The following is a 115343-nucleotide window of genomic DNA, read 5'->3' as shown; positions in this document are numbered from 1 at the left end:
AACTCGGGTACGGCACTCTCTATCCACCAGATTAAACTGCTAAGGCGGTTCACGCAGAACATTACCTTATTATATGATGGTGATGAGGCCGGTATCCATGCTGCCATGCGCGGTACCGACATGCTGTTGGAGGAGGGTATGAACATCAAAGTGCTTTTATTGCCTGACGGAGACGATCCCGACTCATTCAGCCGTAAGCACTCTGTCCAGGAGTTTAAGGAATATATTGAGCAGAACCAGACAGACTTCATCACCTTTAAGGCTAAGGTTACGGTTGAAGGCATCACTGATCCTGTGAAACGCTCTGAGGCCATCAGCGGCATCTTGAAGAGTATCTCGGTGATTCCTGATAAGATGTTACGTGACGAATATGTACGTATCCTCTCTCAGCGACTTCAACTGAAAGAACAGACCCTCGTAAATGCGATGAACGATATGATTCGCAAGAGTCATGAGGAGAAGGAGAAACAGGCTGAGCGTGACGCAGAACGTCAGAGCTCTGAGAATGCCTCCCCGACATTTATCGGTCTGCACACCATCGATGAACAGACCCACGAGGTGGAGCGTCTGTTGGTGCAGTGCATCATCCGTGATGGCGAAAAAGTAATATATAAGGATATTGAGACCGAAGACGGAGGAAAAACCGATTTGACGGTGGCTCAATATGTGGCTTTCGACCTCGGATCCGACGGGCTCTCCTTCCACGACGACCGATATAACCAGATACTGCAAGAGGCCGTAGAACATAGTGGCGAGGAAGGCTTTAAGGCTGAGACCTATTTTATGCAGCACTCTGACATCCAAATCAGTCAGCTGGCTGTAGAACTTGGCATCGACCGTCATCAGTTGGGTAAGAGCTTCCAGTTGAAAGACCGCGATGGAGCCTTACTGCAACATGTGCTCCATCTGGTGCTTGACTTGCGACTCGACATCGTGGAGAAACGACTGAAGGATATTCAGGCCCAGCTGAATACGGTGGGCTCTGATATGGAGAAAGTAAAGGCCTTGTTGGCCGACTACAAAGAGACTCAGCTGTTGCGTGACGCTTTGGCCAAACAACTAGGCAATGACATAGTAGTATAGGATGATAAGTTGGAAACTCATATTATTCAGTGTCTATCAGATAATCGTGATTGTGGCGATTATCCATGTGATACTCGACAATCGTCAACCTGCGAAGACGATGGCTTGGGCACTGGTGATATGGTTCGTACCTGTGGTGGGTATCGTGTTCTACCTCTTTTTTGGCATCAACACCCGCAAGGAGCGCTATGTGAGTGAGCGCAGCATGAACCTGCTGACCAAACGCTCCATGCTGGAGTTCGCTGAGCAGCAGGATCTTAAGCTACCCGATAAGCACAAGCCACTGATCGATCTTTTCGTGAACCAGAGCCTGGCATTGCCTTTTAAAGATAATGAGGTGGATATCTGCACCAATGGCTATCAGTTTTTTACCGCCCTGCTGGCTGATATACGGAAGGCCAAGAGCCATATACATATCGGTATGTATATCATTGCCGACGATGCGCTTGGCAGACTCTTCAGCGATGCCCTGATAGACAAGGCGCGTGAGGGTGTCGAGGTAAGACTGATATACGATGATGTGGGATGCTGGAAGGTGAGGCACCGCTTCTTTGAACGTATGCGTGAGGAAGGTATCGAGGCAGTGCCGTTCATGCCGGTACACTTCCCGCAGTTTACGAGTAAGGTGAACTATCGCAACCACCGTAAGATCATTGTCATCGACGGACAAATAGGCTATATTGGCGGCATGAACATCGCCATGCGCTATTGCAGCGAGTCATGGCGTGATACCATGTTGAGGGTGACGGGTGGCGGTGTCTATGGACTCCAGCGCGCTTTCTTGGTCGACTGGTATTTCGTTGACCGCTCTTTGTTGTCTGATAGGAAATATTATCCCCCCATTGTCGCCGATATTGCCAACGACGTGATTGCTCAAGTGGTAACCAGTGGGCCGGTAACGCCCTATCCTGAGATTATGCAGGGCTTTGTGCGAATCATTCTGGGAGCCCGTCGCTATCTGTATATCGAGACACCATATTTCCTTCCCAACGACTCTGTGCTTTTCGCTTTGAAAACAGTGGCCTTGGCCGGTGTTGATGTCAGGGTGCTCTGTCCCTTGCACAGCGATGCCCGTTTTGTGGAGTGGGCCAGCAGGTCGTATCTGCGTGAAGCCATGGAGGCCGGTGTACAGGTGAGTCTCTATGAAGGCGGTTTTCTTCATTCAAAGCTGATGGTATGCGACGATGCTATTTCCACCTGTGGCTCTACCAATCTTGATTTCCGTAGCTTTGAGAACAACTTCGAGGCTAACATCTTTTTCTTCGACGAGCAAGTTGCTTTGCGCCTGAAGGATGTCTTCCTTCAGGATATGACACATGCCAGACTTTTGTCGGATATACCTGAACGAATGAACGCGAAGTTCCTCGCTCGTCTTTGGGAGAGCCTTACAAGGATGCTTTCCCCGTTGCTCTGAAAATCGAGAAGTTCACGCTGCCATAGCTGCGATGCTCTACGAAATGGAGATCGTTTGAGAAGTCGTAGTCCTTGCCGTGCTCAAACACAAAGACCCCATCGGGCTTCAGCAGTCCTTTCTCGAAGATAAGTGAGGGAATGGTGCCAAGCTCTTTGAGCGCATAGGGAGGGTCGGCAAAGATAAAGTCGAACTGATGCTTGCACGACTTAATGAAGCGGAACACGTCGCCGCGGATGGGCACGCATACCTGGGTGTTGAGCTTCTTCAGACATTCCTGTATGAAACGGTGGTGATCGCGATCCATCTCTACACTGAATACATGACTACAGCCACGCGACACTAGTTCGAGCGATATGCTGCCGGTACCAGAGAAGAGGTCGAGAGCCGTGGCATCCTCAAAGTCCATGTAGGCAGTCAGGACATTGAAGATGTTCTCCTTGGCAAAGTCGGTAGTGGGCCTTGCCTTAAACGAACGGGGAATGTCGAAATGCCGTCCCTTGTATATGCCAGTGATTATTCTCATCGTCCTTTAGTAAGTAATGTCATGAGGTCATAGGGCATGCCGGCAATCTTGGTGGAAGGTGCCTGCTGGAAGTCGGCAGAGGAATTGATGACGTATGCCTTCTGCAGATAGCGTTTCAGCTCAGGAACCAACCAGTCCTGTTCGGGAATGTTGCCTACGATGTGCAGCTCGTCGTGTTCTGCTTCCAGGTGAAGCTGTTTCCAAACGTAGAGCAGGAAGTAGAGTGCATCGTGAGCATGCGAGGCCTCAAAGGTGTTGCAGAACTTGAAGCGGTTCTGCTGGAAACTGAATACATCGAGATGCTTGTTGTGGAAATAAGCATAGAGCTTATTGCGGTGACCTGTAAAGCTGCGCTGATGCAGATGGTTCCATACAGGCACCATAGCATGGATAAACTGAACGTCGTCGAAGCGGTCGTCGATGGCCCCCTGTACCTCCTTGACGATTCCGAACAGGCATACCGTCTTCAGATTGGGCAGCACATTGTAGTGCACGATGCGTTTTGCCGACTTCATTGGCAGGGCGTGGTTGAGGATGGTTTCCATGTCGTCTTCCTCAAACTGCTCGATAGGCACCAGTATCGATGGGGTGTCGACCAGCAATTGGCAACGGCGGATATCGGGCGTCAGCAGTTCAACGCTCTTGAAGGCCTCTCTCAGGTTGGCCGTCATAGAGATGCCGCCCCTCACGATGTAGGGCTCGAAGATGATGGGACGCTCCGTGTTGGCAGCGTCGTGCATCGTAAAGGAAAGTGAACTCTTTCCCAGGCGTATGGTCATCTTCCTGTTCTCCATTATTTTGCATTAATTACGCTGGCCACGCAAAGCACCAACAGTGCTATGGCGACTATGGCGAGGATGATATTCGTCAGTTTATTGTTCAATTGCATAATCGGTTGCAAAGATACGAAAAAAGACACAGATATCACAGATTCTCGCAGATTTTTTTTATCTTTGTGCCCGTTATGATTCAAGACGAGCTGAAATACCGCATCCTGCAGACGTTCGGATTCGCGCCTACGGCAGAACAAGCCGAGGCCGTCGACGTGTTTACCCGGTTCATGACTGATCGCGACGAGCATGTGGTCATGATTCTGCGTGGCTCTGCCGGAACGGGTAAGACCACGCTGGCTGGTGCCATGGTCAGGGCCATGAAGAGTCTGAAGCAGAAGCTTATCCTGCTGGCACCTACGGGGCGTGCTGCCAAGGTATTCTCCCTGAATGCAGGTTCTGCGGCCTATACCATCCATCGTCGTATCTATCGGCAGAAGTCGGCGGGCGACCTCTCGGCTTTCAATCTCAACGACAACCTGAACCGCGACACCTTATTTATAATAGATGAGGCTTCGATGATTTCTAACCTTGGCTTGGGCGAGTCGGCCTTCGGCAGCGGCTGTCTGCTCGACGACCTGATGCGGTTTGTGTATAATCATCAGAACTGCCGTATGCTGCTCATAGGCGACAAGGCACAGCTGCCCCCTGTGGGCGAGGAGGAGAGTCCGGCCTTGATGGCGGGTATGCTGCGTGCTTATGGCATGAAGGTGTATGAGTGCGACCTCAATCAGGTGTTGCGCCAGAGTGAGGACTCGGGCATACTCTCCAATGCCACGATGATACGTCAGATGGTGACATACGACGAGATGACCCGGTTGCCGAGGATACGCTTCAAGGGTTTTGCCGATATCCAGGTTGTGCCAGGCGACGAACTGATAGAACAGCTGGCCAGCAGCTATAGTCGTGTAGGGCTCGACGATACTATCGTCATCACACGGAGCAATAAACGGGCTAACATCTATAACCAGGGCATCCGTAATACTGTGCTCGATCGTGAAGACGAACTCTGTCGGGGCGACCAGCTCATGATTGTGAAGAACAACTATTTCTGGACAGAAGGGTCCAAGGAGATTCCTTTCGTTGCCAATGGCGACCTGGTTGTGGTACAGCGGGTGAGGAACGTGCATGAGCTCTATGGCTTCCGTTTTGCCGAGGTCACCATGCAGTTTCCCGACTACGACGACTACGAACTCACGGCCACCGTCATCATGGACTCGTTGACTACAGAGGCGCCGGCCTTGACCCGTGACCAGCAGGAACAACTGTATAATGCCGTGATGGACGACTATGCCGACGTTTCCCTTAAGGCCGAGCGCATTAAGAAACTGAAGGGCGACCGTTATTACAATGCCCTTCAGATCAAATACGCCTATGCCGTCACCTGCCACAAGGCGCAGGGTGGCCAGTGGGCACATGTGTATATCGACCAGGGTTATATGACCGACGATATGCTGACCCCTGACTATATCCACTGGCTCTATACGGCCTTCACCCGAGCCACGGAAAAACTCTTCCTCGTAAACTGGCCTAAAACCCAGATGGAAGAGCCTCTGATGCCTTGAATCAGATATATTGTACACCGGAATTGCTAAAGATTGTACACCTAAGTGCCTGATATTACACCTTGTATTATATATAATTATTAACTTTGCGTCACAAATTCAACCATTATAAATAAATCAAAAAAACAACAATGAAAAGAAATCTATTCAGTATTATGTTAGGAGGGGTGCTTGTGCTTACCGCTCCCGCGTTGACAAGCTGTGATGACATCCTTGGTCTCTCAGACAATCCCGTAGAGTCGTCGGCCCTTGCCGAAGCTATCAAGGATGGTGCCGAAGTAACCATTGACATGAGTATGACCGGCAATGTGGAAGGGGAAAATTTCTCCTTAGACGCGCAGGTGACGTATGAGAAGAAGAACGGTCAGTATGTCTTTAAGACAGCTACTGCGGATGCGGGCCCAGACGTAGAGGTCGATGTGGACGAAGAAACTCTGGAATTGCTTGCTCAGCACTTCAGACTGAAGTATGAGAAGAGTAGCAATCAGATAAAATTCATAGGCAAGCTATTTATTGAGGGTGAAGAAATTGAAAGCTCTATGAGCATGCTCTCTTCTATCATTGTCTTCGATGTTGACAATGACACGTATCAGCAGTTTGGCTATCCCTGCCCTATGACCTTTACGTTTAAAGGCATCTCTGTAAATGGCGTTGACAAGACCAAACTGATTAAGAATTCGTATAAGGAGACAGTCAAGGCTATTCGGTCTATGGTTATGTCAAGAGCTGTAGCCGGCACCAGATATGTCGATCCGGAGACTCAGTGGCTTTCTGTATATTATAACGACGGCGAGACCTGGGCCGACGTGAACGATAGGTATACCAAGATAGCAGGTGAGGCCTTGTTCAATGGCGGTGTTGACCCTGATCTTGATGAAGCTGTAGAAGGCTCTGTCGTGGTGAATGGTGAGCCTGCAATGAAGTTTAACTTGCGTTATAAAGATGATAACACTAATGTGAAATACGGTGATAAGGTAGGTTATAAAGACAAAGCCGAGCATCCCGTATATGAATTTAGGATTTTTAATCAAGGTACATGATAATATCCCAAGTCCCCTGACATAAGAGGGGGTGGAAAAGACAGAAGGCTCTCCTGCAATTAGGAGAGCCTTCTGTTATGTTGTTAGTGGCTTTGACTTGTCTGATACTCTGTCGGCGACAGACCTGTGCTTTTCTTGAATACGGTCTGGAAATAGTTGCGTGTGTTGAAACCGCACTGCTGGGCTATCGTCTCGTTGCTCCAGTCGGGGTGGCTTTTCAGCAGCTGTTTGGCCGCCTCAATGCGATGGAAGGTAATCCACCTGCTGAACTGCTCGTGGCTGGTGGTCTTCAGCCAGTTCGTCAGCTGGTAACGAGGTACGCCGATCTCCTGGGCCACCGTCTTGATGGTGATACCGCTGCGCAGATGGCCGCCTTGGGCGAGCCAGTGGTCGGCCGCTTTGGCGATGCGGTGTGTCGTGTCTTTGCTTGTCGCCTTTTTGTTTTCACGGGCGTCGTCCTCCACTTCCTGTTGCACTTCCTCTTCGTTCTCCTCGGCCTCACGCATCTGCATGGCGGCATTGGTGCGTATGTAGCCCACGAACTGCAGCCACATGTAGAAGATGCTTCCCACGAAGAGTAGTCCGTATGCAGACAGTATCAGTCCTGTATGATATATCAGTACGGGCACCAGCAGGGCCAGAACGGTGAGCACCATGATACTGTATTGCATCCATCTGAGCATGTTGCTCCGCTCGCGGTCGAAGTAGTTGGCTAGTGCTGCCCTCATGCGGTGGAGCTCTGTGAGCAGCAGGTAGGTATAACATACCTGCATTGTGATGTAGCATACGCTTGCCATCAGTGCCGCCTGACGCATCTCGGGCGTGTCCGACAGCAGGGGCTGGCCGTTCATCCCTGCCGCCGTCAGCATGATGGCGGCTGCGGCAGCCAGGGCTACGGGGCCAACAAACCATTCCCGCCAGCGTATTCGCCCCTGCCGTTGCAGGTTGAGCATGCTCAGCGAGATGAGCGTTGAGCAGGGAATAAAGAAAAGCAGGTTGATGATTACCGCCTGAGTGACGCCCATCGCCCGGAATCCATAATGGTATTGTAGCGAGAACTGCATGCCCAACAGTGCCAGTCCGCCAGCCATCAGCCAGCGTGAACGGTTCACCACACGGTCGTCGTTCAGCCACTTGGGCATCCAGAATGCCAATGCCATCGTCATCAGTGCCATCAGCATCACCCCTGTATATTGCATATCCTCAACCATAACCTGATTTCTTGAAAAAACGTCTACAAAGATACGAAAATTCTTTCAATATAATGCGTTTTGGTGTACAATTTCTTTGTTTTTATGGTAAATTATACACCAAACAGTTAAAGATTGCACACCAAATGACTTGTTTCTGTAACTTGTGTCGTGTATATTTCGTAACTTTGTGGCACAAATTCAACCATTACAAATAAATCAATAAACAAAAATGAAAAAGAATCTTTTTAACATCCTGTTGGGAGGGGTACTTGTGCTTACCACTCCCGTGCTGACGAGTTGTGATGACATCCTTGGTCTTTCAGACAATCCTGTAGAATCAAATTCCGTACTTGCAGAAGCTCTTGATGAGGGTGCAGTGGTAACCATCGACATGGCTTTTACTAGTTTTGCGTTGAAAGGTGACGCTGAAGATTTGCAGGTGAAGTTTAAGAGACAGAACGGAAAGTTTGTTCTTAAGTCTGTAGAATTAAGTGAGGGCTCAGATAAAGAGGAAGACATTGAAGAGGCCCTGGGTAAGACCAAACTGACGTATGATGCAAAAGACGATCAGATCAGACTTGTTGTTGACACAAAGATGGAATTCGGAGAAGATGGGTATCAGGAGCTGACCTCTTCGATCATTGTCTTCAACCTTGCCAACAACACGTATGAACAGTTCGGTTATCCCCATATGCTCATCCTCGATTTCAAAGGCATCGCCGTTAACGGTGTTGACAAAACCGACCAGATTGAAAACTTAAATAAAAAATCGGTTGAAGTTGTCTATCCTATTATGGTGAAGGATCTGGTAATTGATGTTGTTCCGGTAGGATCAAGAGGTGTGGATGCAGAGATATCTTCAGTTCGTAAAATTCCGATGATGCTGGCTCCTGTCCTTTGTGTGCAATATAACGCAGGTGAGACATGGGCTAAGGTGAACGAGAGATACATCAAGCATGCTGGCAAGGCCCTGTTCGAGAATGATCTTGACGATGATGCCGATGAGCCTGTAATTGGAACTTTGGCTGGAGTGACGTCGTTTGTCATGGTTTACTATAATAACAATGAAACGGTGAAGTATGGTGATAAGGTTATCAACGAGAGCAGTGACGGTTCACCCGTCTATGTGCTTGGCAAAAATAAAGCTAGCTTAAAAGATTAGCAAACTCCCCGGCTTAAGAGGCATTTACAGCGACAGAAGGCTCTTCCGCAATTGGAAGAGCCTTCTCTTTTGGCTGCCAGAGCATATCCGCAAAGGTGACAAAGACTATCTGCATGATTGCAATTTAGACTAAATTGCTCACCAATTTAATCTATTTTGCTCTGCAATTTAGTCTAAATTGTTTTGCAAAATAATCTAAATTACATCTATTGGGCATATATTTGTCATGTTTAGGGCTTGTATATGTCAGGAGAAATGATTATCTTTGCCAGCGAATCAGATACTAAATACAAACTGTTATGGCATTACATTTCACATTAAGACAAAGCAACATCAAAGGTAGTAGTGTATACAAGAAGTGGTTTGCCCACACCCTGAAGCAGGGAGAGCTGACGATGGACGAGATTGAACGACGTATCCAGAACCGCTGCTCAGTAACACGTGCCGACGTTCGAGCCGTCATCACGGCCCTTCAGGAGGAAGTGGAGAACGGGTTGAAAGACGGCATGGTGGTGAACCTCAACGAGCTGGGGAAGTTCTACCTCAGCATTCGCAGTGAGTGTGTAGACAGTCCTGAGGAGTTCAGTGTGCAGAAACACGTGAAGGACATCGTATGTAAGTACACACCTCAGGGCCACCGCATCAATGCCGGCGACCAGCGAATCGTGAGAGCCTTTACCAACGACTGCACGCTGGAGCAGGTTTCCGCATACGATGAAGACGGGCACGTAGCTAAGCGCGTGCGCCGAGGCGGACATATCCGCAAAATCTAAAAGGGGGAATCGGGTATCAGAGTTCCTTCAGATACCGTTCGAGCTTCGTGAGGTCGACAGTGGAGAGAACCACCTTGCCGTCGGGGGCGATGACCACCATCGAAGGGATCCATTTCACACCGTAGGCCTTGGCAATATCGGTCTCCTTGAACTTCTTGAGTTCGCTGACCTGCGGGTATTCGATGCCGAACTTCCCGATGGCGTTCTTCCAGGCCTCTACGTCGGTATCCATCGAGATGCCGAGGAAGGCTACGCCCTTCTGATGATAGGTCTGATAGAGGCGCACCACCTCGGGGGCGTCCTTACGGCAGTCGGGGCACCACGATGCCCAGAAGTCGAGCACCACGGTCTTGCCCTTGGCAAAAGCCGAGAACTGGAACTTCTCGCCGCTCGGGGTCACCATGTTGAAGTCGGGAGCCACGGTTCCCGGCTTGATCAGTTCGGTTGCATACTTACTGTCGAGGTCGTCGCCGGCCTCAGTCTGAGCGCTTACTCCTATCGCTGCTCCCATCAGGAGACAGAGGGCTATGGTTCTAAAAAACTTCATATTTCAACAAATTTTTGGCAAAGGTACGAATAATCTGAGAATAATTTATTATCTTTGCCAAAAATTTTAAAGCTATAAATCTTATGTACGACAAGGAAAGAGGGCTCTATATAGCCCACTGCGCCAACGGCGCGCTCAGCATTACAGGTAAGATGGCAAACCGTCATGGACTCATTGCGGGAGCCACAGGTACAGGAAAGACCGTTACCCTGCAGGTGATGGCTGAAACCTTCTGTCAGGCAGGTGTACCCTGTTTCATGGCCGACATGAAGGGCGACCTGAGCGGTATCTCACAGGTGGGCAAGTTGAGTGGATTCATAGAGAAGCGCCTGCCCGAGTTCCAGATTGAGAATCCTGAGTTCCAGAGTTGTCCCGTAAGATTCTTTGATGTATTCGGTGAGCAGGGACATCCCATGCGTGCCACCATCTCGCAGATGGGGCCTCAGCTGCTGTCGAGACTGATGCAGCTGAACGAGACGCAGGACGGAGTGCTGAACATCGTGTTCCGCATAGCCGACGAGCGCGGTCTGCTGCTCATTGACCTGAAGGACCTTCGCTCGATGCTCGACTGGGTATCGCAGCATGCCAAGGAGTACACTACGAAGTATGGCAATATCTCGACTGCCACGGTAGGCGCTATCCAGCGCGCTCTGTTGCAGTTGGAGAGTCAGGGGGCCGATAAGTTCTTCGGCGAGCCCTCGTTCGACATCTACGATCTGATGCAGACCGAAGGGGGTAAGGGCGTGATGAGCGTGCTGGCTGCCGACAAGCTGATGATGCAGCCCAAGCTCTACTCAACGTTCCTGCTGTGGCTGCTCTCCGAGCTCTATTCAACGCTGCCCGAGGTGGGCGATATGGAGCTGCCCAAGCTGGTGTTCTTCTTCGACGAGGCGCACATGCTGTTCGATGGCACCTCGAAGGCGTTGCTTGACAAGATAGAGCAGGTGATACGACTGATTCGTTCGAAGGGTGTGGGCATCTATTTCATCACCCAGAGTCCGACGGACATTCCTGAGAATATACTCGGACAGTTGGGCAACCGTGTGCAGCATGCTCTGCGTGCCTATACGCCGAAAGACCAGAAGGCCGTGAAGACCGCCGCCGACACCTTCCGTGCCAATCCGGAGTTCAAGACCGACGAGGCTATTATGAACCTCGAGACGGGTGAGGCGCTGGTGAGCTTCCTCGACGAGAAGGGTGCCCCCAGCATCGTTGAGCGTGCAAAGATTCTGTTCCCGCTGTCGCAGATCGGTGCCGTAACCGAGGGGCAGCGCCTTGACATCATCAAGCAGAGCCGCATCTATGGTAAATACGATACACCGGTGGATCGTGAGAGTGCCTTTGAGGTGCTCGTGGCCGAGGCCGACCGCCAGTTGGCAGAAGCCGAGCAGCAGGCGGCTGAGATAGATATTCCGAAGCCTGCAGAAGCAAAGGCCGAGAAAAAGAAGGCAGGCATGATGAGTAAGGTGTGGAAGGCCGTGCTGACAGCTATCACCTCGACGCTGGCCACTATCCTTGGCACGTATGTGAGCGACAAGGTGACGGGTAAGAAGACGAAGTCGAGGACATCGGCCAAGGGTCGTGTGGTGAAGAATGCCACGAGTGCTGCCACACGTACCATCACCAAGGAGCTGACCCGTGATATCCTCGGGAATCTGGTGAAGTGATTATAAGAACTCGGATATAGTATAGATATACCGCTGTCGGTTGATGGTGGTATATTTATATTTAGTGGGGTCGATGACGGTCTTGAGGTCACTGCTGATGCCTGTGCCCAGAAGCTTTAGCGTGGCTTCCTTCATGGTCCAGAGGCTGATGAAGGAGGCATCGGGCTGCGCCGACTGTGTAATCTGTTCAGTCTCGTCATCGTTCATGGTATAGCGCATCAGCGACTCCTTGAACTCGCGGATGCTCTCCACGTCGATGCCGACGGGCTGATCACTGATAGCACAGACTGCCGCCTCTTTGCAGTGGCTCAGGTTGAAGAATATCTCAGGATGACCCACGATGGATGGCTTGCCATGTTCATTATATTCGAAGATGGGATTCTCCGTGATGCCGTATTCCTCTTTCAGTGCCTGTTTCAGCAGCTGGTAGGCGAGCACGCAGAGCCTCTGCCCTTGTTCGTATTTGAACTTCAGGGCCTGTTCCCGTCGCTGCTCAGAGATTTCCCTCAAAGCCGTCTCGAGATTAAAACTCCAAATATCTTCGCTGACTAAGATCTTCATTTTATATCTCTACTCTAGTCCGATTTCGGGCATGGGAATCTTGCGGTTGGCATTCTCCTTGGCACCGAGGTCAACAAGCTCGCGGCCTTTCTGAGCCACACTCTGGCGACCCGTGATGAGCTTGTTGTTTGCACTGTCGTAAGCCTCCTGCACCTTGTGGATTTTCTCGCCCAGCTCATTGTAGCGATGTACGAAGTCGCCCAGACGGTCGAGCAGTTGCTCGGCCAGTCCGAACACCTTCTGCTGGTTCTCGGCCTGCTGGTTCTGCACCCAGGCAATGTGTATCATGTGGAGGATGCCCAGCAGATTCTGCTCTCCTGTGACAAAGACCTTTTTCTCGAAAGCCTCGCGCCAGAGGGTAGGGTCATTGGCGAGGGCCAACTGTAACGACGACTCGAAGGGCACGAACATAATCACGAAGTCTACTGCGTCGCGCCCGTTCTTGATATACTTGGAATAGTCTTTACGCGCCAACTCGTTGACATGGCTGCGCACACTCTTGATATGATCCTGCAGGTAGCGCTCCTTCTCCTCTGGCGTCTCGGCATTGACATACTTCTCATAGGCAACGAGCGACACCTTTGAGTCGACAATGGCATCCTGGCCCTGAGGGTAATGCAGTATCACGTCGGGCTGCATCTCCTTGCCCGTCTCGTCGTGCTTCAAGGGACGGCCCATCTCGTCGCGCAAACGGGTCTGCACCTCATAGTGAATGCCCTCGGTAAGACCCTGACTCGACAGCAGGTCGCCAAGAATAATCTCGCCCATGTTGCCACTCACCTTATTGTCGCGGCGGAGCACGTTGGTGAGGCTCTCGGCACGCTCGCCAAGCTGCTGGGTCTGTTCCATCATCAGGCGTATCTGCTCGCGGAACGAAGCTGCCTGTGCCACGGTGCCCTTGCTGTTCTCGTCGATGGCTTTCTGCATGTTGGCAATGGCGTCTTTCAGCGGCTGGGTGATGCCTGTCATCGTCTCGGTATTCGACTCTTTCAGCTTCGAGGCACTGCGCTCCAGCACCTGCTGCGCCATGTTCATAAACTGGGCGTCGCGCTTCTCACTCTCCTCCTTGCGCTCTCCACGTTCTGCTTCAATCTGCTGGCGCACCAGCTGCAGCTCACGCCCCTGGGCCTCAGCCCTGGCGTGAAGATCCTTGTTCTCGGCTTCCAGATGGTGCAGACGACTGGTGGCCTCTTGCAACTGCTCACCCTTCATGGAGAGCTCTATGTCTTTCTTGCCGCCCTCAATGCGGAGCGCGTCCATCTTACGGTCCATGAGCAGGTAGAGCAACACGGCGCCTACCGCCACACCTATTATAATATATAAGGCTGTCATCATACTGTTAATTTTGTTGCAAAATTAAAAAAAAACTTCGTAATTCCGATTAATCTGTGAGTTTTTTTGTATATTTGCCCCGTACAAAAACCATTTATCATTAACTTAAAACTTTAAAGATTATGGATTATAAGATTATCGACATTGAAGGTGTAGGCGACGTTTACGCTGAGAAACTCGTAGCAGCTGGTATCAACAAGGTGAGCGAACTGCTTGAGAAATGCGCTGCTCCCAAGGGGCGCAAGGAGCTGGCAGAGGCAACTGGCATCAGCGAGAAACTGATTCTGAAGTGGACAAACCATGCTGACCTGTTCCGTATCAATGGCGTAGGACCGCAGTTTGCCGAACTGCTCGAAGCCGCTGGCGTTGACACCGTGAAGGAGTTCCGTCATCGTCTGGCAGAGAACCTGCAGCCGAAGCTTGTTGAGGTGAACGATGCCAAGAACATCTGCAATCGTGTGCCTGCCGTCAGCGAAGTACAGAAAATGATTGACCAAGCCAAAGAGCTTGAGCCTAAAATGACATATTAATAAGAAAAATCCCCGATTAGTCGTCGGGGATTTTTTAACTTCAGTATCTTTGATGTCTTTCTGAATTTTAGACAGGTTTTTCTTTTTAATCGATAAGACCCCACTGACCGCTTATACAGATGAACTGCGTTAATTGCATGTCTACTACCCGCATGGAGGGCTTTACATACTGGGTCTCAATTCTGGCTCGACGAGAGCTGTGTCCTGATATCTTTTCCATCGTCTGATTTTAATGAAGATTAAAGTAATATTGCGATTCATCAGAATCACGCTACAAAGATACGAAGATTCACGTAATCTGCCAAACTTTTAGACGGAAAAAATAAACACATATCCAAACAGTGATGTCTTTTCTGTTTAGTTTAATAAGAGAGTGCGGATGCGATGACGAAGAGGTTCTTGCTCCTTGCCGCCATATTCCCAGTACATACATCCTTTAAGGTTGTGGTCTATAACGTACTGACATTTGATGCTGACGGATCGCTCGTTCTCATATCCATAGACAAGTTGCCCGTCCTTGTCAGCCCAATAGGGAACCTCTGATTTCGAATGCCAGCATTCCGTCATGCTTCCGTCGTTCTCTGTTACGCCTCGTCCATATAAAGGAATACCCATGACTAACTTCTCCCGGGGAACTCCTGATGAGAGATGGGCTTCAACGGCTTGTGAGGTCGTCATCCAGTCTGTAATCTCTGATGGGTATAGGGCAGAGTGATGATAAGGAGGGTCGCCCATGTCATATGACATCACATTGACCATGTCCAGGTATTGAATACATTCCTTAAAGTCGATATATTCCGCGCTGGCAATAGTAGCACACGAAAGAATGTGCTGTTCCCCCAAAGCAGAGCGAAGATCGTGCATGAGAAGCGTGAAATTCTTTGTGTCATCTGGCGATGATGATATCTGGGCTGTAGATTGGGTGGGATATTCCCAGTCAATGTCTATACCGTCAAGACCAAGTTCCTTTACTATCTGACAGCAGGAGTCGGCAAAACGTTTACGGCAGACTGACGAAGAAGCCATCTCACTAAAACGACCACTCCTCCATCCCCCTACGGAAAGCACGACTTTCAACTTCGGGTTCTGCTTCTTAAGGGCAACGATCTGCTTGAGACGATTGACATTGTCTATAACGACACCATCAAAAGATGGGCTTACATGACCAAAGGCATAATTGATGTGAGTCATTTCCATAGGGTCTGGAATCGTTTCGGACCAGGAGGTCACATAAGCGGTAACGACCTTTTCACCAGAGAAATTGAGACTGTCGGCTGTGCTCTGCTCAATCTTTGGTACGTTCTGCCCATCTGTCTGAATGGTGGTTATGAGTAATGCTGCCAATAAGAATATCTTATTCATGCTTCGTGATTAGGTATTCTTTGACATCAGACCAGTGATAATAGGGGGCACAGTTTGTCTTAAGGGCAGGAACAGAAGTCTCGTTCTCGTTGAGTAGGAACTTGACAAGAATGTCATCGGAGCCCTTTTTACGGTAGAAGATTAACTGGATATTGGCTGCCATTGGGATAATTTTATCAATAGAGATATGCTTGTACAGATTCTCTATATCAGACGTACCTCCCATAGCCTCCTTTAAACCAAGCAAGAAGCTTAATGGCAGAACAGAACTGTCGTGACTGAACCGGAGTGTTATGCAAGGCTTGCCGGCTTGGATCACATGGTCGGCCGTGCTGACGATGCTGTCGAGCACTTCTTTTTGTTGCAGATAGTTGGGAGTAGAGCCGGGAATGAGACCTGCTGATAATAGCCAGCCGGCATTATAGCCAGTCCACATATTAAACAGCTCGTCCTTGGTGAAGATATCTATCAGCGAGATGTTCAGCTCGGGCACGTTCTGCAGATCTTCTGCCACATTGTAAAGAGCTTCCATCAGCATCCTGCCGTCGACGAACAGGCTTGCACGAGGTACGTCGGTGAACAACGATGCCATCAGACGGTCGGAGTTGTGGGCTCGTTCGAAAATGGCAGAACGCTGCTGCTCGTAGGTCTCACTCTGCGCTGTCGCTTTAGGTTTGATGCTGAGATCCTCAACGACGTACTTCATGTCGCGTTTACTGGCGTCCATAGCAATCTCCAAGTTGGGGTTCATGATCTGTAATTCCTGACAGAAGTTGAACATACTCAGCATACAACGACGTGATGTTGATGATTTCGCATCGATTTGCAGAGGCTGAGACAGCAACTCGTGGAAACGCTCATACATGCGATGAGCTATCTCGCGGTGCTGCCGTGCACCAAGCTTTGAGAGGTCGCCATCGCGGTTCCATGCGTCGGCATATCCAATCTGTAGTTTGGTAAGTACATCTTCACCTCTCGCTGAGAGAATGCCAAACTGGCGGGCGCTGTCAAGTTTGTTGATGGCCGTAACATAGTAGTCGTTATTCGACATGTAGCGCGAGCCGTGTCGCCCGTAGTGGCTGATATAGAAGGGCTCGTAGCCTTTGGGAGCCATTGTCAGCTTCTGGGTCTTCGGCTTGGGATAGGCAAAGTAGTTTGAGCCTGTGCGATAGATGTCTTTATAGATTTCTTCCTTTGATGTCTGGGCCGTTGCCGCAACGGTCATTGCCAGAGATATAAACAGGGGAATGATACGATGGTTCATAAGGTTGATGCTTTATTTCTTATAGGTAATATTAGCTTCTTTCAGCATGTTGCGGTAGTAGCTTTCCACATCTTTCCAGTGATAGAACGGGTAGCTGTCAGTCTGAATGGGAATAGAGGTCTCGTTTTCGTTCATCAGGAACTTGACAAGAATATCATCAGAGCCTTGTTTGCGGAAGAAGATGAGTTGAATGTTTGCGGCCATTGGAATCAGACGGTATAAAGCGAAATGGTTATGCAGGTTTTCCATATCGTCTGTTCCCTGCATAGCTTCTTTCAGCCCGAGGATATAGGCAAAGGGCAATACGGTACTATCGTGGCCAAAACGCAGTCGTACACCACTCTTCCCTGAGCGAATCATAAGGTCTGCTTCGTCAAGGAAGTTGACCAGAAGCGGGAAGTGAGCGTACTGATTGGGCTGTGCTCCAGGCATCAGTCCCTCCCATAGACACCAACTGGCATTATATGAGCGGAAGCCGTCGATGAACTCATCGTCGGTAAACAAGTCGTTGAACGACAGGTTGAGTTCTGGCAGACAATACATGTCGGCGGCAATGTTCCACAGTGCGTCGGTAAACTTATAGTTGTCAATGAACTTTCCGGCAGCTTCTGGGTTAGTGAACAGCAGTTCAAACTGATGACGGCCGTTGAGCATCTTATGACGGAAGCTGTCGAGCTTTTCATACAATTCATCGTCCTTCTCCGATTTGGGAATGACAATGCTGTCGTTGGCAATCATGTAGTACATGTCGTGTTCACTGGCATCCATCGTGATGTCAAGATTGGGGTTCATGATTAACATCTCCTGACAGAAGTTTGCCATACTGAGCATGCAGCGCCTGACTGTAGAAGAGTTGGCCTTAACATGGAGTGGTTGCGACATTAACGACGGATAGTTCACCATCAGACGATGGGCGATGGCGCGATGCTGGCGTGCGCCGAGCTGGGTCAGGTCGCCAGCCCTATGGTGAGCATTGGCAGCGGCAATATTCAGGCGCTGCAGCACTTCCTTGCCGTAAGCTGTCAACAGACCAAGAGTCTGTGCTGTGTCCATTCTGCCGATAGTGTATTTATACTCTTTGTCGCCTGTCATATAGCGGGCTCCGTGGCGGCCATAGTGAGTCACATAAAAGGGCTCATAGCCAGCAGGAGCCGGGGTGATATGTCCTGAGGGGGTGGGGTAATTACAATAATTTCCTGTGGCCAGATCCAGATGAGCACGCAGTTCTGTCATGGATGTCTGGGCATGGACGCCGAGGTAGAGTCCCGCCACCATACAGAAAATAGTAATTCTGAGGTTGTTCATAAGTCTTTATTTATATAAATGTTTTATTATTAATAGTTCCATAGTCCTTTTCTTAGGGCTTGGCGTAGTGTTCCTTCATTATCATCATGATCGTATGACCAGACCATTGCACCGGCCAGTCCTTTTTTCTTGATGTATTTGCATTTGTCTGCAATAGAGGATGCATTTTCAAAAGAACAGATATTGGTAGAGTGACCTTTCCAGACAAGATAGGGGACGCATGCATCGTCATCCCACATCTGGGTGTATTTATCGTCTTTCTTTATCAGCTCCTTTACTGCACTATAAGAAATATCCTCCTTCAGTTCGCTGTTTTCGCCATTGGCATGACCGTAGAATGGAATTCCCATGACAAGCTGTGATTCGGGAACGCCGGCGCTGATATAACTTAATATAGATGTATTACATGATGACTTGGTCATCGGTGATGAATGTAATGGCGAATTGTGATACGGAGGCTCGCCCATGTCATAGGTCATAACATTGACGTAGTTGACGTACTTGATGAGATTCTTCATGTCGTAATAATCGGGATGATTAGCACTGACATCAATAGACAGGATCTTCGGATGACTCTTATAATACTTATCGAAAGTCTCTCGGATAGTCTTCATCATTTTGGTGAGGTTCTCCTTGTCGTTGGAACTGTACCCGATTTTTTGCGAGGTCGCGTTTCCCGGATATTCCCAGTCAATGTCAATACCGTCTAAGTGTAAAGAATCAATTAAACGACTACAGCTACTGATGAATTTCTTCACTTTGTTGTTGTCTTTTGCTATCTGACTGAATCCGTCAACGCCCCAACCTCCGACCATCAGGATAACTTTTACGTCGCTATTGTTTTTCTTCTTCAGATCCATCAACTGAGCCATCTTTAATGCGCCGCTTTTTAGTTTGAGAGTGCCATCGTAAGGAGTCTCAAATACTGCTTTCGAGACGATGACATGTGTCATATAGTCAAAATCAGGCATTACGTTCTCTTTTCTCCAGAAATATTCGATAATGGGTGTCTTGGATTCGCCACGTGTAGAAATGATTTCAGAAGAGTCCTCAGAGACACGATCAGTTAACTCGTCCTTATCGTATGAACAGCCTAAGCATAAGGCAGATATCATGATTATTGAAAGATACTTTTTCATATTTCCAATTATTTATATTTTTATATTTCTGTTAGTTGGTTTATTGGTACAACCCGTTTCACACTGCTTTCCGTAGTGTGTCTTTGTTGTTGTCGTGACTATGTAGTCGGTATCGGTTACGGCTTCTTCAGAATCACCAACCATAGGTCTGCGTCAGTGTGTATCCGCGCTGACTATAGTCGTCAATCTGTTGCTGTCCGATGGGAGCCAGATAGTTACGATCGCTGAATGGCTCTCGGTTTGTGGCGTTACGAACAACATAGAAGCCTACCATTTCACTGGCATTGCTACCATCGTAGGTTACTCTGCTACCATCCTTTTTCTGGACTGTCAGCACGCCAACAAGTTTGTCGAGGTATTCATTGGTGTCATTATTTGGCATTACTATCTCTTTCGAGAAGTCTATCCACGGGCCGAGGTAATTGTCGGCATCTCGGTTGTAGTCCATATAGTTGAGCTTATGCCAGCGGCGCAAGTCCTTAATGCGGTTACCCTCATTGAAAAGTTCCATACGGCGCTCACGACGGATTTCCCATAGTAGCGCAGGCACGTCGCTATCGCGTGCTGGATCCTCAGGAATAGCATTAATGTCAAGGGCTTTCGTCTGCTGTATGCCACGTGACTTTGCATCCTCGTCTAAAGGTCGTTTGCGGATGGCGTTGATGCTTCTGTCCAGATCTGCCTGTGTGACAGCCGTACCACCATAACTCAGTGCCAGTTCTTCCTTAGCTTCAAGCCAGTTGAGCACGATTTCGCCCAATCTCATCAGTGGGGCATCGTTTTCATTGAAGTCTGAGTACCATGTTGGCTTAATGACATTATGTGTTGCCTCATAATACTGGAGAGCCTCTTTTGAAGCATATTTATAATGGTATATCAATGACGAGGAATTGACATCTGGCTTGTTGTAGAAACAGGCATCAAAACGCGGATCCCTGGTTTTTGCCAGATTCTCCAGACTGAAGTCGTTGGCACCCTCGACCTCTGAGATGGTGTAGGGTTTACCATCACTACAGTTGAAAGCTTTGATAAAGGCCAGGTTCACACCCGTCTCACTTTCCGATCCTCCATTGTAAGATCCTATAGCGTGTGTGATGTTGAGTGCCGCATCATAATGGCGATAGAACAGAACCTCTTTGTTACTACTTAGATCGAACGATGCAAACAGGCTCTTATAGTCGCTGTCAAAGCTCCATTTGCCACTATTAATCACCATGTCGCCCGCTTTTACCGCCAGCTCCAGATATTTCTTGGCTCGGTTGGCATCTCCGCCGCCACGTTCCGTTCCATGGTATTTCTGCCATGTGCCCTCGTTGAGCATGAAACGACTGATGTATCCTGCAGCTATATACTTGTTGAGGAACAGGGCTCCGTCATCGTCTCGCATATTGTCTAGTGCATAGTTGAAGAGCACGTATACACTATCCATGACAGCACCGCGTGCATCACGATCCTTATACATTGTGTCAGGATCATCGTCCTCGACAACATTGGCAAAGTATGGCACATCACCATAGACACTGACAAGGTCTGCATATTGGAATCCTTTCAGGAATCTAGCTACGCCCATCCAGTGACGGAAAGTCTCATCGTCGACATTGTTTCTGGCAACAGTGTTCAGACGGTCGATAAAAATGTTCAGCGAGCGGATTACTCCAAAACCCCATGTCGGTCCGTAATATTCTGTTGAACAACCGCGTGACTCGCTCTTCGATCCCAACGAGGTTGGTACTTTGTTAGTAAAGTATGATTGCGTCCCTTCGCTGACGAAGTCGTCGCAGAACCCTGTAGAATAGGAGTATGCCCAGTCACGATCCCATTCAAGGCCATATCCTGGGAAGAATATCTCATAGAAGTGGTTGGCGTAAGAACGCAAGTCACTCTCTGAACGCCAATAGTTGGTGTCCTCCATTGTAGTCAGCGATTCTCTGTCAAGCAGATCGCTACATCCGCATAATAGAGCTGCGGTAAGGAACAGAAAGGAATATATAATCTTTTTCATTGTTTTATGCTTTTAGAAGTTCAACTGTACACCGATAGAAACTGTTTTGAAAGTAGGAGTACCCACTCCCGTGCGTCCTTGAGGACTGCCGAAATATGTGTTGCCTGTTTCAACCTCTGGGTCGATGGGAAGGCCGCGGAGTTTGTCCCATGTCAGCAGATTCTCTGCAGTAAAGTAGAATCGTGCCTTGTCGATTCCGATTTTTCCTGAAAGGGTATGCGGTATCGTATAGCCGAATGTCAGGTTCTTCAGTCGCAGATAGGCCATATTCAGGATATAGCGGTCGTTGATCATGAAATTATAGTTGTCGTTGCTGGAACTCATGCCTGCAGCTGCTGGATAAAATGCATTAGTATTGGTCTCTGTCCAGTAATCATCGGCAATAGCTGCTGCCATGCAACCATCGGAGTACTTATAACCGGCAATACAAAGCGGTCCTTGTCCCCAGATCTTACGTTTACCGATACCTTGGAACATCAGACTCAGGTCGAATCCTTTCCAGTCTGCGCCGATACGGAAACTGTATTCGAATCTTGGAGTGGAATTTCCTATTTTTACAAGGTCGCCATGATCATTCACTGTTTGTGTACCTTTTGAGAGACAGCCATCGCCATCGGCATCCTTGTATTTTACATCGCCAGGACCAAAATGGAAACTGCTCCCCTCGAAATACGACTGATATACAGGTTTTGAACCATCGGCGTTGGGCTTGAGTATGTATGACATCTTGCCTATACAGTTTGCATCATCTGTATCAGCTTCTGTCAATGCCCGGTAAATCAGGTTACCATTACCATCTGTTTCAAAGTCATCCCATTGATACAGACGGTCTACTTGGAATCCCCAAATTTCTCCGTATTCCTTACCGACATACCAGTCACTCAGATTCTTGGTGTCACCGAATTTCTTAACGACAGACTTGTTGTCGGCAATGCTAAATTGACCGTAGATGCCTAATCCATTGGCAAAACGGTGGTTGTAGTCAATCGTCAGTTCCCATCCTTTGGTGCGTAGCTGACCATTATTAGCCTTTGGTGCGCTGGCACCGTAGGTGACGGTGTTTACCCCGTCGGTTGGTACAATCATGTTCTTTGTGTCACGCTGATACCAGTCGAAGGTAAGTCCTAACTCATTGTTAAACAGTCGAATGTCGACGCCTAAGTCGAGTGTCTCAATTTTCTGCCAACTGATGGATGCTGATACGGCAGATGGCGTGTCGACATAGAACACTTTTGTGCCGCTTCCGCCAATCCAGCTGCTGAAGCCTGTGCCCATCGTAGGAATATAGAGCGACGAACTGACTGTTTGGTCGCCAATCGATCCCCAAGAACCTCTCACTTTCATGGACGAGAGGAAAACTTTCGACCAGTTCATGAACTTCTCCTCGCTGATACGCCATCCTGCAGAGAAAGAAGGGAACCATTTCCATCGAAGGTCTGTTGGGAATTTTGAGGTTCCGTCGTAGCGTAGGTTGGCCTCGAAGAGGTATTTATCGGCATAGGCATAATTCAGTCGGCCAAAATAGCCAAGTTGTGATGACCATGATGCTCCACCATCACCAGTCCACGTACCGGTTCCGAAGGCAAATTGTGGGTTTTCGAAATTGGTGAGTTCTGTAACCTGTGTGCTTTGGCTGGTAGCATCGTAGGTAGTCAGGTTTAATCCCACCATGAACTTAAAGTCGTGTACATCCATTACCCTCAGCGTGTAGTCTGTATAGGCGTTGAGCGTGTGGCTGTAAGAGTTCTCGTGGCTACGTTTGTAGAGGTTTGGCTTGTCAGCACCATTGTAGTTTGCCATATACGGCAGTTTGTAGGAGAGCATGGCTCCCTCGCTGTCTGCACTTACTACTTGTCCCTCGCTGTTGACATATATTTTGTTGCCATCTGCGTCTCTGCGGACAATAGGGGTGTCGCGGTAGGATGCAGCACTCAGCGTGGAACCAGGATAAGTGGCTATATACTCCTTATTATAATAGGTGTAGTCTGCCTTGATTTCCCAGTTCTTGAGAGGTGTGATGGTTACGCCCATATTTACACTCGAATAATTAGTCTTCTGACTTTGAGTGCCTGCCTGCATCGTTGCGCTCTGAGCCGAGCGGATAATTTCGCCGTCTTCATTGTAGCCCAGAGGCATTAGAGGTGACCATCGGTAGAGGTAGATCCAAGGACCGTCGCTGCCCGACTCGGTCAAGAACGGATATCTCTTATTGAACGACGAGAACATCATACCGCCTCGTACGGTTAGGAACTTGTTTACTTCAGTCTCGAGTTTGACAGAGGCATTATATTTCTTGAAATTGTCTGTACAAGTACTGAACATACCGTCTTGACTCAGATATCCTAGTCCGATATTGAAAGTTGTATTACCCTTTTTACCATTGACGGTAATATTATGTTTGGTAGAGGGCGCATTCTCTTTGATAATATAGTCGTAGATGTTGTATGGACGGATACCATAGATTCGACCACTTTCATAGTACCAGTCACGGCCATAGACCATTGGGTCGTCGGCTCCCATGCTTCCATACTTGCTAATCCATTCCTTGGTCTTCTGGATAGATTGTTCACTTGTTCGGAAGTAAGAACCTGTATAAAGTCCGTCGTAAGAATAGTGACCGGTATGCATGCTGTCTTTCTCACGAGCACGGCAGTCCAGCATGTACTGGAGACCGTTGACTCCTGCAACATCATAACTCTTTGAGAGATTCTCCCATGCTAGGTTTCCTGTATATGAGAAAGATATCTTATCCGTTTTTGCGCCCTTCTTTGAAGTGAGCAATACTACGCCGAAGGCTCCTTTTGATCCGTAGATGGAGGCTGAAGCGGCATCCTTCAAAACGGTAATCGATTCAATGTCATCAGGATTAACAACTTGAAGCGAAGGTATTTCTACGTTGTCAAGCAAAATCAGTGGTGAAGAACCTCCTTCATAAGAGCCGATGGCACCACGAATCTTCATCTTCGGGTTTGAACCCACCTCACCTTGAGGGTCGGTGATGGTAAGTCCTGCAACAGCTCCCTGCAGACCACGACCTACATCAGATATTACGCGGCCTTCAAACTGCTTACTGGCATCTACCGATGCTACGGCACCAGTCAGGTTGGCTTTCTTTTGTGTTGCATAGCCTACAACTACAGTCTCGTTAAGTACCTGTGAATCATCTTCAATGACTATTCTCAGATTATTCCCTGCTTTTACTTCCTTGGACTTATAGCCAACATAACTGACAATCAGTGTACTTCCTAAAGGGGCTTCTATGGAAAACTCACCATTTATATTTGTGATAACACCATTCTTTTTCCCTTTTTCTAATACTGTAGCACCAATCAGTGGTTCTCCGCTCATATCGAGCACGACACCAGTTACTCTCGGATGACTGCCGGGTGAACCTATATGATAGCTGTCTTTTGCAGGTTGCTTGGAAAGTACGATGTACTTGTTGGTGGTGAACTCATAAGAGATTTCCCTGTCCTTGACAAACTGATCCATGAAAATCTTCAATTTGCCAGAAGTCTGACCAAACGACACTTTCGATTTGACGTCCAAATCGACATCACTGTAAACGAGCAAAAAGTCTGTTTGCTTCTCGATTGCATTAAAGAACTGCGAAATGGTTACAGTCTTCGAAGGTAACTTTAGATTCTGGTTTTGAGCTTGTGATACCAGAACGAAGCACTGGACAAAGCAGATGGTTAGCAGAATCCTTGCCTTTTTTAGAATTAGGTTTGCTTTGGATTTCATCTTGATAGATTTTAATTTTATTAATATTTAGTTGGTTGAATTTCCAATTCTGTCTATATAACCCCAAGCATCGCCAAATCCATTAATGAAAATCTTACTTTTTTTAAAGAAATGTTATGTTTAACCTTTTTTACCTATAACTAATGGTAGAGTGTAATTTCATTCGTTTCATCATTCTTCTCAATCTTAAAGGGGTGAACCTTCTGAATGAGTCGCAGAATTTCCATAACACCATCACGCTGGCGGAATTTGCAGGATACCTCCAGATTCTCAATGGCAGCGTCTTTCACGGTTATGTGTACATCATAATAAAGTTCTAATTTCTTGATGATGGTTTTCATGCGTTGCTTGGAGAACAAATAGATGCCGTCTTTCCACATAATGGGATCTTCTTCGATAGCACTAATCACATAACGACCATCTTTCTCTGTTAATTGCTGATTAGGTAATAAGACAGCAAGGTTCTTTTCGTCCTTCAGTTCGGAAACTTCGACTTTTCCTCGTAAAAGTGAGACGGTAAGAGGTTCGTCAGGATATGCGAATACGTTGAAGCTGGTACCTAACACCTTAATATTCTGTCGTCCGTTAGTAGTTACAATAAATGGATGCCTTTCGTCTTTAACGACATCAAAATATGCCTCACCCGAAAGCTCTACTTTACGCTCCTTGTTAAATGAAGACAGATATCTTAGCTTCGAATGGGCGTTCACCCATACGGTACTGCCGTCTGGTAAGACTATATGTGCTCGCTGACCATCAGGTACGGTTAAAACTTGTGCTATTGAGCTTTCTGCAGAACTCTGCAGCTGACTATAAATAAACCATGTGCTGAATATACCGATGAGAAATACTGCGGCATAGCGTAATATTGTTAGACTGATAATGCTTGCCCTTTGCTTGCGGCGAATACTAAGGAAGTGCTGATAACCTTTATTTCCTGCATCAAAATCGGTTAGAGAAGCTTCCAAATCTGTAAGCGATAGGATGTTCTGGATATCCATCATGTCTTTTCTCAAATGAGAATCTGACTCGGCCTCACCGAGTAGCTTAATCTGCTCAGTATTGTTTAATTCCTTCTGATAGTATTTTATAACCCTCTCGTCCATTTCGCTTCCTTGTTCTTAATATGTATATAATCAGAGTGATTACAGAAACCACTAATTGTAGGATCTTATTGTTTGTTAATAAATCCAAAAAGGAAAAGAATGATAGGCAGATAGTCTTTAAGTTCTTCTCGTAGTTTCTTATAGGCTATACCCATTTGTACTTCTACGGTGTTAACGGATATCCCAAGTTCTTCGGCTATCTGTTTCTGTTTCTTCCCTTTCAATTTACTCATGACAAATATTTGCCTGCATCTTTCGGGCAGTTTATTTAGAGCGTCATAGAGCAAATCCTCAATACTTTTTTCGTCAGAGAAGGCAGTGTTGAGCGATTCAAGAGAGTCATATCGTAACCTTATTTCCATTGTATACTCTTTCTGGATTCTCTCCTTTGCTTTTTCGACAGTCAGTTTTTTGCGAAGTGTTTTTAGCGATTCATTCTTGATGGCTGTAAAAAAATAGCTTGTCAGATTAATATTCTCGTCAAATAGATTCCAGCGTTCATATACTTTTATGAATACATCTTGGACAATGTTTTCAGCCTCTACATCATCAAGGACATATTCCCGTGCAAAATTTTTAGCTCGGGAATACCAACTGATATAAAAATGCTCAAAACCATCTTTCATGATGCAAAGATAAGAAAAAATGAGTATAATACAAAATAAAATGTTTGTATTTTTGTTACTTGGTAAAAGTGATCTATAATATAGATAGTTGTCATATGCTAAAAATACCCCACACTTCTTACACTTCCCACACCTAACCGATCTTTGCTTTGGGTGAGGGAAGTGTAAGAAGTGTGAGGTGAAAAGTGAGTATTGCAACTACTCTGTTCTTTAGCGAGATGCTCGTTTTTTGTGAAAAACACGTCTTAATGACTGAATGGTACCTTTAATAACAAAAGTTCCTTGCTTTTTACTATAAAGAAAGCCTCGCTCATATCAGAGCGAGGCTTCTCATCGTTATGATGTTTTCACTTAATTGTATTTCAGAATCTGTCCTGGCATCAGGCGGATGTTCTTGCCGATGCGGTTAAGTTTACAGAGGGCGTCGACAGTGGTGTGACACTTGCGGGCGATAGACTGAAGCGTCTCACCTTTCTTGACCTTGTGGAGGTGAACCTCAGGTGCAAACGATGCTGAGGGGGCTGCAATAGCAAGTTCAGAATCGTCGTCGGCATCAGATGAAAAACGACTACTGTTCTTGCCTGCATTGGCACCGCGCAGACGAGTGGCCTGAGCTGATTCTGCCGCATACTTACTGCGACGGAAGGTGTAGAAGTCGCCCGTAACGTCCTGATTGCGGAAGTCGAACATCAGGGCAGGGTTCAGAGCTACGCCGCAGAGACGGGTCTCGAAGTGGAGGTGAGAGCCTGTGCTGCGTCCGGTGTTACCGCCAAGACCGATAGGGTCGCCAGCCTTTACTTCTTCATTTTCACGTACGAGCTGTTTCGACATGTGACCGTAATATGTTTCCAAACCATTGTGGTGGCGGATAACGACATACTTACCATAGCCACGGGGCTCATATTTTACGATGCGAACCTTACCACTGAATGCAGCGCGGATGGTATCGCCAATATACACTTTGATGTCAAGACCCTTATGCTGACGTCCCCAGCGGGCACCGAAGTTAGAGGTTACAACGCGGCTTTCTGTTGGCATACAGAAACCACGGAGGTCGATAGTAGCCTCGTCGGGGAGGGTAACGCCTGAATAATGGGTAAGGTTATTACTCCATTCGTCATAAAGATCACCTGAGGGGTTCTCAAACATTTCCTGCTCAATCAGTCTGTTGAGAACTATAGAGTCGACGGCTTTCATCTTGCGATCCACAGGAGCCTGACGGGCCAACAGATCCTGCCCCTGAGCAGGGGTAGATGTAAAGGCCATAAATGTCAATAATGCAGCCGACTTTAAAATTTTAATTGTTATCATTACGGATATGGTTTGTCTGTTAGAGCAAAATTATCGTTTGCAAAGATAGGTAATTTATTCCAAAAACATGCAGAAAGCTGTCTCCGTTAACAAAGTTTTTTATTGTTTTAACACTTTCACTAGGAAATAGCAGCCCAATTGATATTGGTTTTTCGGAGCTGGCGCAACCGATTCCAAAGCATAAAATAACGGTCTGACTGGCACTCAGGATCATCGTCGATGACCTTCTGCGCTTCGTTGCGGGCCATTTGCACAATCTGTCCGTCACGGGCAATATCGGCAATCTTCAAATCGAAGGCCATGCCGCTCTGCTGGGTGCCTTCTAAGTCGCCGGGACCGCGCAGTTTCAGGTCGGCCTCGGCAATGCGGAAACCATCGTTAGTGTCGCACATGATGTCAATGCGTTTACGGGTATCTTCGCTGAGTCTGGGAGGCGTGACGAGAATACAGAAACTTTGGTCGGCACCACGGCCTACACGTCCACGGAGTTGATGGAGTTGGGAGAGACCGAAGCGCTGGGCGTCGAGGATGACCATCACAGAGGCATTGGGCACATTGACACCAACCTCGATGACGGTGGTGGCTACGAGTATCTGGGTCTCGCCACTGACAAACCGCTGCATCTCTTCTTCCTTCTCCTTTGGCTTCATGCGGCCATGTACCTTGCTGAGACGGAATTCAGGGAAGGCCTGCCGCAACACCTCGAAGCCATCTTCAAGATTTTTCAAATCACTCTTCTCACTCTCTTCGATGAGCGGGAATACAATATACACCTGACGTCCCTCACGGATTTGTTGGCGGATGCCATCGTAGAGCGAGGTCATGCGGGAGTCGAAGACATGGGTTGTCCTTACTGGTTTGCGCCCTGGCGGCAGCTCATCGATAACGCTTACATCAAGGTCACCATAGAGGGTCATGGCAAGAGTGCGGGGGATTGGCGTGGCTGTCATCACGAGCACATGAGGAGGATTTTGACTCTTGCTCCATAGTTTGGCACGCTGTGCCACACCGAAGCGGTGTTGCTCGTCGACTACAACGAAGCCGAGGCGTGCGAATTGTACAGTATCCTCGATTATGGCATGTGTTCCAACGAGGATGTCGATGGTGCCGTCCATCAGTCCCTCAAGTACTTCGTCGCGACGTTTCCCTTTCACGATTCCTGTCAGCAGTGCCACGCGCAGGTCCATCCCTTTGAGAAACTGCATAATAGTTTGAAGGTGCTGTTCGGCAAGAATCTCGGTAGGTGCCATGATGCAGGTCTGGTAACCGTTGTCAATGGCGATGAGCATTGACATGAGGGCTACGAGGGTTTTGCCAGAGCCGACGTCGCCCTGGAGAAGACGATTCATCTGACGTCCACTGCCGGTGTCGGTACGTATCTCGCGGATTACACGCTTTTGGGCTTCTGTCAAGGGAAAAGGCAGGTAGTCGTGGAAGAAAGTGTTGAATTGCCGACCAACTTTCGAGAATACGTAGCCACGGTATTTGCGGCGTTGGTCACTGGCGTAGCGCAAAATGTTGAGTTGGATAAAGAATAGTTCTTCAAACTTGAGACGTACTCTGGCTCGATCCAACTCCTTGAAGTCCATTGGGTTGTGGATAGTGCGTAGGGCTCTGTCACGCGACATCAGGAAGTGGGGCGCGGTGATGAAGTCGGGAATGGTCTCTGGAAGCGGAGGTAATTTCTCAAGTAACCCTCGTGTCAGTTTCTCAATAGTCTTTGAATTGAGCGCCCGTTTCTTCATTTTTTCCGTCGTGGAGTAATAAGGGCGCAGTCCGAAGTTTGTCTGCTCCTGACCATCGTCTCTAATCTCTTCGATGTCAGGATGGGTTACGTTAATGCGGTTGTTGAAGATGGTGGGTTTACCGAAGACGATATATTCTTTCCCTATTTTGTACGACTGTTTGGCGTATTTGCCGCCTTGGAACCAAACAAGGTCCATGATGCCTGTGCCATCGGTGAAGTGAGCCACCACACGCTCTTTGCGAGGCCCCATCGCGAAAGTCTCAAAACTGAGGATGTGACCAACAATCTGTACAAAGGGCATATCACCTGTCAACTCATGGATGCTGTAGAACTTGGAACGGTCAACATACTTATAAGGATAATTGTAGAGCAGATCGCCGTAAGTGTGGATGCCGAGTTCGTCGCCCAGAATCTTTTTACGGTTAGGTCCTACGCCAGGGAGATATTGTATGTCTTGGTCTAGTATGTCCATTCAGATAAGGACCTCTGCGATTTTGAGATCGTAGGGGGTCGTGATTTTAATGTTCTCGCGGTTGCCCTCAACAAGGGTGATTTCTTGTCCGTAGCTTTCTACGACAGAGGCATCGTCGGTGAAGCCATCATTGTAGGGCTGCTGATTGGCAGCCTTTAATAGTTGGATGTCGAATGTTTGCGGAGTCTGCACAAGACGGAACTCATCGCGAGGAACTGTTCTCGAACTATTGCAAGATAGTTGACGGATAGTCTCGACGACGGGAATCACGGGAATGACAGCTTTCTTTTTACGGGCAGTCTCGTAGCATTTGCGGATAACGTCGATATTGGGGAAAGGGCGCACGCCATCATGCACGCCTACCACGCCCTGTGCGTCGTTGGGTACCAAGGCTAGTCCGTTCTGTACGGAATGGAAACGTGTCTGTCCGCCATCAGCCAACAGATAATCCACGTTGAAGGCATACTTTTTGCAGAGTTCATGCCAGTAGTCTTGCTGAGCCTTTGGTAATACAAGGATGATGCACAAATCGGCTGAGTATGCACGGAATCGTTCTAGCGTACGCATTAGCACTGGTTTCCCGCCAACAGGCAGAAACTGCTTGGGGATGTCGCTCCCCATGCGCAACCCCTTTCCACCAGCCACTATGATTACATAATCCATAATTATACCATGAGGTGTTTGAAACGCATGCCTTCGGCTATCTGGTCGGAGGTTTCTTTGTTGACTAACTGGGTGAGGAGCTCATAGGCGTAAGGGAATGCTGCAGCAGGTCCTTCGGCGGTGATGATGTTGCCATCGACAGTAACGAGATCACCAGTATACTGTGCATTCTTTAGTTCTGACTCAAAACCAGGGTAGCAGGTGGCCTTTCTGCCATCAAGGATGCCAAGTGGTGCCAGTACAACAGCGGGAGCAGCACAGATAGCTGAGATTTTCTTGCCTGCCTCGAAGTGAGCCTTCAGTGCCTGACGCACGCCCTCGTGGGCAAACAGGTTGCTGGCTCCTGGCATACCGCCTGGCAGCATCAGCAGATCGGCATCAGAATAGTCGCCTTGCTCGAACTGGATGTCTGCTTCGACGTTTACACCATGAGCCGACTCTACAAGCGGAAACTCGGTGGTACTCACCGTTATCACATCAACGCCGCCGCGACGCAATACGTCAACGGGAATTAAAGCTTCTACATCCTCGAAGCCGTCTGCTAGGAATACATAAACTTTTGCCATATTATTTTCTTTTGAAGTTATCTGAGCGCAAAGATAATAAAAAAACTTTGAGAATCTGTTTATTCTGTGGCTTTTTTTGTATTTTTGCAACCAAAACAAGTAATTATGGAAAGTCGGAAACTCAGATTTGCCCTTTTTGGTAATATCTATCAGACCAAGAAGTCGGCCTCGATTCAGAAGGTGCTCTCGTGCTTGGCAGAGCATGACGCAGAGTTGTATGTTGACATGGAATATTATTACTTTCTGAAAGATAATCAGCGTATTAGTATCGATGCGGCCAAAATATTTACGGGAGACGACTTTGATGCCGACTTTGTCATTTCAATGGGAGGGGACGGAACCTTCTTGAAAGCTGCCAGTCGTGTGCGTCAGAAGATGATTCCTATTCTTGGCGTGAACATGGGTCGACTGGGATTTCTTGCCGATGTAAGTCCTTCGGATATTGAGAAGTGTATGGATGCACTCTATGCAGAGGAATATTCTATAGAGAACCGTGCACTGATACAGGTAGAACTGGATGGTGAGAAGTTGGAAGGCTTCGATTGCGCACTGAACGATGTGGCTATTCTGAAACGCGATACAGCCTCGATGATTTCTATCCGTGCAAATATTAACGGTGAGTATCTGACAACTTATCAGGCTGATGGTTTGGTGATAAGTACTCCTACGGGTTCTACGGCTTATTCGCTTTCGAATGGCGGCCCCATCATCGTGCCTGGCACTAAAGTTTTTTCCATGACGGCAGTTGCGCCTCATTCTATGAATATTCGCCCTATTGTATTGTCAGACTCTTCTGAAATCTCGCTTACCGTAGAGAGCCGTAGCCATAATTTCCTCATTGCTATAGATGGCCGCTCGGAGAAATGCAAGGAGGGAACGAGAATTACGCTTCGTCGTGCACCATTTGATGTGAAGGTAGTGAAGCGTTCTGGTCAGCGTTATTTCAATACGCTTCGTGAGAAAATGATGTGGGGTGTCGATGCCCGTTGATTTACTTCTACTTTAATTAAGGTACACGCGAGAGTAAAAGCTTAAAGTGTGTTAAAGGACTGAAGATTTCTTCCAAAAAGTTTGGAGGATATATCTATTAATCTTACTTTTGCAGTGTACTATTGAAGTGGTACACTATAACAGAAGTAATTATCAACAATATAATTAAGATCGTTATGATAGAAGTAAAAAACATTAGTTTTAAGTATGCCGGAGGTAAACATCTGGTATTTGATGATTTCAGTCTGGAGCTGAAACAAGATAATATTTACGGTTTGCTTGGTAAGAATGGTACGGGCAAATCAACTCTGCTGTATCTGATAAGTGGACTACTGAGACCTAAGAAGGGAAGCGTAAGTCTTGATGGCGTAGAAACGAAGAAGAGAGGGCCGGAAACACTTCAGGATATCTTCATTGTACCCGAGGAGTTTAATCTTCCTTCTATGACACTAAATGAGTATGTTAAGATAAACCGTCCTTTCTATCCTTTGTTCAGTACGACGGTGTTAGAGGGCTGTCTGAAGGATTTCGATCTTACGACTGATGTGAAGTTGAATGCTCTTTCGATGGGCCAGAAGAAGAAGGTTTTCATGGCTTTTGCTCTTGCTGCCAATACTAAGGTGCTGCTGATGGACGAACCGACTAACGGACTCGATATTCCTTCGAAGTCGCAGTTCAGAAAGGTCGTGACACAGTATATGACGGGCGACCGTACACTGATTATCTCTACCCACCAGGTGCACGATGTAGAGGCTTTGCTCGACCATATTCTGATTCTCTCTCAGCAGAAACTGTTGCTTGATGCGCCAGTGGCTGAGATTCAGGAGAAGTACACCTTTGAGTATCGTACTCCAGACCAGATGGACGATGTGCTTTATTCGGAACCTTCACTTCAGGGTAATGCGGTGATTGCGCCTCGTAAAGATGATAGTCCTGAGACTCAGGTAAATCTTGAATTGCTGTTTAATGCTGTAACCCAGGGTAGAATTTAAGGAGGTGAGCGTATGATACAGTTTAATATTCATAGATTTAGGAAACTGGCACAATGGTCGCTGACCTGCGACAAAAGCTTCTATCTGAGGAAGTTCCTCCAGGTGTTTGTCTTGCTGACCTTGTTGTTCCTTGCGAATACAACAAACTTTTTTCAGTTCAACGTCAACGGGGCTAACCGTAACTATGCTATGTGTTCTGTGATAACGATAGCGGTATTATTGATCAATTTTATCATAGGTCCGTCAACGATGTTCACGAGTATGAAAGGCAAGCACGATCTTCAGGTATTGCTGATGTTGCCTGCATCGAATTTTGAGAAATACCTGATGCGCTATTCTACGTGGATCATCCTGATGCCTATATATCTGGTCGCTTTTTTCTCTGCAGACCTGATTCAGTATGCGGTGAACACACTGATGGGGAGTGAGAATGTCCTGTTCGTAACAACCGATATATATCAGAGATTGAGCTCTATTATGTTACCCGTGCAATATGTGCCTGCTGCAGCTATTTATACAGTTATTATCTTTTCGCTGTCTCTCCACTCTTGCTATGTACTTGGCGGCACATTTTTCAGATCGAACAAGTATGCCTGGATACTCACGACATTGGTTCTCATTGTGCTGTGTATGCTGCTTTTATTTCTGAGTCCAGAAAAGACTGTTGGCATTAGTAGTAAAGCTTCTACGCATGAGTTTGTGATTGAGGATGTCATCTATGTGCTATGGCTCTTTGTAAACTTCTGGCTGTCTTATAGGCTCTTCTGCAGGACACAAGCGGTTGGAAAGTTCGTGAATCTGTAAGAGATATAAAGTGAATAGTAATAACAAATTGATTATGAACAGTTTCAATATATGTAGATTTGGCAAGACGTTCCGTTGGTATCTGAGTGTAATCTTCTACCCGTGGCTGATGTGGACGATAGGATATGCGCTGGTAACGTTCTTTGGCGAGTGGTTGTTTTGGTATTTTCATAAAGGACAATCCTCTGAATATATCATAGGTAGTATAGCAGGATTCTTTGCTGTATTTATCGTCATTGGCTTAGCTGTCGGTGTGAGCCAAATATTCTCTGATATAAATAAGAATGCAAGGCGTGAGGCCTTTCTCATGTTGCCGGCATCAAACATAGAGAAGTACCTTTCGGCGGTGATTTTTGTAACGGTTATATGGACTTTCTGTACTTTCCTGTCGTTTGCTGTCGGAGACACGGCCAGAATGATATTCCGTAGTTTGACATATGGCGAAGAATGGGTTTCGGGCATTCCAGAACTGTTGGATCACATGACGCCTAGATTTAATGATACATCCAGTTTCTCATATAACATGATGGAAAGGACGTTGCTTGCAGTCATCATCCTATGGGTCCACTCTGCCTATGTACTCGGAGGAACGCTGCTACGTAAGTATTCCTTCATCCTGACGAGTATGGTAATCATCTTAGTCGTGGCTCTGTTTGGAAGAGTACTGATGTATTTCGAGATTTCAATATTTCAGATTAAGTGGGAAGATAATGTATGTATAGATGCATCGGTGGGTGCTATGGCTTATGTACTCGTTGTGGTACTGCCTCTTCTCGCCTGTTTTAACTACTGGGCGTCGTATCATATCTTTAAAGGTTTTCAGTTAATAACTAATAAGTGGACTAATTATGATTTTTTCAAACGATAAACCCATCTATATTCAAATGGCCGACCGCCTTTGTGATGAGATACTCTCTGGAGTATATCAAGACGACGACCGTATACCTAGCGTTCGTGAGTATGCCGTGCTACTGGAAGTGAACACCAATACTGCAGTGAAGGCTTATGAACAGTTGGCTCGTGAAGAGATTATCTACAATAAGCGCGGATTAGGTTATTTTGTGACCAAAGGTGCAAAGAAGCAGATCATGAAAGCCCGTAAGCTGGAGTTTATGAAAGAGCGCTTGCCAGAACTCTTCCGCCAAATGAACTTGCTCGATATTAGTATTGGGGATGTTGAAGAAGCTTATAGAAACTTACAAAATGTTAAAGAATGAGAGTTTTCTTCAATAATTTGAAACTTTTCGATGATAATGAGCGTCAAACGGACAAAAATAGTAATAACAAAAGGTAAATAGTAAAATAAGGTAAGAAGGTTGTTTTTATGATACACTTACAAGACATCAACAAAACCTACCAGGGAGCTCAGCCGCTTCATGTATTAAAGGGCATCTCGCTCGACATCGCTAAAGGTGAGTTCGTTTCTATTATGGGCGCTTCAGGCTCAGGAAAATCCACATTATTAAATATATTAGGTATATTGGATAATTATGATTCTGGTACCTATGAGTTAGCCGGAGTGCCTATCTGGGACCTCTCAGAGCGTAAAGCAGCTGAGTATCGTAACCACATGATAGGCTTTATATTCCAATCATTTAATCTCATCTCTTTCAAAACCGCCGTGGAAAACGTTGAGTTGCCATTATTCTATCAGGGGGTCGGTCGCAAGAAGCGTCACCAGATGGCTTTAGACTATTTGGACCGTCTGGGACTGCTTGATTGGGCTGACCATTACCCTAACGAACTGTCGGGAGGACAGAAACAACGTGTGGCAATAGCCAGAGCGCTCATCACCAAACCACAGATTATTCTGGCCGACGAGCCTACGGGCGCACTCGACTCGAAGACCTCTGTGGAGGTGATGCAGTTGCTCAAAAGGCTGAATCAGGAAGATGGTATGACTATTGTCGTAGTGACTCATGAGAGTGGTGTGGCGAATGAGACTAATAAAATTGTCCACATCAAAGACGGAATTATTGGTCAGATAGAGGAGAACCTCGATCACAACGCAAGTCCATTCGGTATCAACGGCATGATGAAGTAAATAGATTATGAGAGATATAGTAAGTGAAATATGGTCGACTGCCAGGCGCAACAAACTGCGTACTACGCTTACAGGCTTTGCTGTGGCATGGGGAATCTTTATGCTCATTGTGCTGCTGGGCTCGGGCAATGGCCTCATAAATGCCACTATTTTGCAAAACCAGCGTTTCTTGTCGTCTTCGATGATTGTCTATGGTGGCGAAACCTCAAAAGCATATCATGGTTTTAAGGAAGGCCGCTGGATCAATCTCCAGAAGCGTGACATCAATACTACGGAGACGGAATTTAAGGAGAATATTGATGAGGTGGGAGCGCAGTATCGTACTTCTGCAACCATTAGTTTGGGACAGCAGTATATCTCAACCTCTGTCTGTGGCGTCTACCCAAACCATACAAAGATTGAGAAAATGGAGATGCTTTACGGCCGTTTTATCAATGATGTTGATATAAATCAGAGTCGTAAAGTGCTTATCGTAAGCAATAAGCAGGCAAAAGAGCTTTGTCCGAAAGACTATAAAAAACTTTTGGGTACTTATGTTAAGGTGGGCAATTTTGCCTTTAAAGTGGTAGGCATCTATAAGGAGAGAGAAAACAGCCGAGCAGATGCTTATTCTTCATATTCAGCTATCAAACGCATCTATGGAGCCAAGGACGATGATGCAGGACGTATCGAGTTTACTTTCCACGGTCTGGAATCCGACGGAGAGAATTTAGAATTTGAGAAGGCCTATCGCAAGCGTCTGAATGAGAATCACCATGTTCATCCAGAAGATGAAAGTGCTATTTGGATTCGTAATAACTACAGACAGAGTCTTCAGATGGATCTGGCGGTAAAAGTTATCCATACGGCGCTTTGGGTGGTTGGACTTCTGACATTGCTCTCTGGTATCGTGGGTGTATCGAACATCATGCTTATCACGGTGAAAGAGAGAACTCACGAGTTCGGTATTCGTAAGGCCATTGGCGCTAAACCATGGAGCATCCTGAAACTGATTATTGTCGAAAGTGTAACCATTACCACCTTTTTTGGCTATATCGGTATGGTATTGGGTATAGCGGCTAATGAATATATGGATGCTACGGCTGGTCATCAAGTGGCAGACTTCGGAGCGGGTTCGATGGCGATGTTTATTGATCCGACGGTAGGACTGGATGTGTGTATCGAAGCAACGATGGTCATGGTGATTGCTGGAACGATAGCCGGTCTAATCCCTGCCTTTAAAGCAAGTAGAATCCGCCCCATCGAGGCATTAAGAGCAGATTAAGATTATGAAGATAGATATAGACTCATATAGAGAAATACTTGATACGCTGACTCGTAATAAGTTGCGCTCGTTCCTTACTGGATTTGGCGTGTTCTGGGGCGTATTCATGCTTATTGTACTTATTGGTGGAGGTTCAGGTATTAAGGAGCAGATTCAGAAGAATTTCCAAGGCTTTGCTACTAACTCTGCTATGATCTGGGCTCAGAATACGTCTAAACCATATAAGGGATTCCGCAAGGGCCGTTGGTGGAGTATGGACTATAAGGATGTAGCACGACTCAAACATCAGGTGCCTGAGCTTGATGTGGTAACCCCTATCTTGTTTGGTAGCAGTAGTTTTGCCTATTATGGCGATAGGAAGGCGAGTATTAATGTATCAGGTGTAGAGCCTTCGTATTGTGCCATTCAGGAACCGTTGTTGCGCTATGGACGTTACATCAACGATATGGATATTAAGGAGCGCAGAAAGGTCTGCGTTATCCAGAAGAAGGTGTATCAGGAGTTGTTTAAGGATGGAGGCGATCCTTGTGGTAAATCTATCCGTATAGACTCTACCTATTATCAGATTGTGGGTGTAGACTTTGGCGCTGCAGAAGGTATAAGCTTTAACGGAGAGCCTGGAACGGGTATCTGTTTGCCTTTCTCTCAGATGCGGCAAGCCTATAATCTTGGTAATCGCGTACATTTGATTGGTGTTACCGCAAAGCCTGGTGTCGTGATGTCGAAAATATCAGACCGAATCCGAGAAACCATTGCAAGGGCTCACTATGTCGACCCAACAGATGAACAGGGAGCGATGTTGTTTAATACGGAAGTGGTATTCCAAATGCTTGACAGCCTGATGTCGGGTTTGAACTTACTTATTTGGCTCGTTGGTATTGGAACATTGTTGGCTGGCGCTATTGGCGTATCAAATATTATGATGGTGACAGTGCGCGAGCGAACTACAGAGATTGGTATTCGAAGAGCGATTGGAGCTACGCCAAAGATGGTTCTTAGTCAGATTATATCAGAGAGTATCGTTTTAACTCTTGTCGCGGGTATGAGTGGCATCCTGTTTGGAGTGTTGATACTCCAGATGTTGGAGATGGGAAGCATGGAAGACGGTATTATAACCACTCATTATCAGATAGGTTTCTGGAAAGCCATTTTCTGTGGCTTCGTGGTCAGCTCGTTAGGCGTGCTTGCAGGATTAGCCCCTGCGGCTAGGGCTATGAGCATCAAGCCTGTTGATGCAATGAGAGACGAGTAAAAACAATATAGAATAAAAAAACAATAAATAATATAAGGTATGAAAAGGTATAGAAAACTTATTATCGCAGCGATTATCGCTTTGATTTTCGTTGGAACATTCGTATTCCTCTGGAAGAAGGGTCAACCCAAGGAAGTTGTCTATAATGAGTATACTCCAAAGGTGGAGAACATTCAGAAGACAACGATCATCACTGGAAAGATTGAACCTCGTAACGAGGTGAATGTGAAGCCGCAGATTTCTGGTATCATCACAGAACTCTACAAGGAACCAGGCGACTATGTGAATGCAGGAGATGTGATAGCTAAGGTAAAGGTAATACCAGACATGGGGCAGCTCTCAAGTGCTGAGGCGCGTGTACGCCTGGCAGAGATTAATCTGCAGCAGGCTCAGGTGAACTTCAATCGTGAAGAGAATCTATACAACCAGAAACTGGTTTCTGCTGATGACTATGATAAGGTGAAACAGAGCCTTCAGCAGGCAAAGGAAGAGAAGGCTGCTGCCATAGATGCGCTTCAAGTGGTTCGCGATGGTGTGTCGCAGTCGAATGCCAAGGCTTCGTCTACACTCATCCGTTCAACAATTAGTGGCGTTATCCTCGACGTTCCTGTAAAAGTGGGTAACTCTGTGATTCTGGCTAACACTTTTAACGATGGTACCACCATTGCTACTGTGGCCAACATGAACGATCTCATTTTCCGTGGCAATATTGATGAGACTGAAGTAGGTCAGCTGGTCAGTGGCATGCCTATGAAGATTACTATCGGCGCCTTGCAGGACCTGAGTTTCGATGCGGCTTTGGAATATATCTCTCCGAAGGCTGTTGAGAATAACGGTGCCAACCAGTTTGAGATTAAGGCTGCTGTGAAACTGACTGAAGGTGGTAAGATTCGTTCTGGCTATAGTGCTAATGCAGAAATTGTATTGGACAAGGCCGAGAAGGTGCTTAGCATTCCTGAGAGCGCTATCGAGTTCAGTGGCGATTCCACCTTTGTATATATCATAAAAGGTTCTGGAAAGCAGAAGTCATATGAGCGCAAGCTGGTTGAAACAGGCCTTTCTGATGGTGTGAACATTGAAATTAAGAAGGGCGTGACTACCAAGGATAAGGTTCGTGGACCAGAGATCATTGCCGAAGATAATAATGAATAAGTGTTATGAAAATGAAGAAAAAGAATCATAGTTTGATGAGGGTAATAGGGATTTCATTTATCATTTCCTATTTCTCATTCAGCCCAGCATGGGCACAGAAGCAGTGGGGGCTTCGTGAGTGCTGCGATTATGCCGTAGAACATAATATCAGTATCAAACAGCAGGCCAACCAGTGTCGTCAGCAGGAACTGCAACTGTCAACAGTTAAGAACTCGCGTCTGCCGGATGTCAGTGCCAGTGTTGGACAGAACCTCAGTTTTGGTCGTGGTTTGACTTCCGATAATACTTATGCGAATACTAATACGACCAATACTTCAATGGGGATAAATACCAGTATGCCTCTCTTTACAGGCTTCCGTATCCCTAACGAGATCAAGATGAATCAACTGAATCTTGAAGCTTATACAGCGGATTTAGAGAAGGCTAAGAACGATATCCGTATGCAGGTGGCTCAGGCTTATGTGCAGATTCTCTATGATATGGAGATCTCTGATGTGGCTCATCGCCAGATTGCTATCGACTCAGCTCAGGTGGCTCGTCTTCAGGCTTTCGTAGAGAATGGTAAGGCTTCTGAGGCAGAACTCTCTCAGCAGAAGGCTGCACTGGCTAACAGCCATTTGACAGCTACTCAGGCTGATAATAACACACGTTTGGCTCTGCTTACACTGACTCAGTTGCTTGAGTTGCCTACGCCCGATGGTTTTGCTATCGTGCGTCCTAACCCTGACGAGTTGCCTACAGACATGGTTCTCATGACTACTCCTGATCAAGTCTATGCAGAAGCTTTAGGAGTAAAGCCGGAGATTGCTGCTCAGCAGCTGCGCTTGAAAGCCTACGAGCACAATATCAAGGTGGCTCAGGCTGGTCACTATCCTACACTTTCTTTGGGCGCTGGACTATCTACGAACTATTATACCGATTCTGGCCGCTCCAATGATAGCTTTGGAAAACAGCTTGAGGATCGTTTCTCGCAGAGCATCAGCCTGAATCTGAATGTGCCCATCTTTAATCGTTTCCAGACACGTAATAATGTACGCAATGCCCGGATTCAGTTTGAAACACAGCAGCTGCAGGTCGACAACACTAAAAAGACATTATATAAGGAGATTCAGCAGGTATACTACAATGCTTTGAATGCTCAGACCAAGGAGAAATCTTCAAAAGAAGCTCTCCAGAGTTCAAAGGATGCCTTTGAGTTGATGCAGGCCAAGTACGAGAATGGCAAGGCTACAATCACTGAGTTTAATGAAGCCAAGAATGCCTACCTGAAAGCAGAGTCGGATTTGGTTCAGGCTCGCTATGAGGATCTCTACCAGCATGCGCTCCTCGAGTTCTATCGTGGTAAAGAACTGAATTTCTAAGGACATGAAGTTAGTCGTAATGAAACTAGGGGTTTCATTACGACTAACTCATAGTTTCATTACGACAAACTATTACTTTGTTACGTACTTCTTTTTATTGTTGATATAGACCCCCTTGACCTTAGGCGTTTCTGAGAGTTTGCGACCACATAAATCATACCAACTTGTGTCCTTGTAGCCATTGATTGATAATGGTTGTATGAAGGATGCGGAACTATCAGCAAACTTCTTCAGTTCGTATAGGGCTGGCAGGGCGCGGCCTGTCTCGTTGTCAAAGAGTGAGGCATCATACCATTTGTCGGTTACGCGCTTGGTGCTCCAGTCGAGCCCATACTCATTAGCTTCGAGGAACCACCAGAAGAGTCCGTTTACGTTAGGATGCTTGTTCAGCATTGTAATCAGGTCTGCTGTAAACTTCTGCTGTCCCTCGTAGGTGAGAGGATATCCTGTCTCCTTATCGCCCATCTTGTAGCGATAGCCGCATCCGGTCTCTACTACCATGATTTGTTTCGATGGAAAAGTCTGTTCGAACTTGGTAATAGTGGTGTTCAGTTGTGCGATGTCGCAATGAAAGTAAGGATAATAACTGGTGCCTATAATATCGTAGTCAACGCTGTTGTCGTCTAGCCGCTTGTAAAAGTCGGTTACGAGTGCCGTGTTGGCTGCTTGTTCCGTATGGATGATAATCTTGGCCTCAGGGCACACCTCACGGCATGCATTGCCTGCAGCTTTCAGACATTTGGTAAAGTTGTCCCAGTGTTTATCGGTATAACCAGTCCATTCGGAGTTCACTTCGAGATGACACCCCTGCTGCTCCCAGTCTTCGTATTGGCCATTGACCTCCATGCCCCAAAGCATACCGAAGCTGATTTCATTTCCTGTCTGGATAAAATCGGGTGTGGCGCCTGCTGCTACCAATTCCTCTAAACAATCCTTGGTGTACTTATAGACGGATTGATCTATTCCCCAACTGTTAACGGACCATGAGAAAGGTATATCCTGTTGTCCAGGGTCGGCCCAGGTGTCGCTATAATGGAAATCGAGCATCAGCTTCATTCCTGCATCCTTAATCTTCTTACCCAGTTTCTTTACGTATTGAATATCCTGACATACACCTTCGCCCTGTTGCTTTTCTGAAGCACGGCTGGGGTCGACGAAAAGGCGGACTCTCATGGCGTTCATGCCCTGCTCTTTCAGAAAGGTCAACAGATCATTAATGGCAGCACCGTCTTTGTCCATATAATTGGCTCCGTGCTCTTCGTATTTTGTGAGTAGCGAAATATCACCACCAACATATTTCTGCGCCTTGATGAAGTTTGATGGGAGCAGTAAAACTATGATTAAAAGTATTTTTATTCGATTCATATCTCAGTAGTTATAGTATCTTTGGGCTGCAAAGGTAGTATTTTTTTGCGTTGTTTCAAAGCGATATCTTGTTTTTTTATTGCAAATATTTGTTAGTTTCGATGAAAGGTTGTACTTTTGCACTCGAATTATGGTACACCGTGAGAGATTATTGTTTTATTTAAGAGCAAACCTGTTAGTTTGGCTTCTTCTGTTTTTTCCTTCTGTAACGACCCATGCACAGGAGGAAGAGAAAATGCTGGAGATGTTCCGCGAGTTCCGCGAACTATATGAGGGGGATGCAGAGGAAGATTTTTATAAGAAGGCTCATGAGTATGAAGAAGTTCTTAAGAAGAATAATCGCCTTTCCGATTATTATAAGATTAAATGCAATGAGGGCTTCTACGATGTGCGCCATATGCACATCTACCAGGCAATGGAGACTGCCAAGGAACTCGACGAGGATGTACGCAAGAATGGCGACACCGAATATTATTATCTGGCTACGGGACTTTTTGGCGACGTCTATCGCGTGAGCTACGACACTCCCAAGGCCAAGCGCTATTATCTTGAGGCATTGAAGCAGGTAGGTAATCGTGACCCGAAGTTCTCGATGACCACCTATCTGAATCTTGCTAACCTCTTGAATCTTGCCGACCCGGAGACAGCAATAGCTTATGCTGACAAGTCTATCGATCTGGCCAAGAAAATCGACAATATGGAGTTCTTGTCACTCTCGTTGGCTACAAAGGCATTTGTGACATTTCTTATAGACGACGATGGTAAGGACTTCGACTTAATATATGAACGCTATTCTTACCTGAAGAGTCGTAACGATCCAGGCTTTAATCATCGTTATGATGGTGTAATGGACGCAGCCCATGCTGCTTATAATCATCGGTATGATGAGGCAATCGGAATCATTAAGAATCAACATTTGAATGTAGATAGTGCCCTGAGTGTGATTCGAGTTTACACACTAGCGGGTGATGTTAAGAGTTGTTATGCTTCCATGCGCAGTCTCTACAATGATCTTGATTCGGCTTTCAGTGTTACCCAGAATGCCAATTTCGATATTATCTCTACAGAGCGTGATCTGATGTTGAGTCGTGAAGAGGCTGCTAGTAATCGTGAACTCATAAGAAGTATGAGTCATTGGATTATAGGTCTTTTCCTTACGTTCCTTATTATATATATATTAGGCCGTCGCCAGTTGCTTAGGAAGATAAGGAGACAGAATAAGGAACTGAAGAATGCTTTAGATAAGGTTGAAAAGGCAAACCATATGAAGTTGCATTTCATTACTGGAATGGGGCGCGAACTTCGAACACCGCTGAATGTCGTTGCAGGCTTTTCTCAGGTTCTGAGTAGTCCGGATTTTAGTCTTACAGAGCAGGAACGAAAGGAAATGCATGAACGCATCAGTGAGAACATTGACAAGTTGACAAATGCCATCAATAGGATGGAAGCTTTCTCAAAAGAAGAATAAAATAAAGAAGCCCCTCACTAAACGAAAATGGTGAGGGGCTTATCTTTTCTGCTTATTTCTTATGTCTGTTGGCACGCTGCTCGCGATACTTGGCTTTTTGCCTTGCACTGCCGCTTCCGTGCGCTCCAGTGATATACTGCTTTTTCTTGGCTTTGGTCTTCACCTTGCCATCATCTTTCGGCTTGTCACCTCCACGTCCGAAGTTGATACCGTTTTCGAGTATATTCTGAAAATCATCCATAATCAATCTGTTTTTAATATATGTGGCTTAATGATGGAACAGTCTGACGCCTGTAAATGCCATAGCGATATCGTATTTGTCACAGGTGTCAATTACATGGTCGTCGCGAACCGAACCACCAGCCTGTGCGATAAACTCAACACCACTCTTATGAGCGCGCTCAATGTTGTCGCCAAATGGGAAGAATGCATCAGAACCAAGGGCTACCTTTGTATTCTTTGCAATCCATTCTTTCTTCTCCTCCATAGTCAGGACCTCGGGCTTTTCTTTGAAGAATTGCTGCCAGGTTCCTTCACGTAGTACGTCATCATGATCCTCTGAGATATACACGTCGATAGTATTGTCACGATCAGCACGACGGATGTTGTCGATGAAAGGCAGGTTCATCACTTTAGGATGCTGGCGCAACCACCAGATGTCTGCCTTGTTTCCTGCCAAACGAGTGCAGTGAATACGGCTCTGCTGACCAGCACCGATACCAATGGCCTGACCGTCTTTTACGTAACATACTGAGTTTGACTGGGTGTATTTCAGTGTGATGAGGGCGATAATCAGGTCGCGCTTGGCCTCAGGAGTGAATGTTTTGTTTTTGGTGGGCATGTTTTCAAACAGTGCCTCGTCATCGAGCTTAATCTCGTTGCGGCCCTGCTCAAAGGTGATGCCAAACACCTGTTTGCGTTCAATAGGTTCGGGTTGGTAGTTGGGGTCAATCTTAATCACGTTGTACGTACCCTTGCGCTTGTCCTTTAGGATTTCAATAGCCTCAGGAGTAAAATCGGGAGCAATTACACCATCGCTAACTTCACGTTTCAGCAATTTGGCTGTGGTTGCATCGCAGGTATCACTCAAAGCTACGAAGTCTCCATAGCTCGACATGCGGTCTGCGCCGCGTGCTCTTGCATAGGCACATGCAATAGGACTTTCGTCCAGATCTTTTACGTCATCAACGAAGTAGATTTTCTTCAGCGTGTCTGAGAGAGGCAGGCCTACGGCAGCACCTGCAGGACTCACGTGTTTAAATGAGGCTGCGGCAGGCATGCCTGTAGCTGCTTTTAGCTCTTTTACAAGCTGCCATGCATTAAAGGCGTCGAGGAAATTAATGTATCCAGGGCGACCGTTAATCACTTCGATGGGTAACTCGCCCTCAGCTATGAAAATACGCGAGGGCTTCTGGTTGGGATTGCATCCGTACTTGAGTGCTAGTTCTTTCATTGTTATCGCAGTTTTATTTTTTATTTTGTGTGCAAAATTAGTGTAAAAATAATGAAATGCCAAATTTTATTTGTAATTTTGCAGCAAACTTATATTATATTCTTACTATGCAAAAGAAACGCGTTGCGCTCCGCAAATTGCTGGAGGCTGTTGAGAAAGAGATTCTGAGGAAGCCTGATCGTAAGACCCTCGATCGTTTGTCATTGTTAGCTGGCTTTCAGAACTGGGAATCTTTTCAGGAGGCACTTCATGGTGAAACCAGTGCCGATGAGAATTACAAATAAAAAAAGGGGCTCCGCAATGGAACCTCTCTTTTTTTGCTTTTCTTATTCAGCAGTAATGGCACGACGCTTCTCCTTAATACGGGCAGCCTTACCAGTGAGCTTGCGCAGATAGTAAAGCTTAGCGCGACGAACCTTTCCTACCTTGTTGATCTCGATGCTCTCAATGTTCGGAGACTCGATTGGGAAGATACGCTCTACGCCAACAGTACCTGACATCTTACGAACAGTGAAGCGCTTCTTGTCACCGTGACCTGCAATCTTGATGACTACACCACGATAGAGCTGGATACGCTCCTTAGAACCCTCGATAATTTTGTAAGCGACAGTGATAGTGTCACCAGCCTTGAACTCTGGGAACTTCTTGCCGGTTGCAAATGCTTCTTCAGCAACTTTAATTAAATCCATCTTATTCTTTAAATAATTAAATTTGTTGTATCGTTCCAACGCAACATAACAGGCCTCTCGATACTTCCTGCCAGCGATTACGCCGAAAAGCGGGTGCAAAGGTACGAATAAGTGAGCAAAATACCAAATATTTATAAATTAAAATGCATTTATTTCTATTTTTTTTGTATCTTTGCCCCATTAAAACTACTTAGTATGTTTAAGAAACAAGTTTTTTTTAGTGCTTTTGCCATGCTGACAATTGCTTCTTGTGCCCCCAAGCATTATCAGCTTACCGGCGTTGACCGCACTCGTATCATTGTTGACAGCCGTTACGATCAGAATCCGGATGCCTCGGCTACTGCATTCTTGGTGCCCTATAAGCGGATTAACGATAGTATCATGGGGCCCGTTGTGGGCATTGTAGCACACAATATGCACGCCACTCGTCCTGAGAGTGACCTCTCTAACCTGTTGGCTGATATCTTGGTGTGGGCGGCTAAGGATTATGGTGAATCGCCTGTATTGGGTGTCTATAATATGGGAGGTATCCGCGCTGATCTTACCAAGGGGGAAGTTACCTATGGTAATGTGCTTGATGTTGCCCCTTTTGAAAACCGCATCTGTTTTACCACACTTTCTGGCGAGAAGATGCTTGAACTGTTCCGCCAGATTGCCTATAGGGGAGGCGAGGGCGTGAGTCATGGGGTAGAACTTGAAATCGAAATGGCTCCTGATGATACAGGACGACTGCTCTCTGCTCGTCTATATGGGCAGGAGATTGATCCTCAAGGAGAGTATCGCGTTGCTACCATCAACTATCTGATTGAAGGTAACGATGGCATGCCAGCTCTCAGAGAGGGCACCAATGTCGTTGCACCTGCCAATCCCAGCAACAACACACGCTATCTTATTATGAATTATTTCCGTGACCATCAGGCTCGTGGTGTGGTTGTCGATTCTCAAGTTGAAGGACGTATAAAAGTGAAATAATTATGAAACGTTTACACCTTATTATAATAGTAGCACTGTTGTCAGTGTTCGCAGTGAGTGCCAAGAAACAAAAGCAACTCGTCATTCTCCATACTAATGATACCCATTCCACCATCATGCCTCTTAGCTCGAATCTCGATAATAAGGATCTTGCTGGTCGTGCGGGATTCCTCCGTCGTGTCAATATGATTAAGGAACAGCGTGCCCAGAACCCAGACCTCCTGCTCTTCGACTCTGGCGACTTCAGCCAAGGCTCGGGCTATTATACGCTTTTCAAAGGTGAAGTGGAGATTGGTCTCATGAATGAGATGGGGTATGACTGCGCAACTATCGGCAACCACGAGTTCGACTTTGGTATGGACAATATGGCTCGTCTTTTCCGTATGGCAAACTTTCCTATTGTGTGTTCTAACTACGACTGTACAGGTACGGTGCTCGAAGGTCTCGTCAAACCCTATATCATACTGAAGCGTAATGGTGTGAAAATTGGCGTCTTTGCCCTCTCGCCAAAGATGAAAGGACTTGTCTTCGATGGCAATTGCGAGGGTATCACCTTCCTCGATCCTGCAGAAACAGCACAGAAGTATATCGATATTCTCCGTAAGCAGGAAAAGTGCGATTTGGTAATCTGTGTTTCTCACCTTGGATGGAACATTGAAGGCGATTGTGATGAGAAGTTCCTAAGTCAGACGGAAGGTTGTGACCTTGTGCTGGGAGGACATACTCATACTTATATGCCTACACTCGAATATGCCCCCGATAAGAATGGTAAGCTAATTCCCGTTGATCAAAACGGAAAGCATGGCGCTTTCGTGGGTAAGCTTATTCTGAATTTGGAGAAATAATTATTCGAAGTAAAACGTCAGAACAATCATTTTGCTGTGGCCGCTGGTCACAGCATTTGTATATATTCGTTTGTTTGCATCCTTCAGTTCTTCCGCATGCTTGTGATCTATAGCATCGCTCAGACTGTAGCAGAACTTCAGTTCGGGGATGAGCTTAAAGAATGGCAGATAGAAGTCACATCCCAATCCAACTTCCAGGAACAGGTCGCTCCGTTTTAGTTGAACAAAGTCTTGACTCTTGCCTGTCAGATTGATCATCGGGTTGATACCAGCAGTCATGTAGGGACGGTAGTTGTTCCACCGCTCAGCACAGAACTTCAAGTCTAGTGGGAATGCCACGTAGGTGTTCTTCATGTCCTGCCTTTCCTCATGTAGCAGTCCTTCCTGTTGGCCCATATTTGTCAGATTGTGGAAGGTCAGGTGTTTGGCACCGAAGTGCATGGTGGGCGAGAAACGTAGGTTCAGATATTCGTTCAGGCGTAAGTTGGCCAGTACGCCTACTGAGAATCCGGTATTCCACCGGTCGGCATCGCATACGATAGTCTGCTGTTGTGTGGTTCCGTCTTCCAGAGTTATAGTCTGAGGGCCAATGTTCTCGAATTCAACATCCTGTAGGTTCATACCTACGAGGATGCCAAAATGCATGGGGCGCAAGTCGATATACGGCTTGTGCTGGATAGTGCGTTTCTGCGAGAAACATGTTGTCGCAAGAAGCAGAGTTATAATGGTAATAATCTTCCTATGCATAGTTAAAATAATAACGAAAAAAAAGACGGGATATTATGTGTTTTGTTATTTCGACAATGTATAAATAATAAAAAAAGTCTACCTAATATTTGGTATTATCTAGGAAATGTTGTACTTTTGCATCGCAAAAAGTGAGTATAATATAGTATTAATAACTTTAATTTTATAAATTATGGCATACGTAATTGGCGAAGACTGCATTTCATGTGGAACATGTGCAGGTGAGTGCCCAGTAGAGGCTATTTCTGAAGGCGCAGAGCGCTATGTAATTGATGCTGATGCTTGCACAGAGTGCGGCACATGCGCTAGTGTTTGTCCTTCTGAGGCTATCAGCCTTCCCTAAATTAGAACTAGGACATATCAAAAAAACAGTTTTAGAGTGCTCTCAGTAATGAGGGCACTCCTTTTTATTATCCAGATGATGGTGTAGTTCTTTGTAAGTGTAAGATAATCCATATAAATTCGTTGTATTTTCTATATAGTAGAAGCGAAAACTATTGTACCTTTGCACCCAGCAAACAATCAATGAAGGAATATGCGGAGTTATAGTAAGGGATATCTCTATTTTATCTGTGCCGTTTCGGCAATGGGCGGATTGCTCTTCGGCTACGACTGGGTAGTTATCGGTGGTGCCAAACCATTCTACGAGTTGTTCTTTGGTATCAATGATTCTCCTTTGGTACAAGGTGTGGCGATGTCAACAGCTCTGATAGGTTGCCTGGTTGGTGCTATGGTAGCAGGGAGTGCTGCCGATAGATACGGGCGTAAGCCTTTGTTGGTTCTTTCTGCCGTATTGTTTACAGTGTCGGCTGTTGCTACGGGTCTTTTTAGTAATCTGTCCTTATTTAATATAGCTCGCTTTATAGGAGGTGTTGGTATCGGTATAGCTTCTACTCTGGCTCCAATGTATATTGCGGAAGTTAGTCCGGCAGATATTAGAGGACGTATGGTGAGTCTTAACCAGATGACTATTGTTTTGGGTATTTTAGGTGCTCAGGTCGTGAATTGGCTGCTGGCCAAGGATACAACGGTAGCAGCAGCTCAGGTATGGAATGTGGGATGGGGCTGGCGCTGGATGTTCTGGGCGGAGACGTTGCCGGCCGCATTGTTCCTTTTGATGAGTTTGTTTATTCCAGAGAGTCCTGTATATCTGAGGATGAAGTCAGAGCCACAAGCGTTTAGTAAGAAAAAGGAAGCAGGCATGAATGAGCTGTTACAAAATAAATACAGACACGTGTTGCTGTTGGGACTTGTAATTGCTGTATTCCAGCAGTGGTGTGGTACCAACGTTATCTTCAACTATGCACAAGAGATATTTGTTGGCGCCGGCTTTGATGTTGACGATATGTTTATCAACATTGTCATTACTGGTATAGCAAATGTTGTATTTACTGTTGTAGCCCTTTATACTATTGAGAAATGGGGGCGTCGTACGTTGGTTCTGTTAGGCGCTGGCGGCTTGGGGATGATTTATCTTATTTTGGGTTCTTGTTATTTTATGGGTATGACAGGCATATTGATGGTTGCGCTTGTTGTTGCTGCAATATCGGTCTATGCCATGACGCTAGCCCCAGTTACCTGGACTCTTTTGGCTGAGATATTCCCTAATCGTGTGAGAGGAATAGCGATGGCTACCTGTACTTTTGCTCTCTGGGTAGGCTGCTGTACTCTGACATTCTCGTTTCCCTCGATGAATGCTGCTCTTGGAAGCAGCGGTACCTTCTGGATTTATAGTGGTATCTGTATCTGTGCCTTTATATTCTTGTTTCGTTGTTGTCCAGAGACCAAAGGAAAGAGTTTGGAGGAACTTGAAAATGAATTAGTCATATAAGAAATTATATAACGATGGTAAAAGCTTGGCGAGAGATGGTGACAATTCCGACCTATGAGGTTGGTAAACCAGAAAAGAACCCCATATTCCTTGAAAAACGTGTCTATCAGGGCAGTAGCGGTGTGGTTTATCCTTATCCTGTTATCGAGACGATGAGCAATGAGAAGGTGGATAAGGACTATCAGGCTATCTGGATAGAAAACGAATATATTAAAGTGATGATATTGCCGGAACTGGGTGGTCGTGTACAGATGGCCTATGACAAAATAGCCAAACGTCATTTTGTGTACTATAATCATGTCATCAAACCGGCACTTGTCGGACTTACTGGTCCTTGGATTAGTGGCGGTATTGAGTTCAACTGGCCGCAGCACCATCGTCCAACAACATTTATGCCTGTCGACACTTGTATCGAAGAGAATGCTGATGGCAGTATTTGTGTTTGGGTGAATGAGATGGAGAAAATGTCTCATCAAAAGGGTATGGCGGGCTTTACATTGCACCCGGGTCGTGCTTATCTTGAGATTAAGGGCCGCTTGTATAATCGAACAGATGTGCCGCAGACTTTCCTTTGGTGGGCCAACCCAGCTGTAGAGGTGAACGATGCCTATCAGAGCGTATTCCCGCCTGATATCAACGCTGTGTTTGATCATGGAAAGCGTGCTGTTTCGTCGTTCCCCATCGCCACGGGTACCTATTATAAGATGGACTATTCAGCAGGTGTTGATATCTCGAACTATAGGAATATCTATGTACCGACGAGTTACATGGGTATAAATTCTCGCTTTAACTTTGAGGGTGGTTACGAAAACGACACTCAGGCAGGTATGCTACATGTAGCTAGTCATCACTTCTCGCCAGGCAAGAAACAATGGACATGGGGCAACGGTGATTTCGGTCGTGCGTGGGATCGCAACCTGACAGATGAGGCAACACCTGAGGAAATGAAACGATGGGGTATCGAGCGTAAGGGCTTTCGTCCTTATATAGAGTTGATGGCTGGTGTCTATACCGAGAATCAGCCAGACTTCACGTGGCTGATGCCCTACGAGGAAAAGATGTTTACTCAATATTTCATGCCCTATCGGGAGTTGGGTGTGGTGAAGCAGGCTACCAAGGATCTGATATTCAATATTAATGAGGTAGGCGATGGCAAGGTTGAGTTCAAACTCTTTGCAACAAACAAACAGCATGTTTCTATTATTCTTCGCAACGACAAAGGGGAGATGTACTACCAAAGGGAACTAACAGTATCGCCAGAGAATGTACTTACGGAAACTGTTGATACTAAAGATGCCAAGATGGACGAACTTAGCTTTGAGATTGTGAAAAGCTTTGTATATGGCCAGCGTATTGTGCTTTCCTGGCATGCTGAGGCTGATGTTATTCGTCCTGTCCCTGATAGTGCCGAGCCTGCCTTGTTGCCAAACCAGGTGAAAACTAACGAACAACTCTATCTGACGGGTCTGCATCTGGAACAGTATCGTCATGCCACATGGAATGCTACCGACTATTATGAGGAGGCTCTTCGTCGCGATCCTTATGACATCCGCTGCCTGAATGCTATGGGATTGTGGTATATCCGCAAGGGATGTTTCCAGAAAGCAGAGGATTATCTGCGCAGGGCAGTCAAATTATCGCAAAAGCGCAATCCCAATCCATACGACAGCGAACCTATCTATAATTTGGCTCTTGCTTTGAAATATCAAGGGCAAATCGATGAAGCTTATGACTGTTTTTGGAAAGCTACATGGAGTAAGGCTTGGGCAGATGCCGGTTATTTTGAGGCTGCTAAAATCAGTACAATGCAGGGGCGCTATGAGGATGCTCTTGATGAAATAGACCGTTGCTTGAATAACAACTGGCATAACCACAAAGCCCGTGTCTTGAAAGTGGCCGTTCTGCGCAAGTTGGAATGCAAAGATAAGGCCTTATCACTCATCAGAGAATCGTTAGATATCGATCTTTTCAATTATGGTTGTCGTTATGAACAATATCTGATAACCCATGATCAGACAATGCTCAATGAGATAAAGACTATGTTGCGACATAGCAGCCAGAATTATGATGAATTAGCACTTGATTACCTGGCCGCAGGACTTACTGAAGAGGCTGAGGCTATTTGGGAGATGGCCATCAGTGAGGAGGCAACTAGTCCTATGACCTATTATTATATGGGTAGATATGACGAGGCTGAGAATGCTGATAGCAGTTATTGCTTCCCTAACCGTTTAGAGGATATTCTTGCGCTTGAAAATGCCAAGGAGAAAAATCCGGTAGGAGCTAAGGCTCCTTATTATCTTGGATGCCTCTACTACGCAGCCCGTCAGTACGAACTTGCTATCGAGAATTGGGAACGTTCCGCTCGTCTCAATCCAACATTCCCTACAGTATGGCGCAATCTTGCTTTGGGACGTTTTAATAAGCAGAATCGTCAGGAGGAAGCTCTCGAATATATGGAGAGAGCTTTCCATCTTGATGAAAACGATGAACGTGTACTGATGGAATTGGATCAGCTCTATAAACGACTACATCGTCCTCACAGCGAACGACTTGCTTTTTTACAGCGTTATCCTCAGCTCATTCAGCGTCGCGATGATCTTGTATTAGAAGAGATTACCTTGCTTAACGAGATTGGTCGCTATGAAGAGGCCATGCAAAAACTTGACAATCACTTTTTCCATCCATGGGAAGGAGGCGAGGGTAAAGTTTCGACTCAGTATCAGATATGCCGCGTGGAACTGGCTAAGCAAGCTCTTTGCGACAAGAATTACAAAAAATCCATCCGTTTGCTCAGTGAGTGCCTGGATTATCCTCATCACCTTGGTGAAGGAAAATTGTATGGTGCGCAGGAGAGCGATTTCTACTATCTGCTAGGAATCGCCTATGATTCTCTTGGGCAGAAAGAAAAAGCTGTCTGGTGTTGGGAAGAAGCTACGAAAGGACCACAAGAGCCAGTTGCCGCTATGTATTATAACGACGCAAAACCTGATAAGATCTTCTATCAGGGACTGGCCCTCTACAAGTTGGGGCGTATTGATGAAGCCCATGGACGTTTTTTCAAACTGATTAACTATGGTAAGCAGCATATTTTTGAAAAGCAGATTATGGACTATTTCGCGGTATCGTTGCCCGACTTGCTCATCTGGGAGGACTCTCTTGATATGAAGAATCTTATTCATTGTAAGTATATGCTTGCGCTCGGTTACACAGGTATGGGCAATACCGAAAAAGCACAGAAGTATTTAGCAGAGGTTGAGGCTCTAGACAATAATCATCAAGGCATTCAGCAACTTCGAACAACATTGGAGGATAATCTTGCTTGATGGCTTTACAATCTCAATCGATGATTAAAATATGTAAAATTATTCGGCTTTGCGATAGCATTGCCGGATAATTTTCGTAATTTTGCATGCACAAAAAGCAACTAACGTATAATAGGTATATTACTAAACAATTTAATCAACAACTAATTTATTAAAAGATGAACAACGTATTTCTATGGTCATCAAAGCGTGCCCTATTGGCATCAGCTTTGACAACGTTGCTCCTTACAGTCCCGGCAAATCAAGCCAAGGCTTTAGGAGGAGTAAATGAAATCCATCAGTCGGCAATCGTAAATGGTATTATTGTCGACTCAGCGGGAGAACCCATCATTGGAGCAACTATTAAGGTAAAAGGCGGTCAGGCCGGCTCTATCAGTGATTTTAATGGTAACTTTGCGATTGATGCTAATCGTGGTCAGGATCTTGAGGTAAGTTACATTGGTTACAAGACGCAGGTTGTCAAAGTGAATGGACAGAATCTGAAGATTATTCTTCTTGAGGATTCAAAGGCACTTCAGGAGGTAGTAGTAGTAGGTTTCGGTACCCAGAAGAAGGTTAACCTTACGGGTGCCGTTTCTGTTGTTGATGGCGACGAGCTGGCTCAGCGTCCCGTTGCTAATGCCGCTCAGGCTTTGCAGGGTGTCGTTCCAGGATTGCAGATCGCATCAACCAGTGGTTCGCTCGATGCTTCACCCAGCATTAACGTTCGTGGTACCGCCACTATCGGTGAGGGTTCAAGCGGTTCGCCTTTGATTCTGATCGATGGTATGGAGGGTGACCTGAACACCATCAACCCACAGGATATCCAGAGCATCTCTGTACTGAAGGATGCTGCTGCATCATCAATCTATGGTAGCCGCGCACCTTTCGGCGTTATCCTGATTACCACCAAGAATGGTGCCAAGGATAGTAAGGTAAAGGTTAACTATAATAACAGTTTCCGTTTCAGCAACCTGATTCGTGGTAAGCACATGATGAACTCGGTTGATTACGCTTCGTGGTTGAACGATGCAAAAACCAATCAAGGTCAGTCGGTATTCTTCGATGCTGATCGTATGGCAGCCATCAAGGAGTATCATGAGGCGACACCCGTAGGTCCTGGCACACGCCGTACTGCCGATGGTAAGCTGGTTTACGCTATCGGTTCGCAGAATGGTGTAACTTGGGACGATGGTTACGGCTATGGTATCGACGATGTTGATTGGTATGATGTGGTTTATCGTAACTCAGCCTTCTCGCAGGAACACAACGCCAGCGTAAACGGCGGTTCGGATAAACTTAACTTCTATGCATCAATCGGCTACCTGGATCAGGGTGGTTTCATGAACATGGGTAGCGATGGTTACAAACGTTACAATGGTACAGCCAAGATGAACATCGAGCTGGCCAAGTGGATTCGCATGAACTACAACATGCGTTTTGCTCGCACAAACTATCATCGTCCTGCTGCGCTTACAAGCAGTCTGTATAACGATATGGCCCGTCAGGGTTGGCCTATGCTGCCTCTGTACGATCGCAACGGTTATCTGTACTCCTCACCATCGCCAGCTCTAGCTCTGGCTACAGGTGGTACCGACCGTAAGGAGCGCGACGTACTTAACCATCAGCTTGGTTTCGTTATCGAACCTGTTAAGAACTGGATTACACATATCGATTTCAACTACAAAATAGATAACGCTATCCGCCACTGGGATAGTCAGCGCACCTACAACCACAACGTGGCTGGCGAGGCTATCATCTATAACCAGGGCTCGAACGTTCACGAGGACGAGTTTAAGGATAACTACCTGAACTTCCAGGCTTATACCGAGTACACATGGAGCCTAGCCGAGAAACATAACTTCCATGTAATGGGTGGCTTCCAGACCGAGCAGCTTAAGCGCACCGAATTTGGTTTACAGCGTAACGGTATTCTGGATCCTTCAAAGTCTGAGGTTGACCTAACCAACGGTCTGAGCTACTCAGGTGAGGCTATCGTACCCGATGTAAATGGTGCTCGTAACCAGTGGCAGACAGCTGGCTTCTTTGGACGTGTAAACTATAACTACGCCGAGAAGTACCTGTTCGAGGCTAACCTGCGTTACGATGGTACATCACGTTTTCGTAGTGATAAGATGTGGAAGCTGTTCCCGTCAGTATCACTGGGTTGGAACATCGCCCGCGAGAAGTTCTGGGAGAACCTGGCCGGCACTGTTAATACCCTGAAGTTGCGTGCTTCGTACGGTTCGCTGGGTAACCAGAATATTAACAACTGGTATCAGACTTACCAGACTATCGCTTACAACTCTGTAGCCGGTACATGGTTGCAGAATGGTGCTAAGCCTAACACCACCAGTGCTCCTGGACTGGTTTCGGCTCTGCTTACATGGGAGAAGGTGGAGAGTTACGACCTCGGTCTCGACTTCGGTGCTTTCAACAATCGCTTGACTGGTACTTTCGATTACTATATCCGTAACACTAAGGATATGGTGGGTAATGCTCCTGAACTTCCTGCTATTCTTGGAACCAATGTTCCTGTAACTAACAACACCGACTTGCGTACTACGGGATGGGAGTTACAGATTAGCTGGCGTGATGTGTTGAAGAATGGTCTTTCGTATGGTGTTACCTTTAACATCTCTGATGCACGTACAAAGATTACCCGTTATCCTAATAACCCCACAAGCTCTATCAATAGCTATATTGAGGGACGTTATATCAATGAAATCTGGGGCTTTGAGACCATTGGCATCGCTAAGAGCGACGAGGAGATGAACGCTCACCTGGCTACAGCCGATCAGAGTTCACTGGGTAGCAACTGGGCTGCAGGTGATATCATGTACCGCGACCTGAACAACGATGGTAAGATTTCACGTGGCGCACAGACACTGGCCGACCACGGCGACCTGAAGGTGATTGGTAACTCAACACCTCGTTACCTGGTAGGTTTGAACCTGAATGCAGCTTATAAGGGCTTCGATATCAGTGCATTCTTCCAAGGCGTGATGAAGCGCGACTGGTGGATTGGTGGCTCATGGGGCGGCGGTCTTGAGTACCTGTTCGGTACCACTAACTCTTGGGAGTGGTGGAGCGTAGGTATCACCGACGTTCAGGATTACTATCGTGATGCCAACACATGGTCGGTACAGAACGGTTATCAGCAGGAAAATAAGGATGCCTGGTTACCTCGCGTACAGTTCAGTGATAAGAATGAGCAGGCTCAAACCCGCTACCTGATGAATGGTGCGTATGTTCGCCTGAAGAATATTCAGCTTGGCTATACCATTCCACGCCAGATTACCCAGCAATGGGGCATCAGCAACCTTCGTGTGTTTGTATCAGCTGAGAATCTTTTCACTATCACCGAGATGCCTCATCAGTTTGATCCGGAGTTGATGTCAAATTCGGTTGATCAGAACAATGGCTATCCTTTGCAGAAGACATTCGCATTCGGTCTTAACGTATCATTCTAATGGTAAATATTCACGTATTAAATAATAGGAAATTATGAAACTCTATAAATTATCATTCATAGCATTGGCTCTTACTGCAACTGCATGTACCGACTACCTGGAGCAGGAGCCACCATCATCGCTCACCCCTGAGAACTTCTACACCAGCGAGGATCAGGTGCAGGCTGTAGCAAACCGTTTTTATCAGGATATCATGCCTGGTCATGGAGGTTGGGATTATGGTACATATACAACAGACAATAATACCGATGTCCAGGCCTCGCGCACTCCAAGTGCAAAATTTTCAAGTAACCTTTGGCGTACTAGTCAGACAGAAGATGACTGGTCATGGGGTAATATCCGTAATGTAAACTATCAGCTTGGTCAGCTTAAAGCTAAATTGGCCGAGAACGCCATTAGCGGAAACGAAACAAACATCCGTCAGTATATAGGCGAGGTTTATTTCTTCCGTGCTTATGCTTATTTCGAGTTACTGAAGAAATATGGCGACCTGCCTATTTTGACTGAGGCATTGCCCGATGATGAGAGTGTACTTGTTGCTGCCAGCAATCGTCAACCATGTAATGAGGTTGCTCGTTTCATCGTAAATAATCTTGATACGGCCATCATTTACATGAAGGAGGATTTCGAGAACCGACATACACGTATTTCTGTCGATGCCGCCAAACTGTTCAAGAGCCGTGTAGCTCTCTATATGGGATCGTGGCTTACCAACTTTGCTGGCACTCCATTCGTGCCCAATGGTGCAGGTTGGCCAGGTGCTGCCAAGAATCCTAACTACCAGTACCCCACAGGCTCAATAGAGAACGAAGCTAAGTACTTCTTCGAGACAGCAGCCGCTGCAGCCGAGCAGGTAGCCGATAAGTATAAGAACAGTCTGACTGTTAACAACGGTGTGGTTCCTCAGACTGAGGGTCAGAGCAATCCTTACCTTGAGTTGTGGGGCACTACTAACTGCACCGGTAAGAATGAGATTCTGTTGTGGCGCGAGTATAGCAAGTCACTCGGTATTCAGAACGATATAGAGGTGGCTGTCGAGAAGGGAAATATCGGTACTGGTGTTACCCGTTCGCTCGTAGAGCGTTATCTGATGGCCGATGGTAAGCCTATTTATGCGTCTGCCTTTACCTATGATGACTCTGAGATCGCCAAGGTCGTGGAGAATCGCGACCCACGTTTACAGGTTATGCTCAAGGTCCCTGGACAGGTTAACTGCTTTAAGAATGTTACTGACGATGCTGGTACACATTGGACTGAGACCGAGCCTACACCTAATATCACCAACGCTAATGCCGAGGATGGTTACATTACCGGCTACGCTATCCGTAAGGGTATGACATTCGATCGTGCACTTACTGCCAATGGCGGTAGCTATAACGCTTGTGTGATTTTCCGTGCTACCGAGGCTCTGCTCAACTATATCGAAGCCGAGTACATGCTCACTAAGGATATCTCATCTGGTAAAATTCTTGAGTATTGGAAGAAGGTCCGCCAAACTGCTGGCTTTACAGGTGCCGCTGTTGATCCTCAGGTAACCATCGCTGCTACCGATATGACCAAGGAGACACTCGACTGGGGTGCTTACACCGCTGGCGAGCTGCTCACCGATGCAACACTTTACAACATCCGTCGTGAGCGTAGCTGTGAGCTCCTGGCCGAGGGTCTGCGTGATATGGACCTGAAGCGTTGGCGCTCATACGAGCAACTTATCAAGAATCCCGTATATGCCGAGGGTATCCACCTGTGGAATACGCCTATGGAGAAGTGGTATAACGATCTGGTTGCCGATGGTTCAAGCAGCTCGAACGTATCACAAAAGAGCATTAGCGAGTACCACTGTCCACACGTGGTTAACATGACTAACAATAGCTATGCTAAGGGTCTTACATGGCGTATGGCCTACTATCTGCAGCCACTGCCTCTGCGTCAGTTCCTGCTCACAGCAGCCGACCACGCCAGCATCGATCAGAGTCCGATGTACCAGAACCCATACTGGCCCACCGAGACCGATGCCCCTGCACAGCAGTAATATCCTATCAGTTCAATCCCCCATTCGTAACGGAATGGGGGATTATTGTTACTTTAAGTTCTTTATGCTTTCTTGGCTGTTCCTGTATTTGGTAGGAGACATACCCATGGTCTTAGAAAAGAGACGCGAGAAGTAGAGAGGATCCTTGATACCGACTTTATAGCAGATCATATTGATTTTCATGTCCGTCGTTCGTAACAAACGGCAGGCGTGTTCTATCTTCAAACGATTGAAATAAACCCAAGGGCTTTGGCCGGTCTTTTTTTTGAAACTAGTCATGAAGTGACTTTGTGAATAGCCCACATACGTCAGCACATCTTTTATCATGATGTGGCTCTCGATGTTTTCCCGCATATAGTGTATGGCCTGTTTAATAAGATCTTTCTCTGTCTCGGCTTTAGCTCTGCGGAATTGTCCTAGATACCTCATCGAAGCAAGGAAGTGATGTAGCAGACTGCTGGCATAGCGCATGTCTTCTAGTTCTTTGCCATGTTGAAGTGTTGTCATTATTTCCTCGAATATATTGATGCGATCGCCAATACGAGAGTTTATCGTAATGTTGATGTCCTGAGGTGTTGCGGCTCCTTTAGCATATACATGGGCAGACGTTCCGCCAAAGTGAACCCAGTAGATGGTCCAGTAATGATTGGTACCATACTCATGCGGTTCTCCTTTAGGTAGTATGAAATATTGGTTTCGCTTTACCTCATAAGTCTGGCCTTCGACGCGATACCATCCGCAACCTTCTACACAATAGATAAGCACATACTGATCGATTCCTTTTTCACGGATCCGATGGTGATATTCAGCTTTTGGGTAATAGCCGATGTCGGTGATATATAGACTTTGACAGAGTTCGTCTTGCTTCTCTATCTCAATCTGTGCTGGTGGAAGAACTGTCATCCGTTCTCCTTGAAAACCTTCCTTCTTTCTGATCATGAGTATGTCCCCTTTATTCTGAATGATGTTTAGTGCTTATTTTTTGCAAAGGTACATATTCTTATTGATATAACAAAATAAAGCGGTGTTTCCACATAGGAAACACCGCTTTATCTTATTGGTGTGTTATAGTTTTTATTTCAGATTCTTGATTTCAAGAGCGGGCTTGTACTCAGGGTCGATTGCGAGGATCTTTCCTGCATAGTCCTTAGCACCTGCTACGTTTTTGTTGATGTATGAGTTGAACATCATATAGTGATAAGCAGTCTTCAGCATGATATCCTCGCCCTTGGTGCGATCAGCCTTGCTGCCGAGAAGCTCAATTACCTTCAGATAGTCAGGCTTGGCCAGACTGTTCTTCATATTGTCGTCGAGTTTGTTCACATTGCTGGCTGCCATATATGTGGCGTATACCTGCTGAACGGGGAACTTCTCACCTGCTGCACGGAACAGGTCAACGGCCTTTTGGATGTACTCTGCCTTCTTGCTAGGATCGGCTTCACCATACTTTGAATAAATAATTGCCAGACCTTCCTCGTCGTCGAAATTTACGTCGGGCTTGCAAGCTAGGTATTCATTATAGTATTTAATGGCGTTGTCGAATTCCTTGTCCTTTAGATAAGAGTCCGATACGCTCTTAAGGATGGACCAGCGCTTGATCATAGATGAGTCATTAACCAGCTCGAGTGCCTTATCATACTCAGCGTACATGTTGACCTTGTCCTCGAGTGCCTGATAGATTAGAGCTGTATAGAAGTGGTCATACTCAGAGAACTTGGCGCTGTCGGTTTCGTTGAAGTATTTATTGATATAAACTTTAGCTGCCTCGTAATTCTTCAGTTCGTAATTAGAGAACATGGCCAGACGAGTGAATGTCGGGTTGCGTGGCTCGAGTTTGAGACCAGCCTCTGCAGCGCGAAGCGCGTCCTCGAAATGACCTGTGAAATAGCTGCAACGTACAAACTCATTGAGGTAACTCTTGTCGAGTTTGGTAATGTCTGACTTAGCGAAATTCTCGTAAGCCTGCTTCTCGTCACCAGCCAGCATGTAGATATGGGCGGTGAAAGCATCGATATCCTCGTTGGGGCAGTACTGCTTCATCTCCTTCAGTTTGGCAGCAGCCTGGCTTGGGCTAATCTTACGATATACCATGGCCCACTTCTTGTAACCTTCGGGGTTGGTCTTGTCGAAGTTTATGGCCTGATTGTAGTAACCTGCGGCCTTACCACCGTCAGTGCCATAGGCAGACTCGATGTCGCCCAACAGCAGATAGGCAGGAGCAAACTGATATTTAGGTTTGCCAGCCTCGTTGGCATAGTTGGCAAAGAGAGCTGCGTTAGCTGTATCCTTCTGAGCATAGAAGGCACGAGCAACCTTGATAAGAGCCTCAGGGTTCTTCTTGTTCTTCTTGTAAGCTGTTTTTGCTAACTCGGCTACGTTAGGAGCCTTTGACTTGATTCCGTCGAGAGCTGCATTAAGCTCTGCTTCCTGTGCATTAGCGGTGGCGCTGAAACCTGCCAGCATCACACCCATTACTAAATATTTGATTGTCTTCATAATCGCTTATGTTTTTTAGTTTCACTTATTGTTATCTCACTCTCTTGTTCTTATGACGTTTAAAACTACGTTTGGTTTAATTGTGGTTTATTGTTTGTTTACAATCACGTCGCGCACATTCATATTAGCTGTACGAGGCAGAAGGCCTGCACGTAGGATGATTTTCTGGCCTTTAGGTAGCTGAATGAAATGTGTGAAACCTGATGGAATGCCGTTGCGTGTATCGTTAAGCAGGGCATAAATGGTACGGCGTAGGGGATAGTTGCCGTTGTATAAATAGAACTGATAGGGCTTCCAGCTGTTGTAACTCTTGGCGGAGTCCATTTTACTGACGCCCATCACGGTAATATTCTTCTTAAATGTGACGTTGGTGGTGTCGCGCTTGTCGTTGAGCCAGTTGCTGCCGATGATACCGAGTGAGTTCTCGTGTTTCTCAACATAATCTATAACTGCAGCACTAGTTTGTACGGCGCCGATGTTCTTGGCGCTGAATTGCTTTCCATCAAGAATGGAATCGACACACCAGCGAACGGTACTCGAAAGAGGATTATCGAATACCACGTCAATCTCGCCAAGTTTAGATTTTGGATTAAGATCCTTCCACTGAGCTATCTCACCACGGAGTACACGGGCAAAGTCCTTGATGGTGATACATGTGTCGGGATTGGCATTGTTTACAATGATAGCCAGACCGTCGTAAGCGATAGGTATCGCTCTTGGCATGTACTTACGGTCTATGAGATTCTGGCGCTCCTTCTCCGTAAAATCGCGGGTGGTGAAGGCAAGCCATGTCTCGAGTTTCATAACCTTCTTCACTGCATCTTGTTCGTTGATGTAGACAGGGGTGATGGAGTCGAGTGTCTGATTAGTGAAATAATAAAGTTCCTCATCGAGGATAGGGTAGAAACTCTCGTCAGCTACGAAGTAACTGGCTGCTTTCTGATAGGCTTCCTCTAATTCAGGATTAGGCTTGTTCCCACATTCTGGGAACAAGCCTAATATAAGTGTTAATCCAACTAATTTTGTGAATTTGTTGAATGCGTTCATTACAGATTGATAGTATTACTGCAGACGGAAGGTTACAGGAACTGTGTACTTTACACGTACTGCAGAACCGTTCTGCTTACCAGGAATCCAGTGAGGCATGGACTTAACCACGCGTGAAGCCTCCTTATCGAGTGAGGGGTCAACACTCTTTACAACCTTTACGTCGGTGATAGAACCATCACGCTCTACAACGAAGGTTACGATAACACGACCCTGTACACCGTTCTCCTCGGCTACAACTGGATACTTGATATTCTTATTCAGATACTCGAACAGAGCAGAAGGACCACCAGGGAACTGGGGCATTTCCTCTACAACGTCGAATACCTTTGTCTCCTCAACCTTCGGGGCTTCGGGCTCAGCAATCTTTTCCTTAGCCTTCATTACCTCGCCTGCCTCTTCGTCGTTTCCTTCAACAGTGAAGGCACCGATGGCGGTGTTGGTCTCCTGGAGCTCTTCCTGAGATTTCATCTCCTGATCCTCCTTCACTTCTTCGTCCTTCTTAATTTCAGGAACGGTGAAGGCTACAGAGCTCTTAACGCGCTCTACTTCAATCTTCTCAACCTCGGGTTCGTCCTTCTTCTCAACCTTAGCTTCTTTCTTCTCAGCCAGACTTGCCAACTCTACGTCGGCCTCGATGGCTGCGTTCTGTGAAGCAATATAGTTTTCAATAGACACCTTAGCAATGACGATGGCTGCAATGATGGCAAAACCAACGAACATTGTAATCAGGGCCTTAAGGTTACGAACACCGGTGTTCTTGCGCAATTGATAAGCTCCGTAAGCTTGGTTCTTACCTTCAAATACGAGGTCGACCCAGCCATTGTCTATAAGATCTATTTTTGCCATAGTTCTTTCTTACTTTTTAGGGGTTAATCACTTGACGCCTGCCTTCGCAATGAGTTCCTTATCATCGTCACTCATCTTGTCGACATTGTCAATGACGTACTTATCAATATTGCTAATCAACATCTCATCGAGAGCGGCTACCATGTTCTCATACGTTGCTGTATTGAGAGGACGGATAATAACAGTCATGGTAGGAACCTTCTCACCGCTAGGGAGCTCACCCTTCTTCAGCTTCTTGAGTTGTTCCTGATACTGCTCGTCGGTCATTTTAGAACCGAACTCCGTCTTCTTGGCATCAAGCTCCTTCTTTGCCAACTTGATCTTGGCGATAGGGTTGATACCTTCTTCGGTAGTATGCTCGTTGAGCACCTTCTCAATACCATCCTTACCGTAAGAGGTTTCTTTTACGCATGAAGGATCGTCATAGTTGGGCAGACCAGCTACATACCAGACCTTGTCGTTTGAACCCAGATAAAGGGTGATGGTGTGAGAAGCTTTTGTTACCTGTTTCTGCTCTTCACTCAGATTCTTCGTGTCATCGTTCGACGGCATGGTCAGCTGCATAGCCTGCGGCTTGGCCAATGTAGTACACAGCATGAAGAAGGTGATCAGAAGCATCATCATGTCTACCATTGGCGTGAAGTTCACGCGGGTATCCATCTTTTTCTGCTTGGATAGATTTTTCTTTGCCATAATACAATTAGTCGTTTAAACGTTTAACATCGAGGTTCGTAATGAGCTGGAAACGGTTCTCATTCATATCCTGCAGTTCCGACATCAGCAGTTTAATAGAAGAATATGGAGTCTTCGAGTCGCACTTGATGGCGAGCTTGATGTCGGGGTTCACATCACGGGCAGCTGTAACCCATTCCTGAAATTCACTCTTACCTCCGTTGATACTGTCGAGCGGAAGTCCAAGTTTCTGGATTGCCTCACCCATCTTGTCTGGCTCCAGACTCAGGTAGTTGGCGAGCTGAGACATGCTGGCACCTACCATGGCATCCTCGCGGAAGTGCTTTACCTGGGTGGGATTCAACTGAACACCATACTTGTCAGTCATAGCGTCCAGCATTGCCTGCATGTTGTTCTTGTTTTCGGTACCACAGAAGACGCGACCCTCTGGAGTAACCAGAATGTTAAGCACGTCCTGCTCTGGTATCTTCAGCTCTGACACCGAGTTAGGCGCGTTGACTGATACTGGTTCTGGTGTCAGGAATGTTGAAGTCAACATGAAGAAACACAGAAGCAGCGTCATCACGTCTGACATAGGTGTCATGTCAATCCAGATGTCTTTTTTCTGTATCTTAATTTTAGCCATACTAAAACCGATTTTGAAGTTTTAAATGGTTAAAAATTAAGCCTCGTTGTGGTTAGAATCGTATGTAGCGGCGATTGTGTAACCAATCTCGTCGAGTGCGAATGTCAGCTTGTCGATCTTGTTTGAGAAGAAATTGTAAACAACGGTAGCAACCCATGAGGTCAAGATACCAGATGCTGTGTTTACAAGGGCCTCAGAAATACCGGCAGACAGAGCCATAGAGTCAGCACCACCACCTGCAGACAGAGCCTGGAACGAACCGATCATACCAAGCACAGTACCGAACAGAGCGGTCAGGGTACCCAAAGATACGATGGTAGCAACCATGGGGAGGTTCATCTGCAGTGTAGGCATCTCAAGCTGAGTAGCCTCCTCGTGAGCCTGCTGAATCTTAGCAATCTTAGCAGCCTTCTTCAGGGTTGTGTCACCCTCAACGGTCTGGTACATCTTGATAGAAGCCTTAACTACGTTAGCTACAGAACCCTGCATCTTATCGCAAAGCTTGTCAGCCTCTTCGAACTTCTGGGCCTTGATAAGAGCCTTAACGTCGGCAGTGAACTTTGCCAGGTTAATCTTACCAGCAGCAGTCTTAATAGCGAAGAAGCGCTCGATACCGAGGCAGATGACGGTGAACAGAAGGGTCAGGATCAGACCTACAACGAAACCACCCTTATACACTGTACCAAGAAGGTTTGCGGGGTGTCCGCTACGGTCGCCACCGATGAAGTTATCGGGGTTACCCATTACGAAGTACCATACACCATAACCTGCAAGAGCGCAAATCACGAGGATAATCCATGCAGCTTTAATACCCTGGAAGCCCGATTTCTTAGCTGGGGCTGCAGCCTTTGTTGTTGTTGCCATAATTTTGATTAATTTTTTAGTTATTAAATTGAAATAATTGTTTGTAAATGCTCGATTTAGTGAGAGTTACGGCTAAACACGTAGTTTTTCCAACTCCGTGGTTCGCAAAATCACCTCGCAAAGTTACTAATTTAGGTGATAATAAAGCAAGAATTAATGACTTTTAACTATAATTTTCTTGATTTACGACAATTTTGCCAGTACTTCCTTTATGCGTCTCATGGCCTCGATAATGTTCTCATCGCTGGTAGCGTAACTCATGCGGAAACACTCGGGATCGCCGAAGGCGTCGCCGCCTACTGTGGCTACGTGTCCCTTCTCAAGGAGATACATGGCAAGGTCGGTTGAATTGTTGATTGTTGTCTCACCATCGCTCTTGCCGTAGAAGCTGCTGCACTTGGGGAATAGATAGAATGCCCCCTCAGGTACGTTGACCTCGAGGCCAGGGATGTCCTTGGCAAGTTTCACAATGAGGTTGCGACGGCGCTCAAATGCCTGACGCATGTCTTCTACGCACTGTTGGCTAGCAGTATAAGCGAATTCTGCTGCTTTCTGGCTGACGGAGCAGGGACCGCTAGTATACTGGCCCTGCAGTTTGTTGCAGCCCTTGACAATCCACTCTGGGGCGGCGATATAACCAATGCGCCAGCCTGTCATGGCATAAGCCTTAGACACACCGTTGACAATGATTGCACGTTCCTTCATGCCAGGGAACTGGGCGATAGACTCGTGCTTGCCAATGTAGTTGATGTGCTCGTAGATCTCATCGGCCAGCACAAAGAGGTCTTCGTGGCTTAAGATAACATCAGCAAGAGCCTTTAACTCGGCTTTGCTATATACGCTTCCCGTGGGGTTGCTGGGAGAGCAGAGAATAATCATTCGGGTTTTCGGAGTAATGGCTGCCTCAAGCTGCTCTGGTGTCATCTTGAAGTTCTGGTCGAAACCAGCCTCCACAAACTTAGGTGTACCACCTGCCAGCAGCACCATCTGGGGATAACTCACCCAATATGGGGTGGGGATGATTACCTCTTCGCCATCGTTAACTAGCGCCATCACGGTGTTGCACACACTCTGTTTGGCACCGTTGCTCACCAGAATCTCGTTGACGGTATAGTCCAACTGGTTCTCGTTCTTCAGCTTGGCTACGATAGCCTTACGGAGATCGGGATAGCCCGGAACGGGTGAGTAGCGTGAATAATTGTCGTCTATTGCCTTCTTGGCAGCCTCTTTAATCGCATCAGGTGTGTTGAAGTCGGGCTCGCCGACACTCATGTTGATTACATCGATACCCTGCGCCTTCATTTCTGAGCTTTTCTGAGACATTGCAAGCGTTGCTGAAGGGGCTAAACGCTGCAGACGATTAGATAATTGTGCCATATTTTTACGAAATTTTGTGCAAAAGTAATCATTTTATTTGTGAATGCGAAAGAAATATGCCACTTTTTCGATTTTTGGGGTGAAAATGTGACAATTTGTGAGCTATTTCAGATGCAGCGTATGTCCCATGCGTACTTTTTTCGTTTCAAGATAACGCAGATTGTAGGGATTGGGAGTTACCTCGATAGGAACATTCTCGATAATCTCAAGACCATAGGCTTCCAGTCCTACACGCTTTACGGGGTTGTTGGTCAGAAGACGCATCTTATGTACACCAAGGTGGCGGAGCATCTGGGCACCACATCCATAGTCTCGCTCATCAGGCTTGAACCCCAGATGGATATTGGCGTCAACAGTGTCGAGTCCCTCTTCCTGAAGTTTGTAGGCTGCAATCTTGTTCATGAGTCCGATACCACGGCCTTCCTGTTGCATATAGATGACCACGCCCTTGCCTTCTTTGTCGATGGCCTGCATGGCCTTGTGAAGCTGTTCACCGCAGTCGCAGCGTTTTGACCCAAGAATGTCGCCTGTCATGCATGAAGAGTGGACGCGAACAAGAATGGGCTCGTCCTCCTTCCATTCGCCCTTGATGAGGGCCATGTGCTCCAGACCATTACTCTTCTGACGGAAAGGTATCAGACGGAAGTGTCCGTAGTCTGTAGGCATTTCAACCTCTTCGCCAACCTCGATGAGCGACTCCTTCTTCAGACGATAGGCTATCATATCCTTGATACTGATGAGTTTGAGGTTCCACTCTTTGGCAAATTTTATGAGTTCGGGCATTCGCGCCATACTGCCATCTTCGTTCATGATTTCCATCAGGGCACCAGCAGGATAGAGTCCTGCCATCTTACAGAGGTCGATAGCAGCCTCGGTGTGCCCGCTGCGGCGAAGTACCCCATTATCTTGTGCATAGAGAGGGTTTACATGGCCAGGACGTCCGAAGGTCTGAGGGGTAGCTTTGGGGTCAGCCAAGGCTTTGATGGTCTCGGCACGGTCGTGGGCACTTACACCTGTGGTGCATCCCTCAAGTTTGTCAATGGTTACTGTGAATGGAGTACCAAGTACAGAGGTGTTGTCCTGTACCTGATGGGGTAGGTCGAGTTCCTTGCATCGCTCAATAGTGATGGGGGCGCACAGCACGCCACGGGCATGTTTGAGCATGAAGTTCACTTTCTCGGCAGTAATCTTTTCCGCTGCGATAATCAGGTCTCCCTCGTTTTCACGATCCTCATCATCGACAACTATTACAAACTCGCCGTTCTTGAAGTCCTCTACGGCTTCCTCTATGGTGTTGAGTTTCATTTCTTCCATTTCCTTATACCTTATTTATATTATATATGTAGTTAGTCCTTCTGCTCCGTTGCCAACTCCTGAATCCTGGGGATAATCTTCTCACTGGTACGCATAACATGACGCAGATCCTTATAAAGACGGAATCTGAAGCGCAGCATGCGGAAGTAGAAGAAGATGCCAAAGGGTAGGATGAGACCCGTTGCAATGTTCAGACCTTTTTGTTTGAAAGGACGTGTGTGGGCGTGGGTTGCTATTACGGGATATTGGTTGATTTCGGTGAGTATCAGTTTGTCCTTGGTGTTACTCAAATCCTCGATAGCCGTTTCCAGTATGGTGTTGATGCGCTCAATTTCCTGATCGTCGCCTGCATGGAAGAATACCTTGATGGGGCTAGGCCAGCGCAAAAGCTTGTGGTGCTCGTTATAGGTGACAATCTCCTTGTCCACCTCTTCGAGCATATCTGCATCCTGTTTGTACTTCGGATCTTCAATAATAACCTCCTTGCGGGTAATAGATCGCTTGGTCCTCAAACCGAGTATACGCATGAAGAAACTCTTATAGAGATCGATGTTGAACACTACCGAGTCATTGTTGGCCTTATAGGTGAAGAATGCGGCCAATGGTGTAAGGATGACGGTGGAGATGAGCATGCCGTACCAAACCGTCCATTGGTCGTCGCGTGCCATTTTCTCACCAGTACTGTCAAGAATGTAGTAGATAATAAACACTAAGACCGATATGATGACGGGTACGCCAAGACCACCCTTACGGATGATGGCTCCCAGAGGGGCACCGATGAAGAAGAAGATGATACAAGTCAGTGAAAGCGTGAACTTCTTGATGGCCTGTATCTGGTGAGTTCTTGTACGGCGATGGAGCGCCTTTGCATATGTACCCTTCATCTCGAGATCGTTAATCAACGATGTCGAGTTGTTCATCGCATTCTTTATTGCCTCTTGTTTCTGCTGTTCGTTCAGACGACTGAAAATACTGTCGAAACGAAGTGAAGCCTGAGCAGTCTCCTTCATGATTTTCAGAGAGTCGTTCTTGCTGACGTCAGGTGTTCTGAAGTAGTATGCCTTTCCTTCTTTGTAATAAGCACGGCCTACGCTATCGTTGAACTCCTTGATGGAGTCGATGTCGTGGAGAATTTTCTCCAGTCCCTTAGCTCTGGCATCGTTGGCTATATCGTTCTCGTCAGCCAGGTTAAAGCCCCCATCGAAATCCAATACGATGCGCTTTTGGGCGAAGGTCTCGCGACGGTAGGGTACATTGGCTGTACCTGCTAGGTCCTGCGAACGCATGTTCTCGTTCCATACGCCATTGTATAGGTTCAGCAGCAAGTGCTTCTTTTCCGCGGTTGACTGCATCATGCCTGAGTCTGCCAAGATGATGGCCTGATCTTCGTAGCTGCCTGTCATGCGGTAGATCATAATGCCGTAGAGCATACCCGTTTTCAGGTCTTTCTTCTGTACGTAGATGTTCGTGTTGGGGATTCCGTCGTAGAAGATGCCTTCAGGAATCTGTAGCTCTGGGCTCTTCTGCTTCATCGAGAGAAGCAGCTGGTAGAAACCCTGATTGGCCTTGGGACCCACCACGTTCTGAAAATAGAATGACATGCCCGCCATCAGTATTGAAATGATGATCAGGGGGCGGAATGCCTGCATCAACGAAATGCCCGCAGCCTTGATAGCTGTAAGCTCAGAACTTTCGCCCAAATTACCGAAGGCGATGAGCGATGACAGCAGGATGGCAAGAGGGAAAGCCTGAGGCATTAGCATCAGTCCCATGTACCAGAAGAACTGTGCCAGCACATCAATCGATAAGCCCTTACCAATCAACTCATCGACATAGCGCCACAAGAACTGCATCATCAGCACAAACTGGCAGATGAAGAATGTACCCACGAACAGTAAGCCGAACTGCTTCGTGATGAATATGTCTAATTTCTTAATGCGGAGCATAATCAGGGTGCAAAGGTACTGCAAAAAACTCAGATTATGACCTTATTTATTTTATTATTATTAATTTTTAATGTTATAAGCCGCTAGCCCTATGCAGTCTCTCGAGATTACTCTCCCATAGGATTCTGAGTCCGTCCGCGTCGTCATCTTCTGCAAAATCGGTAATCAGTAGGTTCAGATTGTGGGTCAGGTCGCTCTTTTCAATGCGCATTTCCCAATAAGAGTCGTCATCCTCTTCTTCCCACTGCAGTTTTATATGGTCGTATTTTACCAGTTCGATTAATTGCGCTTTTCGTATGTCTTGTTCTGTCCATGGTTCTCCCCATGTGAAGGTGAAGACGCCATTATCTTCTGTAACATGGTCTGCCATCCAGCGCTCAAACCCGTGAGCACTGCTTATCTGTTCCCAAACAATGTTGGGCGACTTCGTATTCAGAGGGTATTCAATGCTGATTTTCTGCTTTCCCATATGCTTATAGGAGTTAGTTATTGTTATTTCTTCGCTACAAAAGTACAAAAATTATTCGAAACACAAAATATTTTCCCGAAAAATTTTGGTAGTTTCAGAAAAAGTAGTACCTTTGCACCCGCTTAACAGATATTCGCCCCCTTGAGGGTGTTTGTTTAGGCAAGAAGATGGCGGGATAGCTCAGCTGGTTAGAGCGCATGATTCATAATCATGAGGTCGCCGGTTCAATCCCGGCTCCCGCTACATAAAAAGGCAACTTTCTGATGAAAGTTGCCTTTTTGTATTCTATGTATCTTTATTTCCGATTATATATGCCGATGGTGAGCAGGAAGGCTACATGACATCCGTTGCGTGGTCTTTCAGATAGCTCAAGTGAGCCTCCTTGCTGTATCATCATCCGTCTGCTAAGTGAAAGTCCGATACCACTCCCAGTACGTTTGGTAGTGAAAAATGGAACGAAGAGTGACTGGCGGTTCTCTGCAGGAATGGGTACGCCATCGTTACCGATATACAAACCAATCTGCTTCTGAATATCATATTGTAAGCCATCGAATTCTTTATCGGCCATCTCAACAACCATGTTCTTGGCTCCTGCCTCTACGGCGTTCTTGGCAAGATTCATCAATACCTGTCGCAACATACCTGCATCTGCATAGACCTTAACCACCGAGAGAATGTCGATTTTCCACGAAAGTTGCGGATATTTGCGACTCACGTCGTCGATCATCGAACGGAGTATTACCTCGTTAAGCACAGGTTCCTCGAGTTCCGACATTTTTCGATAACTTGTTACGAAGTCGCTCAGATGACGTGAAGTCTCATAAATAGCCAGTATCCCATCTTCAAGTGCAGACCCCTTTACATCGGGACGACTTAGCAACGACTGACTAATACTAGTGATGGGTGCTGTGGCATTCATCATCTCGTGGGTGAGCACACGGGTCAGACGTTCCCATGACTCTACTTCGTTTTGGCTCACCTGTTGACGGATAATCTCACCCAACTGGTTCAGTGTCTTTTGCATGGCACGCTCGCCCGGGAACATGCCTCTGACGGGTAGACGGAAGGTGAAGTCACGGTTGCGTATGGCCTCTTGCATGAGGTGTGCCCTTAGACTTAAACGCCTTTGGTGATGTATAAAGATAAGTATAGCCGACAAACAAAAGCCACCTATTATAATATATAACCAGGTCATAAGCGTTTCATTTTGTTGTATAGCGTCTGTCTGGTAATTCCTAATATCTCCGCTGCATGTGTCAAATTACCATGACAATGGTCAATGGTACGGCGTATGTGCTGGGCTTCCATTTCGTCGAGTGTTACTATCTCCTTCTGCATATCGAGAACGTCTTTCAGCTTGCGAATCAGTTCGTCGTTGTCCCATGGTTTGGTTATGAAGTCGGCGGCACCGTTCTTCAGTCCTTTTACTGCAAGGTTGATGTCTGCATAGGCGGTAATTAGAATCACGGGGGTCTGTGGATGTTGCTTGCGTATAGCGCGAAGCCAGAACAGCCCCTCGTTGCCGCTGTTTACGCCAAGGGTGAAGTTCATGTCAAGCAATACGAGATCGACAGTTTGCTGTGCCATGATTTTCAGGATGTCGTCAGGCTGAGAGGTGGTTAGTACTTGCTCGAATGTAGAGTCGAGCAGATAGCGCATTGCTGTTAGGATAGCAGCATTGTCGTCAGCAATAAGTATAGTTCCGTAAGTGTTCATGGGTGCAAAGTTACGAATTAGCAATCAAAAAGCCAAATGAATTTAAGCTTTTTCGAGCGAAAGTAAGATTTGCGTAGCCTAAGATGATTATAATTGTCTAAATATCATACAACCAAGTGTATAAAAATTAGACGATTAGCCTCTGGGAGGATGTAAAAGTTTGCAGATAATATGAGAATGCTCTATCTTTGCATCAGAAAAATTTAGTCAACGCGATAAGCAATAAAAACCGAAATTAATATGAGATCAATCATTATTGTTTTCTTCACAGCAATCTCGATGCATGCATGTGCTCAGTCATCGTGGAACATGCAGCAGTGCATGCAGTATGCTGTAGAGCATAATCACGACGTGAAGTGTGCTGAACTCGACCTCGACAACTATAAGGCCAGCAGAACTGGTGCCATTGGTAGTTTTCTGCCAGAAGTTGATGCCAGCACAGGAATCCAATATAATTTTGGACGTGCTATCAATCCTAATACCAATATCTATACCGATGTAAATACATTCTCAAATGGCTATTCTGTCAATACCTCGTTGTCTGTGTTCGATGGATTCAACCGTTTGTATGCTCTTAAGGCTGCCAAGGCTGGGGTTCTGATGGGGCGCCATGCGCTGCGTTTACAGCAGGATCAGGCTGCGCTCAATGTACTTACGGCATTTACGAATGTGGCTTATTACGAGCGTATGGTCGAAATGGCTGCTGAGAAATTGGAGGAGACGACGCTACTTCTGAAACAGACGCGTCTGATGGAAGAGGTTGGACGTAAGAGCCTTACTGACGTAGCCTTGGTGGAGTCGCAACAGGCTGAGGCTAACTATGAACTGACGCGTCAGCAGAATCTCTATGCTTCGGCCTTGCTTGAGTTGAAGAAAGAGATGGCTTTTCCTATCGACGATAGTCTTGCCATTGAGGTGGGCGTGGGTAATGCTTGTTTGGTGGAGATCCCTCATCAGGGCTACTCGCAGGAGCACTCCGATTTGCAGAAGACTCACTACCAGATGCTGTCATCAAAACACGAGTGGTATAGGGCGCGTGCCTCACTTTATCCTTCTATCAGCATGAATGCAGGGATAAGTACCAATTACAACAAGGATCTACATGATAAGGATGCCCTCTCGTTCAACAGAATGTTCAAGAGTAATCTTGGTGAGTATGTGTCTGCCTCGCTGACCATTCCCCTGTTCAATCGCCTGCAAACACTGACAAATATCCGCAAGGCAAAGAATAATTATATAAAGGCTCGTGAGACCTATGAGCAGAAACAGCTCGAACTCGAGAAGCTGAGTCGTGAGGCATGGCAGGACTGGCTCGCTTACCAGAAACAGACCCGACAGATGGAAAAGAAGGTAGAAGCCGATAGTCTGTCGTATCAGCTTATGCGTCGTAAATACGAAGAAGGCCTGAGCAATCCTATTGAAGTACATACGACTTCGGTACAGTTGCTGAATTCTAAAGCCACGTTGGTTCAGTGCCAGCTCATGGCTATGGTAAAAGAACAATTAGTCAGATATTATAAAGGAGAAAAAATATGGATAGAGTAATCGAAAAGAAGAAGGGTTTCCAGCTTAAGAAGCATTGGCCCTATGCCATAGGCTCGTGTCTTTTGTTGGCTATCATTTGTTGGGTATTGTTTGGCAATCACGCCTCAACCCTGCGTGTCGATAAGGATGAGCTTACTATCAGTGAGGTGAAGAGTGCCGAGTTTAAAGACTATGTCCGCACCAGTGGTCAGGTTCTGCCTATTCAGGTGATTCAGATTTCACCCGAGGAAGGTGGTATTGTGATGGAGAAGGTGGCTGAAGAGGGAGCAAAAGTAAGAAAGGGTGATGTCATCCTGCGTCTGAGCAATTCAAACCTCGACTTGCAGATTCTTAATGCTGAGGCAGAGTTGGCTGAGAAGCAGAACCTTCTGCGCAATACTCAGGTGTCGATGGCTCAGGATAAGCTGAACAACCAGACAGAGAAGGCTCAGCTCGATATGGACATCCAGCGTAAGAAGCGCGCCTATGAGCAGAACAAACGCCTTTATGCAGAAAAACTCATCAGTCAGGAAGACTATAAACAGTCGCAAGAGGACTATCAGCTCTCTTCCAAGAAACACTCGCTTATCACCCAGCGCCTGAAGCAAGATAGCATCTATCGTTCTGTGCAGGTAGATCAGATGGAGGATAATCTCCAGAACATGCGTCGTAACGTGGTCCTGGTGCGTCAGCGCAAGGATAAGCTCGAGATACGTTCTTCGATTGATGGTGAACTCGGTCTGCTCGATGTAGAACTTGGACAGAGCATTCAGCCTGGTGAGAAGATTGGTCAGATCAACGACCTGTCCGATTATAAAGTTCAAGCCCAGATTGATGAGCATTATATCGACCGTGTGCGTCAGGGACTCATTGCCACCTTCACCCGTGGTGACAAGAAGTACCAGCTTCAAGTACGCAAGGTCTATCCTGAGGTGCGCGAAGGCAAATTCCGTTGCGATTTCGTATTCCGTGGCACTCGCCCCGAGAACATCCGTACGGGCCAGACCTATTATATTGATCTGGAACTTGGCCAGCCAGAGCAGGCAATTATTATTCCCCGCGGCACCTTCTTCCAGACTACAGGTGGACAGTGGATATTTGTTCTCGACAAGAGTGGCTCGAAGGCATATCGTCGTCAGGTGCGTATTGGCCGACAGAATCCTCTGTACTACGAAGTGCTCGAGGGCTTGGAACCTGGTGAGCGTGTTGTAACCAGCGGCTATGAGGCTTTCAAGGATAACGAAGTATTAGTCATCAACTAAATTAACAACTATGAATATTTTCAGAAACATGCTTTGTATGGCTCGTCGATTCAAGACAGCCACAGCACTCAACTTTCTTGGACTCGTGATCGCTTTCGCGACCTGCTATGTACTATGGACACAGGTGGATTATGCCCGCAACTATAATAAATGTATTCCTGAATCTCAGCGCGTGTATCGTTTAGAGGGGAAAATGGGTGCTGATGCTAACTGGGGCGCTAATATGAGTCGTGGGGTGATAGATCTTATAAGCAATATGCCTGAGGTAGAGATGTTAGGTTATATGAACGGCTTTGCTAATGACGCCTATTTCACTGTCAATGGCAGCGAGGTGAAGGGTCAGATCATGCAGATGAATGGTCGTTTGTTCGAAGTGGCTGGCGCCAAGTGCCTCAGTGGTAAGCTCTCTTTTCTCACAGAACAGGGAGGTAAGGATGGTGGAGTCGTTATTCCTGCTTCGCTGGCCATGAGAGCCTTTGGTGAGGTAAATGTGGCAGGTCGATATATTAAAGGACAGCGCGACAGCGTCCAAGTGTGTGGTGTTTATGAAGACTTTCCAGAGAATAGCTCTATTAACAACTATGCTTATATGGGGTTGGGTGATGTCTTGAAAGACAATTTCTCGAACTGGAACTACGTCTGCTATGTGCGTCTGCATCAAGGTGTAGACAGTGAGAAGATACAGGCAGCTTTTTCTCAGAAAGTCCGTGAGGAAATTCTTCGCCTTGAGATGAGCAGCGAAGGCATCGACAAACTCACCGACGAGGAACTCGAGGAATTTAATAAGAATTTCGATCGTTATATGGGTAAACAGGCCTATCGCTTAACACCTGTTCTTGAGACTTATTTCTCAGGTGTTGATTCTCATGAGGACAAAGGTAACCCTGCCATGATGTTCGTCTTACAGCTGGCCTGCCTGTTGGTTATCGTCATTGCCGCCATCAACTTCCTGAACTTCACACTGGCACAGAGCCCAATGCGTGTAAAAAGTATCAATACCCGTCTGGTGTTAGGTGAAGGACTGGGGCGCTTGCGTCTCAATTTGATAGGAGAGTCGGTTCTCATTTCTGTCATAGCCTGCCTGATAGCCATAGGCCTATGCGCTCTTCTGGCTCGGTATCCCACTGATATGCTGCAGGGTAGTATTGCCATTGGCGATCATCGCCTCTTCGTTATAGTCTTGCTGATGCTGGCTGTTGTGGTGGGACTTGTGGCTGGTGTTTATCCTGCAAAGTTCGCCACCTCGTTCCCGCCAGCTCTGGCTCTCAAGGGCTCATTCGGGCTCACTCCTAAGGGGCGCAAGCTTCGCACAGGACTGGTTTGCCTGCAGTTGTTTATATCGCTGCTCATGGTTACATATATCAGCATTCTCTATCTTCAGAGTCACTATATTTATAATTCTGATTATGGCTATGATAAGGACGAGGTTGTATATGCCAACATTGCTCCGATGATGGATAAGAGAACAGCTATCCGTTCCGAACTCCTGCAGCTTTCAGGTGTCAAGGCTGTCAGCTTCTCTAACTTTGTCTTGGGTACCAGCGATACTTATATGGGATGGGGACGTGGTGACGATGATCACAATATTATATTCTCCAGTTTCCCTGTTGATTGGCAGTATCTGCGTACCATGGGTATAGAGGTCGTCGAGGGTCGTGATTTCCGTGAATACGATGGCGATGTTTACATCATCAACGAGGCTGCTCGCAAACAGTGGGATTGGGTGAAGATGGATCAGCCTTTGCTCACCAACGATCTCCCTGTAGTAGGTGTCTGCAAGGATGTGCGTTTTACTTCAGCCCGTCATGACCGTGCCACACCTATGGCCTTTATCGTCATGGGCGAGAAATATAAAGACTGGGGCGACCGCCTGATAATCGCCAATATTCGTATTGCTGCTAATGTGGATAAGGTACAGATGCGTAAGCAGATTAACGACCTGCTCCACAAGTTCGAGAACTCTGAGCGTGTTGAAACCAGATTCCTTGACCAGACGCTCGAAGACCTCTATCAGGACGAGTTCCGTTTCGTCCGTCAGGTTCTCATCTTCAGCACAATCTGCCTCATCATCACTCTGATTGGTGTGTTCTGCATGACCATGTTCGAAACCGAATATCGTCGTAAGGAAATCGGTATCCGTAAGGTGATGGGTTCTTCAACTGGCGAGGTGCTGCTCATGCTTTGCAGCCGCTACAACTGGCTTCTCATTCTAAGTTTTGTTCTGGCTGCTCCTGTTGCGTGGTATATTGGCCAACAGTGGCTGCAGAGTTTTGCCGAGCGAACACCCATCTATTGGTGGCTCTTCCCGTTGGCCCTGCTCGTTGTCGCTATCGTTACCATGCTTACTGTAGTCATTCAGAGCTGGCGCGCTGCCAATGAGAATCCTGTAAACAGCATTAAGAACGAATAAAAAGTCGTATGAAAAGCTATTTTAAATTCCTGAGTCGTCATAGACTCTTCACTATCATCAATATCGTAGGCCTCTGCCTCTCGATGGCCTTCCTGCTGCTGTTGGGCGACCTTATCTATCGCCAGACATCGGTTGAGAACTTCCAGACCCGTGGCGACCGTACCTTTGCCATTGGAAACGAGGAGTTCACCATGTCGCACTTCCGCGTAGGACAAAAACTGCAGGATCGCTTTCCTGAAATCGAGGCCTGGTGCTCTATTTCTGGCTACCACATGTCAACAAAGATTCGTGGACAGCATGTGGATACCAAGATTCTGGTGGTTGCACCTAACTTCTTCGAGTTCTTTGACTACCAGTTATTGACTGGCGACAAGCGCAAGGTACTCAGTGCCCCTAATCAGATGGTGGTCAGCAAGTCGTTTGCCCAGCGCTATTGGCCTGAGGGTGATGCTGTGGGGCAAGAGATAGTGATGGGTGGCAAGGAAGATTCCTCCAATCATATCACCTATACCATCAGTGGTATTATGGACGACTTTGATCGTTCCGTTATTCCCAACGAGTATGAGTGTGTGGTGAATGTAGAGAACCATCGTTATATAAACATGTCGGCCTATGCCGAGAGTATGAATAATGCTGGTAGTAGTGTGGTATTCCTTATGGAGCGTGAAGGCTGCGACCTACGCAGCAAGACCACAGCCATGCGCGACTATATGAAAACCTTCTTCTGGCTCTACCGGATGGAAGCTGTCAAGGAGGTAACACTGACACCGTTGTCTACCCTCTATTATGATGCTCATGAGTGTATGCTGGAATCTGGCAAGTTGAATCATGGCAATCGCGATATGGCTCACCTTTATGTGGTGATTGCTCTGCTGGTATTGGTGTTTGCCATTTTTAATTATGTAAATCTGAGTGTATCGCTCACTACAGAGCGTTCTAAGGAGATGGCCACACGTCGACTGTTGGGTCTGTCGCGTTTGCAGGTGTTCCTCAAGCTCATTGGAGAGAGCATCTTTTTTACGGCCATTGCTTTTGGCGTGGCTTATCTGTTAGCCCTTGTCCTGCAGGATAAGGCTATGGAGATGGCCGCTTGTCCGATGGGTCTGTTGAAGGATACAGGCATCGTTACGATGATTGGTTTTGTGCTTATCATCGCTTTGGTAGGTGCGTTGGCTGGTTTTGTGCCCGCCTCGATACTCAGTGGCTATCAGCCTATCGATATTGTGCGTGGCACCTTCCGTCGTCGTGTCCGTCAGCGTTGGAGCCATGTACTCATGGTGCTGCAGGCTGTCTTTGCTATCGTCATGCTTACTGTGACACTTCTGCTAGGCAGTAATATTCGTGAGAAGATGAACCAGCCTTTGGGTTATGACATCGATAACATCCTTGAGACCTGGAACATTGCAGGATTTAACCAGTCGCAGCGACAGACCTTCCGCGACAGACTTATGAAGTTACCAGAGGTAGAGGCCGTAGGTTACGGCTATGGAACGCCGCTCAATTACTTGGAGAACCACACTACCCAGGCCGACGATGGTTCTGTGGTAAGTCTGAGCTATTTTATGGGCGACAGTTGTTTCTTCAATATCCTGAACATCCATCCGGAGAAAACCTATTCTGATGATGGTATAGGTGTGAACCACCAGTTGTTGCGTCAGTTTGGTATGAGCGATGATGCCAAAGAGATAGTGACTACCAGAGGACATATGACCATTCATGTCGCCGCTCTCTATCCTGACTTTGTCTTCCTGAATGTGATGAATGAGGAAGAAAATCCCACACCTTACCTCATATATAAGGAAGACGAATACCGCGATGATAGCAAAAGCGATATACGTGAGAATTACGGCTCGCCACGTATGGCTATTGTGAAGTATCATGGAGATCGTAAGAAAGTTGAGGAGGCGATGATTCGTCTGCTGAAAGAACTGACAGACTATGAGGTGGAAGAAATCCGTTCACTCCGCCAACAGCATCAGACGTGGTACGAGGATTACGAACGATTCCTCAATGTGCTGACTGTCTTCACCGTTGTGGCTTTGCTGATTGCTATACTCGGACTGATGGCAATGAACAGCTACTTCGTAGGTCAGCGTCGCCGTGAGATAGCCGTGCGTCGTGTGTTTGGTGCTGAGATCAGCAGTATCACCCTGCGCCTGCTACGTACCGTGTTTATGCAGTCACTGGTAGCCGCCATCATCGCCATCCCATTGGCTTACTGGCTGGCACCTGCGGCAGGCAGTATATCAGGTTTGCATGTCGAAATGCAGTTTATGCCGTTGTTGCTCTCGCTGATTATTGTGCTGGTGATAAATGTGCTTACTGCCGCCCTGCAGGGTTGGCGCGCCGCTACCGAGAATCCTATCAACAACATTAAAAACGAATAAGCCATATAAACCATATGAAAAGTTACTTTCGTTTCCTATCACGCAACAAGCTCTACACATTAATCAATGTAGTAGGGCTTGTCGTGTCGCTGATGTTCATCATCCTGATAGGCGACTACACCTGGCGCCAGTACAGCATCGATACCTGGCATCAGAATGCCGACCGTATTTACGTGGTGGGCAATCAGGAGAGCTTTGCCTTGTGGCCAGAGGCTACTGAAGCCATCAAGAATATGTGCCCTGAGGTGGAACAGACCTGTTGTGTACTAAGTCAGAAAGGTAGAATAAAATATGGTCAGCAGGAGGTACAGAATGGCGCTAATGAGAATGGCATCATCATGATGGCCGACTCCACATTCTTCCAGTTCTTCGACTTCTCCTTGGTGGCTGGCGACAGACAGACGGCTCTTGATGCACCCGATAAGTGTGTGATTACAGAGCGACTGGCTCATCGCTTGTTTGGCGCGAAAGACCCGATAGGCGAGTCGTTACAGGTTATAGGAGAGTTTGAAAGCGACCATGCCAGGGAGTTTTTTGATAGTACGCTGGTGTATACCGTAAGTGCAGTCGTAAAGGACCTGGATCATACGGTGCTGCCTAACGAGACGCAGATTATTATCAGTATGGAGCGTTATCCGCAGGTGATTGGCTATCGTTTCTTTAATTATCATTTTGCCAGCACCACGATTAGTAGTTGTAAGGCTTTCTTTATGCTACGTCCTGGCATGACGCTTGAAAACAAAGTTAAAACCATCGACGACTATATAGATAAGAATTTCCACACAATCCTGGGCCATCACAAAACGACAGTTACACCGCTCAAGGATATGTTGTTTGCACCTCAAAATAACGGTAAGGGACTGCTAAAGGGTGACAAGACTCGACTGCGTATTCTGTTAGCCGCTGTATTTGCGCTTCTCTTCTTCGCTGTTAGCAACTATATCAATCTGACGGTTGCTAATACCGGCTTCCGTGCCAAGGAGATAGCTACCCGAAAGCTTTTCGGCAGTAGTCAGTCGCGTGTGTCGCTCAAGCTGATTGCAGAGTCTACCTTGATGGTAGCCATCTCGTTTGTGATTGGTTTGTTCCTGGCTATCAGTTTTCAGGAAGAGGTTAGCCAGTTGTTTAGGGGCAAGATAGCTCTATGTGAAGATATCAATGTGATGAGTGTGAGCGTAAGTCTCGTCTTTATCCTGCTGACGGGTATCGTGTCAGGCATCCTGCCATCCATGCTGCTTTCGCGATTCCAGCCCATCGATATTGTGAAAGGCAACTTCCGTTTCCATTCCAAGATGGTGCTGGGGCGTTTGTTCATCATCCTGCAGAATGTGATTACTGTTACCATGCTTACGGCCTCGCTTGTTATCTGGTTGCAACTGAACCACCTGATACATGCACCACGCGGTTTCGATGCCAAGAACCTGTATTGTATTATGAGTCCAGATGGAAAGAGTCAGGCCATTGGCAAACAACTTGCTGAGTTACCTTTTATCGAGAAAATGGGTACCTATGAGGGAGGACTGTTTAATTATAACTTCCCGTCTGCGCTCGGAGTTGTACGGGGCGATCAGCTTTTGGTGTTGTTCTGTACTACCATAGACCAAGCCTCTTTCGACCTCTTGGGCCTGAAGATTATCAAGGATCACGGTTCTGTAAGTGGCGGCTATTACTTGACGAGAGAAGCTTTGAGACAGTTAGGCTATAACGATGAGACGCGTGTGTTAGACTTTGGCACCGGTAGTACCGCTCCGATAAATGGTGTGCTGAATGATATTAAACTGGCCAATGTGCTGAGTGATATTACACAGCCCGATGTTCCGAATGCCGAGGAGCCGCCTTTTGCCATTTGTATAGATAAGCATAAGGAGTTCCCGCATTTCCTGGTAAAGACCAATGGCGATAAGAAGGCAAAGGCAGTTTTCCAGGAGATGGTTAAGAAACTGGAAGATCCTAATGCCTCAAAAGTACAGGGTATAGAACGGGTGCAGAGCATTGAAGAATCTATAGAAAAAGCATTCGCAAAAGAACAGAACACGCTGAAGATCGTGTTGCTCTTTACCCTCATTGCCATCATCATCTCTATCATGGGCTTCGTAGGCTTGTCGCTCTTCTTTATCCGTCAGCGACAGAAGGAGATAGGCCTCCGTAAGATTATGGGGAGTACGTCCGGCGAAGTGATGATGCTGATGCTGCGTATGTTCTGTACGCCGTTGCTGCTATCGTTTGTGATTGCCATCCCCCTGTCGTGGTATGTGATGACCGATTGGCTTAGCAACTTCAGCTATCGCATCAGTCTCAGTCCTTGGATCTTCGTCGTAACCAGTGCCTTTGCCCTGCTGGTAGCTGTACTCTCAGTGAGTCTCCAGATTCTCAAGGCTGTGCGTACCAACCCTGTAGAGAGTATTAAGACGGAGTAATTTTATGTAAAGTGTCAATAAATCATACAATGGAGTGTCTAAAGATTAGACAAACTGCCTCTGAGCAGTTAAAACAACTTGCAAGTAGTGAGAAATAATCGTATCTTTGCGTTGTAATAACGAATAATATTAAATATCATACAACTATGATTAAATTAGAAAACATTCAGAAGGTGTTCCGTACCGAAGAGGTGGAGACCGTAGCCCTGGGCGGCGTATCGCTCGAAGTGAAAAAAGGTGAGTTTGTGGCCATTATGGGTCCCTCAGGTTGTGGTAAGTCAACGTTGCTCAATATTCTGGGCTTGCTTGATAATCCTACCAGTGGCCAGTATCTGTTGGATGGTCAGGATGTGGGCTCGCTCAAGGAGAGTCAGCGCACCAAGGTTCGTAAAGGTCAGATTGGCTTTGTGTTCCAGAGCTTTAACCTGATTGATGAACTGAATGTAGAAGAGAATGTAGAACTGCCATTGACCTATCTGGGCGTACCCAAGAAAGAGCGCAAACAGCGTGTCGATGAGGTGCTTCGTCGCATGTCCATCTCACACCGTTCTCATCACTTCCCCCAGCAGCTCTCCGGTGGTCAGCAGCAGCGTGTTGCCATTGCCCGCGCCGTGGTTACCAACCCCAAGATAATTCTCGCCGATGAGCCCACAGGTAACCTTGACTCAAAGAACGGCCTTGAGGTGATGCAGCTTCTCTCTGAACTGAACAAGGAACAAGGCACCACCATCGTCATGGTGACCCACTCAGAGCGCGACGCTGGTTATGCTCAGCGCATAGTGAGCCTGCTCGATGGTCAGGTGGTACCCGAGGTAAAGCTATAGTTTATTTTAGTGTGGCAATCTCTGTCTTGATAGTCTTGAAGGCGTCGCTCGATGTCTTCAAGACTATTTTCGATGGAGCCTTGCCAGCGCGCAGAATCACCATGGCCGAGCCGTTGTACAGACGACGATGGTCTGTGGCGTTGAGTTCCTCGCTGTTCATATCGCCATTCGTTACAGCTACGATGCGGGCATCGCCTGTCACCTCAAACTTCAGCTCGTCCTGTGCCATAGGAACGCGACGCCCCTTGCTATCGATAGCCTCCAGACGGATATGCATCAGGTCCTGTCCGTCAGCCTTCCAGCTAACGTCTTCTGGTGTTGCCTTCAGTCTCACGGCCTTACCTGTGGTTTCAATCCTGTGGTGTGCCACAACCTTCTTGTGGTTGTATGCAACCGCTTCAAGTCTTCCCTCCTGATAGATGATGCCATTCCATCTTATCTGGTTGCGCTGCTTAGCGTCGTTTTTGGGGTTCTGCTTTCTGCCTAGACTCTTACCGTTCAGCAGAAGCTCCACCTCGTCGGCGTTGGTATAGGTGATGAGGCTCAGTTCTGTACCGGGCTTCCTGCACCAGTGATCGCTCATACCATCATTGCCTGTCTGCACACCGTTCCACATCATCTCATTCTTCGAGTCAATCACGGCGATATGTACCACAGGCTCCTCGGGCTTGAAGAACGATTTCATCAGATAAGCTTTGGGCTTTGGCTCTAGCGCGATGTCGAACACGCCTTGCGTCCAACCCTTGGCAGGCCAGCCCTGACTTTCGCCTAAGTAGTCTATGGCGCCCCAGTAGGCCAGACCAATCACCTTGTCGAGGTCCATCTCGAAGAAGTTGGGTCCCATGGCTGATACTGATGCTTCGCTCTGGTAGAACTTCATCCAGGGGAAGCGTCGCCCGTCACCGGGGAAGTACATGTAGCGATAGTTGTAGGCTTGTATGTCTGTCTGCATGGCTAAGTCGTGGGGCAGCGAGTCGGTGTCCCAGTTACGATAGCGGGGGTGCATGGCTACGGTCACCAGTCGTGTAGAGTCGTAGCGCTGTAGCAGGGTTTTCTGTAGTTTATACAAGGTCACGCCGAAGTCGTTGTATGGCATGTTGGGATCCTGCTGCAGCTCGTTGCCAAGGCTCCAGAGGATTACTGACGGCGAGTTGCGGTCGCGTTTCACCCATTCGGGTATGTCGTGCTGCCATAGTTCCTCGAACGCCACCTTACCGCCAGTGTGCTGACGGGTCCACTTGTCGTAAAGCTCGTCGACCACCAGAATGCCCAGCTTGTCGCAAAGGCGGATGAAGTCGCGGCTATAGGGATTGTGTGAGGTACGAATGTGGTTCATGCCAAACTGTTTCATCAACCTGATGCGCTTCTCGATGGCTTTGGGGTAGGCAGCAGCACCCAGAGCGCCGAGGGTGTGGTGATTGGCATATCCCTTCAGAAGCACCTTCCGTCCGTTCAGCTTCAGACCGAAGTCAGGGCCGAACTCAATGCTGCGTATGCCAAACGTCTCACAGGTCTCGTCGGCGGCAGTGCCGTCTTCACGCAGCAGCTGAGCCTTTACGGTATACAGATAAGGTGTGTCGAGGTCCCACACCTTTGGGTTACTGATTTCAATATCAGTTGCAATGCACTCTTCCTGATGACGGGCCATCTTGTGGCGCTTCAGGGCAATGGTCTGGTTGTAGACCGTTTCACCTTCTGGTGATATAATCTGCAGCACTATGCTGGTGGCGGCGCTCTTTGTGCGGTTGGTAAAGTCGGCGCTGATGCTTACATACTTATTGTCGCGCGTGGTGATGTAGAGCGGATGGCGTCCGAAGAACAGTTCCTTCGGTGTGCTGACGATGCTCACGTTGCGTATCAGTCCGCCCCCCGTATACCAACGTGAGTTCCCTGGCTCGCGGGTGTCTGCCACCACTTCGATCAGGTTGTCTTCGCCGTATTTCAAGTCATCGGTGATGTCAATCTCAAAGCCAACGTAGCCGTAGTTCGTGCCGCCCACATGCTTCATGTTCAGGTAGACGTCAGCAGTGTACATGATTCCCTCGAAGTCGAGCATCACGCGCTGCCCCTTCATACTCTCCGCTGGCGTATAGTGCAGACGGTAATAGCCCTTGCCCATTTCTTTGAATCCGCGACTCGACAGGCGGCTCTTGATGTTGGCTGCCACGTCGGTGTTGTCGGGCCTCTCGTCAGCGGCAGGAGCCACCCAGGGCTGCTCTATCTGGAAGTCGTGAGGCACGTCGATCTTCTTCCATGCCCCCTCATCGTTTAATCTGAACTCCCATCCGAAGTTAAGGTTCTGCACGCAGCGCTGTGCCGATGAGGTGATGATGTTAAAAACGCAAAGTGCTATTAGTGCTGTCCGTTTCATATTCTACTTTACCAGTTTATAGTATTCTACACCGCCGAGGAGGAAGCAGCCAGTGCCGTAATCCTCGAAATCGGGCACCTTCGTGTAAGAGAGCGGCTGACCTGCCGAGGGGTCTTTTCCTGTGCCCTGCGCCCAACCAAGGAAACCGTCGGGGTGTACGCAGTCGCGCACCAGTCCCTTCCAGGCGCGGTCGCAAACGGGTTTATAGACCTTCGCCTTCAGGTAGCCCTTCTGGATGCCCCAGCTCATGCCATAGAGGAAGAGCGCCGTACCTGTCATCTCCTTACCCCCGAAGTCTGCATAGCTTACCAGACTTGGGTTCCAGAGTCCGTCCTCCTGTCGCTGACAGTTCTTCAGGGCCTCACTCATCAGTAGGAAATCCTTCTTCAGCTGTTTGTAGTACTGGTCTTTTGGCGACAGCAGGTTCATGCAGCGCACCAAGGCGGCATATACCCATCCGTTGCCGCGGCTCCAATAGCAGTTCTTCCCGTCGGGGGTGGCGTAGGGAGCTACGTAGTCTTTATCTCTCCACCAGAGTCCTTCCTTCTCGTTGAACAGACCGCCAGCCAGCGTGTCGCGGCTCCACAGATACATCTTCATGGCGTGATCGGCATATTTGCGTTCGCCCGTGATCTTATATATCTGCATGTAGAGCGGCATGGCCATCTGGATGGCGTCAATCCACGTCCACCAGCCGTAGAGTGCCCCTTTGGCCTCTGGCTTGTGTGTGTTGGGCGTCTTCATCTGGTTGTTCAGGTTCTCTATGATCCTGGCAATCTTCTCTTCGCCCCCGCTCTGCATGTAACGGTCGGCATAAGTCTGTCCGCAGCACTGGTCGTCGGCATCGTTTGTCCTCACACCATTGCGTGGGGTCCACTGGTGGAAGTTTGCCCAGCGGTCGGTATAGTCGATATATCGCTCCTGCGGGTCAATCTCGTAGAGTGCCATTAGTCCCTCGTAGTACACGGCTCTGGTCCAGAGCGACGAGGGGCGCACGCGGTTCACGTTCGTGGGCAGGGTAGGGTCGGCATATTTCGCCATGAAGTAGTCGTTGGCCAGCCGTAGTGTCTTCATCACGTCGTCGGCCTTGTCTTGGGCGAAAGTAACGGATACCATCGCAAGAGCGAGGAGTGTTAAGATGGTTTTCTTCATTGTCTTGTAGCTTTAGTTTATTAAATTCGTGACTTTTCAAGTCGCAAAGATAGGTATTTTCTCCGAATACTCCATCACTTTTGCCAAAAATCAAAGTCTTTCTCGCAAAAAGTAAAGGGTTTCGCATGTTACTGTGAGACAAGAACCTGGCTTCTTGTGAAAATGTAAAGAATGTATGCCTAAAAAAGTGCTTCTCAGGTTGCTCAATCTAGAGCGGCGAGCAGCGCTTTAAGGGCTTACTACCGACAGAAAACGGGTTTGTCGTAAGCAAACTCAGGGTTTCCTTACGACAAATTATGGGTTTCATTACGACAAACTTGGGGTCTCTCAAGGTAAAACAACTTGTTTTACTTTTGTAGAGATAACCTCCAAAGGTGGAAGAGATAGTCTTTTCGAGGACAAAACAAGTTGTTTTGTTCCGAAAGATGACGTCTTAACGAGCGCTGAAGACTATTCTTCTCTGTAATCATCACGTTATCAGTGACTTATAAAAACGGTCCAAAACTCGCGTATTTGCGACCATTGGACCGTTTGCTGACTACGGCGCAATTCTCACGAAGCCGTTTGTCAGAAGTTTTATAGTTATATTAGTTGCAGATGTCGTTTAACGTACCACGAGTACGAAGCCGCCCCTGGGCTGGCATTCCATCTCGGTAGGTAGGACCTTGGCGGTGCTGATGTCCCACGACTTGTTGGCGCTGTCGGCAAAGATGCTGATGCGGCTGCCGCTGATGAAACTCAGGTCAAGGTTCAGTGTCTTGGGTTCGTCGCTACCGTTGATGCCTGCTACATACCATGTATTGCCACTGCGTCGGGCCAGTACGGCACTCTCGCCAGGATAGCCGCTCACGAAACGTGTCTCATCCCATACGGTGGGCAGCTGACCGAAAAAGTCCTGTACCTGCTGGGGCTGCGCATAATAGCTCTCGGGCTTATCGGCCAAGTGCTGCAAAGTACTCTCATAGAGTACGGTGAGCGCCAGCTCATGAGCGTTGGAAGTGATGTGCGGATGCTGCGAGTCGCTGAAGGCACAGGGCGTATAGTCCATTGGCCCGACAACGTTACGGGTAAAAGGTAGGGTGGCGTTATGACGGGCGGCCTGACTGGTAAACGTGGGAACGTTGTTATACCACTCGGCGCCATAGACCCCCTCGGTAGACACGAGGTTAGGCCACGTGCGTTGCCAGCCGCGAGGAATGGTGGCGCCATGGAAGTTTACCAGCAGATGATGGCGGGCTGCGCTCTCCAACAGGTCGATGCAGTAGTCCATGTTCAACTGGTTGTCGCCTGAGAAGAAGTCGATCTTCACACCAGCCACACCGATTTTCTCACACCATGCAAACTCCTTCTCACGATCCTCAGGTTTGTTGAGGCGGAACTTCGGAGTGGGTGCACCGTCTATCCAGCCCACGCTGGAGTTGTACCAGATGATGGGGCGTATGCCTTTCCCTACGGCATAGCTCACGGCATCCTCGATGGTCTTGCCATCCTTCATCTCGTCCCACTCGGCATCGATAAGCACGTAGGGCAGATGGAGACGAACGGCCATGTCGACATATTTCTTAATGATGCTGTAGTCATTGCTGCCGTGATTGTAGGCCCAGTATATCCACGACACCACACCAGGGCGTATCCACTCCGTGTCGCTGAGTTGCGAAGGCTCGGAAACGTCGGTGATGAGCGTCGACTCAACCACCGTGGCCAGCGTACCGATGATAGCTGTGCGCCAGGGGGTGTGCCAGTTGCCGCTGATGTGAAGAGGGTTCTCTGCGGGTGTCACCTTAAACAGTTCTCCGTCGTTATAGAGGCACGAAGCACTCTGACTGTGCTCGATGTTTGCCTCGGAAATCAGAGTAAAGATCCCGTCTGCGGGTTCGAGCAGGGCGGGGTAGCCCCAGCGGATGTTCCAGCCATCGGCCGACTTGGTGATGCCGCTGTAGTTACGAACGGGTAGGGTCTTATAAGAGGTGGTCAGGGGGAAGAACCCCTCGTAGGAGTCGGTCCATTGCTGCATCCAGCGCCTGGTACCCTCGGTAATGCGATAGGTGGTGAGCTCTTTGGGCAGCGTGGCATCCTTCAGGTCGGTGAACTCGTAGCGGAAGGCAATGCCGTCATTATAGAGACGCATCACCAGACGGGTGTTCTCGCCCAACGGCGATACGTATTCGTTGGCCTCGTTGCTGCATTGCAGGCGTTTGCCGCCCAGCATGGTGTAGCTCTCGCTGAGGTTCCGACAGAAGCTAAGTGCCTGAAGGGCGGTGCCGCCCTCGAAGCCAACCGCTGGGATGTCGAGAACCTGCTGCTGATTGTAACTCACGGTGATGCCGCCGTTCTTGACATCAGCGGTGATGAGACCGTTAGGTGAGGCGCCCTGTTGGGCTGAAACCTGTAAGCCGAGGCAGGCAACGGCCATGGCAATTAAGAATCTTCTCATATTATTGGAAATCGACTAAGATACGGAATACTTTGCCAGGATTGGCCGACCACTCCTGCATGGCATCAAGAGCCTCCTCGGGCTTTACCTCGTTGCTGATAAGACGGTCGACAGGACAAGTGCCACGCTCCAGATAATGAATGACGGCACGGAAGTCGGAAGGCTGGGCATTGCGAGAACCGCGGATGTCGAGTTCCTTCTGTACGAAATACTTCGTCTGGAACGATACCTCGCTCTTGGCATAGCCGATGCAGACGACACGACCTGTGAAGGCCACTTCGTTGACAGCCATCTGATAGGTCATGGGGCTTCCCACAGCCTCGATCACTACGTCGGGACCAAAGCCGGCGGTGAGTTCTTGTAGGCGGGCATGCACATCCTCGGTCTTGGTGTTGATGGCGTAGGTGGCGCCCATCTCCTTGGCCAGTGCCAGTTTCTCATCGTCGATGTCGGCGGCAATGACGGTAGCACCACGCAGTGCAGAGCGAACCACAGCTCCCATACCCACCATGCCACAGCCAATGACCATCACCACGTCGATATCTGTCATCTGGGCGCGGTTCACGGCATGGAATCCTACACTCATCGGTTCGATAAGAGCACAGGTGCGGGGTGTGAGCCGTGTGGCGGGAATCACCTTCTCCCAAGGCAGGGCGATATATTCGCACATGGCTCCCCAGCGCTGGACACCCAGCGTCTCGTTGTGTTCACAGGCATTCACACGGCCGTTGCGGCATGAGGCACACTTGCCACAGTTGGTATAGGGGTTGACGGTGACGGTCATGCCTGGCTTCAGACCATCGGGCACGTTACTGCCTACCTTCACAATCTCGGCTCCTACCTCGTGTCCTGGCACTACGGGCATCTTCACCATGGGGTTACCTCCGCGGAAGGTGTTTAGGTCGCTTCCGCAAAAGCCTACGTATCTCATCTTCAATAGCACTTCGTTGTCGCCCATCGTGGGTTCGGCCATATCGATAACCTTCATCACCGAAGGCTCACTAATCTGTATTGCTTTCATACTTTTACCTTTTTACTTTTTACCTTTTCACGAGTTCTTCCACCGAGAGAACATCTGGTCGCCGATAATCTCCTGTACCTTCTTGACAAGCTGAGTGTCCATAGGCTCGTTGACGTAGCCGATGTTCTTCAGCACATTGTCGGGGTTGGCACTGCTGAAGAGGGTGGTGGCAATGCGAGGGTTGAGACTGGTGGAGAACTGGATGGCCAGTTTCTCTATCGGATAACCCTGTTCCTGACAGTAGGCGGCAGCACGGGCACAGGCAGTCTGCAGTTCCTGACAAGCGGGATGCCATGCGGGAGCACCGCGTTGAGAGAGCAGCCCCATAGACAAGGGCGAGGCGTTGATGACACCCACGTTGTGCTGCTCGAAGAATTCGAGATAATCCAGCAGTAACGTGTCGTTGAGTGAATAGTGGCAGAAGTTCAGAATGCTCTCTACTGTTCCTTCCTCAACATGCTCAATGACCCATTTCAGGTTCTCTGGCTGAAGGTCGGTGATACCTACATGACCTACAATGCCTTTCTTCTTCAGTTCTACGAGGGCGGGCAGCGTCTCGTCGCACACCTTTTGCAGGCCTCCCTCCATATCGCCTTGGAACTCGATGTCGTGGACGTTGATGAGGTCGATATAGTCCACATTCAGACGTTCCATGCTTTCGTAGACACTCTCTGTGGCACGACGGGCACTGTAGTCCCAGGTGTTAACTCCATCCTTGCCATAGCGGCCTACCTTGGTTGACAGATAGAATTTGTCGCGCGGGATCTCCTTCAGTGCCTTGCCCAGCACCATCTCGGCTTTGAGATGACCGTAGTAGGGCGACACATCGATGAAGTTGATACCATTGTCGACAGCCGTATGAACGGCTCGGATACCTTCATCCTCACGGATACCATGGAAAACACCGCCAAGCGACGAAGCACCGAAACTGAGGTTCGATACGCGCATGCCGGTTTTTCCGATTTCATTGTAAACCATAGTTGATAATTATTTAGTGATTTTAAGTACGGGCGCTATCTTGTTGCACGGGGTGGGAAGACTGACTTCCAGTCCCTGTGCTGTCTGACGGGCCTTGAGCCTGCCGTAGCCCAGTAGCTGGACAGAGGTGATACTCTTCTTGAAGGCAGTGTTGCCTTTGGCCAGCGACTTGATAACCAGACGACCATCCTCAGGCCATCCTAAAGCGGTGACATAGAGATGCTTCTTGGTTTGATTGAAGCGGATGTCGCGGGCATCAAGATGACTGTACATACTTTCGTTGAAGCCTTGGGCATTGAGTTTGATGTCGGTTTCGGCTACAGGTCCCTCGCCGAACTTTACCCAAGGACGGGTGCCGAAGATACTCTCACCATTAACAGTCATCCATGCTTCGAGGTCGTCGAGGAACTTGGCTTCTTTCTCGTCGTAGGTGCCGTCGGCTCTCAGGGGAATGCTTAAAAGCAGATTGCCGTTCTTCGATACGATATCCACCAGCTGCTTTACCACTGTGGCGGAACTTTTATACTGATCCTTCTCGTAAACGCTGGTCTTGTAGTGCCAGTTGCCGATGCAGTTACATGTTTGCCATGGTTCGGGAATGAGTTCGTTGGGCGCACCGCGCTCCACGTCCCATGTCAGTGCCTTGCGCTGGTCTTCGCTCAGGATCTTTCCGAACACCACACTCTGCGGATTCTTATTGTAAAGGTGTGTGGCAATCTTCAGTCCGCAATCGCTTAAGGGGTAGAAGGGCAACACCGTTACGTCGAAGTAGATGAGGTCGGGGTTATAGCGATTGATGGCGTCAAGCGTGCGGTCGTAGAAATTGGTGACAAACTCCTGAGAGGGAGGGCATGCGCCTTCGCCCCATCCCCACTGGTCGTGCACCTTGCCATCGCTCCACGAGTCGTAGCTCATAGGGTGGCGCTGCTGGTAGAGCTTCTGTGGGTCGAGTCCTTCCCACCACTTGCCTTTGCCGTCTTCCTTGGTCAGATTGCCATCGTAGTAGACACCGGCCTTTGGCCCCTTCAGGTCGTAGCGCTGAGCAGGCTCATACCATGTCCAGGCGTGGTCGGCATGGAACGAGATGCCTAAAGGCAGACCGTGCTTCTTGGCGGCTTTTGACCAGCCGTCGAGGATGTCCTTGTGAGGGCCGATGTTCTTGGAGTTCCACTCCTGATACTGAGAATCCCACAGGTCATAGTTGTCGTGGTGGTTGCCAAGGACGAAGAAATACTGGGCGCCGCAACGCTTATAACGCTCTACGAGTTTGTCGGGATCCCATTTCTCTGCCTTGAAGAGTGGCAGAACATCCTTAAAGCCAAACTCCGAGGGGTGACCGTAGTGCTCAACGTGCCACTGATACTCACGACTACCCTCCATATACATCGAGCGGGCCATCCAGTCACCAGAGCCTTCTACGCACTGAGGCCCCCAATGTGCCCAGATGCCGAACTTGGCATCGCGGAACCATTCGGGAGTCTGGTGTTTTTCAAGCGACTCCCATGTGGGTTGGTACTTGCCCGTCTGCATCTGCTCGTGGGCTTCTGACACAGGCACCTGATAAGTGGATTGTGCCGTTGCTGATGCAACAGCACAACCCAGTATCAGGGATAGGAAAAAATGTTTCATGCTATAATATAGTTAATTATCTTACTTAAGTTATTCATATAGATAGAAAATGCGCTCCATCATGCGCCATTTCTCGTTGGAAGTACAACCTGGCTGGCAATTCTGGAACATGGCCACATAGTCTTCCCACTCAGCCTGACGGGGCAGGGTGGCTAGTTTGGTCATGGCTGAGTCCCATTCGAAGTCGAGTGGTGTTTCGACAATCATGAAGAGACGGTTGCCTAGGATGTATATTTCCATCTCGAGGATACCTACCGAGCGGATGCCTTCTCTGATTTCGGGCCACGAGTTATAGCGATTGTGGGCCGAGATGTACTTCTCTATCAAACCGGGATCGTCTTTCAGATCCATGGTCTGACAATACCGCTTGACGGGGACACCGTATCTTCTGCATTGATAACCTGACTTGGAATTGTCTGTTTCGGTCATTATTCAGAATGTCATTTTAAGTTTTCGGTGCAAATATAAGAATAAATACGCTATCGTGGAACAAAAGTTATCGATTTTAAATGGTACTAAATCGATAGAGTTGTGGATGTTTTATATTTTATGGGTAAAAGAATAGAAGAAAATCGATATATGATGGTGAATTTTTGATGAAGAAGAGAAAAAACGAGCCGAAAAGTTGCGTATGTGCAAAATAATTTGTTCTTTTGCAATCTAATTACTTGAAACCAAACATGAACTACCCGGTAGATCAACTACACCTGATGACCCTCAACGTAGGGTTGGCCATTCACAATGGTGACTGGAACTGGAAGAATGTACGCAGTCCGTTTGCACGTCTGTATTATGTGACAGAGGGAACGGCGCAGGTAGAACTGCCTTCAGGCATATATACCCTGCTGCCCAATCATCTCTATTATATTCCAGCCTACACCATGCACAGCTATGTGTGCGACTCGGCCTTTTCACATTATTATATACATATCTATGAGAGCCAGCAGGGTGATACCAGTCTGCTCGACGAGTGGGAGCTGCCTTTCGAGGTGAATGCCGACGTGATGGATCTGGAACTGTTTAAGCGCCTGTGTTATATCAACCCGTTTATGAAGCTGCCTCAGTCTGACCCACTGGTATATGACAACCATCAGACGTTGGTGAGCAATATACAGATGAATCAGCGCCGCCCGTTTTGCGACAAGGTAGAGTCGAGAGGTATCCTTTTCATCCTGATGTCACGCTTTCTGAAGTACGGTAAACCCAAGACGGAAGTGAAGGATGATCGCATACACCAGATATTGCACTATATCCGCAAGAATGTGTGCAGTCCGATGGATGTGAATCTGCTGGCCGACAAGGCCTGTATGTCGAAAGACCACTTTATCAGGGTGTTCAAGCGTGAAGTAGGAGAGACCCCTAACGTTTATGTGACGAAGCGGAAGATGGAAAAGGCGGAACTGTTGCTGGTGACCACCAACATGGCCGTAAAGAATATCGCTGATGAACTGGGTTATGACGACGGATCGTACTTTAACCGCATATTCAAGAAAAACGCTGGCATGACCCCCCAGCAATATAGAGGCAACCATTTAATCAAATAATAAACCATAACAACAACAATCATGAAGCAACAATCTTCTTTGATATCTAAAGACGGCGTGAGCTATCTCATACCGTTTATTCTCGTAACGTTCTGCTTTGCCCTCTGGGGCTTTGCCAACGATATCACGAACCCGATGGTGAAGGCATTCTCGAAGATATTCAGGATGAACGTCACTGATGGTTCGCTGGTGCAGGTGGCCTTCTATGGCGGCTACTTCTGCATGGCTTTTCCTGCCGCGATATTCATACGTAAGTATTCCTATAAGGCAGGTGTGCTGATGGGACTCGGACTCTATGCCGCGGGCGCACTGCTTTTCTTTCCCGCCAAAGGGATAGGCTTGTATGGCTGCTTCCTGATAGCTTATTTTATTATGACGTGCGGATTGTCATTCCTGGAGACATCGTGCAATCCCTATATCCTGACGATGGGCTCAGAGGAGACGGCTACCCGAAGACTGAACATGGCTCAGTGCTTTAACCCTTGTGGCAGTATCATCGGAATGTTTGTGGCCATGAACTTTATCCAGGCCAGACTGAATCCTATGAGCAGTGACGAACGTGCGCTGTTGAGCGATACGGAGTTTGAGGCCCTGAAAGATGCCGACCTCAGTGTGCTGATATCGCCCTACCTGATTATCGGACTGGTGATTGTGGCCATGTTCCTGTTGATACGTTTTGTGAAGATGCCGAAGATAGGTGACGGTAACCACGATATCCATGTGCTGGTGACACTGAAGCGAATCTTCTCACTGAAATATTATCGTGAGGGCGTGATTGCCCAGTTCTTCTATGTGGGTGCTCAGATTATGTGCTGGACCTTCATTATTCAGTATGGTACCCGTGTGTTTATGGCTGAGGGCATGGACGAACAGAGTGCTGAGGTGTTGTCGCAGCAGTTTAACATTTATGCGATGCTTTTCTTTATCTGTTCGCGTTTCATTGCCACTTGGCTGATGAAATATATGAAGCCGGCGCTGCTGTTGGCAGTGTTTGGTATATTGGCCATGGTGCTGACGCTAGGTGTTATTGTCTTTGAGAACCGCCTGGGAATCTACTGCCTTGTTGGCGTAAGTGGATGTATGTCACTCATGTTCCCGACCATCTACGGTATAGCACTTGATGGCTTGGGCGATGATGCCAAGTTTGGCGCTGCAGGTCTGATCATGGCAATCCTTGGCGGCTCGGTATTGCCGCCATTGCAGGCCATGATTATCGATCAGAATACGGTGCTGGGTGCTATCCCAGCTACCAATGCGTCGTTTGTATTACCCCTTATCTGTTTCCTCGTCGTAACCATCTACGGCTATCGCACTTCTAAACGATAAAATAATCAGAGATGTATATGAAAAAGTTATCTGTAATATTGGTGACACTGCTGTGTGCAGGTCTGGCAAATGCTCAAGTTAAGTCGGTGTCTGTACTTGGAGATTCATATTCCACGTATGAGAATTTCATGACACCCAGTACCAACGAACTGTGGTATTACGGGAAAAACGCGCCCCAGAAGACGGATGTGCAGAATGTTCGTCAGACATGGTGGCATCAGGTGATCAAGGAGAACGGTTGGCGCCTTTGCATCAACAACTCGTATAGCGGAGCTACCGTGAGCTATTCGGGCTATGATGGCAATGACTATAGAGACCGCTCATTTAATACACGTATGGACAACCTTGGACAGCCTGATGTGATCTTTGTCTTCGGTGCGACCAATGACAGCTGGGCGGGGTCTCCCGTTGGTGAGTATAAGTATGAGAATATCAATTTCGGCGATCTGTACAGTTTCCGTCCTGCTTTGGCGAGAATGCTACAGTGGATGACAGACCGTTACATCAATACCGAGATTTACTTCATACTTAACGATGACTTGCGCGACGAGATTGATGAGTCTGTAAAAACAATCTGTCAGCACTATGGCGTGCCTGTGATAGAGTTGGAGAAAATCGACAAGATGTCAGGTCATCCCTCTGTGAAGGGTATGCGCCAGATAGCAGATCAGGTGAACCGCTTCTTGAAAGAAAACGCTAAATAAGTATGATACCCATGAAGAGACTACTGTTATTAGTTATCACTTTCCATATATCACTATTCTCTTTTGCGCAAGAGACGGTGAATCTTGCCGGTTCATGGCAACTGGCTATTGGCGATACGGCTAAATATACTGATGACGTGGTGCTGCCAGGTTCGATGCTGACCAACGGAAAGGGTAACCCTGTGACAGTAAACACGCCTTGGACGGGATCGCTCTATGATTCGAGTTACTACTATAACCCGTTTATGGAGCAATACAGACGACAGGAGAATATCAAATTTCCCTTCTTCCTGACCCCAGAGAAACATTATGTTGGCAAGGCGTGGTATCGTAAGAGCGTGTATGTGCCTGACTCGTGGAAGAAAAAATATGTTACGCTCTATCTGGAACGTCCGCATATCGAGACCACTGTTTATGTCAACAGTCAGAAAGTGGGTAGCAATAATTCGCTTTCAGCGCCACATCAGTTCGACGTTACTCCATACATAAAGATAGGTGAGCGCAATACCATTGAGATCTGTGTATATAATGGTATCGATGGTGTCGGAGTTGGACAAGACTCGCATAGCGTCACCGATCAGACACAAGGTAATTGGAATGGTATCGTAGGCAAGATGGAACTGCGAGCCCAACCGGCAAGGCTGCATATCGATCATGTCACCATCCGTCCAAAACCTTACGCGAGGAACGTGCAACTTGACGTGAAACTGAGTGGACAATCGCCTAACCTCCAGTTCTATCAGATGGAGGTGCTGATACAGCAGGAGAATAAGGATTCTGCCAACGTGTATGTGAGCAACTATGATGTCTATTCCAATGTCATGCAGGTGACAGTGCCAATTCCTGAGAAGGTAGACCTTTGGGATGAGTTTCATCCGAACCTCTATCGCATGGCTATCAGTGTGGGCGATGATTATTATGAGACCACCTTCGGCATGCGTGAGGTAAGTGTCGAAGGACGGCAGATTATCCTGAACCGTCGTCCGATATTCTTGCGTGGCACGGTGGAGAACTGCTGCTTTCCCGAAACGGGTTACCCGCCTACGGACGAAGAATCGTGGCTGCGTATCTTCAGAAAATGCAAGGAGTATGGACTGAACCACATGCGTTTCCACTCTTATTGTCCGCCCGAAGCCGCCTTCGTGGCAGCCGACAAGTTAGGATTCTATCTGCAGCCAGAGGGACCGTCGTGGCCTAACCATGGCGTGAAACTGTTGTCAGGGCAGATCATTGACCAGTATCTGTTGTTGGAGAGCAAACGCATGATCGATGCCTATGGACATCACCCATCGTTCATTATGATGGCGGCAGGTAACGAACCTGCAGGTAACTGGGTGGAGTATTGCAATAACTGGGTGAAAGAGATGAAACGCTATGATCCTACCCGCATCTACTGCGGTGCTTCGGTAGGTGGCGGTTGGGCTTGGGATGATGGTTCGGAGTATCATGTGAAGGGCGGCGCCCGAGGTCTGGATTGGGTGAACCATGCCCCAAGCAGCGATGATGACTATTATAGTCAGATTCTGCGTCCCCGTAATTATAAGGATACGGCAGACAACAATTCACCAATCATTGCTCACGAACAGGGACAGTGGTGTGCTTTCCCCGACTTCAAGGAGATTCCCCAATATACTGGTGCCTATAAGGCTAAGAACTTTGAAATATTCCGCGACTTGTTGGCTGAGAACGGTATGGAACTGCAGGCAGAGAAATTCCTGATGGCCAGTGGTAAGTTGCAGACACTCTGTTATAAGTACGAGATAGAGCGCAACCTGCGCACCTCTGATTATGCAGGTTTCCAGTTGTTGGCGCTTAATGACTATAGTGGTCAGGGTACGGCGCTTGAAGGTGTGCTCGGTGTGCATTGGAATGAGAAGGGATATACCAATGCAAAGGAGTGGCATCAGTTCTGCTCGCCCATTGTTCCCTTGGCCCGTTTCCCGAAGTTCGTCTATACCACTGCCGACAGTCTGGTAGTACCTGTTGAGGTTTACAATGCCATGTATGGTGACATTCGTGGTGTACGTGTGAATTATTATATCAATAGTGATTCAGGAAAAGTATATCATGGCGGGTTGCTATATTCGGGCGAGATTCCTTTGGCTAAGCATACCCCTGTCGGTTTAGTACGCTTCCCGCTTGATGGTGTGAGAACTCCCCAGAAGCTAACGCTGACAGTCACGGTAGGTGGCAATTTGTATAAGAACAGTTGGAACTTCTGGGTTTATCCCGATTCGGTGTCATCTGCGAGCCCTTCTGATATTCTCATTACCGACTCGCTTGATGCTGCTGCCATCGCAGCTCTTAAACAGGGAGGCAAAGTGTTGCTGACGTCAGCAGGAAAGGTACGTCTTGGTAGCGACGTGGTTCAGCATTATCTTCCGGTCTTTTGGAATACGTCGTGGTTTAAGATGCGACCGCCTCACACGACAGGAGCCTATATCGACCAGACCCATCCGTTGTTTAAGTATGGTTTCCCCACCGACTCGTGGAGCAACCTGAATTGGTGGGAGCTGCTGAACAAGGCTCAGGTGATGAACCTGCAGGATTTCCCGAAGGACTATCAGTCGCCGATACAACCCATCGACACCTGGCATGTGTCGCGTAAGCTGGGTATGGTGGTCGAGGCTAATGTGCTGAAAGGCAAGTTGCTGATGACAACCATGGATATATCTTCCGATCTTGAACATCGCGTGGTGGCTCGTCAGATGCGTGAGGCAATCCTTTCTTATATGGATAGTTCTGATTTCGCCCCATCGCTGACATTGAATCCTGACATCATTCAGAACCTCTATACGAAAGAAGGTCCCAAGGTGACTATGTTCACCAAAGACTCTCCCGATGAACTGAAGCCGAAGTTGAAATAATGAATATGCAGACAGAAAAGATATCTATTTATACACTCACGTCAGAACTTCACGACGAGAAAAGTGTGGGTGCTGTGACCAAGGAGTTTCTTGAGAGTCTTGGTATAGGCTATGCTTTCAAGGGTAACGATTATACTGACTATGGCAGCTGTGCCTTGAGCTTGATTTATGTCCGGACGGGTGGTACGGAGGGCATCTTTAAGAGATTGCTCTCGTCATTGCTGGAGAAGTCGGACCATGCACCCTTCTATCTCCTGACATCTGGAAAGAGTAACTCGTTGGCGGCTTCAATGGAGATTCTCTCTTATCTTCGTCAGAACAATCTTAAGGGAGAAATCATCCATGGCAGTGCCAGCTATATCCGGAAACGTGTCAGTCTCTTGGCAAAGGTGTGCCAAGTAAGGAAACAACTGAAAGGCTGCCGTCTGGGAGTGATTGGTCAGCCCTCCGATTGGCTGATTTCCAGTCAGGCCGACTATGATGCCGTGAGAAGTCAGTTAGGCATTGAACTGGTGGATATCCCGATGCAGGAACTTCTCGATGTCCTTGCCATGACTCCGGAGTCGGCATCTCATGAAACCTCAGATGTTGAGATGGTGAAACGTGCACTTCCTGGCGCTAATAGAATATACATGGCCTTGAAGGATGTTATTGCCAAGTACCAGTTGCAAGGTTTTACACTGCGTTGCTTTGACCTTCTGACGGCCATCAAGAATACGGGATGCTTAGCGTTGGCAAAGCTGAACGCCGAAGGTTACGTGGCAGGTTGCGAAGGCGATGTGCCTGCCATGCTGTCGATGATGGTTGCCCGTTCACTGACAGGACTGTCAGGATTCCAGGCCAATCCATCCCGAATCGATCCTGAGACGGGTGAGATGCTTTTTGCACATTGTACGATTCCTTTGGATATGGTGGAACGCTATGAGTATGACACCCATTTCGAATCAGGTATAGGCGTAGGTATCCGTGGCTATATGAAGCCAGGGCCTGTTACTATCTTCAAGGTGTCAGGCAACCTCTCTCGCTGTTTCGTAACAGAGGGAGAACTGATTCAGAGTCAGGCAAAGGCCGATCTCTGTCGCACCCAGCAGATCATTCATCTCGCCGACAAGTCTCAGACCTCCTACTTCCTGACAGAGCCTATCGGTAATCACCATATTATACTCCCCGGATATCATCAAGAAACGTTAGAAGCAATCTTTAATTCCCTAGAGTAACGCTTATCAAATATGGAAGTCTGGCTCCCATTGATGTCGATGCATGTCTACGCGACCATTGGGCTTGAATGTCACACCTTCTTCCTCTAACAGGGTGCGCTGCTTACTCCAACCGGGGGCAGTGCGCCCTTCTTTATTGACGACACGATGACAAGGTAGTTGTTCTGTCCCGGGAGTATAGCGAAGTGTACGTCCAACCATTCGGGAATGACTTGGCCATCCTGCCCATGCAGCGACAGTACCATAGGTCGTAACATGTCCATAAGGAATCTGTGCCACGATGTTAAGCACATCATTGCAGAATCTCCGAGCCTGTTCAGGCGTCATCTTGTCTGGATAATCCTTATACATGATCATGATTATTGTCTGCAAAGGTATACAAATTTGCCAATACAACAAAAAAACAGGTGCAACAAAATCCGTTGCACCTGTCCTTTTATTTACTATGTGAGTGATGGTAGTGATAGATAGAAAATATCTGTCACTTCATTTAATGGGCTGATATTTAGTAAGATATATGGAAAAGTGATACATGATGAGAAATTCATACAAAAAAGATGAAGGACTCGAAGAAGAATCCTTCATCTTTGAAAAAATCTTGTCTCTTCGGTGTTACTTAACCTCCTAGAATTAGACGTTCCTTCCCAAACGAAGATAATAAAAATGATAGAACAAGCTAACTTTAACAATTAGCTTTTTTTACTTCCTTTTCGCTTTTCACTAGTTTCAGTTTCTTAAGACCGATAAAAACTATCGAAAAATTTAGAGAAATACCTTTTTTTTGTTGATTATAAGATATAATGTAACGTTATTCAAGAACCTTCCGTTTTCTAAGTTCCTTTATTAAGTCTTTTGTGAACTCATCGGCCCCCAAAGAGTTCATGTGACCTCCATCTTTAAAGTAGATGTCATTTCTAACATACTTTGGGTCGTTAGAAAAATCGATGAATTCAATCCCCCTCTTTTTGCATAACTTAATTACAGGGGAAAGTTGCTTTGTATCCATTCCATACCAGATGGGTGAAACACAGAAAACAATATTGTTCCCTAAAGCCTCTACATATTTCTCCAAATAGAATAGTTTTAGAAAATCGTAGTCATAATCTATAGGGGTATGCGTAGCGTCGTTTCTTCGAATTTTTGATTTATCCATTTTACCTAGTAATGGTACAAAACCATTGTTTTCGGCATTAATAATTGGACGCAAAAAATCTATCAGTATTTCTATAATATGAGAATTATAGCGATACATACTGCTTAACATTTTATACCGTTCAGTACTATCGACAGAGAGTAATATCTCTTTTATTTCTTTCTTGGCGTAATATGGTTTTAACCATGTTAAATATCTATGATTATCTTCTCCTTGGAGCAAATCAAAACTTGGTGTTATGTCATATATAACTAATTTGGGAGTCATATGCTGTTTTATCATTTGTAGTCTACCATACAATAGTATAATTCCGTTCCCGTCTTGCCCTGAATTATAACTAGACATTTCTAAAGAGTCTGTGATGATTTGAGGATTAAAGTGATGTACACATCGAGAGGAACCACATAAAAGGATATCGGTCTTAAGTTCGTTACAGATATAGTTGTCACGTGATGTCATTCCTCCTTCCGCATGAGTGCGCAGATAGTCAAAAACGACACCTGCTACAATATCAATGCCGGTAATTATCGCTAGAAAAATGGCAGTCTTTATTATGAACTTTTTCATACTTTAGAAATTGGCATAAATGAATTGACCAGCGTCAAAGACTCCTGTTAATAATATCATTATCATTACAAAAACATATGCAATCCATCGAATACAGATGTGTTTGCTATTAAATAGTTTTAGTTTAGAGGGGGCAAATTCGTCAAACCAGTCTTTTATAAACATGATTGATGTACCTATAACTATAAAAGCGAATATATGTCTTGATTTGATCTCCACTATCATAGGCTGACTTAAATCGAAAATATGATATATCACACCAATAGCATCTCCAATCGTTGGCATTTTAAAGAATATCCATGCAAAATTGACTATCAAGAAGGTTACAATGATTTTGATGGTTTTCCCCAGCCAGCCATAATTGCAATTCTGCTGACCAAGCATTTTTTCAATAATTTGACAGATTCCATGCATACATCCCCATATAATGAAAGTCCAATTTGCACCATGCCATATACCACTCACAAGGAATGTCACAAAAATATTCCAATAATTGCGCAATTTAGAGCAGTGGCTGCCACCCATGGGAATATAAACATAATCTTTCAGCCATGTGGAGAGTGAGATATGCCAGCGATGCCAGAAGTCGGTGACACTGACGGCAAAATACGGACGGCGAAAGTTCTCGGTCAACTCAAAGCCCAACACCTTGCCCACACCAATAGCCATCATTGAATAGCCCGCAAAGTCTGCATAAATTTGGATAGTGTAAAGCAGGCTGGCAACAAAACACGATGTGCCTGTATAGTTCATATAGCTTGGCAATACAGTATCAACATAAAGCGCGACACGGTCGGCCACAACAACCTTCATAAACATACCCCATAGCAGCATCTTTAATCCCTCAACAGCTTTATAGTAATCGAAATATGGACGTAGGCTCTTCAACTGTGGAATAACAAGCGAAGCTTTATTGATTGGACCAGATAGGATGCTAGGAAAAAACGATACGAATAAAGCGTAAGTCAAGAAATCACGCTCAGCCCCTTGCCGCTTATAATAGACATCCCACAAGTAGCCCAATGCTTGAAACGTAAAGAACGAAATACCGATTGGGATAGCCCAGTTAAGACCTTGTAAATGGTAGTTCAGCCCGACAACAGATAAAGCATTGCTAATGCTGTCGTTGATAAAATTGAAATATTTGAAGAAAATCAATGGCAATAATGTCAACAGTACCCCAGTTGTTAGAATTCGCTTGGGGTGTTTCGTCTTTTCTATGAGCAATGCCGAATAGTAGGTCACTGCCGTCACCCCAAGCAATATTAGTGCATACACAGGTTTCCATTGCAGATAGAGCAGATAACCCACAAAGAGTAGAAACATGTTCCTTGCTTTGCCGTACTTTGCTGGAATGGCATAGTATAGCAGAAAGATAAGCGGGAACATTACAATAAAGTTGAACGAGTTGAATATCACTGTTGTGTCTCTTTTTGCCTGATGACACCCTCGGTCAGACATAGTCCTTATTTCGTTTCTTATAACTACAAAAAAAAAGCGGGGTGTCTGGCTTCTGCCCGTTCGCCGTTTAATGCCTACCATCGCCCTTAGTAATGAACGAAACAGAGTGATACCCACGCCGTTGGTATATATCTACCCGCAGCACCAACCTCTGCAATGTCCTTGACTACTAAATTTTGAGTGTGGTAGTTTCAAAACGGTCAAAAACCAAGCGTCAGCGACGCATTTCAATATGTAGTACTCCCTATAACCGCTCCAACATTCAACGAATGCGGCTCGGCGTAAGTATGCGAGTGCAAAGGTACAAATTTCTCTGCAATTATAATCAAATTTCTCGAAAAAACATAACATTTGTTAGATTTGAAAGAGATAAAAAGAGGTGCAGATGATGAATCTGCACCTCTTTTCTATTATAATAATGTTTGTTATATGAATTAGGTGTGACTATTTCCACCAGAAATCATCCACGAATATACCTTGTACATAGTCGGTGAATCTCTTGTTTTCGTTAGCAATATTTCTTCGCTCACTAACGGGCTTGAACGTATCGTCGACTAGGATCTTGCAGGCTGCTTCACCAGTAGTGGCTTTGAGCTCCATCCACACGTTGTCCTTATAGACCTCGATAATGATTCTCTTAATATCTGCGGGGGTGATGTACGTGCCATTAACGGTAAATTCTGTGGCGGGTACTTCAGGTCCGGCACCGGTGTTATACATCGGGTGCTTCTCGAGCATAGGAGTCGTATCTCCGAATACTTCGTGAACCTCCCTGCCCTCGGATTCACCAGAGCCTCTCACTCTCAGAGGAAGCGTGCCACCTGCGCAGATCAGCTTCAGTGTAGTCTTGCCACCTTCTGCCTTCACTACGTCGAAAACAACATCGTTGAAGTCGAAGTCGCCAGCTTCTGAGGCCGACAGATCCTCTGCAATTACACGATAGAGTGGGTTACCGCCTACGAAACCTGGACTACATGGTGTCTCTGGAATGTTTATACTGGGCTTGCCTGAGTTAAAGCCTGCAGCGTAGATATTGTTAGCTATACTGAAACCGTCTTTCTCATAAATAAACTTATTTCCACTACCATCGTTGCCCTGCGCAAAATGCGTTTCTGCAGAAACGTATAGGTTGCCGCCATAGGTCACTGCGCCATGGCTGTTTATACTTGCGAGATATGAGTCTCTAACAATATCCTTAGCCTGGAATACAGCATATTCACCTGAAGTAGGACCGAAAATTCCAAATCCTTCGTCATCACTACGTCCTGACTCTAACTGAGCTGTTCCTGTAACCTTAAATACGGCATTCTGCCCCATTACGATTTTAAACGGACCAGAAATGGCACCTGTGCTAGAATCTCTACCACCATAGAAATTAGCGGTCTCCACACCGCCGCCAGTATCGATCTTAAAGGCTCCGGTATTGGATGAAATATTCATTTCAAAGTCGTGAGTCACCGTAAGCAGGCAATTATTAATCACGTTCACGCTCCCACCAATATAAGCATAATCATAAGTAGTCCAATGGCCATTGTTTACCCAGCCAGAGTTGTTGGAATTGACCTTGGTAGTACCCGTAACGGACCACTCGGCATTGTTCTGCACGGCACCGGCGTTCACTACAACAGTGGCACAATTAATGGTGGCATCGTTGACGATTCGGCTTTCATTACTTTCGGCACTAACAGTTCCTGCTGACAAAGTACCTACATTATAGAGAAAACTTGACGAGTTAACTCCAAACTTAGAACATGTAATTGTACCATGGTTATATACATGTGCACCGGAATTCGCTACTAAACCATCATCACCATTTGCTATTAACTCGGCTCCCGAAGCAATGTATACATCAAATTTGGCTGTAGAAGCTACGGTGTTATCAAATGTAACAGTTGCACCTTCTAATAGATACAAGTCAGTATACTGGCCTAAATCAAACGATACACCTGTGAAATCATACGTTCCAGCCTTGATGTAAAGTTTTGCATGTGCTTCTTCTGTGCCGCCAGAGATCTTAATAGGCTGGACTGCGTCGATATAGACAACTCCACCATCGTTGATTTCCTCAGGATGCCACCATGCTGTACCTTTGCTTATCAAATATTCTTCATAAGAAGGTATATTCGTGAGATCTGGTTCAAATTTGCTGGCATCACAGTCTTCGGGGAAAGAAATAGTAGGCTGAATATTGCCTTTGTACGAAGCATACGTGCCTACAGCACGTGTAAGGCCGCGTGAATAGGTATGCTGGCGGCCAAAACCCCAGTCGACATTGGGGCCAACCTTACCAAACGCTTTCTCGAAAGCGGCGGCATACTTGTCGTTAACACTCGTTTCAACTTTCTCCTCATTGTAGAAAGCTTCTTCATGACTACACGACGAGAGCACCATCGTACCCACTATGCTGGCTACAATCGTTATAATTCCAAAATTACTTCTCTTATTCATAATCGCAAAAGGTTAAATTAGTACATGTATTAATCTCTTAGTTATAATTTGTGCAAATATAAGAAAAACAACGATATGTTGTTTGTATAACATAGTTAATAAAAGTTAACTAATGGGTTGTGTGGTGTAATTAGTAGATAAAAGAGCTTGGGTAGTCGATAAATAATCCAAATTTTGCTATTTGCTTGTGTCTAATAAAAAAAGGTGCAGACGACAAATCTGCACCTCTTCCCTATTATAATAATGTGAGTTACTTAACCTCCTCGAAGTCAGCGTCCTGAATGTCTTCTGGCTTCTGCCCGGCATCCTGCTGAGACTGCTGCTGACCACCATTGAACTGGTCGCCGCCAGGCTGTCCCTGTGCACCCTGGTACATCTGCTGAGAAGCAGTCTGCCATGCTGCGTTGAGGGCTGCGATGGCTGAGTCGATGGCTGCAACGTCGCCAGCCTTGTGGGCATCCTTCAACTGCTGCAGGGCCTGCTCGATAGCGGGCTTGTGCTGAGCGGGGATCTTGTCGCCAAGTTCCTGAAGCTGATTCTCGGTCTGGAAGATCATAGAGTCTGCCTGATTCAGCTTGTCAATACGCTCGCGTTCCTTCTTATCGTTCTCGGCGTTCTGCTCAGCCTCGGCCTTCATGCGGTTGATCTCGTCCTGTGACAGACCTGATGAAGCCTCGATGCGGATGGCCTGCTCCTTACCAGTAGCCTTATCCTTGGCAGAAACCTTGAGGATACCGTTGGCATCGATATCGAAGGTTACCTCGATCTGAGGAATACCACGACGCGCTGGAGCAATACCTGTCAGGTTGAACTGACCGATGCTCTTGTTCTGAGCTGCCATTGGGCGCTCACCCTGCAGAACGTGGATGGTTACCTCTGTCTGATTGTCAGCAGCGGTAGAGAATGTCTCGCTCTTCTTGCAAGGAATGGTTGTGTTAGCCTCGATCAGCTTGGTCATCACACCACCAAGAGTCTCGATACCCAGTGTCAGCGGAGTTACGTCGAGCAGTACGATGTCGCCTACGCCACCTTCCTTGTTCAGAATAGCACCCTGGATAGAAGCACCTACGGCTACCACCTCATCAGGATTTACACCCTTTGAAGGCTCCTTGCCGAAGTAGTTCTTAACGAGTGTCTGTACGGCGGGGATACGGCTTGAACCACCTACGAGGATGACCTCGTCGATATCAGCTGTATTCAGCTTGGCATCGGCCATTGCCTTCTGACATGGAGCCAGACAAGCCTGGATCAGGTCGTGAGCCAACTGCTCGAACTTAGCACGAGTCAGAGTCTTAACCAAGTGCTTAGGTACACCTGCTACAGGCATGATGTAAGGCAGGTTGATCTCGGTAGAGGTGCTTGAAGACAACTCAATCTTAGCCTTCTCGGCAGCCTCCTTCAGGCGCTGCATAGCCATGGGATCGCTCTTCAGGTCGGCACCCTCGTCGTTCTTGAACTCCTGTACCAGCCAGTCGATGATGACCTGGTCGAAGTCGTCACCACCCAGGTGGGTATCACCATTGGTAGAGAGTACTTCGAACACACCGCCACCAAACTCAAGGATTGAGATATCGAATGTACCACCACCAAGGTCGAACACTGCGATCTTCATATCCTTGTTTGCCTTATCTACACCATAAGCCAGAGCTGCTGCTGTAGGCTCGTTGACGATACGCTTTACTTCGAGACCGGCAATCTGACCAGCCTCCTTAGTTGCCTGACGCTGAGAGTCTGAGAAGTAGGCTGGAACTGTGATGACAGCCTCTGTCACCTCCTGTCCGAGATAATCCTCGGCAGTCTTCTTCATCTTCTGGAGCACCATGGCAGAGATTTCCTGAGGAGTATACTTGCGTCCGTTGATGTCAACACGGGGATAACCTCCCTCGTTAACGACGCTGTATGGCACGCGGGCAATCTCCTTTTCTGTCTGCTGCCAGTTCTCACCCATGAAACGCTTGATAGAGTAAACAGTGTTCTTCGGGTTAGTGATGGCCTGACGCTTGGCAGGATCACCGATCTTACGCTCACCGTTTTCAACAAAACCAACTACTGAAGGTGTTGTACGCTTACCTTCGCTGTTGGCAATTACTACTGGCTCGTTACCTTCGAATACGGCAACACAGCTGTTGGTAGTTCCTAAGTCAATTCCAATAATCTTTCCCATAATTCTTATATTTTTTTAATTTATACTCATTTTGACATGGTTTGGTAAGCAAAGCATGTGCCAAAATGTCTTTTTTGAGAAAAAATGTTTTCTGTCGCGTCATTTTGGCATAAATTATTTTGTTATGTCCCGTAATTCTCTTATCTTTGCACTCGGAATCCAATTAAAACTATAGATAGTCATGAGAAGAATGATTTTTACAGCCTGTATGGCTCTTGCCTTTTTGACAGTCTCGGCTCAGGAGAATCCCTATATCGTGAAGACTAAGGGAGCTAAGAAGAGTGCTCAGACGCAGATGGCAGATGAGTTGGCGGCTGCTCAGCAGGAGGTTGAGGAGGCCAAGGATTTTATCGGTCATAACTTTAAGTTCTACAGTCTCTGTGATTGGCAGGAAGGTATGAAATTCATGGTGATGCCTGAGAAGTACGACTTGGTTGTGAAGACATTCACCGACGCTGCGACAGGCAAGGAGGTGAGTAGTATGCCCTTGAAATACAAGATTATGGTATACAAGGGGCATCATGAGAGCACCGACGGACACGCTCGCATCGATTTTCTGTGTCAGGACAATGGAAAGTCTTATTATTATGAGATCCCCAGTGGTTCTTTCGAGGATTATTGCTATACCAAGACGGGGGTACCCACATTGGCTTATTTGGGCGACGTTGATATTGCCCGTGAAAAGCTGATGGGCAGAACGCTCTTTACCAAGACCCAGTTCTTCCGTATTGATACAGAGTATGATGGCGAGGGATTCCAAGACGTGGTCGTTGATAAGGACATGGAGGTGAGAGTGATTGCCGTTGGTGTGGGTTCTCGCAGTTTCCCTGTCAAGATTATCGTAGAGGACAAAGATGGCAATGAGTTCTTCCAGAATGTGGCTATCTCAAAGACCAATAGTGGTATGCGCGACGATGAGTTCATTATGGATAACACCAAGTATCTATTCGGTGGCTCGTTTGAGATGGTTGATGATATCATGGCTATCAATAGCTACAACTACAGGGTTTATCTGGGTAAGATTATCCATACGAAGTACCCGACGAAGATGCTGAATGAGACCACGAAGAAGGTTCAGGCTATTCCTCGTCTGGCAGAATATCAGATAGAAGCCATCAATCCTCATAAGAATGACGATAAGGCTACCCTTAAGTTGAAGAATACTACGCTTGGTACCTATTTCTATTGTGATATGGTGCTCGACCAGCATCGTGCAGAGAAGCAGGATGAGTATTTCGGCTATATCTTTGCTCCTGGTCCTGGCAAGAAGGTGAAGACCAGCGAGGCCAGTCGTGCCATGATCCGTGCAGGTCACGTAGGTATTGGTTTCTCAGAGGATGAGGTGATGATGGCCGCAGGTGAGCCCGATATGATAGAGCATGGCGAGAACGGTACGTATACGTGGATCTTCAACCGTTCGAACAACAAACAGTTAGTTGTGCATTTCACTGGCGCTGGTACGGTAGATAAGACAACGACGAAGGATGGTCCTGCTCCTGTCAAGAGTCCGAGTGTCAAGCGACCGAATTCTAAGATGGGTAAGAAGGTGATGAAGAATGGAACACCGCTTTAAATAACAAGATAAAAAGATCAATCCCCCAACCGAATGGCTGGGGGATTGATCTTTTTTACGCCTTTTATGCTTTTTACGCCTTATCCGTAATAGCCTGCATAATCTGTGCTTCGAGTTCCTCGCAAAGCTCTGGATTATCCTTGAGCAGTACCTTCACCGCATCACGTCCTTGAGCCAGTCTCGACTCTCCATAAGAGAACCATGAGCCGCTCTTCTTGATGATGCCATACTCTACACCGAGGTCGACAATCTCGCCAATCTTCGAGATGCCCTCGCCGAAGGTGATTTCAAACTCGGCCTTGCGGAAGGGGGGAGCCACTTTGTTCTTTACAATCTTCACACGCACCTGGTTGCCAATCACGTTGTCACCATCCTTGATACTGGTTACGCGACGGATGTCCAAACGTACAGACGCATAGAACTTCAGGGCGTTACCACCTGTGGTAGTCTCTGGATTGCCGAACATTACGCCGATTTTCTCTCTCAACTGGTTGATGAAAATACAGGTGGTGTTAGTCTTTGAAATGGTCGATGTCAATTTGCGGAGGGCCTGGCTCATCAGTCGTGCCTGCAGTCCTACAGCAGAGTCACCCATGTCGCCCTCAATCTCTTTCTTCGGTGTCAGGGCTGCCACAGAGTCGATGACGATGATGTCGATGGCACTCGAGCGAATCAGCTGATCTGCAATCTCCAGTGCTTGCTCACCATTGTCGGGCTGAGAGATGTAAAGGTTCTCAATGTCAACACCTAGTTTCTCTGCATAGAAGCGGTCGAACGCATGCTCTGCATCAATGAAGGCAGCGATGCCGCCAGCCTTCTGACATTCTGCGATAGCATGGATGGCCAGTGTAGTCTTACCAGAAGACTCAGGACCATAGATCTCGATGATACGTCCCTTTGGATAGCCGCCTACGCCGAGTGCAGCATTCAGGCTGATACTACCCGTTGGAATCACTTCTACGTTCTCTATCTGTTCGTCGCCCATGCGCATGATGGAGCCTTTGCCGTAGTCTTTCTCAATCTTCGACATAGCAGCCTGCAGGGCTTTCATTTTTTCTTGTTGAGGCGTTAGTGCCTCGTCTTTTTCTTTTGCCATATGATTTTATAGTTAAAGTTCCAGGTCTCCGTCAAACACCTCGTGCCAAGGGAGTCCCTGTTTGTTTAGTTGTTCCATAAATGGGTCTGGATCGAAATCCTCTACGTTCCACACACCCGGCTTCTTCCAGATGCCCTTCACAAACATCATGGCGCCAATCATTGCAGGAACACCAGTGGTGTAGCTCACACCCTGCATGCCCGTTTCTTTATAAGCCTCTTGGTGCTTGCAGTTGTTGTAAACGTAGTAGGTGTGCTCCTTGCCGTCTTTGATACCGCGGATACGACAACCGATGGAGGTCTCGCCCTCGTAGTTCTCACCCAGATCCTGTGGGTTCGGCAGTACGGCCTTCAGGAACTGCAGTGGAACGATCTTCACCTTGGCAGTACCTGTACCGTCGGCCAGAGGCGCCTCGTATTCTATCTCGTCAATACGGCTCATGCCGATGTTCTGAATCACGTCGAGATGTTTCAGATACTGCTCGCCAAAGGTCATCCAGAATCGTCCCTGCTTGATGGTGGGATAGTTCTTAACCAGACTCTCCAGTTCCTCGTGGTGCAGCAGATAGCTCTCGCGGGGACCGATGTTAGGATAAGTCAGCGGCTTGTGAATCTCCAGCGGTTCAGTTTCAATCCACTGTCCGTCTTTATAGTAGAGTCCTTTTTGGGTAATCTCGCGAATATTGATTTCTGGGTTGAAGTTGGTTGCGAATGCATGGTGATGATCACCAGCGTTGCAGTCCACGATGTCCAGATAGTGAATCTCGTCGAAGTGATGCTTGGCAGCGTAAGCCGTGTATACACCGCTCACACCCGGGTCGAAGCCGCAACCTAAGATAGCTGTCAGTCCAGCCTGCTCAAACCGGTCTTTGTAAGCCCACTGCCATGAGTACTCAAAGTGTGCCTCATCCTTAGGCTCGTAGTTGGCCGTGTCCAGATAGTTGCAGCCGCAGGCCAGACAGGCATCCATGATGGTCAGGTCCTGATAGGGCAGGGCCAGGTTAATCACAAGTTCGGGCTTGTAGTCGCTGAATAGCGCCTTCAGCTGTTCTACATCGTCGGCATCCACCTGAGCGGTCTTGATGTCCATCTTGTAGCCAGCCTTGTGAATGTCGGCAACAATCTTGTCGCACTTCTCCTTGCGACGGCTGGCAATCATAAAGTCGGTAAACACGTCAGCATTCTGAGCAATCTTGAATGCAGCTACCGTAGCGACGCCACCGGCGCCAATCATTAATACCTTTGCCATATATCTTACAATTTATTATTTTTCCTTGATTTCATCCGAACTGATGCCAAGGGCTGCCATCAGCGAGTAGCCCAGAATCTCCTGTCTGAAGTTGCCTCCTGGCATGGGTTGCATTGCAAACACGGTGATGCGCTTGTTGTCATCGTCTAGTCGGTTCAGCGTGTCGCGTACCTTATTATATATATTACTGTTCTCAGCATCAGGTATCACCATCACGCGCTTCACGTCCTTCTGTGCCGCAATCAGTTGCAGTGCTTCCGTGAAATAGTCTTCTCCGCCGGCAATGTTCTCAATCGGGTAGGCACCTATCGTAAACTCCCCCAGATGGTCTTTAAAGGCCTTGCCGTCCAGCTCCTGAGCATAGTCGGCGGGCACAAAGTTCTCCAGCTTTGTCTTGTCCTTCCTGTGAGTCAGTACCACCAGCGTCTCGTGCTCTCCTTCGCGGAGACCTCCGTCTAGCGCCACACAGTCAATCCACTTTGCTAAGTCAGCCTGAGGAATCCTGCGACCTATCATCCTTTCAAAGTTCACAATGAGGTTAAACGCAACTTTATCTACGTAGTCAGCATCTACCAAAATCACGTTTTCACTCCATTTTATATCTTGCAGGTTGTTGTTCATATCTAAGGTGCAAATTTACGAAGATTTTCCCGAATCCACAAACTTTTTAGTGAAAATCATAATTTTAGGGAGAAAAATCAAAAATTGCGGTCGGATAAGTAAAAATACAGCTAATTTTGCAGCAAAATAGAAATCAGTCAACGAAATGAAGAGTATATTAGAAGGTCATTCAGCCTTAAAGGCTGAGGTCGAGAAAATCGCCGAAGTGGCTGGCTATCTGTGGCAGAACGGATGGGCTGAGCGCAACGGCGGTAATATCACAGTCAATGTCACCGACCTTGTCGACGACGAGATTTGTCAGCTGCCCGCTATCAGCGAGGTGAAGCAGATTGGTGTGTCGCTGCCAGCCCTCAAAGGGTGCTATTTCTACTGCAAAGGTACTGGTAAGCGTATGCGCGACTTGGCACGCTGGCCCATGGACAATGGTTCCGTCATCCGTATACTTGATGATTGTGCCTCTTATGTTATCATCGCCGACCATCCAGTCATGCCAACCTCCGAGCTTCCCAGCCATCTCACGGTTCATGCCAGTCTCATTGAGAAGGGTAGTCCCTACAAAGCCACTGTCCATACCCACCCGATAGAACTCGTGGCCATGAGCCACTCCAAGAAGTTCCTCGGCAAGGATGTGCTCACCAAGCTTCTCTGGTCCATGATTCCTGAGACCAAGGCTTTCTGTCCACTGGGCCTGGGCATTGTGCCTTACACCCTGCCGGGTTCTAATGCCCTGGCTGAGGCTACGCTGAAAGAGCTTGAGGACTACGATGTCGTGATGTGGGAGAAACACGGCGTCTTCGCTAAGGGGCTCGACGTGATGGATGCCTTCGATCAGATTGATGTCCTCTCCAAGAGCGCTAAGATCTATATCAATGCCAAGGCCATGGGTTTCGAACCCGATGGCATGAGCGATGAGCAGCTGGCCGAGATGACGCTGGCGTTCAGCCTCCCCAAATAGGAACAAACAAGCTACTGACTATATATTTTGGTTTAAATTGAAAAACCCCCAGCACTGTGAAGTGCTGGGGATTTGTTATTAATGTTGGTACAAGCCGTTTGAACGCCACAAAACTGACGTATCTCTGTTGAAACAAATTGTTTACTGAATCGTTATCGTTGTTACTGGGCGAAGCCAGGTTTTTGAGTTGCAACTCATGGTACCAAGTTGACCTGAAGATAAACTGGAACCCAAAATGGAAGTCCCATCTGAATAGAAATAGGCGGAGGATGGAATGAGTTTTTGACCATTATCCAATTTCTCATTGATGGTACTATTTGACTTGATGATGTCTATAGCCTCTTCTTTTGTCATGAGTCTCCAACTTGTGGAGATGTTTGGCTCCCAGGCGGCAAGCGCTTCGCTGACTTTGGTAGAAATAGCCTCTTGGTTATCTATATCATCACTATCAATGATTCCTTGTCTCTGACTTGGTGACAGCAATGTCACATTCTTCCCATCAACAGCTAAGACATAGCATCCGTTATAGACAGAACCTGCTTCGGGCATATCTGTGGATGGCTTGTCGTTATTGTCATTATCATCCGCTTTATCGCCGAAATCGAAGGAAATCTCTTTCTCTCCATCCCATATAGCACCAGTGATGGTTCCAGTAAGTGTTACCTCTGGGGCACCCGTCGGTGACTCATTGAAGTTTCCTTCTATGTTAAATCTGTAGTTGGCAGTCAGTTCCTTTTCACAAGTATAGGAATAAGAAGTGTTGTCGATACTGACAGTGATGGTGGGCTTGTCTATTGATGGAAATAAGAAGTTAGCGTCTGATTCCATCTTCCATGTCGTGTTGTCGTCTTGTTTAGTCAGGGTTATGGTGCTGTTGTTGTTTGTTCCTTGGTATCTGCCGTTTAAGAGCATCGACTCATAGATAGGAGCAATCTTAATGCTTACAGCCTTTGCTTCTTCTGGCACATTCTTGATAACAACGCTTTTCACCTGCAGCACTTTCCTCTCCAGACCTATCGTCAGCGAATTGC

General features: G+C 47.1%; 93 protein-coding genes and 1 tRNA gene (2 of these 94 running past the window's edge). 41 read left to right on the top strand and 53 right to left on the bottom strand.

The genetic code is table 11. The features are described 5' to 3' along the window. Both dnaG and cls read left to right on the top strand, forming a co-directional pair. Nucleotides 1-1083, top strand: the 3' portion of a protein-coding gene (dnaG, locus tag BMX82_RS11780) for a DNA primase (protein ID WP_091769216.1). 855 nt of this gene lie to the left of the window's left edge; only the last 1083 of its 1938 coding nucleotides appear in the window; the start codon falls outside the window, past its left edge; it ends in the stop codon at nt 1081-1083. 1 nt (nt 1084) lies between these two features. Next, complete coding sequence (cls, locus tag BMX82_RS11775; protein WP_036909736.1) at nt 1085-2497, top strand: cardiolipin synthase; 1413 nt, start codon at nt 1085-1087, stop codon at nt 2495-2497. Here cls and BMX82_RS11770 read toward each other — a convergent pair. Both BMX82_RS11770 and BMX82_RS11765 read right to left on the bottom strand, forming a co-directional pair. Then, nucleotides 2469-3020: an RsmD family RNA methyltransferase gene (locus BMX82_RS11770; RefSeq protein ID WP_036909735.1), complete on the bottom strand. Its 552-nt coding sequence runs from the start codon at nt 3018-3020 to the stop codon at nt 2469-2471. The two genes, cls and BMX82_RS11770, sit on opposite strands and share 29 nt — an antisense overlap. Then, complete coding sequence (locus BMX82_RS11765) at nt 3017-3814, bottom strand: DUF3822 family protein (protein ID WP_091769213.1); 798 nt, start codon at nt 3812-3814, stop codon at nt 3017-3019. The genes BMX82_RS11770 and BMX82_RS11765 overlap by 4 nt, the downstream gene beginning before the upstream one ends. Nucleotides 3815-3984: 170 nt before the next feature. Here BMX82_RS11765 and BMX82_RS11760 point away from each other — a divergent pair, with 170 nt between their 5' ends. Next, nucleotides 3985-5415, top strand: coding sequence for an ATP-dependent DNA helicase (locus BMX82_RS11760; protein WP_036909733.1), 1431 nt, complete (start codon nt 3985-3987; stop codon nt 5413-5415). Nucleotides 5416-5546: 131 nt separating this feature from the next. After that, nucleotides 5547-6455: a hypothetical protein gene (locus BMX82_RS11755; protein WP_143058368.1), complete on the top strand. Its 909-nt coding sequence runs from the start codon at nt 5547-5549 to the stop codon at nt 6453-6455. A gap of 83 nt (nt 6456-6538) precedes the next feature. On the opposite strand, the gene BMX82_RS11750 is transcribed toward BMX82_RS11755, so the two are convergent. Then, entirely contained in the window at nt 6539-7666 is a 1128-nt protein-coding gene (locus tag BMX82_RS11750; protein WP_036909729.1) for a helix-turn-helix transcriptional regulator, read from the bottom strand. A gap of 211 nt (nt 7667-7877) precedes the next feature. Here BMX82_RS11750 and BMX82_RS11745 point away from each other — a divergent pair, with 211 nt between their 5' ends. After that, nucleotides 7878-8810 carry a hypothetical protein gene (locus tag BMX82_RS11745; RefSeq protein WP_036909728.1) on the top strand — a complete coding sequence of 311 codons (933 nt, stop codon included), beginning with the start codon at nt 7878-7880 and terminating at the stop codon, nt 8808-8810. Between the two features lie 299 nt (nt 8811-9109). After that, nucleotides 9110-9583, top strand: coding sequence for an HU family DNA-binding protein (locus tag BMX82_RS11740; RefSeq protein WP_036909727.1), 474 nt, complete (start codon nt 9110-9112; stop codon nt 9581-9583). Between the two features lie 16 nt (nt 9584-9599). Here the strand turns inward: BMX82_RS11740 and BMX82_RS11735 are convergent, their stop codons facing one another. Further along, the gene (locus BMX82_RS11735; protein ID WP_091769207.1) at nt 9600-10130 is read right to left on the bottom strand and encodes a peroxiredoxin family protein; all 531 of its coding nucleotides are present in this window, start codon (nt 10128-10130) and stop codon (nt 9600-9602) included. Between the two features lie 83 nt (nt 10131-10213). Here BMX82_RS11735 and BMX82_RS11730 point away from each other — a divergent pair, with 83 nt between their 5' ends. Further along, on the top strand, nt 10214-11797 hold the full coding sequence (locus BMX82_RS11730; RefSeq protein WP_051949641.1) for a helicase HerA-like domain-containing protein: 1584 nt from the start codon (nt 10214-10216) through the stop codon (nt 11795-11797). On the opposite strand, the gene BMX82_RS11725 is transcribed toward BMX82_RS11730, so the two are convergent. Both BMX82_RS11725 and rmuC read right to left on the bottom strand, forming a co-directional pair. Beyond that, entirely contained in the window at nt 11798-12358 is a 561-nt protein-coding gene (locus tag BMX82_RS11725; protein WP_091769203.1) for a 4'-phosphopantetheinyl transferase family protein, read from the bottom strand. 9 nt (nt 12359-12367) lie between these two features. Then, nucleotides 12368-13693, bottom strand: a complete 1326-nt coding sequence (gene rmuC, locus BMX82_RS11720) for a DNA recombination protein RmuC (protein WP_231622169.1) — start codon at nt 13691-13693, stop codon at nt 12368-12370. A gap of 119 nt (nt 13694-13812) precedes the next feature. Between rmuC and BMX82_RS11715 the strand changes: the two genes are divergently transcribed. Further along, complete coding sequence (locus tag BMX82_RS11715; RefSeq protein WP_036909725.1) at nt 13813-14220, top strand: DUF4332 domain-containing protein; 408 nt, start codon at nt 13813-13815, stop codon at nt 14218-14220. Nucleotides 14221-14305: 85 nt separating this feature from the next. On the opposite strand, the gene BMX82_RS13250 is transcribed toward BMX82_RS11715, so the two are convergent. The 13 genes from BMX82_RS13250 to BMX82_RS11655 form a co-directional block, all read right to left on the bottom strand. Then, entirely contained in the window at nt 14306-14440 is a 135-nt protein-coding gene (locus BMX82_RS13250; protein WP_255327761.1) for a hypothetical protein, read from the bottom strand. Between the two features lie 137 nt (nt 14441-14577). Continuing rightward, complete coding sequence (locus BMX82_RS11710) at nt 14578-15582, bottom strand: glycoside hydrolase family 18 protein (protein ID WP_091769200.1); 1005 nt, start codon at nt 15580-15582, stop codon at nt 14578-14580. After that, nucleotides 15575-16846, bottom strand: a complete 1272-nt coding sequence (locus tag BMX82_RS11705) for a histidine phosphatase family protein (protein WP_091769197.1) — start codon at nt 16844-16846, stop codon at nt 15575-15577. Before BMX82_RS11705 ends, BMX82_RS11710 begins: the two co-directional genes overlap by 8 nt. A gap of 12 nt (nt 16847-16858) precedes the next feature. Further along, a complete protein-coding gene (locus BMX82_RS11700) occupies nt 16859-18151 on the bottom strand; it encodes a histidine phosphatase family protein (RefSeq protein ID WP_143058367.1) in 1293 nt (430 codons plus the stop codon). Nucleotides 18152-18180: 29 nt separating this feature from the next. Further along, on the bottom strand, nt 18181-19290 hold the full coding sequence (locus BMX82_RS11695; RefSeq protein WP_081910998.1) for a glycoside hydrolase family 18 protein: 1110 nt from the start codon (nt 19288-19290) through the stop codon (nt 18181-18183). A gap of 133 nt (nt 19291-19423) precedes the next feature. Continuing rightward, nucleotides 19424-21292 carry a RagB/SusD family nutrient uptake outer membrane protein gene (locus BMX82_RS11690; RefSeq protein WP_091769194.1) on the bottom strand — a complete coding sequence of 623 codons (1869 nt, stop codon included), beginning with the start codon at nt 21290-21292 and terminating at the stop codon, nt 19424-19426. A gap of 12 nt (nt 21293-21304) precedes the next feature. Next, nucleotides 21305-25036: a SusC/RagA family TonB-linked outer membrane protein gene (locus BMX82_RS11685; protein WP_255396609.1), complete on the bottom strand. Its 3732-nt coding sequence runs from the start codon at nt 25034-25036 to the stop codon at nt 21305-21307. A 140-nt stretch (nt 25037-25176) separates the two neighbouring features. After that, a complete protein-coding gene (locus BMX82_RS11680) occupies nt 25177-26142 on the bottom strand; it encodes a FecR family protein (RefSeq protein ID WP_091769190.1) in 966 nt (321 codons plus the stop codon). Between the two features lie 65 nt (nt 26143-26207). Next, a complete protein-coding gene (locus BMX82_RS11675) occupies nt 26208-26768 on the bottom strand; it encodes an RNA polymerase sigma-70 factor (RefSeq protein ID WP_036909717.1) in 561 nt (186 codons plus the stop codon). A gap of 351 nt (nt 26769-27119) precedes the next feature. Beyond that, a complete protein-coding gene (locus BMX82_RS11670; RefSeq protein WP_036909716.1) occupies nt 27120-28079 on the bottom strand; it encodes a M23 family metallopeptidase in 960 nt (319 codons plus the stop codon). Nucleotides 28080-28198: 119 nt separating this feature from the next. Next, on the bottom strand, nt 28199-30298 hold the full coding sequence (gene recG / locus BMX82_RS11665; RefSeq protein ID WP_091769187.1) for an ATP-dependent DNA helicase RecG: 2100 nt from the start codon (nt 30296-30298) through the stop codon (nt 28199-28201). Continuing rightward, nucleotides 30299-30961 carry a 2-C-methyl-D-erythritol 4-phosphate cytidylyltransferase gene (locus tag BMX82_RS11660; protein WP_091769184.1) on the bottom strand — a complete coding sequence of 221 codons (663 nt, stop codon included), beginning with the start codon at nt 30959-30961 and terminating at the stop codon, nt 30299-30301. It abuts the gene before it with no gap. 2 nt (nt 30962-30963) lie between these two features. Beyond that, nucleotides 30964-31527, bottom strand: a complete 564-nt coding sequence (locus tag BMX82_RS11655) for a DJ-1 family glyoxalase III (protein ID WP_091769181.1) — start codon at nt 31525-31527, stop codon at nt 30964-30966. 105 nt (nt 31528-31632) lie between these two features. Between BMX82_RS11655 and BMX82_RS11650 the strand changes: the two genes are divergently transcribed. The 10 genes from BMX82_RS11650 to BMX82_RS11605 all read left to right on the top strand — a co-directional run bounded on the left by BMX82_RS11650 (nt 31633) and on the right by BMX82_RS11605 (nt 41386). Beyond that, entirely contained in the window at nt 31633-32517 is an 885-nt protein-coding gene (locus BMX82_RS11650; protein WP_036909712.1) for an NAD kinase, read from the top strand. Nucleotides 32518-32693: 176 nt separating this feature from the next. Continuing rightward, the gene (locus BMX82_RS11645; RefSeq protein ID WP_091769535.1) at nt 32694-33509 is read left to right on the top strand and encodes an ABC transporter ATP-binding protein; all 816 of its coding nucleotides are present in this window, start codon (nt 32694-32696) and stop codon (nt 33507-33509) included. Between the two features lie 12 nt (nt 33510-33521). Continuing rightward, nucleotides 33522-34313 carry a hypothetical protein gene (locus BMX82_RS11640; protein WP_091769178.1) on the top strand — a complete coding sequence of 264 codons (792 nt, stop codon included), beginning with the start codon at nt 33522-33524 and terminating at the stop codon, nt 34311-34313. Between the two features lie 34 nt (nt 34314-34347). After that, entirely contained in the window at nt 34348-35181 is an 834-nt protein-coding gene (locus BMX82_RS11635) for a hypothetical protein (protein WP_091769175.1), read from the top strand. Further along, nucleotides 35162-35530 carry a GntR family transcriptional regulator gene (locus tag BMX82_RS11630; protein WP_091769172.1) on the top strand — a complete coding sequence of 123 codons (369 nt, stop codon included), beginning with the start codon at nt 35162-35164 and terminating at the stop codon, nt 35528-35530. Before BMX82_RS11635 ends, BMX82_RS11630 begins: the two co-directional genes overlap by 20 nt. Nucleotides 35531-35637: 107 nt before the next feature. Further along, nucleotides 35638-36357 carry an ABC transporter ATP-binding protein gene (locus tag BMX82_RS11625; RefSeq protein WP_036909707.1) on the top strand — a complete coding sequence of 240 codons (720 nt, stop codon included), beginning with the start codon at nt 35638-35640 and terminating at the stop codon, nt 36355-36357. A 7-nt stretch (nt 36358-36364) separates the two neighbouring features. Then, a complete protein-coding gene (locus tag BMX82_RS11620; protein ID WP_091769169.1) occupies nt 36365-37621 on the top strand; it encodes an ABC transporter permease in 1257 nt (418 codons plus the stop codon). 4 nt (nt 37622-37625) lie between these two features. Further along, nucleotides 37626-38873 carry an ABC transporter permease gene (locus BMX82_RS11615; protein ID WP_036909704.1) on the top strand — a complete coding sequence of 416 codons (1248 nt, stop codon included), beginning with the start codon at nt 37626-37628 and terminating at the stop codon, nt 38871-38873. 39 nt (nt 38874-38912) lie between these two features. Continuing rightward, a complete protein-coding gene (locus tag BMX82_RS11610; protein ID WP_091769166.1) occupies nt 38913-40025 on the top strand; it encodes an efflux RND transporter periplasmic adaptor subunit in 1113 nt (370 codons plus the stop codon). A gap of 11 nt (nt 40026-40036) precedes the next feature. Beyond that, nucleotides 40037-41386, top strand: coding sequence for a TolC family protein (locus BMX82_RS11605; RefSeq protein WP_255396608.1), 1350 nt, complete (start codon nt 40037-40039; stop codon nt 41384-41386). A 72-nt stretch (nt 41387-41458) separates the two neighbouring features. Here BMX82_RS11605 and BMX82_RS11600 read toward each other — a convergent pair whose 3' ends face one another. Then, nucleotides 41459-42751 carry a glycosyl hydrolase 53 family protein gene (locus BMX82_RS11600; protein WP_091769163.1) on the bottom strand — a complete coding sequence of 431 codons (1293 nt, stop codon included), beginning with the start codon at nt 42749-42751 and terminating at the stop codon, nt 41459-41461. 235 nt (nt 42752-42986) lie between these two features. Between BMX82_RS11600 and BMX82_RS11595 the strand changes: the two genes are divergently transcribed. Beyond that, on the top strand, nt 42987-44219 hold the full coding sequence (locus BMX82_RS11595; protein WP_177172096.1) for a HAMP domain-containing histidine kinase: 1233 nt from the start codon (nt 42987-42989) through the stop codon (nt 44217-44219). A gap of 52 nt (nt 44220-44271) precedes the next feature. Here BMX82_RS11595 and BMX82_RS11590 read toward each other — a convergent pair whose 3' ends face one another. Both BMX82_RS11590 and BMX82_RS11585 read right to left on the bottom strand, forming a co-directional pair. After that, entirely contained in the window at nt 44272-44460 is a 189-nt protein-coding gene (locus BMX82_RS11590) for a hypothetical protein (RefSeq protein WP_036909697.1), read from the bottom strand. Between the two features lie 27 nt (nt 44461-44487). Next, complete coding sequence (locus tag BMX82_RS11585; protein WP_317039608.1) at nt 44488-45696, bottom strand: phosphoribosylaminoimidazolecarboxamide formyltransferase; 1209 nt, start codon at nt 45694-45696, stop codon at nt 44488-44490. 83 nt (nt 45697-45779) lie between these two features. On the opposite strand from BMX82_RS11585, the gene BMX82_RS13070 reads away from it, so the two are divergent. Continuing rightward, entirely contained in the window at nt 45780-45956 is a 177-nt protein-coding gene (locus BMX82_RS13070; protein ID WP_156097616.1) for a hypothetical protein, read from the top strand. 42 nt (nt 45957-45998) lie between these two features. On the opposite strand, the gene rplS is transcribed toward BMX82_RS13070, so the two are convergent. After that, nucleotides 45999-46361 carry a 50S ribosomal protein L19 gene (gene rplS, locus BMX82_RS11580; protein ID WP_036909694.1) on the bottom strand — a complete coding sequence of 121 codons (363 nt, stop codon included), beginning with the start codon at nt 46359-46361 and terminating at the stop codon, nt 45999-46001. Nucleotides 46362-46556: 195 nt separating this feature from the next. Here rplS and BMX82_RS11575 point away from each other — a divergent pair, with 195 nt between their 5' ends. Further along, nucleotides 46557-47333: a 5'-nucleotidase C-terminal domain-containing protein gene (locus tag BMX82_RS11575; protein WP_091769160.1), complete on the top strand. Its 777-nt coding sequence runs from the start codon at nt 46557-46559 to the stop codon at nt 47331-47333. Between the two features lie 2 nt (nt 47334-47335). Next, nucleotides 47336-48178 carry a bifunctional metallophosphatase/5'-nucleotidase gene (locus tag BMX82_RS11570; RefSeq protein ID WP_091769157.1) on the top strand — a complete coding sequence of 281 codons (843 nt, stop codon included), beginning with the start codon at nt 47336-47338 and terminating at the stop codon, nt 48176-48178. Here BMX82_RS11570 and BMX82_RS11565 read toward each other — a convergent pair whose 3' ends face one another. Continuing rightward, entirely contained in the window at nt 48179-48925 is a 747-nt protein-coding gene (locus BMX82_RS11565) for a type IX secretion/gliding motility protein PorT/SprT (protein ID WP_091769154.1), read from the bottom strand. A gap of 172 nt (nt 48926-49097) precedes the next feature. On the opposite strand from BMX82_RS11565, the gene BMX82_RS11560 reads away from it, so the two are divergent. From BMX82_RS11560 to BMX82_RS11540, 5 genes are all read left to right on the top strand, one after another. After that, nucleotides 49098-49268, top strand: a complete 171-nt coding sequence (locus BMX82_RS11560; protein WP_081910997.1) for a DUF362 domain-containing protein — start codon at nt 49098-49100, stop codon at nt 49266-49268. A 192-nt stretch (nt 49269-49460) separates the two neighbouring features. Beyond that, nucleotides 49461-50756 (top strand): sugar porter family MFS transporter, encoded by a 1296-nt coding sequence (locus BMX82_RS11555; protein ID WP_091769151.1) that lies wholly within the window; start codon nt 49461-49463, stop codon nt 50754-50756. Between the two features lie 14 nt (nt 50757-50770). Next, complete coding sequence (locus BMX82_RS11550; protein WP_036909685.1) at nt 50771-54082, top strand: tetratricopeptide repeat protein; 3312 nt, start codon at nt 50771-50773, stop codon at nt 54080-54082. 158 nt (nt 54083-54240) lie between these two features. After that, nucleotides 54241-57534: a SusC/RagA family TonB-linked outer membrane protein gene (locus BMX82_RS11545; protein ID WP_036909683.1), complete on the top strand. Its 3294-nt coding sequence runs from the start codon at nt 54241-54243 to the stop codon at nt 57532-57534. Nucleotides 57535-57568: 34 nt separating this feature from the next. Beyond that, a complete protein-coding gene (locus BMX82_RS11540; protein WP_036909681.1) occupies nt 57569-59563 on the top strand; it encodes a RagB/SusD family nutrient uptake outer membrane protein in 1995 nt (664 codons plus the stop codon). A 48-nt stretch (nt 59564-59611) separates the two neighbouring features. Here the strand turns inward: BMX82_RS11540 and BMX82_RS11535 are convergent, their stop codons facing one another. The 11 genes from BMX82_RS11535 to BMX82_RS11485 all read right to left on the bottom strand — a co-directional run bounded on the left by BMX82_RS11535 (nt 59612) and on the right by BMX82_RS11485 (nt 71243). Further along, nucleotides 59612-60502, bottom strand: coding sequence for an AraC family transcriptional regulator (locus BMX82_RS11535; RefSeq protein ID WP_091769148.1), 891 nt, complete (start codon nt 60500-60502; stop codon nt 59612-59614). A 135-nt stretch (nt 60503-60637) separates the two neighbouring features. Continuing rightward, the gene (locus BMX82_RS11530; protein ID WP_143058366.1) at nt 60638-62059 is read right to left on the bottom strand and encodes a tetratricopeptide repeat protein; all 1422 of its coding nucleotides are present in this window, start codon (nt 62057-62059) and stop codon (nt 60638-60640) included. An 87-nt stretch (nt 62060-62146) separates the two neighbouring features. Continuing rightward, nucleotides 62147-63106, bottom strand: coding sequence for a PstS family phosphate ABC transporter substrate-binding protein (locus tag BMX82_RS11525; protein ID WP_036909676.1), 960 nt, complete (start codon nt 63104-63106; stop codon nt 62147-62149). A gap of 15 nt (nt 63107-63121) precedes the next feature. Further along, nucleotides 63122-63955 (bottom strand): energy transducer TonB, encoded by an 834-nt coding sequence (locus BMX82_RS11520; protein ID WP_036909675.1) that lies wholly within the window; start codon nt 63953-63955, stop codon nt 63122-63124. A gap of 27 nt (nt 63956-63982) precedes the next feature. Next, on the bottom strand, nt 63983-64648 hold the full coding sequence (locus BMX82_RS11515) for an ExbD/TolR family protein (protein ID WP_036909673.1): 666 nt from the start codon (nt 64646-64648) through the stop codon (nt 63983-63985). Nucleotides 64649-64655: 7 nt separating this feature from the next. Continuing rightward, nucleotides 64656-65273 (bottom strand): ExbD/TolR family protein, encoded by a 618-nt coding sequence (locus tag BMX82_RS11510; protein WP_036909672.1) that lies wholly within the window; start codon nt 65271-65273, stop codon nt 64656-64658. Between the two features lie 36 nt (nt 65274-65309). Continuing rightward, nucleotides 65310-66137 (bottom strand): MotA/TolQ/ExbB proton channel family protein, encoded by an 828-nt coding sequence (locus BMX82_RS11505; RefSeq protein ID WP_036909671.1) that lies wholly within the window; start codon nt 66135-66137, stop codon nt 65310-65312. Between the two features lie 183 nt (nt 66138-66320). Further along, complete coding sequence (locus BMX82_RS11500; protein ID WP_091769140.1) at nt 66321-67514, bottom strand: pyridoxal phosphate-dependent aminotransferase; 1194 nt, start codon at nt 67512-67514, stop codon at nt 66321-66323. A 102-nt stretch (nt 67515-67616) separates the two neighbouring features. Then, nucleotides 67617-68828, bottom strand: coding sequence for a bifunctional 3,4-dihydroxy-2-butanone-4-phosphate synthase/GTP cyclohydrolase II (locus tag BMX82_RS11495; protein ID WP_091769138.1), 1212 nt, complete (start codon nt 68826-68828; stop codon nt 67617-67619). A 32-nt stretch (nt 68829-68860) separates the two neighbouring features. Then, nucleotides 68861-70774 carry an LptF/LptG family permease gene (locus BMX82_RS11490; protein ID WP_036909668.1) on the bottom strand — a complete coding sequence of 638 codons (1914 nt, stop codon included), beginning with the start codon at nt 70772-70774 and terminating at the stop codon, nt 68861-68863. 73 nt (nt 70775-70847) lie between these two features. Next, the gene (locus BMX82_RS11485) at nt 70848-71243 is read right to left on the bottom strand and encodes an START-like domain-containing protein (RefSeq protein WP_036909667.1); all 396 of its coding nucleotides are present in this window, start codon (nt 71241-71243) and stop codon (nt 70848-70850) included. A 169-nt stretch (nt 71244-71412) separates the two neighbouring features. Here BMX82_RS11485 and BMX82_RS11480 point away from each other — a divergent pair. Continuing rightward, nucleotides 71413-71486 (top strand) — tRNA-Met (locus tag BMX82_RS11480). Between the two features lie 52 nt (nt 71487-71538). Here the strand turns inward: BMX82_RS11480 and BMX82_RS11475 are convergent. Beyond that, nucleotides 71539-72342 carry a sensor histidine kinase gene (locus BMX82_RS11475; protein WP_255396607.1) on the bottom strand — a complete coding sequence of 268 codons (804 nt, stop codon included), beginning with the start codon at nt 72340-72342 and terminating at the stop codon, nt 71539-71541. 92 nt (nt 72343-72434) lie between these two features. Further along, entirely contained in the window at nt 72435-72959 is a 525-nt protein-coding gene (locus tag BMX82_RS11470; RefSeq protein ID WP_036909665.1) for a response regulator, read from the bottom strand. A 240-nt stretch (nt 72960-73199) separates the two neighbouring features. Here BMX82_RS11470 and BMX82_RS11465 point away from each other — a divergent pair, with 240 nt between their 5' ends. From BMX82_RS11465 to BMX82_RS11440, 6 genes are all read left to right on the top strand, one after another. Continuing rightward, the gene (locus BMX82_RS11465; RefSeq protein ID WP_091769129.1) at nt 73200-74504 is read left to right on the top strand and encodes a TolC family protein; all 1305 of its coding nucleotides are present in this window, start codon (nt 73200-73202) and stop codon (nt 74502-74504) included. Further along, the gene (locus BMX82_RS11460; RefSeq protein ID WP_036909663.1) at nt 74492-75745 is read left to right on the top strand and encodes an efflux RND transporter periplasmic adaptor subunit; all 1254 of its coding nucleotides are present in this window, start codon (nt 74492-74494) and stop codon (nt 75743-75745) included. The genes BMX82_RS11465 and BMX82_RS11460 overlap by 13 nt, the downstream gene beginning before the upstream one ends. A gap of 10 nt (nt 75746-75755) precedes the next feature. After that, complete coding sequence (locus BMX82_RS11455; protein ID WP_091769127.1) at nt 75756-78155, top strand: ABC transporter permease; 2400 nt, start codon at nt 75756-75758, stop codon at nt 78153-78155. A gap of 8 nt (nt 78156-78163) precedes the next feature. After that, entirely contained in the window at nt 78164-80542 is a 2379-nt protein-coding gene (locus tag BMX82_RS11450; RefSeq protein ID WP_091769124.1) for an ABC transporter permease, read from the top strand. A gap of 14 nt (nt 80543-80556) precedes the next feature. Beyond that, on the top strand, nt 80557-82959 hold the full coding sequence (locus tag BMX82_RS11445) for an ABC transporter permease (RefSeq protein ID WP_091769121.1): 2403 nt from the start codon (nt 80557-80559) through the stop codon (nt 82957-82959). 146 nt (nt 82960-83105) lie between these two features. Beyond that, nucleotides 83106-83783, top strand: a complete 678-nt coding sequence (locus tag BMX82_RS11440) for an ABC transporter ATP-binding protein (RefSeq protein ID WP_036909659.1) — start codon at nt 83106-83108, stop codon at nt 83781-83783. Nucleotide 83784: 1 nt separating this feature from the next. On the opposite strand, the gene BMX82_RS11435 is transcribed toward BMX82_RS11440, so the two are convergent. The 7 genes from BMX82_RS11435 to BMX82_RS11405 form a co-directional block, all read right to left on the bottom strand. After that, nucleotides 83785-86154, bottom strand: a complete 2370-nt coding sequence (locus BMX82_RS11435) for a glycoside hydrolase family 2 TIM barrel-domain containing protein (protein WP_091769118.1) — start codon at nt 86152-86154, stop codon at nt 83785-83787. A gap of 3 nt (nt 86155-86157) precedes the next feature. Next, the gene (locus BMX82_RS11430; protein ID WP_036909657.1) at nt 86158-87306 is read right to left on the bottom strand and encodes a glycoside hydrolase family 88/105 protein; all 1149 of its coding nucleotides are present in this window, start codon (nt 87304-87306) and stop codon (nt 86158-86160) included. Between the two features lie 604 nt (nt 87307-87910). Then, nucleotides 87911-89740 carry a glycoside hydrolase family 97 protein gene (locus tag BMX82_RS11425; protein WP_091769115.1) on the bottom strand — a complete coding sequence of 610 codons (1830 nt, stop codon included), beginning with the start codon at nt 89738-89740 and terminating at the stop codon, nt 87911-87913. A 1-nt stretch (nt 89741) separates the two neighbouring features. Continuing rightward, on the bottom strand, nt 89742-90761 hold the full coding sequence (locus tag BMX82_RS11420) for a zinc-binding alcohol dehydrogenase family protein (RefSeq protein WP_091769112.1): 1020 nt from the start codon (nt 90759-90761) through the stop codon (nt 89742-89744). Between the two features lie 27 nt (nt 90762-90788). Then, nucleotides 90789-91739: an aldo/keto reductase gene (locus BMX82_RS11415; RefSeq protein WP_036909654.1), complete on the bottom strand. Its 951-nt coding sequence runs from the start codon at nt 91737-91739 to the stop codon at nt 90789-90791. A gap of 9 nt (nt 91740-91748) precedes the next feature. Next, a complete protein-coding gene (locus BMX82_RS11410; RefSeq protein ID WP_091769109.1) occupies nt 91749-93368 on the bottom strand; it encodes an alpha-L-fucosidase in 1620 nt (539 codons plus the stop codon). A gap of 30 nt (nt 93369-93398) precedes the next feature. Then, a complete protein-coding gene (locus BMX82_RS11405; RefSeq protein WP_036909652.1) occupies nt 93399-93797 on the bottom strand; it encodes an L-rhamnose mutarotase in 399 nt (132 codons plus the stop codon). A 251-nt stretch (nt 93798-94048) separates the two neighbouring features. On the opposite strand from BMX82_RS11405, the gene BMX82_RS11400 reads away from it, so the two are divergent. The 5 genes from BMX82_RS11400 to BMX82_RS11380 are packed head-to-tail and all read left to right on the top strand — an operon-like array spanning nt 94049 to nt 101026. Further along, nucleotides 94049-94912 carry a helix-turn-helix transcriptional regulator gene (locus BMX82_RS11400; protein ID WP_036909651.1) on the top strand — a complete coding sequence of 288 codons (864 nt, stop codon included), beginning with the start codon at nt 94049-94051 and terminating at the stop codon, nt 94910-94912. 21 nt (nt 94913-94933) lie between these two features. Beyond that, nucleotides 94934-96238, top strand: a complete 1305-nt coding sequence (gene fucP / locus BMX82_RS11395; protein WP_036909649.1) for an L-fucose:H+ symporter permease — start codon at nt 94934-94936, stop codon at nt 96236-96238. A 17-nt stretch (nt 96239-96255) separates the two neighbouring features. Then, the gene (locus BMX82_RS11390) at nt 96256-96942 is read left to right on the top strand and encodes an SGNH/GDSL hydrolase family protein (protein WP_091769529.1); all 687 of its coding nucleotides are present in this window, start codon (nt 96256-96258) and stop codon (nt 96940-96942) included. A gap of 11 nt (nt 96943-96953) precedes the next feature. Continuing rightward, complete coding sequence (locus BMX82_RS11385) at nt 96954-99809, top strand: sugar-binding domain-containing protein (protein WP_091769526.1); 2856 nt, start codon at nt 96954-96956, stop codon at nt 99807-99809. Between the two features lie 5 nt (nt 99810-99814). Next, nucleotides 99815-101026 carry an L-arabinose isomerase family protein gene (locus tag BMX82_RS11380; protein WP_091769523.1) on the top strand — a complete coding sequence of 404 codons (1212 nt, stop codon included), beginning with the start codon at nt 99815-99817 and terminating at the stop codon, nt 101024-101026. A 6-nt stretch (nt 101027-101032) separates the two neighbouring features. Here BMX82_RS11380 and BMX82_RS11375 read toward each other — a convergent pair whose 3' ends face one another. The 5 genes from BMX82_RS11375 to dnaK form a co-directional block, all read right to left on the bottom strand. Further along, a complete protein-coding gene (locus BMX82_RS11375) occupies nt 101033-101383 on the bottom strand; it encodes an MGMT family protein (RefSeq protein ID WP_369794025.1) in 351 nt (116 codons plus the stop codon). Nucleotides 101384-101834: 451 nt separating this feature from the next. Further along, nucleotides 101835-102746: a hypothetical protein gene (locus BMX82_RS11370; RefSeq protein WP_091769107.1), complete on the bottom strand. Its 912-nt coding sequence runs from the start codon at nt 102744-102746 to the stop codon at nt 101835-101837. Nucleotides 102747-102749: 3 nt separating this feature from the next. Further along, on the bottom strand, nt 102750-104207 hold the full coding sequence (locus tag BMX82_RS11365) for an MBOAT family O-acyltransferase (protein ID WP_255396606.1): 1458 nt from the start codon (nt 104205-104207) through the stop codon (nt 102750-102752). Nucleotides 104208-104651: 444 nt separating this feature from the next. Continuing rightward, on the bottom strand, nt 104652-106655 hold the full coding sequence (locus BMX82_RS11360) for a hypothetical protein (protein WP_051949636.1): 2004 nt from the start codon (nt 106653-106655) through the stop codon (nt 104652-104654). A gap of 250 nt (nt 106656-106905) precedes the next feature. Further along, a complete protein-coding gene (gene dnaK, locus BMX82_RS11355; protein ID WP_091769104.1) occupies nt 106906-108819 on the bottom strand; it encodes a molecular chaperone DnaK in 1914 nt (637 codons plus the stop codon). Between the two features lie 181 nt (nt 108820-109000). Between dnaK and BMX82_RS11350 the strand changes: the two genes are divergently transcribed. Next, nucleotides 109001-110392: a hypothetical protein gene (locus tag BMX82_RS11350; protein WP_091769101.1), complete on the top strand. Its 1392-nt coding sequence runs from the start codon at nt 109001-109003 to the stop codon at nt 110390-110392. A gap of 73 nt (nt 110393-110465) precedes the next feature. Here BMX82_RS11350 and recA read toward each other — a convergent pair whose 3' ends face one another. The 3 genes from recA to BMX82_RS11335 are packed head-to-tail and all read right to left on the bottom strand — an operon-like array spanning nt 110466 to nt 113357. After that, nucleotides 110466-111488, bottom strand: coding sequence for a recombinase RecA (recA, locus tag BMX82_RS11345; RefSeq protein WP_036909645.1), 1023 nt, complete (start codon nt 111486-111488; stop codon nt 110466-110468). 12 nt (nt 111489-111500) lie between these two features. Continuing rightward, the gene (locus BMX82_RS11340) at nt 111501-112736 is read right to left on the bottom strand and encodes a saccharopine dehydrogenase family protein (RefSeq protein ID WP_036909643.1); all 1236 of its coding nucleotides are present in this window, start codon (nt 112734-112736) and stop codon (nt 111501-111503) included. Nucleotides 112737-112751: 15 nt separating this feature from the next. Continuing rightward, nucleotides 112752-113357, bottom strand: coding sequence for a DUF6621 family protein (locus BMX82_RS11335; RefSeq protein WP_091769098.1), 606 nt, complete (start codon nt 113355-113357; stop codon nt 112752-112754). A 145-nt stretch (nt 113358-113502) separates the two neighbouring features. Here BMX82_RS11335 and rhaD point away from each other — a divergent pair, with 145 nt between their 5' ends. Continuing rightward, nucleotides 113503-114312 carry a rhamnulose-1-phosphate aldolase gene (gene rhaD, locus BMX82_RS11330; protein ID WP_091769096.1) on the top strand — a complete coding sequence of 270 codons (810 nt, stop codon included), beginning with the start codon at nt 113503-113505 and terminating at the stop codon, nt 114310-114312. 141 nt (nt 114313-114453) lie between these two features. On the opposite strand, the gene BMX82_RS11325 is transcribed toward rhaD, so the two are convergent. Continuing rightward, a protein-coding gene (locus tag BMX82_RS11325) for a FimB/Mfa2 family fimbrial subunit (protein ID WP_143058365.1) crosses the window boundary here: on the bottom strand, nt 114454-115343 show its 3' portion. 412 nt of this gene lie beyond the right edge of the window; the window shows 890 of its 1302 coding nt (coding positions 413-1302); its start codon lies off the right edge, out of view; its stop codon occupies nt 114454-114456.

The organism is Prevotella sp. khp7 (genome assembly GCF_900109055.1).
Lineage (GTDB): Bacteria > Bacteroidota > Bacteroidia > Bacteroidales > Bacteroidaceae > Prevotella.
Note: the sequence above shows the minus strand (reverse complement) of the source record. Positions and strands in the feature narration are given on the sequence as shown.

Coding starts and splice junctions, on each gene's coding strand:
- cls (WP_036909736.1), top strand. CDS start 1,085: ATGATAAGTTGGAAACTCATATTATTCAGTGTCTATCAGATAATCGTG.
- BMX82_RS11770 (WP_036909735.1), bottom strand. CDS start 3,020: ATGAGAATAATCACTGGCATATACAAGGGACGGCATTTCGACATTCCC.
- BMX82_RS11765 (WP_091769213.1), bottom strand. CDS start 3,814: ATGGAGAACAGGAAGATGACCATACGCCTGGGAAAGAGTTCACTTTCC.
- BMX82_RS11760 (WP_036909733.1), top strand. CDS start 3,985: ATGATTCAAGACGAGCTGAAATACCGCATCCTGCAGACGTTCGGATTC.
- BMX82_RS11755 (WP_143058368.1), top strand. CDS start 5,547: ATGAAAAGAAATCTATTCAGTATTATGTTAGGAGGGGTGCTTGTGCTT.
- BMX82_RS11750 (WP_036909729.1), bottom strand. CDS start 7,666: ATGGTTGAGGATATGCAATATACAGGGGTGATGCTGATGGCACTGATG.
- BMX82_RS11745 (WP_036909728.1), top strand. CDS start 7,878: ATGAAAAAGAATCTTTTTAACATCCTGTTGGGAGGGGTACTTGTGCTT.
- BMX82_RS11740 (WP_036909727.1), top strand. CDS start 9,110: ATGGCATTACATTTCACATTAAGACAAAGCAACATCAAAGGTAGTAGT.
- BMX82_RS11735 (WP_091769207.1), bottom strand. CDS start 10,130: ATGAAGTTTTTTAGAACCATAGCCCTCTGTCTCCTGATGGGAGCAGCG.
- BMX82_RS11730 (WP_051949641.1), top strand. CDS start 10,214: ATGTACGACAAGGAAAGAGGGCTCTATATAGCCCACTGCGCCAACGGC.
- BMX82_RS11725 (WP_091769203.1), bottom strand. CDS start 12,358: ATGAAGATCTTAGTCAGCGAAGATATTTGGAGTTTTAATCTCGAGACG.
- rmuC (WP_231622169.1), bottom strand. CDS start 13,693: ATGATGACAGCCTTATATATTATAATAGGTGTGGCGGTAGGCGCCGTG.
- BMX82_RS11715 (WP_036909725.1), top strand. CDS start 13,813: ATGGATTATAAGATTATCGACATTGAAGGTGTAGGCGACGTTTACGCT.
- BMX82_RS13250 (WP_255327761.1), bottom strand. CDS start 14,440: ATGGAAAAGATATCAGGACACAGCTCTCGTCGAGCCAGAATTGAGACC.
- BMX82_RS11710 (WP_091769200.1), bottom strand. CDS start 15,582: ATGAATAAGATATTCTTATTGGCAGCATTACTCATAACCACCATTCAG.
- BMX82_RS11705 (WP_091769197.1), bottom strand. CDS start 16,846: ATGAACCATCGTATCATTCCCCTGTTTATATCTCTGGCAATGACCGTT.
- BMX82_RS11700 (WP_143058367.1), bottom strand. CDS start 18,151: ATGAACAACCTCAGAATTACTATTTTCTGTATGGTGGCGGGACTCTAC.
- BMX82_RS11695 (WP_081910998.1), bottom strand. CDS start 19,290: ATGAAAAAGTATCTTTCAATAATCATGATATCTGCCTTATGCTTAGGC.
- BMX82_RS11690 (WP_091769194.1), bottom strand. CDS start 21,292: ATGAAAAAGATTATATATTCCTTTCTGTTCCTTACCGCAGCTCTATTA.
- BMX82_RS11685 (WP_255396609.1), bottom strand. CDS start 25,036: ATGAAATCCAAAGCAAACCTAATTCTAAAAAAGGCAAGGATTCTGCTA.
- BMX82_RS11680 (WP_091769190.1), bottom strand. CDS start 26,142: ATGGACGAGAGGGTTATAAAATACTATCAGAAGGAATTAAACAATACT.
- BMX82_RS11675 (WP_036909717.1), bottom strand. CDS start 26,768: ATGAAAGATGGTTTTGAGCATTTTTATATCAGTTGGTATTCCCGAGCT.
- BMX82_RS11670 (WP_036909716.1), bottom strand. CDS start 28,079: ATGATAACAATTAAAATTTTAAAGTCGGCTGCATTATTGACATTTATG.
- recG (WP_091769187.1), bottom strand. CDS start 30,298: ATGGACATACTAGACCAAGACATACAATATCTCCCTGGCGTAGGACCT.
- BMX82_RS11660 (WP_091769184.1), bottom strand. CDS start 30,961: ATGGATTATGTAATCATAGTGGCTGGTGGAAAGGGGTTGCGCATGGGG.
- BMX82_RS11655 (WP_091769181.1), bottom strand. CDS start 31,527: ATGGCAAAAGTTTATGTATTCCTAGCAGACGGCTTCGAGGATGTAGAA.
- BMX82_RS11650 (WP_036909712.1), top strand. CDS start 31,633: ATGGAAAGTCGGAAACTCAGATTTGCCCTTTTTGGTAATATCTATCAG.
- BMX82_RS11645 (WP_091769535.1), top strand. CDS start 32,694: ATGATAGAAGTAAAAAACATTAGTTTTAAGTATGCCGGAGGTAAACAT.
- BMX82_RS11640 (WP_091769178.1), top strand. CDS start 33,522: ATGATACAGTTTAATATTCATAGATTTAGGAAACTGGCACAATGGTCG.
- BMX82_RS11635 (WP_091769175.1), top strand. CDS start 34,348: ATGAACAGTTTCAATATATGTAGATTTGGCAAGACGTTCCGTTGGTAT.
- BMX82_RS11630 (WP_091769172.1), top strand. CDS start 35,162: ATGATTTTTTCAAACGATAAACCCATCTATATTCAAATGGCCGACCGC.
- BMX82_RS11625 (WP_036909707.1), top strand. CDS start 35,638: ATGATACACTTACAAGACATCAACAAAACCTACCAGGGAGCTCAGCCG.
- BMX82_RS11620 (WP_091769169.1), top strand. CDS start 36,365: ATGAGAGATATAGTAAGTGAAATATGGTCGACTGCCAGGCGCAACAAA.
- BMX82_RS11615 (WP_036909704.1), top strand. CDS start 37,626: ATGAAGATAGATATAGACTCATATAGAGAAATACTTGATACGCTGACT.
- BMX82_RS11610 (WP_091769166.1), top strand. CDS start 38,913: ATGAAAAGGTATAGAAAACTTATTATCGCAGCGATTATCGCTTTGATT.
- BMX82_RS11605 (WP_255396608.1), top strand. CDS start 40,037: ATGAAGAAAAAGAATCATAGTTTGATGAGGGTAATAGGGATTTCATTT.
- BMX82_RS11600 (WP_091769163.1), bottom strand. CDS start 42,751: ATGAATCGAATAAAAATACTTTTAATCATAGTTTTACTGCTCCCATCA.
- BMX82_RS11595 (WP_177172096.1), top strand. CDS start 42,987: ATGCTGGAGATGTTCCGCGAGTTCCGCGAACTATATGAGGGGGATGCA.
- BMX82_RS11590 (WP_036909697.1), bottom strand. CDS start 44,460: ATGGATGATTTTCAGAATATACTCGAAAACGGTATCAACTTCGGACGT.
- BMX82_RS13070 (WP_156097616.1), top strand. CDS start 45,780: ATGCAAAAGAAACGCGTTGCGCTCCGCAAATTGCTGGAGGCTGTTGAG.
- rplS (WP_036909694.1), bottom strand. CDS start 46,361: ATGGATTTAATTAAAGTTGCTGAAGAAGCATTTGCAACCGGCAAGAAG.
- BMX82_RS11575 (WP_091769160.1), top strand. CDS start 46,557: ATGTTTAAGAAACAAGTTTTTTTTAGTGCTTTTGCCATGCTGACAATT.
- BMX82_RS11570 (WP_091769157.1), top strand. CDS start 47,336: ATGAAACGTTTACACCTTATTATAATAGTAGCACTGTTGTCAGTGTTC.
- BMX82_RS11565 (WP_091769154.1), bottom strand. CDS start 48,925: ATGCATAGGAAGATTATTACCATTATAACTCTGCTTCTTGCGACAACA.
- BMX82_RS11560 (WP_081910997.1), top strand. CDS start 49,098: ATGGCATACGTAATTGGCGAAGACTGCATTTCATGTGGAACATGTGCA.
- BMX82_RS11555 (WP_091769151.1), top strand. CDS start 49,461: ATGCGGAGTTATAGTAAGGGATATCTCTATTTTATCTGTGCCGTTTCG.
- BMX82_RS11550 (WP_036909685.1), top strand. CDS start 50,771: ATGGTAAAAGCTTGGCGAGAGATGGTGACAATTCCGACCTATGAGGTT.
- BMX82_RS11545 (WP_036909683.1), top strand. CDS start 54,241: ATGAACAACGTATTTCTATGGTCATCAAAGCGTGCCCTATTGGCATCA.
- BMX82_RS11540 (WP_036909681.1), top strand. CDS start 57,569: ATGAAACTCTATAAATTATCATTCATAGCATTGGCTCTTACTGCAACT.
- BMX82_RS11535 (WP_091769148.1), bottom strand. CDS start 60,502: ATGATCAGAAAGAAGGAAGGTTTTCAAGGAGAACGGATGACAGTTCTT.
- BMX82_RS11530 (WP_143058366.1), bottom strand. CDS start 62,059: ATGAAGACAATCAAATATTTAGTAATGGGTGTGATGCTGGCAGGTTTC.
- BMX82_RS11525 (WP_036909676.1), bottom strand. CDS start 63,106: ATGAACGCATTCAACAAATTCACAAAATTAGTTGGATTAACACTTATA.
- BMX82_RS11520 (WP_036909675.1), bottom strand. CDS start 63,955: ATGGCAAAAATAGATCTTATAGACAATGGCTGGGTCGACCTCGTATTT.
- BMX82_RS11515 (WP_036909673.1), bottom strand. CDS start 64,648: ATGGCAAAGAAAAATCTATCCAAGCAGAAAAAGATGGATACCCGCGTG.
- BMX82_RS11510 (WP_036909672.1), bottom strand. CDS start 65,273: ATGGCTAAAATTAAGATACAGAAAAAAGACATCTGGATTGACATGACA.
- BMX82_RS11505 (WP_036909671.1), bottom strand. CDS start 66,137: ATGGCAACAACAACAAAGGCTGCAGCCCCAGCTAAGAAATCGGGCTTC.
- BMX82_RS11500 (WP_091769140.1), bottom strand. CDS start 67,514: ATGGCACAATTATCTAATCGTCTGCAGCGTTTAGCCCCTTCAGCAACG.
- BMX82_RS11495 (WP_091769138.1), bottom strand. CDS start 68,828: ATGGAAGAAATGAAACTCAACACCATAGAGGAAGCCGTAGAGGACTTC.
- BMX82_RS11490 (WP_036909668.1), bottom strand. CDS start 70,774: ATGCTCCGCATTAAGAAATTAGACATATTCATCACGAAGCAGTTCGGC.
- BMX82_RS11485 (WP_036909667.1), bottom strand. CDS start 71,243: ATGGGAAAGCAGAAAATCAGCATTGAATACCCTCTGAATACGAAGTCG.
- BMX82_RS11475 (WP_255396607.1), bottom strand. CDS start 72,342: ATGCAAGAGGCCATACGCAACCGTGACTTCACCTTCCGTCTACCCGTC.
- BMX82_RS11470 (WP_036909665.1), bottom strand. CDS start 72,959: ATGAACACTTACGGAACTATACTTATTGCTGACGACAATGCTGCTATC.
- BMX82_RS11465 (WP_091769129.1), top strand. CDS start 73,200: ATGAGATCAATCATTATTGTTTTCTTCACAGCAATCTCGATGCATGCA.
- BMX82_RS11460 (WP_036909663.1), top strand. CDS start 74,492: ATGGATAGAGTAATCGAAAAGAAGAAGGGTTTCCAGCTTAAGAAGCAT.
- BMX82_RS11455 (WP_091769127.1), top strand. CDS start 75,756: ATGAATATTTTCAGAAACATGCTTTGTATGGCTCGTCGATTCAAGACA.
- BMX82_RS11450 (WP_091769124.1), top strand. CDS start 78,164: ATGAAAAGCTATTTTAAATTCCTGAGTCGTCATAGACTCTTCACTATC.
- BMX82_RS11445 (WP_091769121.1), top strand. CDS start 80,557: ATGAAAAGTTACTTTCGTTTCCTATCACGCAACAAGCTCTACACATTA.
- BMX82_RS11440 (WP_036909659.1), top strand. CDS start 83,106: ATGATTAAATTAGAAAACATTCAGAAGGTGTTCCGTACCGAAGAGGTG.
- BMX82_RS11435 (WP_091769118.1), bottom strand. CDS start 86,154: ATGAAACGGACAGCACTAATAGCACTTTGCGTTTTTAACATCATCACC.
- BMX82_RS11430 (WP_036909657.1), bottom strand. CDS start 87,306: ATGAAGAAAACCATCTTAACACTCCTCGCTCTTGCGATGGTATCCGTT.
- BMX82_RS11425 (WP_091769115.1), bottom strand. CDS start 89,740: ATGAGAAGATTCTTAATTGCCATGGCCGTTGCCTGCCTCGGCTTACAG.
- BMX82_RS11420 (WP_091769112.1), bottom strand. CDS start 90,761: ATGAAAGCAATACAGATTAGTGAGCCTTCGGTGATGAAGGTTATCGAT.
- BMX82_RS11415 (WP_036909654.1), bottom strand. CDS start 91,739: ATGGTTTACAATGAAATCGGAAAAACCGGCATGCGCGTATCGAACCTC.
- BMX82_RS11410 (WP_091769109.1), bottom strand. CDS start 93,368: ATGAAACATTTTTTCCTATCCCTGATACTGGGTTGTGCTGTTGCATCA.
- BMX82_RS11405 (WP_036909652.1), bottom strand. CDS start 93,797: ATGACCGAAACAGACAATTCCAAGTCAGGTTATCAATGCAGAAGATAC.
- BMX82_RS11400 (WP_036909651.1), top strand. CDS start 94,049: ATGAACTACCCGGTAGATCAACTACACCTGATGACCCTCAACGTAGGG.
- fucP (WP_036909649.1), top strand. CDS start 94,934: ATGAAGCAACAATCTTCTTTGATATCTAAAGACGGCGTGAGCTATCTC.
- BMX82_RS11390 (WP_091769529.1), top strand. CDS start 96,256: ATGAAAAAGTTATCTGTAATATTGGTGACACTGCTGTGTGCAGGTCTG.
- BMX82_RS11385 (WP_091769526.1), top strand. CDS start 96,954: ATGAAGAGACTACTGTTATTAGTTATCACTTTCCATATATCACTATTC.
- BMX82_RS11380 (WP_091769523.1), top strand. CDS start 99,815: ATGCAGACAGAAAAGATATCTATTTATACACTCACGTCAGAACTTCAC.
- BMX82_RS11375 (WP_369794025.1), bottom strand. CDS start 101,383: ATGATCATGTATAAGGATTATCCAGACAAGATGACGCCTGAACAGGCT.
- BMX82_RS11370 (WP_091769107.1), bottom strand. CDS start 102,746: ATGAAAAAGTTCATAATAAAGACTGCCATTTTTCTAGCGATAATTACC.
- BMX82_RS11365 (WP_255396606.1), bottom strand. CDS start 104,207: ATGTCTGACCGAGGGTGTCATCAGGCAAAAAGAGACACAACAGTGATA.
- BMX82_RS11360 (WP_051949636.1), bottom strand. CDS start 106,655: ATGAATAAGAGAAGTAATTTTGGAATTATAACGATTGTAGCCAGCATA.
- dnaK (WP_091769104.1), bottom strand. CDS start 108,819: ATGGGAAAGATTATTGGAATTGACTTAGGAACTACCAACAGCTGTGTT.
- BMX82_RS11350 (WP_091769101.1), top strand. CDS start 109,001: ATGAGAAGAATGATTTTTACAGCCTGTATGGCTCTTGCCTTTTTGACA.
- recA (WP_036909645.1), bottom strand. CDS start 111,488: ATGGCAAAAGAAAAAGACGAGGCACTAACGCCTCAACAAGAAAAAATG.
- BMX82_RS11340 (WP_036909643.1), bottom strand. CDS start 112,736: ATGGCAAAGGTATTAATGATTGGCGCCGGTGGCGTCGCTACGGTAGCT.
- BMX82_RS11335 (WP_091769098.1), bottom strand. CDS start 113,357: ATGAACAACAACCTGCAAGATATAAAATGGAGTGAAAACGTGATTTTG.
- rhaD (WP_091769096.1), top strand. CDS start 113,503: ATGAAGAGTATATTAGAAGGTCATTCAGCCTTAAAGGCTGAGGTCGAG.